The organism is Pseudomonas sp. KH_050 (assembly GCF_057838875.1).
In genome coordinates, this window is sequence record NZ_CM174478.1 from 2,050,001 (window position 1) to 2,164,663 (window position 114,663).

General features: G+C 60.5%; 99 protein-coding genes, 2 rRNA genes and 2 pseudogenes (2 of these 103 only partly in view). 48 read left to right on the plus strand and 55 right to left on the minus strand.

Going from position 1 to position 114,663, the window contains the following annotated elements:
• The 4 genes and pseudogenes from AC3IUA_RS09465 to AC3IUA_RS09480 form a co-directional block, all read left to right on the plus strand.
• A 23S ribosomal RNA gene (locus AC3IUA_RS09465) occupies positions 1 to 1,816 on the plus strand (it extends 1,076 nt beyond the left edge of the window).
• A gap of 178 nt (positions 1,817 to 1,994) precedes the next feature.
• Positions 1,995 to 2,110 (plus strand): 5S ribosomal RNA (gene rrf / locus AC3IUA_RS09470).
• A 165-nt stretch (positions 2,111 to 2,275) separates the two neighbouring features.
• Positions 2,276 to 2,527, plus strand: a pseudogene (locus tag AC3IUA_RS09475) (Lrp/AsnC ligand binding domain-containing protein); the annotation flags it as partial.
• 490 nt (positions 2,528 to 3,017) lie between these two features.
• Positions 3,018 to 3,227 (plus strand): hypothetical protein, encoded by a 210-nt coding sequence (locus tag AC3IUA_RS09480; protein WP_489360288.1) that lies wholly within the window; start codon positions 3,018 to 3,020, stop codon positions 3,225 to 3,227.
• Positions 3,228 to 3,894: 667 nt separating this feature from the next.
• Here the strand turns inward: AC3IUA_RS09480 and AC3IUA_RS09485 are convergent.
• Together AC3IUA_RS09485 and AC3IUA_RS09490 are read right to left on the minus strand one after the other, a co-directional pair.
• Positions 3,895 to 4,410, minus strand: coding sequence for an HvfX family Cu-binding RiPP maturation protein (locus tag AC3IUA_RS09485; protein WP_489360290.1), 516 nt, complete (start codon positions 4,408 to 4,410; stop codon positions 3,895 to 3,897).
• A 418-nt stretch (positions 4,411 to 4,828) separates the two neighbouring features.
• Entirely contained in the window at positions 4,829 to 5,242 is a 414-nt protein-coding gene (locus tag AC3IUA_RS09490; RefSeq protein WP_489360292.1) for a DoxX family protein, read from the minus strand.
• A gap of 188 nt (positions 5,243 to 5,430) precedes the next feature.
• Here AC3IUA_RS09490 and AC3IUA_RS09495 point away from each other — a divergent pair, with 188 nt between their 5' ends.
• Complete coding sequence (locus AC3IUA_RS09495) at positions 5,431 to 6,252, plus strand: aldo/keto reductase (protein ID WP_489360294.1); 822 nt, start codon at positions 5,431 to 5,433, stop codon at positions 6,250 to 6,252.
• Positions 6,253 to 6,282: 30 nt separating this feature from the next.
• Entirely contained in the window at positions 6,283 to 6,717 is a 435-nt protein-coding gene (locus AC3IUA_RS09500; protein ID WP_489360296.1) for a DUF1810 domain-containing protein, read from the plus strand.
• Between the two features lie 89 nt (positions 6,718 to 6,806).
• Here the strand turns inward: AC3IUA_RS09500 and phaC are convergent, their stop codons facing one another.
• The 3 genes from phaC to phbB all read right to left on the minus strand — a co-directional run bounded on the left by phaC (position 6,807) and on the right by phbB (position 10,670).
• Complete coding sequence (phaC, locus tag AC3IUA_RS09505) at positions 6,807 to 8,516, minus strand: class I poly(R)-hydroxyalkanoic acid synthase (protein ID WP_489360298.1); 1,710 nt, start codon at positions 8,514 to 8,516, stop codon at positions 6,807 to 6,809.
• Positions 8,517 to 8,679: 163 nt separating this feature from the next.
• Positions 8,680 to 9,858 carry an acetyl-CoA C-acetyltransferase gene (locus AC3IUA_RS09510; protein WP_489360300.1) on the minus strand — a complete coding sequence of 393 codons (1,179 nt, stop codon included), beginning with the start codon at positions 9,856 to 9,858 and terminating at the stop codon, positions 8,680 to 8,682.
• A gap of 65 nt (positions 9,859 to 9,923) precedes the next feature.
• Positions 9,924 to 10,670 (minus strand): acetoacetyl-CoA reductase, encoded by a 747-nt coding sequence (gene phbB, locus AC3IUA_RS09515; RefSeq protein ID WP_489360302.1) that lies wholly within the window; start codon positions 10,668 to 10,670, stop codon positions 9,924 to 9,926.
• 282 nt (positions 10,671 to 10,952) lie between these two features.
• Between phbB and AC3IUA_RS09520 the strand changes: the two genes are divergently transcribed.
• Positions 10,953 to 11,993, plus strand: coding sequence for an AraC family transcriptional regulator (locus AC3IUA_RS09520; RefSeq protein ID WP_489360304.1), 1,041 nt, complete (start codon positions 10,953 to 10,955; stop codon positions 11,991 to 11,993).
• A gap of 21 nt (positions 11,994 to 12,014) precedes the next feature.
• Here the strand turns inward: AC3IUA_RS09520 and AC3IUA_RS09525 are convergent, their stop codons facing one another.
• On the minus strand, positions 12,015 to 14,921 hold the full coding sequence (locus AC3IUA_RS09525) for a DUF3141 domain-containing protein (RefSeq protein WP_489360306.1): 2,907 nt from the start codon (positions 14,919 to 14,921) through the stop codon (positions 12,015 to 12,017).
• Positions 14,922 to 15,172: 251 nt separating this feature from the next.
• Here AC3IUA_RS09525 and phaP point away from each other — a divergent pair, with 251 nt between their 5' ends.
• Entirely contained in the window at positions 15,173 to 15,760 is a 588-nt protein-coding gene (gene phaP, locus AC3IUA_RS09530; RefSeq protein WP_489360308.1) for a TIGR01841 family phasin, read from the plus strand.
• Positions 15,761 to 15,850: 90 nt separating this feature from the next.
• On the opposite strand, the gene AC3IUA_RS09535 is transcribed toward phaP, so the two are convergent.
• From AC3IUA_RS09535 to AC3IUA_RS09585, 11 genes are all read right to left on the minus strand, one after another.
• A complete protein-coding gene (locus AC3IUA_RS09535; RefSeq protein ID WP_489360310.1) occupies positions 15,851 to 17,872 on the minus strand; it encodes a nitric oxide reductase activation protein NorD in 2,022 nt (673 codons plus the stop codon).
• Entirely contained in the window at positions 17,873 to 18,703 is an 831-nt protein-coding gene (locus AC3IUA_RS09540) for a CbbQ/NirQ/NorQ/GpvN family protein (RefSeq protein WP_489360312.1), read from the minus strand.
• Positions 18,703 to 20,073: a cbb3-type cytochrome c oxidase subunit I gene (locus tag AC3IUA_RS09545; RefSeq protein ID WP_489360314.1), complete on the minus strand. Its 1,371-nt coding sequence runs from the start codon at positions 20,071 to 20,073 to the stop codon at positions 18,703 to 18,705. The genes AC3IUA_RS09540 and AC3IUA_RS09545 overlap by 1 nt, the downstream gene beginning before the upstream one ends.
• 15 nt (positions 20,074 to 20,088) lie before the next feature.
• Complete coding sequence (locus AC3IUA_RS09550) at positions 20,089 to 20,958, minus strand: c-type cytochrome (RefSeq protein ID WP_489360316.1); 870 nt, start codon at positions 20,956 to 20,958, stop codon at positions 20,089 to 20,091.
• Positions 20,959 to 21,142: 184 nt separating this feature from the next.
• Complete coding sequence (locus tag AC3IUA_RS09555) at positions 21,143 to 21,472, minus strand: cupin domain-containing protein (RefSeq protein ID WP_489360318.1); 330 nt, start codon at positions 21,470 to 21,472, stop codon at positions 21,143 to 21,145.
• 213 nt (positions 21,473 to 21,685) lie between these two features.
• Positions 21,686 to 22,207 (minus strand): polyhydroxyalkanoate synthesis repressor PhaR, encoded by a 522-nt coding sequence (phaR, locus tag AC3IUA_RS09560; protein WP_489360320.1) that lies wholly within the window; start codon positions 22,205 to 22,207, stop codon positions 21,686 to 21,688.
• A 181-nt stretch (positions 22,208 to 22,388) separates the two neighbouring features.
• The gene (locus tag AC3IUA_RS09565; RefSeq protein WP_489360322.1) at positions 22,389 to 23,657 is read right to left on the minus strand and encodes an OprD family porin; all 1,269 of its coding nucleotides are present in this window, start codon (positions 23,655 to 23,657) and stop codon (positions 22,389 to 22,391) included.
• A 124-nt stretch (positions 23,658 to 23,781) separates the two neighbouring features.
• Positions 23,782 to 25,554, minus strand: coding sequence for an acyl-CoA dehydrogenase C-terminal domain-containing protein (locus AC3IUA_RS09570; protein ID WP_489360324.1), 1,773 nt, complete (start codon positions 25,552 to 25,554; stop codon positions 23,782 to 23,784).
• 68 nt (positions 25,555 to 25,622) lie between these two features.
• A complete protein-coding gene (locus AC3IUA_RS09575) occupies positions 25,623 to 27,293 on the minus strand; it encodes a cation acetate symporter (protein ID WP_489360326.1) in 1,671 nt (556 codons plus the stop codon).
• Positions 27,293 to 27,619 carry a DUF485 domain-containing protein gene (locus AC3IUA_RS09580; protein ID WP_489360328.1) on the minus strand — a complete coding sequence of 109 codons (327 nt, stop codon included), beginning with the start codon at positions 27,617 to 27,619 and terminating at the stop codon, positions 27,293 to 27,295. Before AC3IUA_RS09580 ends, AC3IUA_RS09575 begins: the two co-directional genes overlap by 1 nt.
• 283 nt (positions 27,620 to 27,902) lie before the next feature.
• Positions 27,903 to 29,525, minus strand: a complete 1,623-nt coding sequence (locus tag AC3IUA_RS09585; protein ID WP_489360330.1) for an acyl-CoA synthetase — start codon at positions 29,523 to 29,525, stop codon at positions 27,903 to 27,905.
• Between the two features lie 217 nt (positions 29,526 to 29,742).
• On the opposite strand from AC3IUA_RS09585, the gene AC3IUA_RS09590 reads away from it, so the two are divergent.
• Together AC3IUA_RS09590 and AC3IUA_RS09595 are read left to right on the plus strand one after the other, a co-directional pair.
• Complete coding sequence (locus AC3IUA_RS09590) at positions 29,743 to 32,019, plus strand: PAS domain-containing sensor histidine kinase (RefSeq protein ID WP_489360331.1); 2,277 nt, start codon at positions 29,743 to 29,745, stop codon at positions 32,017 to 32,019.
• A 4-nt stretch (positions 32,020 to 32,023) separates the two neighbouring features.
• Positions 32,024 to 32,659: a response regulator transcription factor gene (locus AC3IUA_RS09595; protein ID WP_150804561.1), complete on the plus strand. Its 636-nt coding sequence runs from the start codon at positions 32,024 to 32,026 to the stop codon at positions 32,657 to 32,659.
• Positions 32,660 to 35,492: 2,833 nt separating this feature from the next.
• Here the strand turns inward: AC3IUA_RS09595 and AC3IUA_RS09600 are convergent.
• Positions 35,493 to 36,188 (minus strand): N-acetyltransferase, encoded by a 696-nt coding sequence (locus AC3IUA_RS09600; protein WP_489360333.1) that lies wholly within the window; start codon positions 36,186 to 36,188, stop codon positions 35,493 to 35,495.
• Positions 36,189 to 36,745: 557 nt separating this feature from the next.
• Here AC3IUA_RS09600 and AC3IUA_RS09605 point away from each other — a divergent pair.
• The 10 genes from AC3IUA_RS09605 to AC3IUA_RS09650 all read left to right on the plus strand — a co-directional run bounded on the left by AC3IUA_RS09605 (position 36,746) and on the right by AC3IUA_RS09650 (position 48,843).
• Positions 36,746 to 37,189: a CopD family copper resistance protein gene (locus AC3IUA_RS09605; protein WP_489360335.1), complete on the plus strand. Its 444-nt coding sequence runs from the start codon at positions 36,746 to 36,748 to the stop codon at positions 37,187 to 37,189.
• 101 nt (positions 37,190 to 37,290) lie between these two features.
• The gene (locus AC3IUA_RS09610; protein WP_489360337.1) at positions 37,291 to 38,664 is read left to right on the plus strand and encodes an oxygen-independent coproporphyrinogen III oxidase; all 1,374 of its coding nucleotides are present in this window, start codon (positions 37,291 to 37,293) and stop codon (positions 38,662 to 38,664) included.
• On the plus strand, positions 38,661 to 40,049 hold the full coding sequence (gene hemN / locus AC3IUA_RS09615; protein WP_489360339.1) for an oxygen-independent coproporphyrinogen III oxidase: 1,389 nt from the start codon (positions 38,661 to 38,663) through the stop codon (positions 40,047 to 40,049). The genes AC3IUA_RS09610 and hemN (AC3IUA_RS09615) overlap by 4 nt, the downstream gene beginning before the upstream one ends.
• A 116-nt stretch (positions 40,050 to 40,165) precedes the next feature.
• Positions 40,166 to 42,349, plus strand: coding sequence for a transcriptional regulator NosR (nosR, locus tag AC3IUA_RS09620; protein WP_489360341.1), 2,184 nt, complete (start codon positions 40,166 to 40,168; stop codon positions 42,347 to 42,349).
• Between the two features lie 54 nt (positions 42,350 to 42,403).
• Positions 42,404 to 44,323 carry a TAT-dependent nitrous-oxide reductase gene (gene nosZ / locus AC3IUA_RS09625; protein ID WP_489360343.1) on the plus strand — a complete coding sequence of 640 codons (1,920 nt, stop codon included), beginning with the start codon at positions 42,404 to 42,406 and terminating at the stop codon, positions 44,321 to 44,323.
• Positions 44,324 to 44,351: 28 nt separating this feature from the next.
• Positions 44,352 to 45,662 (plus strand): nitrous oxide reductase family maturation protein NosD, encoded by a 1,311-nt coding sequence (locus AC3IUA_RS09630; RefSeq protein WP_489360345.1) that lies wholly within the window; start codon positions 44,352 to 44,354, stop codon positions 45,660 to 45,662.
• Positions 45,659 to 46,582 carry an ABC transporter ATP-binding protein gene (locus AC3IUA_RS09635; RefSeq protein WP_489360347.1) on the plus strand — a complete coding sequence of 308 codons (924 nt, stop codon included), beginning with the start codon at positions 45,659 to 45,661 and terminating at the stop codon, positions 46,580 to 46,582. Before AC3IUA_RS09630 ends, AC3IUA_RS09635 begins: the two co-directional genes overlap by 4 nt.
• The gene (locus tag AC3IUA_RS09640; RefSeq protein ID WP_489360349.1) at positions 46,579 to 47,409 is read left to right on the plus strand and encodes an ABC transporter permease; all 831 of its coding nucleotides are present in this window, start codon (positions 46,579 to 46,581) and stop codon (positions 47,407 to 47,409) included. Before AC3IUA_RS09635 ends, AC3IUA_RS09640 begins: the two co-directional genes overlap by 4 nt.
• A 34-nt stretch (positions 47,410 to 47,443) precedes the next feature.
• Positions 47,444 to 47,971 (plus strand): nitrous oxide reductase accessory protein NosL, encoded by a 528-nt coding sequence (locus AC3IUA_RS09645; protein WP_489360351.1) that lies wholly within the window; start codon positions 47,444 to 47,446, stop codon positions 47,969 to 47,971.
• Between the two features lie 128 nt (positions 47,972 to 48,099).
• Positions 48,100 to 48,843, plus strand: coding sequence for an SDR family NAD(P)-dependent oxidoreductase (locus AC3IUA_RS09650; RefSeq protein WP_489362288.1), 744 nt, complete (start codon positions 48,100 to 48,102; stop codon positions 48,841 to 48,843).
• A gap of 391 nt (positions 48,844 to 49,234) precedes the next feature.
• On the opposite strand, the gene AC3IUA_RS09655 is transcribed toward AC3IUA_RS09650, so the two are convergent.
• The 12 genes from AC3IUA_RS09655 to AC3IUA_RS09710 form a co-directional block, all read right to left on the minus strand.
• Complete coding sequence (locus AC3IUA_RS09655; RefSeq protein ID WP_489360353.1) at positions 49,235 to 49,600, minus strand: DUF6124 family protein; 366 nt, start codon at positions 49,598 to 49,600, stop codon at positions 49,235 to 49,237.
• 476 nt (positions 49,601 to 50,076) lie between these two features.
• Complete coding sequence (locus tag AC3IUA_RS09660; RefSeq protein ID WP_489360355.1) at positions 50,077 to 51,582, minus strand: cytochrome D1 domain-containing protein; 1,506 nt, start codon at positions 51,580 to 51,582, stop codon at positions 50,077 to 50,079.
• Positions 51,579 to 52,418, minus strand: coding sequence for a uroporphyrinogen-III C-methyltransferase (gene cobA / locus AC3IUA_RS09665; RefSeq protein WP_489360356.1), 840 nt, complete (start codon positions 52,416 to 52,418; stop codon positions 51,579 to 51,581). Before cobA ends, AC3IUA_RS09660 begins: the two co-directional genes overlap by 4 nt.
• Positions 52,419 to 52,488: 70 nt before the next feature.
• A complete protein-coding gene (gene nirJ / locus AC3IUA_RS09670; RefSeq protein ID WP_489360358.1) occupies positions 52,489 to 53,667 on the minus strand; it encodes a heme d1 biosynthesis radical SAM protein NirJ in 1,179 nt (392 codons plus the stop codon).
• A gap of 26 nt (positions 53,668 to 53,693) precedes the next feature.
• A complete protein-coding gene (gene ahbB, locus AC3IUA_RS09675) occupies positions 53,694 to 54,197 on the minus strand; it encodes a siroheme decarboxylase subunit beta (protein WP_489360360.1) in 504 nt (167 codons plus the stop codon).
• Between the two features lie 50 nt (positions 54,198 to 54,247).
• A complete protein-coding gene (locus tag AC3IUA_RS09680; RefSeq protein ID WP_489360362.1) occupies positions 54,248 to 54,691 on the minus strand; it encodes an Lrp/AsnC family transcriptional regulator in 444 nt (147 codons plus the stop codon).
• Positions 54,684 to 55,211: a siroheme decarboxylase subunit beta gene (gene ahbB / locus AC3IUA_RS09685; protein WP_489360364.1), complete on the minus strand. Its 528-nt coding sequence runs from the start codon at positions 55,209 to 55,211 to the stop codon at positions 54,684 to 54,686. Before ahbB (AC3IUA_RS09685) ends, AC3IUA_RS09680 begins: the two co-directional genes overlap by 8 nt.
• Complete coding sequence (locus AC3IUA_RS09690; RefSeq protein WP_489360366.1) at positions 55,208 to 55,666, minus strand: Lrp/AsnC family transcriptional regulator; 459 nt, start codon at positions 55,664 to 55,666, stop codon at positions 55,208 to 55,210. Before AC3IUA_RS09690 ends, ahbB (AC3IUA_RS09685) begins: the two co-directional genes overlap by 4 nt.
• Before the next feature lies 1 nt (position 55,667).
• Positions 55,668 to 56,843, minus strand: a complete 1,176-nt coding sequence (locus AC3IUA_RS09695; protein ID WP_489360368.1) for a cytochrome D1 domain-containing protein — start codon at positions 56,841 to 56,843, stop codon at positions 55,668 to 55,670.
• Positions 56,840 to 57,178: a c-type cytochrome gene (locus tag AC3IUA_RS09700; protein WP_489360370.1), complete on the minus strand. Its 339-nt coding sequence runs from the start codon at positions 57,176 to 57,178 to the stop codon at positions 56,840 to 56,842. Before AC3IUA_RS09700 ends, AC3IUA_RS09695 begins: the two co-directional genes overlap by 4 nt.
• A 16-nt stretch (positions 57,179 to 57,194) precedes the next feature.
• Positions 57,195 to 57,509: a c-type cytochrome gene (locus AC3IUA_RS09705; RefSeq protein ID WP_489360372.1), complete on the minus strand. Its 315-nt coding sequence runs from the start codon at positions 57,507 to 57,509 to the stop codon at positions 57,195 to 57,197.
• A 24-nt stretch (positions 57,510 to 57,533) separates the two neighbouring features.
• Positions 57,534 to 59,225, minus strand: a complete 1,692-nt coding sequence (locus tag AC3IUA_RS09710; RefSeq protein WP_489360373.1) for a cytochrome D1 domain-containing protein — start codon at positions 59,223 to 59,225, stop codon at positions 57,534 to 57,536.
• 199 nt (positions 59,226 to 59,424) lie between these two features.
• Here AC3IUA_RS09710 and AC3IUA_RS09715 point away from each other — a divergent pair, with 199 nt between their 5' ends.
• The 6 genes from AC3IUA_RS09715 to AC3IUA_RS09740 all read left to right on the plus strand — a co-directional run bounded on the left by AC3IUA_RS09715 (position 59,425) and on the right by AC3IUA_RS09740 (position 65,686).
• Complete coding sequence (locus tag AC3IUA_RS09715) at positions 59,425 to 60,216, plus strand: CbbQ/NirQ/NorQ/GpvN family protein (RefSeq protein ID WP_489360375.1); 792 nt, start codon at positions 59,425 to 59,427, stop codon at positions 60,214 to 60,216.
• Positions 60,200 to 60,787, plus strand: a complete 588-nt coding sequence (locus AC3IUA_RS09720; RefSeq protein WP_489360377.1) for a cytochrome c oxidase subunit 3 family protein — start codon at positions 60,200 to 60,202, stop codon at positions 60,785 to 60,787. Before AC3IUA_RS09715 ends, AC3IUA_RS09720 begins: the two co-directional genes overlap by 17 nt.
• Before the next feature lie 10 nt (positions 60,788 to 60,797).
• Entirely contained in the window at positions 60,798 to 61,055 is a 258-nt protein-coding gene (locus tag AC3IUA_RS09725) for a cytochrome C oxidase subunit IV family protein (protein ID WP_489360378.1), read from the plus strand.
• Positions 61,056 to 61,888: 833 nt separating this feature from the next.
• On the plus strand, positions 61,889 to 62,329 hold the full coding sequence (locus AC3IUA_RS09730; protein WP_489360380.1) for a c-type cytochrome: 441 nt from the start codon (positions 61,889 to 61,891) through the stop codon (positions 62,327 to 62,329).
• Between the two features lie 3 nt (positions 62,330 to 62,332).
• The gene (locus tag AC3IUA_RS09735) at positions 62,333 to 63,760 is read left to right on the plus strand and encodes a cbb3-type cytochrome c oxidase subunit I (RefSeq protein ID WP_489360382.1); all 1,428 of its coding nucleotides are present in this window, start codon (positions 62,333 to 62,335) and stop codon (positions 63,758 to 63,760) included.
• 78 nt (positions 63,761 to 63,838) lie between these two features.
• Complete coding sequence (locus AC3IUA_RS09740) at positions 63,839 to 65,686, plus strand: nitric oxide reductase activation protein NorD (protein WP_489360383.1); 1,848 nt, start codon at positions 63,839 to 63,841, stop codon at positions 65,684 to 65,686.
• Positions 65,687 to 65,905: 219 nt separating this feature from the next.
• Here the strand turns inward: AC3IUA_RS09740 and AC3IUA_RS09745 are convergent, their stop codons facing one another.
• Positions 65,906 to 66,097: a protein DnrP gene (locus tag AC3IUA_RS09745; protein WP_489362290.1), complete on the minus strand. Its 192-nt coding sequence runs from the start codon at positions 66,095 to 66,097 to the stop codon at positions 65,906 to 65,908.
• 5 nt (positions 66,098 to 66,102) lie between these two features.
• A complete protein-coding gene (locus AC3IUA_RS09750) occupies positions 66,103 to 66,786 on the minus strand; it encodes a Crp/Fnr family transcriptional regulator (protein WP_489360385.1) in 684 nt (227 codons plus the stop codon).
• A gap of 690 nt (positions 66,787 to 67,476) precedes the next feature.
• On the opposite strand from AC3IUA_RS09750, the gene AC3IUA_RS09755 reads away from it, so the two are divergent.
• Entirely contained in the window at positions 67,477 to 68,667 is a 1,191-nt protein-coding gene (locus AC3IUA_RS09755) for an NnrS family protein (RefSeq protein WP_489360386.1), read from the plus strand.
• Positions 68,668 to 68,695: 28 nt separating this feature from the next.
• Positions 68,696 to 69,133 (plus strand): hypothetical protein, encoded by a 438-nt coding sequence (locus AC3IUA_RS09760; protein WP_489362292.1) that lies wholly within the window; start codon positions 68,696 to 68,698, stop codon positions 69,131 to 69,133.
• Positions 69,134 to 69,209: 76 nt separating this feature from the next.
• Here AC3IUA_RS09760 and ytfE read toward each other — a convergent pair whose 3' ends face one another.
• Positions 69,210 to 69,884, minus strand: a complete 675-nt coding sequence (gene ytfE / locus AC3IUA_RS09765) for an iron-sulfur cluster repair protein YtfE (protein WP_489360388.1) — start codon at positions 69,882 to 69,884, stop codon at positions 69,210 to 69,212.
• A 153-nt stretch (positions 69,885 to 70,037) separates the two neighbouring features.
• Here ytfE and norR point away from each other — a divergent pair, with 153 nt between their 5' ends.
• From norR to ubiT, 7 genes are all read left to right on the plus strand, one after another.
• Entirely contained in the window at positions 70,038 to 71,567 is a 1,530-nt protein-coding gene (gene norR, locus AC3IUA_RS09770) for a nitric oxide reductase transcriptional regulator NorR (protein ID WP_489360390.1), read from the plus strand.
• Positions 71,568 to 71,664: 97 nt separating this feature from the next.
• Positions 71,665 to 72,312 carry a pyridoxamine 5'-phosphate oxidase gene (gene pdxH / locus AC3IUA_RS09775; RefSeq protein WP_489360392.1) on the plus strand — a complete coding sequence of 216 codons (648 nt, stop codon included), beginning with the start codon at positions 71,665 to 71,667 and terminating at the stop codon, positions 72,310 to 72,312.
• Positions 72,313 to 72,557: 245 nt separating this feature from the next.
• Positions 72,558 to 73,112: a molybdenum cofactor biosynthesis protein B gene (gene moaB, locus AC3IUA_RS09780; protein ID WP_489360394.1), complete on the plus strand. Its 555-nt coding sequence runs from the start codon at positions 72,558 to 72,560 to the stop codon at positions 73,110 to 73,112.
• Complete coding sequence (locus AC3IUA_RS09785) at positions 73,109 to 74,344, plus strand: molybdopterin molybdotransferase MoeA (protein WP_489360396.1); 1,236 nt, start codon at positions 73,109 to 73,111, stop codon at positions 74,342 to 74,344. The genes moaB and AC3IUA_RS09785 overlap by 4 nt, the downstream gene beginning before the upstream one ends.
• Positions 74,345 to 74,475: 131 nt before the next feature.
• Positions 74,476 to 75,471 carry a ubiquinone anaerobic biosynthesis protein UbiU gene (gene ubiU, locus AC3IUA_RS09790; RefSeq protein WP_489360397.1) on the plus strand — a complete coding sequence of 332 codons (996 nt, stop codon included), beginning with the start codon at positions 74,476 to 74,478 and terminating at the stop codon, positions 75,469 to 75,471.
• Positions 75,472 to 75,481: 10 nt separating this feature from the next.
• Positions 75,482 to 76,372, plus strand: coding sequence for a U32 family peptidase (locus AC3IUA_RS09795; protein WP_489360399.1), 891 nt, complete (start codon positions 75,482 to 75,484; stop codon positions 76,370 to 76,372).
• The gene (gene ubiT, locus AC3IUA_RS09800; protein ID WP_489360401.1) at positions 76,366 to 76,836 is read left to right on the plus strand and encodes a ubiquinone anaerobic biosynthesis accessory factor UbiT; all 471 of its coding nucleotides are present in this window, start codon (positions 76,366 to 76,368) and stop codon (positions 76,834 to 76,836) included. The genes AC3IUA_RS09795 and ubiT overlap by 7 nt, the downstream gene beginning before the upstream one ends.
• A gap of 485 nt (positions 76,837 to 77,321) precedes the next feature.
• Here ubiT and AC3IUA_RS09805 read toward each other — a convergent pair whose 3' ends face one another.
• From AC3IUA_RS09805 to AC3IUA_RS09840, 8 genes and pseudogenes are all read right to left on the minus strand, one after another.
• Positions 77,322 to 78,512, minus strand: coding sequence for a spermidine synthase (locus AC3IUA_RS09805; RefSeq protein WP_489360403.1), 1,191 nt, complete (start codon positions 78,510 to 78,512; stop codon positions 77,322 to 77,324).
• 48 nt (positions 78,513 to 78,560) lie between these two features.
• Entirely contained in the window at positions 78,561 to 79,865 is a 1,305-nt protein-coding gene (locus AC3IUA_RS09810) for an MFS transporter (RefSeq protein ID WP_489360405.1), read from the minus strand.
• A gap of 46 nt (positions 79,866 to 79,911) precedes the next feature.
• Positions 79,912 to 80,625, minus strand: a complete 714-nt coding sequence (locus AC3IUA_RS09815; protein WP_489362294.1) for a ThiF family adenylyltransferase — start codon at positions 80,623 to 80,625, stop codon at positions 79,912 to 79,914.
• Between the two features lie 992 nt (positions 80,626 to 81,617).
• Positions 81,618 to 81,779, minus strand: a pseudogene (locus tag AC3IUA_RS09820) (transposase); the annotation flags it as partial.
• Between the two features lie 115 nt (positions 81,780 to 81,894).
• Entirely contained in the window at positions 81,895 to 82,305 is a 411-nt protein-coding gene (locus tag AC3IUA_RS09825; protein WP_489360407.1) for a putative zinc-binding protein, read from the minus strand.
• An 85-nt stretch (positions 82,306 to 82,390) separates the two neighbouring features.
• Complete coding sequence (locus AC3IUA_RS09830; RefSeq protein ID WP_489360409.1) at positions 82,391 to 83,068, minus strand: Crp/Fnr family transcriptional regulator; 678 nt, start codon at positions 83,066 to 83,068, stop codon at positions 82,391 to 82,393.
• Between the two features lie 86 nt (positions 83,069 to 83,154).
• On the minus strand, positions 83,155 to 83,802 hold the full coding sequence (narL, locus tag AC3IUA_RS09835) for a two-component system response regulator NarL (RefSeq protein ID WP_489360411.1): 648 nt from the start codon (positions 83,800 to 83,802) through the stop codon (positions 83,155 to 83,157).
• Entirely contained in the window at positions 83,799 to 85,601 is a 1,803-nt protein-coding gene (locus AC3IUA_RS09840; RefSeq protein ID WP_489360413.1) for a HAMP domain-containing protein, read from the minus strand. Before AC3IUA_RS09840 ends, narL begins: the two co-directional genes overlap by 4 nt.
• A gap of 327 nt (positions 85,602 to 85,928) precedes the next feature.
• Here AC3IUA_RS09840 and AC3IUA_RS09845 point away from each other — a divergent pair, with 327 nt between their 5' ends.
• The 12 genes from AC3IUA_RS09845 to recR all read left to right on the plus strand — a co-directional run bounded on the left by AC3IUA_RS09845 (position 85,929) and on the right by recR (position 101,434).
• Entirely contained in the window at positions 85,929 to 87,233 is a 1,305-nt protein-coding gene (locus AC3IUA_RS09845) for an MFS transporter (RefSeq protein WP_489360414.1), read from the plus strand.
• A complete protein-coding gene (locus AC3IUA_RS09850; RefSeq protein ID WP_489360416.1) occupies positions 87,211 to 88,608 on the plus strand; it encodes a NarK family nitrate/nitrite MFS transporter in 1,398 nt (465 codons plus the stop codon). The genes AC3IUA_RS09845 and AC3IUA_RS09850 overlap by 23 nt, the downstream gene beginning before the upstream one ends.
• Before the next feature lie 69 nt (positions 88,609 to 88,677).
• A complete protein-coding gene (locus AC3IUA_RS09855; protein WP_489360418.1) occupies positions 88,678 to 92,445 on the plus strand; it encodes a nitrate reductase subunit alpha in 3,768 nt (1,255 codons plus the stop codon).
• A gap of 11 nt (positions 92,446 to 92,456) precedes the next feature.
• Entirely contained in the window at positions 92,457 to 93,995 is a 1,539-nt protein-coding gene (gene narH, locus AC3IUA_RS09860) for a nitrate reductase subunit beta (protein WP_489360420.1), read from the plus strand.
• Between the two features lie 2 nt (positions 93,996 to 93,997).
• Entirely contained in the window at positions 93,998 to 94,753 is a 756-nt protein-coding gene (narJ, locus tag AC3IUA_RS09865) for a nitrate reductase molybdenum cofactor assembly chaperone (RefSeq protein WP_489360421.1), read from the plus strand.
• Positions 94,746 to 95,426 (plus strand): respiratory nitrate reductase subunit gamma, encoded by a 681-nt coding sequence (narI, locus tag AC3IUA_RS09870; RefSeq protein WP_489360423.1) that lies wholly within the window; start codon positions 94,746 to 94,748, stop codon positions 95,424 to 95,426. Before narJ ends, narI begins: the two co-directional genes overlap by 8 nt.
• A 10-nt stretch (positions 95,427 to 95,436) precedes the next feature.
• Positions 95,437 to 96,414 (plus strand): peptidylprolyl isomerase, encoded by a 978-nt coding sequence (locus AC3IUA_RS09875; protein ID WP_489360424.1) that lies wholly within the window; start codon positions 95,437 to 95,439, stop codon positions 96,412 to 96,414.
• Positions 96,415 to 96,439: 25 nt separating this feature from the next.
• On the plus strand, positions 96,440 to 97,432 hold the full coding sequence (moaA, locus tag AC3IUA_RS09880) for a GTP 3',8-cyclase MoaA (protein WP_489360426.1): 993 nt from the start codon (positions 96,440 to 96,442) through the stop codon (positions 97,430 to 97,432).
• Between the two features lie 351 nt (positions 97,433 to 97,783).
• Complete coding sequence (locus AC3IUA_RS09885) at positions 97,784 to 99,799, plus strand: ribonucleoside triphosphate reductase (RefSeq protein WP_489360428.1); 2,016 nt, start codon at positions 97,784 to 97,786, stop codon at positions 99,797 to 99,799.
• A gap of 31 nt (positions 99,800 to 99,830) precedes the next feature.
• Entirely contained in the window at positions 99,831 to 99,998 is a 168-nt protein-coding gene (gene nrdD, locus AC3IUA_RS09890; protein ID WP_489360430.1) for an anaerobic ribonucleoside-triphosphate reductase, read from the plus strand.
• Positions 99,995 to 100,690, plus strand: a complete 696-nt coding sequence (locus tag AC3IUA_RS09895; protein WP_489360432.1) for an anaerobic ribonucleoside-triphosphate reductase activating protein — start codon at positions 99,995 to 99,997, stop codon at positions 100,688 to 100,690. The genes nrdD and AC3IUA_RS09895 overlap by 4 nt, the downstream gene beginning before the upstream one ends.
• 141 nt (positions 100,691 to 100,831) lie before the next feature.
• On the plus strand, positions 100,832 to 101,434 hold the full coding sequence (gene recR / locus AC3IUA_RS09900) for a recombination mediator RecR (protein WP_489360434.1): 603 nt from the start codon (positions 100,832 to 100,834) through the stop codon (positions 101,432 to 101,434).
• Between the two features lie 515 nt (positions 101,435 to 101,949).
• Here the strand turns inward: recR and AC3IUA_RS09905 are convergent.
• The gene (locus AC3IUA_RS09905) at positions 101,950 to 102,498 is read right to left on the minus strand and encodes an adenine phosphoribosyltransferase (RefSeq protein WP_489360436.1); all 549 of its coding nucleotides are present in this window, start codon (positions 102,496 to 102,498) and stop codon (positions 101,950 to 101,952) included.
• 79 nt (positions 102,499 to 102,577) lie between these two features.
• A complete protein-coding gene (gene fnr, locus AC3IUA_RS09910) occupies positions 102,578 to 103,312 on the minus strand; it encodes a fumarate/nitrate reduction transcriptional regulator Fnr (protein WP_489360438.1) in 735 nt (244 codons plus the stop codon).
• A 153-nt stretch (positions 103,313 to 103,465) separates the two neighbouring features.
• Between fnr and AC3IUA_RS09915 the strand changes: the two genes are divergently transcribed.
• Entirely contained in the window at positions 103,466 to 103,945 is a 480-nt protein-coding gene (locus AC3IUA_RS09915) for a hypothetical protein (RefSeq protein ID WP_489360439.1), read from the plus strand.
• 128 nt (positions 103,946 to 104,073) lie between these two features.
• Here AC3IUA_RS09915 and hemN (AC3IUA_RS09920) read toward each other — a convergent pair whose 3' ends face one another.
• The 12 genes from hemN (AC3IUA_RS09920) to ccoN all read right to left on the minus strand — a co-directional run.
• The gene (gene hemN, locus AC3IUA_RS09920; protein WP_489360441.1) at positions 104,074 to 105,456 is read right to left on the minus strand and encodes an oxygen-independent coproporphyrinogen III oxidase; all 1,383 of its coding nucleotides are present in this window, start codon (positions 105,454 to 105,456) and stop codon (positions 104,074 to 104,076) included.
• A gap of 150 nt (positions 105,457 to 105,606) precedes the next feature.
• A complete protein-coding gene (locus AC3IUA_RS09925; RefSeq protein WP_489360443.1) occupies positions 105,607 to 106,290 on the minus strand; it encodes a sulfite exporter TauE/SafE family protein in 684 nt (227 codons plus the stop codon).
• Positions 106,283 to 106,516: a cbb3-type cytochrome oxidase assembly protein CcoS gene (ccoS, locus tag AC3IUA_RS09930; protein WP_489360445.1), complete on the minus strand. Its 234-nt coding sequence runs from the start codon at positions 106,514 to 106,516 to the stop codon at positions 106,283 to 106,285. The genes AC3IUA_RS09925 and ccoS overlap by 8 nt, the downstream gene beginning before the upstream one ends.
• Positions 106,517 to 106,538: 22 nt before the next feature.
• The gene (locus AC3IUA_RS09935) at positions 106,539 to 108,989 is read right to left on the minus strand and encodes a heavy metal translocating P-type ATPase (RefSeq protein ID WP_489360447.1); all 2,451 of its coding nucleotides are present in this window, start codon (positions 108,987 to 108,989) and stop codon (positions 106,539 to 106,541) included.
• A gap of 361 nt (positions 108,990 to 109,350) precedes the next feature.
• The gene (locus AC3IUA_RS09940; RefSeq protein WP_489360449.1) at positions 109,351 to 109,884 is read right to left on the minus strand and encodes a FixH family protein; all 534 of its coding nucleotides are present in this window, start codon (positions 109,882 to 109,884) and stop codon (positions 109,351 to 109,353) included.
• A gap of 11 nt (positions 109,885 to 109,895) precedes the next feature.
• Entirely contained in the window at positions 109,896 to 111,311 is a 1,416-nt protein-coding gene (ccoG, locus tag AC3IUA_RS09945) for a cytochrome c oxidase accessory protein CcoG (protein ID WP_489360451.1), read from the minus strand.
• 218 nt (positions 111,312 to 111,529) lie between these two features.
• The gene (locus AC3IUA_RS09950) at positions 111,530 to 111,940 is read right to left on the minus strand and encodes a type II toxin-antitoxin system VapC family toxin (protein WP_489360453.1); all 411 of its coding nucleotides are present in this window, start codon (positions 111,938 to 111,940) and stop codon (positions 111,530 to 111,532) included.
• Positions 111,940 to 112,194, minus strand: a complete 255-nt coding sequence (locus AC3IUA_RS09955; RefSeq protein ID WP_489360455.1) for a type II toxin-antitoxin system Phd/YefM family antitoxin — start codon at positions 112,192 to 112,194, stop codon at positions 111,940 to 111,942. Before AC3IUA_RS09955 ends, AC3IUA_RS09950 begins: the two co-directional genes overlap by 1 nt.
• Before the next feature lie 174 nt (positions 112,195 to 112,368).
• Entirely contained in the window at positions 112,369 to 113,346 is a 978-nt protein-coding gene (gene ccoP, locus AC3IUA_RS09960; RefSeq protein WP_489360457.1) for a cytochrome-c oxidase, cbb3-type subunit III, read from the minus strand.
• Entirely contained in the window at positions 113,343 to 113,528 is a 186-nt protein-coding gene (locus AC3IUA_RS09965; RefSeq protein WP_003175465.1) for a CcoQ/FixQ family Cbb3-type cytochrome c oxidase assembly chaperone, read from the minus strand. Before AC3IUA_RS09965 ends, ccoP begins: the two co-directional genes overlap by 4 nt.
• A gap of 5 nt (positions 113,529 to 113,533) precedes the next feature.
• Positions 113,534 to 114,142 carry a cytochrome-c oxidase, cbb3-type subunit II gene (ccoO, locus tag AC3IUA_RS09970; protein WP_489360459.1) on the minus strand — a complete coding sequence of 203 codons (609 nt, stop codon included), beginning with the start codon at positions 114,140 to 114,142 and terminating at the stop codon, positions 113,534 to 113,536.
• Positions 114,142 to 114,663, minus strand: the 3' portion of a protein-coding gene (gene ccoN, locus AC3IUA_RS09975; RefSeq protein ID WP_489360461.1) for a cytochrome-c oxidase, cbb3-type subunit I. 921 nt of this gene lie beyond the right edge of the window; 522 of the gene's 1,443 nt are visible here — the last part of the coding sequence; its start codon lies off the right edge, out of view — the gene reads right to left on this strand; its stop codon occupies positions 114,142 to 114,144. The genes ccoO and ccoN overlap by 1 nt, the downstream gene beginning before the upstream one ends.

Here is a 114,663-nt window from a genome sequence, read left to right on the forward strand (position 1 = left end):
AGAAAGCGTAATAGCTCACTAGTCGAGTCGGCCTGCGCGGAAGATGTAACGGGGCTCAAACCATACACCGAAGCTACGGGTATCACTTAGGTGATGCGGTAGAGGAGCGTTCTGTAAGCCTGTGAAGGTGAGTTGAGAAGCTTGCTGGAGGTATCAGAAGTGCGAATGCTGACATGAGTAACGATAATGGGTGTGAAAAACACCCACGCCGAAAGACCAAGGTTTCCTGCGCAACGTTAATCGACGCAGGGTTAGTCGGTCCCTAAGGCGAGGCTGAAAAGCGTAGTCGATGGAAAACAGGTTAATATTCCTGTACTTCTGGTTATTGCGATGGAGGGACGGAGAAGGCTAGGCCAGCTTGGCGTTGGTTGTCCAAGTTTAAGGTGGTAGGCTGAGATCTTAGGTAAATCCGGGATCTTAAGGCCGAGAGCTGATGACGAGCTAACTTTTAGTTAGCGAAGTGGTTGATGCCATGCTTCCAAGAAAAGCTTCTAAGCTTCAGGTAACCAGGAACCGTACCCCAAACCGACACAGGTGGTTGGGTAGAGAATACCAAGGCGCTTGAGAGAACTCGGGTGAAGGAACTAGGCAAAATGGCACCGTAACTTCGGGAGAAGGTGCGCCGGTGAGGGTGAAGGACTTGCTCCGTAAGCTCATGCCGGTCGAAGATACCAGGCCGCTGCGACTGTTTATTAAAAACACAGCACTCTGCAAACACGAAAGTGGACGTATAGGGTGTGACGCCTGCCCGGTGCCGGAAGGTTAATTGATGGGGTTAGCTAACGCGAAGCTCTTGATCGAAGCCCCGGTAAACGGCGGCCGTAACTATAACGGTCCTAAGGTAGCGAAATTCCTTGTCGGGTAAGTTCCGACCTGCACGAATGGCGTAACGATGGCGGCGCTGTCTCCACCCGAGACTCAGTGAAATTGAAATCGCTGTGAAGATGCAGTGTATCCGCGGCTAGACGGAAAGACCCCGTGAACCTTTACTATAGCTTTGCACTGGACTTTGAATTTGCTTGTGTAGGATAGGTGGGAGGCTTTGAAGCGTGGACGCCAGTCTGCGTGGAGCCAACCTTGAAATACCACCCTGGCAACTTTGAGGTTCTAACTCAGGTCCGTTATCCGGATCGAGGACAGTGTATGGTGGGTAGTTTGACTGGGGCGGTCTCCTCCTAAAGAGTAACGGAGGAGTACGAAGGTGCGCTCAGACCGGTCGGAAATCGGTCGTAGAGTATAAAGGCAAAAGCGCGCTTGACTGCGAGACAGACACGTCGAGCAGGTACGAAAGTAGGTCTTAGTGATCCGGTGGTTCTGTATGGAAGGGCCATCGCTCAACGGATAAAAGGTACTCCGGGGATAACAGGCTGATACCGCCCAAGAGTTCATATCGACGGCGGTGTTTGGCACCTCGATGTCGGCTCATCACATCCTGGGGCTGAAGCCGGTCCCAAGGGTATGGCTGTTCGCCATTTAAAGTGGTACGCGAGCTGGGTTTAGAACGTCGTGAGACAGTTCGGTCCCTATCTGCCGTGGACGTTTGAGATTTGAGAGGGGCTGCTCCTAGTACGAGAGGACCGGAGTGGACGAACCTCTGGTGTTCCGGTTGTCACGCCAGTGGCATTGCCGGGTAGCTATGTTCGGAATAGATAACCGCTGAAAGCATCTAAGCGGGAAACTAGCCTCAAGATGAGATCTCACTGGGACCTTGAGTCCCCTGAAGGGCCGTCGAAGACTACGACGTTGATAGGTTGGGTGTGTAAGCGCTGTGAGGCGTTGAGCTAACCAATACTAATTGCCCGTGAGGCTTGACCATATAACACCCAAGCAATTTGTTGATCCCTGAATTGGAAACAAAAAGGGGCGCCAGATTGCGGTGTGTGAAGACGCAACAGTCGAAAGTTTGCACCACTCACAAAAGCAGCACAAATCTATTACATACCCATTCGCTGGAGCGTGATCTCGCAAGAGAAGACGACCCGGCTACCGAATTTCTTGACGACCATAGAGCATTGGAACCACCTGATCCCATCCCGAACTCAGCAGTGAAACGATGCATCGCCGATGGTAGTGTGGGGTTTCCCCATGTGAGAGTAGGTCATCGTCAAGATTAAATTCCAAAACCCCTATCTGCATCTGCAGGTAGGGGTTTTGTTTTTGCGCGCGATTTGTAGGCGTCCAGCTGGTTCGCGATGGCGTCCTCGAGATCGCCATCGCAGCAATCGAGCGTCGACCGGCTGCTCCTACAGTTCGCTATTTCAAATTCATTGCTTGCCTGAGCTCGCATTCGAAAGACAGTGCGCGAAACTTTGAAAAACGGCTGTTGGAAATTCCCGAGATTGTTACCTGTCATAACGTTTCCGGGCGATATGATTTTTTGCTTGAAGTGGTGGCCAAGGACCTGGAGTCATTTGGCGAGTTTGCAAGAGAGGTTCTGCAAACATTGCCCGGAGTGAAGGAGATGTATTCGAGCTTCTCGTTCAAGTCGGTAAAGCAATCCAGATTTATTCCTATACCTGACCACTGACAGTGGGTCAGCGTTTCCCCCCCTTCAGCCTTTGAAAATGGCCCCGTCGTTTGTATCGGATGGCCATTGCTTAACGGCGATAGCTACCAGCCATAGAGCATGACGCAGCGAAACGGCGATGGATCTTTACGGATCTGCCGCCGTTTTGCTGATTCAACATCCGCTGCGCCGGGAAACCCGATCAGTGGATTTGCGTACAAACAGCGGCGCAAAGCAGGTTTTTTCCGGCGGAATGTATCTGCGTGTATCCAGGCGCCAGCTGGATACCTGGTGATCTAACCGGCGGTAATTTTCGACACATTCGGGATACCTCAAGGGCATTCAATAGGCTCCATCGAGGCAATGCGACACGCCTCGGCTCCATTGAGAGATCAACCTATTGAAGACCCGAGGAGTGACCATGAACTTGAAAGCCTTCTACGCCGAAGTGGGCTGAATCTCCTGTCGTCCATTTCCCTTCCAGCCTTGCTTTGAAACCAGGATGAATCCCATGAAAAACCTTAAAAGCTATTTGACCTCGATCGTATTTTCCCTGGCCGGCGCTGCGGTCCATGCCAATGCCGCCAGTGAAAACCATCGCTGTGACAGCGGCATCTGTTTCCAGCTGACGCCATTGGCGGGCAGGGGGGCATTACCGGTGCTGGCAGAGAACGGCTTCAGCAGGTATGCCGCTGAAGAGCCAGGGCCAGGTTTGAAATGACTGAATGCCACGCAGTTGAATGCTGATGGCTGCTCCTGAAACAGATAACCCGGCGAAAGCCGGGTTTTTAATGTGTCTGCCAGAGCTACGTCTTCGCGGCATCTCGGGATGTGTGGCGCTCGCCGAAAAGATCGCAGGCTGCGCCAGCTCCTACGCCGACCGCGTGCACCTGCAAGGGTAGGGGTGTCTGCAATCCTCCGTAGGAGCTGCCGCAGGCTGCGATCTTTTGATCTTGCGATGGTGGTGTCCGCAGAAAAGATCGCAGGCTGCGCCAGCTCCTACGCCGACCGCGTGCACCTGCAAGGGTAGGGGTGTCTGCAAACCTCCGTAGGAGCTGCCGCAGGCTGCGATCTTTTGATCTTGCGATGGTGGTGTTCGCAGAAAAGATCGCAGGCTGCGCCAGCTCTTACGCCGACCGCGTGCACCTGCAAGGGTAGGGGTGTCTGCAAACCTCCGTAGGCGCTGCCGCAGGCTGCGATCTTTTGATTTTGCGATGGTGGTGTTCGCAGAAAAGATCGCAGGCTGCGCCAGCTCCTACGCCGACCGCGTGCACCTGCAAGGGTAGGGGTGTCTGCAATCCCCTGTAGGAGCTGCCGCAGGCTGCGATCCTTTGATCTTGGCGGTGTCAGCAGAAAAGATTGCCGTTTGCTAGCGAAATGCAGCCGCTTCAGCGTGTTTGCCGACGCCAGCTGCAGTGTTCCAGCAGCGCATCCAGGCTCAGTTTGCCGGCGCCCGTGAGCAGCAGCGGCAGGAGTGCTGCGAGATAGATCAAGGGCAGTTTGAAGTTGCCGTGGCCTTTGTTGCTGATGGAATAACCCTGGGCCAGCTCGCTTAAGGTCGACCAATCGGCTGGCCAGTGAACGGCGGCGGTCGCCACCGCCGTGACCACCATCAAGACGAGGGCCGAGAAACGTGTTCCCAGACCCACCAGCAGGGCGATGGCGCAGATCAACTCTGCCCACAGCGACAGTTCCCAGTTCAACGCGGCCGGAACATGGTTAAAGGGAAAGGGAAAAGCGTTCTGAATGTCCGCGAACCAGTTTTCACCGTTCCACTTTTCCAGTCCCGACTCGAAAAATTCCCAGGCCAGAAAGACTCGCAGGCTGAGCGGCGCGATCCAGCTGCCAACTCGATCAAGGTTAAAGTGTAGTCCCTTCAAGGTTGATGAGAGGTTGGTGTGCATGGGCTTGAACTCCGTTGAACCAGTGAGGTGCTGGACGCAGGCACTGCGCCCCGAATCGACAGGCGTAGTTGACCGTGCCGGTGTATCCGGCGTGTGTCTGTCGAGGGAGCTAAAGTGGAGCTGATGTGTCGCGATGGCAGCTGTACACAGTGTGATACATACTCAGGGTCCGCCTTCGCGCAGGATTGCGCTTCCCATGAGCGGGCGAGGTAGACTCGGCGTCTCTAAGGAAAGAGGAACACCCCCATGGTGACGCCGAACTCGCAAGGCAATCTGCGGGGCGACGCTCGTCTCATCAATCGGCACGGGCTTTACGTCGAGGATCAGGACGTCTTCAGCATAAAACCTAGATCCAGCATCGACGGTAATTCACGGTACCGCCGATGCAGGAGGCTGTTGCGAATGACCAACACGGCCGCTATCGGCCATCGATCGAATACTTGCCCGCACCGGTAACAACCAACAACAGCATGCCGCCCATGATGCTGAGGTTCTTGAAGTACTGGATCGTGTTGGCCGCCCGTTGCGGTTCGACCATCGTCCAGAAGCGATGCGCGATCAGTATGGTACCGAGTACGAACAAGGCAAAGAGAAAGGCCAGCGGGCGGGTATAGAAGCCCAGCACGAGCAGGATCGCGACAAAGAACTCCATGATCACTGCAATGGCTGCGGCAACCATGGGCAAGGGCGCGCCGAGTGAGGTCATGTAGCCAACCGTGCCGTCGAAGTTGGTCATCTTGTTCCAGCCAGACATGATGAACAGAATCATCAACATAATGCGTGCAAGCAGGATGATCTCGTTTCTCTGATTCTCGAACAGGGTATATCGCATGGTGTTCCACCTGTGGACGTTAGAGAGGAGGCGCAAGCACGACGGGTCAGGAAGCCTTGCGCGGTAGGCTTAACACTAGCAGCTGATGGTTAATCTGCTCTTCAATGGTGCGTGTCACACCCGGAATTGAACCTCTTCGCTTATTCACTGCCACATGAGTATTCGCCGAATGTCTGCAGGAGGTAGCCATGCGCATGCTCGATCTGGCCGGAGTATCGGTCCCTGTCATTGGCCAGGGGACCTGGCGCATGGGCGAAGATCCGCAGCAGCGCGCCCATGAGGTGGCCGCGTTGCAATCGGGCATCGAATTGGGCATGAACCTGATCGATACGGCGGAAATGTACGCCGAGGGCGGTGCGGAGGAGGTGGTTGGCGAAGCGATCCGTGGCCAGCGGGACCGGGTGTTTCTGGTCAGTAAGGTCTACCCGCACAATGCGAGTCGCAAAGGCGTCCCCCGCGCGTGCGAGGCGAGTCTGAAACGCCTGGGTACCGACCATCTCGACCTGTACCTGTTGCATTGGCGCGGCCAGTATCCCCTTGAGGAAACGGTCGAGGCCTTCGAGCGCTTGCGCGAAGCGGGCAAGATCAGGCGTTGGGGTGTCTCCAATTTTGACGTGGCGGATCTGCAGGAACTGGCCTCACCGGCCTGCGCGACCAATCAGGTGCTCTACAACGTCGAACAGCGTGGCATTGAATTCGACCTGCTGCCCTGGTGGCAGCAGCACAACCTGCCGCTGATGGCGTACTGCCCGATTGCCCAGGGGGGAGAACTGCTGAGCAGCCCGACGCTCAAGCACATCGCCAATCGCCATGAGGTGACCACGGCCCAGGTGGCGTTGGCCTGGGTGCTGCGCCAGCAAGGGGTGATTGCCATTCCCAAGGCTATCAAGCTCGAGCATGTCCGGTTGAATGCCGCCGCGGCCGGATTGACGCTCGACGCAGAAGACTTGCAGGCGATCGACCGGGTGTTCTGCGCGCCTAAACGCAAGCATCCATTGGCGATGGTCTGAACCAACCCCCGAGCCTTGAGGTGTGCCGAGATGAGAAGCACCGACAGCATCGATCCGTTTTCTCTGCAGCGCTTCGTGCAAGCGCAGAACCCGGTTTTTGATCGAGTACAAGCCGAACTGCGCAACGGCCACAAGCGCAGCCACTGGATGTGGTTTGTCTTCCCGCAATACGCCGGCCTGGGGCACAGCGACATGTCCAAATATTTCGCCATTACTTCGCTGGAAGAGGCCACTGCGTATCTTCAGCATTCGCTGCTGGGTCCACGCCTGGAAAGCTGTACCCGCTTGGTGACGCAACTGCAGGGGTCTTCGATCCAGTCGATATTCGGAACGCCGGATCACATGAAGTTCCATTCCTGCATGACCCTGTTCGACCTCGTCGCGGCCGATGGCAGTATTTTTCGTAGCGCGCTGGACCAGTATTTCGCCGGCCATGCCGATCAGCGAACGCTGTCGCTGGTCTAGCGGATCAATTGTCCGGTGTCAGCCTTGCCGACGAAGTCGGCAAGGCTGTGCGTTACCCGAAGCGATTATCGGGCACGGTTCACCAAAGCCTAGGCTTGGTTCATTACATAACGGCCTGGAGCGGGTTCCAGAGGCGGGTAATTGTCAGTGCCGACCTGCTTCACCACAGCCTGACGCTCACCGGCGTGACCCGCCAGCCAGGCGAACCAGTCATTCCACCAGCTACCGGGATGCTGTTCGGCATTCTTGAACCAGGTGTCGGGGTTTTTCGTGACCCGATTGTTGGTCCAGTAATGGCGTTTCTCCTTGGCGGGAGGATTGATCACCCCGGCGATATGCCCGGAAGCGCCCAGTACAAAACGCTTGCTCCCGGAGAGCAGGTTGGTCCCGGCAAAAGCGCTTCTCCACGGCACGATGTGATCGTCATGGGTGGCGAGGAAGTAGGCGGGCGCGTCAATCGCACTCAGATCAACCTTGACTCCAGCGCACTCCAGTTCGCCCGATTTCAGATCGTTCTGCAGATAAGTGTGGCGCAGGTACCAGCAGTACATCGGGCCGGGAAGGTTGGTGCTGTCGTTGTTCCAGAACAGCAGGTCGAGCGGGATCGGCTTTTGTCCCTTGAGGTATTTGTCGACGTTGTAGTTCCACCACAGCTCGTTGGGGCGCAGCAGCGAGAAGGTATTGCCCATGTCCTCGCCCTTGAACACGCCGACGGGGCCATTCAGGCCGCCGATGGTGCGCTCTCGGTAGGCGACCATTTTCTCGTCGACGAAGATGTCGATGGGGCCGGTGTCGACGTAGTCAAGGAAGGTGGTCAACAGGCTCACGCTGCCGATCTCTTTGTCGCCGCGTGCCGCGAGTACCGCCAGCGCAGTGCTCAACAGCGTGCCACCGATGCAGAAACCCACGCAATTGGGGCGCGGTTGGCCACTGATTTCCCGAGTCACTTGCAGGGCCTTGATCACCCCGTTCTGAATCAGTTCTTCCCAGGTAGTGCCGGCGGTCTCTTCGTCAAAGTTGCGCCAGGACATCATGAACACCGGATGTCCCTGGTCCAGCAGATGGCGGACCATCGAGTTGTCCGGGCGCAGGTCAAGGATGTAGTACTTGTTGATCGACGGCGGTACGACGAATACCGGGCGCTGGTACTGGGTTTCACTTTGCGGGTAGTACTGAATGAGCTGGAACAGTTCATTCTCGAAGACCACCTCGCCGGGGGTGTTGGCCAGGTCGACGCCAACCTTGAAGGCGCTGCTGTCGCACTGACGCATCTTGCCTTCTTTCATGTCGCTGGCCATGTGCAACAGACCGCTTAACAGGCTGGCACCCTGGGTCTGGACGATACGCTCGAGCGCATCAGGGTTGCTGGTCAGGAAATTGCTCGGCGCACTGGCGGCGATGGCTTGCTCGACCAGGTAGCGCAGGCGCTGGCGCGGCTTCTGATCCTTGATCAGCAATTTATCGAGCAGTTTCAGCATAAAACTGGAGTTGAGCAGGTAAAAGGCGGCGAGGGAGCCGAAAAAGGGCTCGCTCCAGTTGCCGCTGGCAAAACGTCGGTCATCGAAGCTGAAGGGCTTGCCGGTCAGCAGCTGTTGGCCGAGTTGGCCCCACTGGACCTGGTAGTCGGCCTGGAGAGTGTCCAGGGTTTCACCCGGCAGGTCGAACCAGGCGTTGTGATCATGCCCGGAAAACCACGGATTGGTGCTGACCCACAATCGCAATTGTTGCACCGCAAAGGAAGCGATGAAGGGCACCTGGCCTGACCAATAGGTGTTGAAGGTTTGCGCATTGCTGTCCATAGAGCTCCTTGCCCACGCAGATAAGCAGGGCAGAAAAAAAGCCGCGCCGCGCCGGAGTGCGGCGCAGCGACAGTAGGTAAGGAGGGCAGTACTGTTGACTCCAGCCAGATGCGCGGAGCGAGGATTCCAGACCCCGCGCAATTGGTCGTTGATCAGGCGTTGACTAGCGCTCGATAGCCAGGCCGACGCCTTGTCCGCCACCGATGCACAAGGTCGCCAGACCCTTCTTGCCATCACGACGGACCAGTTCGTGCACCAGCGACACGAGGATCCGTGCACCTGACGCGCCGATTGGATGGCCGAGGGCGATCGCGCCGCCGTTGACGTTGACCTTGTCGGTGTCCCAACCCATCTCTTTGCCCACCGCCAGCGCCTGGGCGGCGAAGGCTTCGTTGGCTTCGATCAGGTCCAGGTCGTCGACGCTCCAGCCGGCCTTTTGCAGGGTCAGGCGGGTAGCCGGGACTGGGCCGATGCCCATGATCGATGGGTCGACACCGGCGCTGGCGTAGGCTTTGATTCGTGCCAGTACTGGAAGACCCAGCGCTTCTGCTTTAGCGGCACTGGCCAGCAACAGCACGGCCGCGCCATCGTTGAGCGTCGAAGAGTTGCCAGCGGTCACGCTGCCGTCTTTCTTGAATGCCGGCTTGAGTTGCGCCAAGGCTTGGGCGGTGCTATCGACACGCGGCTGTTCGTCGGTGTCGAAGACCAGCGGTTCGCCCTTGCGCTGAGGAATCAGGATCGGCGTGATCTCGCTCTGGAAACGCCCGCCTTCGATGGCCGCGGCAGCCTTCTGTTGCGAAGCGGCAGCGAAAGCATCCTGTGCTTCACGGGAGATCTCGTACTTCTGCGCCAGATTCTCAGCGGTGATGCCCATGTGGTAATCGTTGAAGGCATCCCACAGACCGTCCTGGATCATGCTGTCCTGCAGTTGCGCATGGCCCATGCGCAGGCCGGTGCGGGCCTTGGGCAGAACATAGGGAGCCAGGCTCATGTTTTCCTGGCCGCCAGCGATGATCAACTCGGCGTCGCCGCAACGGATCGCCTGGACTGCGAGCTGGACCGCCTTGAGACCGGAGCCGCAGACCTTGTTCAGGGTCAGGGCAGGGGTGGTATGTGGCAAACCGGCCTTGACCGCAGTCTGGCGTGCCGGATTTTGCCCTGCGCCGGCAGTCAGTACCTGGCCGAGGATCACTTCATCAATTTGCGCAGCGTCGATACCCGTCTGCTCCAGCAGACGACGAATCACTGCAGCACCCAGTTCGGTCGCGGGAATCGCGGCCAAAGCGCCTTGAAAACTGCCGATGGCGGTACGAGTAGCGGCAAGGATTACGACTTCGTTCATGCGTGACCTCATTGAATTAGACAAGATTCATCGAACAGGACCAGGGCATCCATGCCCTGATGGGGTTACTGCATGTTCATGCCGCCGTTTACCGAGAAGTCGGCACCGGTGCTGTAGGCAGATTCATCGCTGGCCAGCCAGGCCACGATCGAAGCGATTTCTTCAGGCTGACCAAGACGGCCGACCGGAATGCCGGCAATCATGCCGTCCAGAATGTCTTTGCGGATTGCCCCGGTCATGTCGGTCTGGATGTAGCCCGGGGAGACGGTGTTGACAGTCACGCCCTTGCCGGAAACTTCCCGAGCCAGTGCCATGGTGAAACCATGGATGCCGGCCTTGGCTGCCGAGTAGTTGGTCTGACCGAACTGGCCACGCTGGCCGTTGATCGACGAGATGTTGATGATCCGCCCCCAGCCCTTGGACAGCATGCCTTCAATGACTTGCTTGGAGGTGTTGAACAAACTGTTCAGGTTGGTCCCGATCACCGCGTTCCAGTCTTCCGGGGTCAGCTTGCGGAAAGATGCGTCACGAGTGATGCCGGCATTGTTGACCAGTACGTCGATTGGGCCGAAGTGTTCCCGTACCATTTCAAAGGCTTTGCGGGTCGATTCCCAGTCGGTAATGTCGGTTTCGACGCATTCGAATTGATAGCCAGCTGCCAGTTGAGTTGCCATCCAGGCGTCTTTTCGGCTTGAATTTGCACTGCAGCCGACAATGACTTTGAACCCTTCCTTGAACAGGCGTTGGCTGATTGCTGTGCCAATGCCACCCATACCACCTGTTACCAATGCAATACGACCAACCGACTTCATACGCGCCTTCCCTTTGTTTTGCGTTGCAAGATGTGAAGGATTGTTCGGGATTGGCGGGAACAGAGGAAGTGTTTGAAGGTGACTGATTGATGTCCTCCGGTGCCATGGTGGCATTGTGCTCTTGCACTAAAAAAAAACTGAAACGTTCAGCGGCTATACTGCCGCTCAGGACTTAAAACTAAACGAAGGGTTCACATAGGTTCAACATGGTTTATATTCATTCGCACAGGTCAATAATGGCTCTAGACAGGATGTTTGGTTCCACAAGTCATTGAGGACGCTATGTATAGAATGAGTTCAGGCTATGCCAGCGTGCTGGCAAATACGCTTTCGGCCCAAGGACTGGATGTCGCCAGTCTGAGTCAAGAGGTCGGACTTGATTTAACACTCGCGGATACACCAGGATCATTCTGCGAGCGAAGCGCTATCTACCGTCTATGGGATCTGGCGGCTCAGGCCTCCGGCGATTCGAACATTGGATTGAAGGCCTACGAAAACTTCCATCCGGGTATTTTTCAGATCGTTGGCTACACCATGATGTCCAGCTTGAACCTGAAAAAGGCCCTCGAACGCCTGGTTCGTTTCAGCCCGTTGATCGGCACTGGCTTCAGCATGTTCTTTGTCCAGGAGCAGCAACATTTCCGCCTTGCCGCGCTTGATCATCAGCAGCGGGGTTCGATCAAGCCCCGGCAGTACACCGATGCCAGCCTTGGTTCGCTGCTGGGTTTCTGCCGCTGGCTGACCGGCGGTAAGTCGCCGCAACCGCTGAGTATCGAATTCACCTACCCCGAACCTGAAGACCTTTCGGAGCATCATCGGCTGTTTGGCTGTCAGCTGCGTTTTGGGGCGGCCTATGACAGCATTCTGTTCGATGGCCAGGAGCTTCTGCGCCCGTTGAGCATGGCCAACGAGAAATTGGCCATGCTCCATGACAGCTTTGCCGAAGCCCAGCTGGAACTGTTGTACGGCTTCACCATCGTGTGCAGGATTCGTGCATTGATCACCGAGCGCCTGAGTCAGGGGCAAGGCCAGTGTGATATGGAGTCGATTGCGGCCGCACTGAATCTCAGCAAGCGAACGCTGCAACGGGCGCTCGAGAAGGATGGCACGCAGTTCAAGGATGTCCTCAACGATGTGCGTCGGCAGTTGGCCGACTTCTACCTGCGCCATTCCCATTTCAATATGAAGCATGTGACTTACCTGCTCGGCTTCCACGATCACAGCAGTTTCCACAAGGCCTGCATCCGCTGGTTCGGCATGACCCCCGGTCAGTATCGAGTCGATGAGTCGTCGTTTCGGATCGGGCAAGCAGTGCCGGTCTGACCCGGCACCGGCACGGGGGGATCATTGCGGCTTGGTCCTTTTGACGGCTTTTTTGCCCTTGCCCTTGCCCTTGGGTGCTGGCGCTGTATCCGTGGTGGCGGGGGCAGGCACCAGCACCGGTGGTTCAGTTGCAGCGATCGGTAATGTCACGGCCGGAGGGTTCCTGGCAGGGGCAGGGGCAGCCACTGGCACCGGTGGCGGTGTTGCAGCGTCTGGCAATGTCACAGCTGAAGGATTTTTGGCAGGGGCAGGCACTGACACCGATGGCGGTGTTTCAGCGTCTGGCAATGCCACGGCTGAAGGATTTTTGGCAGGGGCAGGCACTGACACCGATGGCGGTGTTTCAGCGTCTGGCAATGCCACGGCTGGAGGATTTTTGGCAGGGGTGGCCACTGGCACCTGTGGTGGTGTTTCAGCGTCTGGCAATGTCACGGCTGTAGGGTTCTTGGCCTGGGATTTCACTGGTGCAGTGGTGCTGGCCTTGGCGCGCTGAATCTTCGGTTTACTGGTTTTGGCTTTGACAGGCACCACGCTCGGCGCGACAGGCGCGGCTTGTTCGACCTCTGGCGCAGCGACTTCTGCTGGCGGCGCCGCCACGATCGGCGATGGCTTCAGCGCTGTCGGCGTCTGTTGGGCATCGGCTTCACTGGACGGTTGGCTCAGGCTGAAACCTGGCAAGGGAACTTCGAGCAGCGCGTGCAGCTCGCGCCAGAGGTCGCCTTCAACGCCAGTGGTCAGCAGTTCAGGCATTAACACCCCGACGGCGCAGAGCACCTGCTGGCGTGTCGCTGCGTCTGGAAGCAGCAGGGGCAGGGTGCGCAAACTTTCTTGCGGGTGGGCAAACACCAGCAGGTTCTGCAAGCGTATGGCTTCGCGAAGAGCAGCGGGCTCGGCGCTGTAGTCCTGGACCAGGACATGCACCTGCTGGATCAGTTGCTCGATACTGTCCTTGCCTGCCTGGTCGCTGTCGCGGGCCAGCAAAAAGAGAATCCGCACCAGGGCTTGCAACGGGCCGCCTTCGGGCAGCGCCGTCTGCAGGCGTTCGATCAGGGCCTGATCCTGCAGCTCGGCATGTTCCTGGAGATTGCGCCCGGACGGGTTGCCGCCAAGGCTGCTCAATGCGCCATAAACGCTGTAGAAAAACAGCTCCTGAGTGGCGTCACGCACATCGCGAAAAGCGTCCAGTGCGTCCTGTATCTGATTGGAGAACAGTGCCTGCCAGGCCAGCAACGGGTTGTCCTGGGCTGCGGGGCGACGTTCGCTGCGCACTTGGCGGGCACTGCCTGGCAGCCACCAGAGTGCCGGGTTCAGGCTGCTCCACCACACCCGTTGTTGATGGAAGGGATGGGCCCTGCGTATCAGTTCGGCAGCCGGCTCGTTGATCAGCTGACGCAGCCATGGACGGACGAAGCTGTCGTAAAGCCTGCTGTTGATTTCCGAGGCGCGCTCTACCAGGGCGAATTCGCGATCGTCATCGCGCGGTGGCTCGCTATCAGCATGGATATCGGCGATTTTCCTCGCTTCGAAACGCACGCGGTATTTCGCGTCTGCCGCGCTGCCTGGCGGGGCAGGCAGATCGTCGATCAGCAGTTCATACAGCCCGGCTGGCAAGGCATTGATGGCCTCGACCGCGCCGAGCAACTCACGATGTTCGCGTCGGGCGACCTTGCCGGAAACGAAGATCCCCAGGTGACCGATGCTGGCGTGCCGCAGGTAGACGATGGTGCGCCCGGCGTCATGCAACGCAAGATCGCTGGGATAGACATCGGTGATCCAGTTCAGCGCCTGTTGCGGTGGGGTGATGTTGTCCCCATAGGAGCAGAACACCACCACCGGTACTTCGATCCGTTTCAGGTCAAGCCCGCTGCTCTTGCGCCCGAGACCGCCAGACAGCTGGTTGCCGATGAACAGGTCGTCGACGATCATCTCGATTTCTTCGCCATTGAGCAGCGTCGGGCTACTCCACCAGCGTTCGAAGTCAAGGAAGCGCGCAGCCTCGCTGTCGATCTGGGTGAACAGCTGGTAGTACTTGCCCCAATAGGTGTTGGCCGGGTCGAGGTTCTCGAAATTGCTGACCAGCCAGGTACCGTCGAAGCGGTCGTTGCCCAGGTCGCTGCCCAGGCGAGTCATCCAGCCGCCACCCAGCAGGCCACCGGTATAACGCATCGGGTTGCGTCCATTGACCCCGGCCCAGTACGACAAAGGCGCGCCGTTGACGATGATCAAGCCCGGCAATTCCGGACGGGTTGCCGCCAATCCCATCAGCGCCCAGCCGGCCTGGCAATTGCCGATCACCACCGGTTTGCCGCTGTCGGGATGCAGGGCACTGACCCGTTCGATGAACCGGGCCTGGGCTTCGGAGATATCCGCCAGGGTTTGACCGGGGGCAGGTGCGTGACTGAAAGAAATGAAATAGGTCGGGTGGCCGGCTCTGAGGCTTTCGCCGAGCACCGAATCCTGTTTGAAGCCGCCAATGCCCGAGCCGTGGCCGCCGCGTGGATCAATGATGATCACTGGCTGGCTGTTGCTGTCGACTTTCTGCCCTGGCCGGGGAAGGATTCGCAACAATGAGTAATTGACCGGGTGCGGCAGGTGGGTGCCGGCGATCAGCGTTTCATGCTCGAACTTGAGCAGCAACGGATACCCGGCGCTTTCATGGGCCAGGGTATTGTCGCCGCGCTGGCGCAGGGTGTCCCAGAACAGCACGCTGCGTTGGCTGAGGTCGGTGAAGTATTCCTGCCAGTCCTCGGGTGTGGGGTGTCTGAGTTGACCCTGGCTTAAAGGCGCGAAGGTCTTTGCCTGGCGCTGCTGCACGGCGTCAAGGACGTTCTGGGTATTGAGGCGCTGCAGATGATTCAGGTGCTGAAGCAGTCCGCGCGGTGAGGAATGCCCTTCATCTTGCGATGCAACAATATCTTGCTGGCCCATAGTGCTCTCCTGACTCCATACATGGGAAGCGGTCTGCCCGGGCTCTTTATCAAGGAGGCTTGGCTGGCCGTTCGATGTGATGGAGTTTATAGCGAATAGAGGGGGGAGGAGCAAAGTTTATTTTGCGGTGCAAAATAAAAAGGTTGCCAAACACTTTTGTGCACTGCAATATCAAGGCTAACGCGATGACCGGCAGGATCGCTATCGCGCCTTCAGGCCCACGTCGGCCTTCCAGAATCAGGAGTTTCAACATGACTTTTTTTAATTCGGAAAAACTGCAAAGCGCTCAGAAAGCCAACCTCGACCTGCTGCAGCAAATCAGCGGCAAAGTCTTCGCCAGCGTTGAACAGCTCAGCCAGCTGCAGTTCCAGGCATTGCGCACCGCCACCGAAGAAAACTTCGACGGTGTTCGCAAGCTGCTGGCGGTACGTGATGCACAAGGTTTTGCCGAGCTGCAGGCTTCCTTTATCAAGCCTAATGTACAGGCCGAACGCTTGGCCGAGTTCAACCGCCAGGTGCAAGCGCTGATCGTCGGCACCCAGTCGGAGATCGCCAAACTGGCCGAAACTCAGGTTGCGGCGGGCACTCAGCAGGTTCAAGAGTTCGTTGAAGCGTTCAGCAAAAATGCTCCTGCTGGTTCCGAGCCAGTTGTAGCAGCATTCAAAACGTCGCTGGCCAATGCCGGTACCGTCTTTGAAAGCGCCCAGAAAGCTGTGAAACAGGCTACTGACGTTGCCCAGAGCAATTTCGAAGCTGCCAGCAAAGCCGCTACCGACGCGACCGCAGCGGCTGGCAAAGCCGCTCCGGAAGCAACCAAAGCATCAAGCGGCAACAAGTAACACCGTCTAGCAAGACCCGGCCGCAGGCGATGGATTCCCTTCCATCGCCTGCGGTTTTTTTTGCCTGGCGGATGACGGTTTACCCAGGCATCAGGCCGCTACCAGCCGCTTGATCCACTCCAGCAACACGCCGGGCAACAGCTCAGGTCTGGGCAGCAAGGCATATTGTCGCGCGCCGAATACCGCAGGCAGGTAGTTCGCCGCCTGGCAGTCAATGGTCAAACAGAAGGGATAGATGCCTTGCAGTTTGGCTTCGGTCACGGCCTGGCGCATGTCTTCCACGCCATAGCGGCCCTCGTACTGGTCAACATCGTTAGGCTTGCCGTCGGAGATCAGCAATAGCAGGCGGTGGCTGGCGGCTTCACGCATCAGCAAGGTGCTGGCGTGACGGATGGCGGCACCCGCCCGGGTGTAGCGTTCCGGTTCGAGTGCGGCAATGCGCCGACCGACCTCGGTGCTGTAGCGCTCATCGAATGCCTTGAGCATCCGTACCGTGACCCTCTGCGGCCCTTCGCCGGAGAATGCCAGCACGCTATAAGGTTCGCCCATGCTCTCCAGCGCCAGGCAGACCAGCAGCAAAGCCTCGCGTTCGACGTCAATGATTCGCCTATGGTGGGAGATCCAGCCGTCGGTGGAACCGCTGACGTCGATCAGCAACATGATCGCCATGTCGCGCCGGGTCCGGCGCTGGCTCTGATACAGCGCCTGGGGCATGTCCAGGCCGGCACGGGCCTCGGCACAGCCGTCGATACAGGCTTGCAGATCGATATCGTCGCCATCCAATTGTTTGTGCAGCCTGACGCGGCGGGCGCGCAACCTTTCAAATTGCTGGCGGATGGCATCGAGCATTGAACGGTGAGTTTTCAGGGTTTGCTCGACCCATTGCTGCGGGCCTGGCTGGGCAACACACAGCTGCAGGGTTGCGCCTGGATCGCGGTAGGCCTGGCTGCGGTAATCCCATTCGGGGTAAGTGATCGGCCCGTTTGCCGGGTTCTGCGCGCCACGTCGAACGTGAGTTTGCGGCGGGTCGTCGCAGAGCAGCACTTCCTTTGGCTGACCTGGCGTGACCACCAGCCGGGCTTCGTTCAACTCTGACAGTGAATCGGCGAAATCAGCCGCGGGAATTTCCGCGTCCCGGTCTGCAGGACGCTGCATGCCCATGGGGTCTTCAGCATGTTCCAGCGGCTGGGCCGGTTGCACCATCCACAGGCCCGGTTGCTGATCCTCGTCTTCGTCTGCACGGGCTTCGCGCACATTCGGTCGGCGCGGGAGGCGGGCGCTGCGGGGCAGGGTATCGGCGTTGTCGATTTCGCCCGGCAAGCCCGGCAACTCCTCACGCGTTGTCGGTGAGCGCAGATCGCCGGTCCAGGCATCGAGCAACAATCGATGAGCGCCAGGCCGTTGCGGTTCGTCGAGCGGTATCAGACGTTCCGCAAGGGCTGCTGACTGGCGCAGTGAGTCGGCCGTTGTGGCAGGTATCGACAGGCCCTCCAGCGACTGAGCGCATTCACTGCGCAGCAGCAAACGAAGGAAACTTTCCAGGGGCCGGCGCTGGCTGGGGAAAACGTCGAGGGGCGGGCGGGCGGCCAAGGCATGTTTGCGCAAGCCGTGGATCGACGCCGCCAGCCCCGGCAACTGGCGGACCAGATCAGTGTCGGCAGCCCAGGCTTCGAGGAGCTGATAGAGGCTGCGCTGCAGCGGGTTGTCGATGGCGGACAACGCCGCGGCACTGCCACGCCGGGCGCGCATCGCCTGCTGCAAGGCGAGGGTCCGGTAACGTTCCAGGGCGAATGGCGCATCGTCGTCGTCCAGTTGCCCCGGCAACCAGATATGCACGCCATCGGTAGCCGGGACGGCGCTGTGCTGGCCGGGTTTTTCCTCGGGCACAAAAAGCTTTTTCAGCAGCGTGGGCGGTGACGGCGGTTGCGCGACTCGCAGCGAATAATGGCTGCCGAACACCGCGTTGATCAGCAGGTCGAGGCGTGGCGCGACATCCTTCAGGCTGACTGTTTTCGCATGGTCCGAGGGGCCCTGGTGACGGCGCCACAACGCCTGGGCATACACCGTGGCATGCCGCGCGACATCGGTGATCAGGTCCTCGGCTTCGGCCATCTAGATGAACGTCAGGTCGACGAGGTCGCGCATGGCGGCAACCAGCACCGCGTCATCGGACAGCGGCGAGATCAGCGCCGCCCGACAGGCGGCGGGGGCGGCAATGCCGCTGGTGATCAGGCGTGCGGTGGCGATCAACAGGCGAGTGCTCGGAACCTCCGCCAGCCCGCGGTCCTGCAGGGCACGCAAACGATGAGCGAGCGTCACCAGGGCGTGGGCGGTGGCGTAGTCGGTTGCGCCTTCATGGATGACAATGGCGATCTCGCGATCGGCCGGCGGGAAGTCAAAATCCAGTGCCACGAAGCGCTGTCGGGTGCTCGGTTTCAGATCCTTGAGGATGCGTTGGTAGCCGGGGTTGTAGGACACCACCAGCTGGAAGTGGGGAGAGGCGTCGAGGATCTGGCCGATCTTGTCCAGGGGCAGAATACGTCGGTGGTCGGTCAGCGGGTGGAGGACGACTATGGTGTCCTGCCGTGCTTCGACCACCTCGTCCAGATAACAGATCGCGCCTTCGCGCACCGCGCGAGTCAACGGCCCCTCCGCCCAATGGGTGCCTTCATGCCCGATCAGGAAACGCCCGACGAGGTCGCTGGCACTCAGGTCGTCGTGACAGGAAATGGTGATCAGCGGGCGCTTGAGGCGCCAGGCCATGTGTTCGACGAAGCGGGTCTTGCCACAGCCGGTCGGCCCTTTGAGCATGATCGCCAATTGCCGGGCATGGCATTGTTCGAAGATCGCCACCTCGTCGCCCGAGGACTGGTAATACGGTTCGGCTTCCCGCAGTGCGGGTTCGCCGCCGGCCAGGCACTGCGTCGTCAGCGAGGGATCCATCACAAGCTTGCGCTTGACGCTTGAGGTGTGACCGCGGCCGGATCGACTTCATCGATACTGAAATCCGGCGCATGCCGGAAGAAATCGTAGATGAACAACCCGACACCCAGAGAGAACATCGACGCGGTCGCCACCAGCATCAGGAAATGCACCTGGATCTTCAACTGCACGTCCAGATAGCCCATGCCGAGGATGCGCTCGAGGTAGACCTGGGCAATGCCCGAGGTGGCGAATGACAGGGTCATGCCGAACATCCCGCCCAGCTGCAGCCAGAACGCCCAGTAACCGATGGCGCTTTCCTCCACCGGGCGTCGAGTCATGCCTGGCAGGGCATACGTGATCATCGCCAGGATGATCATGGCATAAGCCCCATAGAAGGCTGCGTGGCCGTGCATGGCAGTGATCAGGGTGCCGTGGGTCCACTTGTTGACGTCGGGGAAGGTGTGGGCCAGCCCCAGCAGGCCGGCGCCGAACATGGTGAACACCGCGCTGCCCAGGGTCCAGTGCAACGCCAGTTTGTTGGGATGAGAGAGACCGGAGCGGCGCATCGCGTTGTAGGCATAGACGGCCATGCCGATCAGCGCCAGCGGTTCCAGCGCGCTGAAGAAGCCGCCAAGCGGCAGCCAGTAATGGGGTACGCCGATCCAGTAATAATGGTGTGCCGTGCCAAGGATGCCGGCGATGAACACCAGGCCGACAATCACGTACAACCACTTTTCCATCACCTCGCGGTCAGCGCCGGACAACCTGATCAGCAGATAGGCGAGAAAGCCGCCCTGGATCATCTCCCAGACACCTTCGACCCACAGGTGGATCGTCCACCAGCGGTAGTAGATCGACACGATGTAGTTCTCGTAATGCAGCAGCGCCGGCAGATAGAGCAGGGCGGCGCTGGCCAGACCCAGCAGCAGCACCCCTTCGGTGGCGGTAAAGCGCCCGGCCTTCTTGATCGTCATGCCGATGTTGTAGAGGAACATCAGCATGCAGATCACAATCACGATCTTGTGGGGCAGCGGCTGTTCGAGCAACTTGTTCCCGGTGCCATAACCGAACAGGTAGCCAAGGACGGCGGTGACGCCCATGGCCGTCCACAACCCGAGCTGGATATAGGCCAACCGGGTGCTGTACAACTCGCCGCGGGATTCGTCCGGCACCATCCAATAGGTCGCGCCCATGAAGCCGGTCAGCACCCAGACGATCAACAGGTTGGTGTGGATGGCCTTGGTGACATCGAAGGGCAGGAAGTTCAGCAGTGGGTCCGGCCCCAGGTACTTCGCCGCCGAGAGCAGGCCGAAGACCAGTTGCAGGCCGAACAGCACCATGGCGACGGCGAAATACCAGTAGGCGACGGATTGAGATCTGTAGCGCATGGTCATCCCCTGCAGTTACTGGAAGGAAGCCAGATAGGCGACCAGTTGATCGATCTGTTCGGGTGTCAGCGATTTGCCGAAGGTGTCCGGCATGAAGGACATGCCGTTCGCGGAAAACATCGCGCCCGGATGCAGGTAGGCGCTCGGCGTGACAATGGATTCGCGAATGAAGCCTTCGGCGTCCTTGGCGTTGCCCTTGTAGTCGGGGGAGGCGATGACTTGTTTCGCCCGGCTGGCCAGTCCGGCGAGGGTTGGCCCGGCCAGGTTGACCCCGGGGGCAATAGAGTGGCAGGCGCTGCAGACCGGCGAGGCGGTGCGAAACAGCGCCTCGCCCATGGCGATCGGATCTTCCTTGCCGGAAACCGGGCGAGCAGCGGGTGGCAGCAGGCCACCGGACTCTTTGGCTTCGGAAACGTTCTGCTGCGCCACGGTGAGGTCCGTGCCGGGAATCGACGCACCGGTGACCAGAATCGGTCGCGGTGGCCAGCCCTGATTGTCGACCTTGCTCACCCAGTCGAGGAACGCGATCAGGTCGGCAATTTCGCCATCGGCCATATTCAGGTTCGGCATCAGTCGGCGATGGCGCTGCTCGTCGTAGAACTTCGAAGGGTCCTTGAGGAAGGCGGTGAGGTAGGGGGTGCCGCGCTGCTGGGAGATCTTCGTCAGGTCCGGGGCGTAATAGGCGCCCTCACCGAACAGCGTGTGACAGTTGATGCAATTGTAGTCGTGCCAGACATCCTTGCCGCGGGTGACTTGCGGGGTGATCTGCTCGGCATTGGTCAGGGTGGGAAACTGCCGGTGACTGTCGACCGTCAGGCCAAGAAATACCACCGCGGCGATGGCCGTCGATATCAGCGCGAACGAGCGTGTTTGACGTTTGTTCATTGCGAACTCTCTATACGCCGATGCCGGTCCAATAGGTGATGCCGATAACTCCGGCATAGACGACCGCGCCGACCATCAGCGCGAGAACTGCGAAGCTGGCTATCTTCAAGACCTTTTGCACGGCTGCCTCCCGGGGGTGAAAGTGCAGTTGTAAAGTTCCTGGAAAACTGCTCTGTAGGCGCGGTTAACGCGGTCGAAAGAGCGTGAGCAATACAATCGAATCCGCCACGGCGCGTAGTTCATGCAACACGCCTGCCGCCACGTAGATCAAGTCGTCTGGCCCCAGTGGCTGCCAGTCGCCATCAGTCTTTACTTCGACGGCGCCCTTGAGGCAGTGCAGAGTGAACGGGCCGTCCAGCGCGTGTTGCGGGACGGCTTTTGCGGCGTTCAGGACGAGGCGGATGACCTCGATTTCTGGTGCACTGACAATGGCCAAGGATCTGGTTTCGGGTATTTGCGAATAGGCGCTGTATATATTAACGATCTCACCCGACTTCGCATGTTTTAGTGCCATGGTTACAGTTCGTCAAGTTGAGTAGGCTTGAGAGTAGTAGGCTTTGCATAACTGTCAAGAAAATGGAAGAAGTTGAACCTGTTGTATTATTTATGTAACAGATGAAATTGAAATGATCGTGGGGCAGGGGGTTAGTGGGGTGAATAAATAAAATAGAATAATAAAAGAAGCCGGCTGCACGTGCAGCCGGCTTCGTTTGTTAGTCAGGATGACTCACTTATCGTCTTTTTTCGGTCCGCCGCCGGGCCCTGGCTGGCTGGGCGGGCCACCGAACAGACCGAAGAGGTTCTGAGTGTTCAGGTAGAGGGCCTTGGACTGGTCGACATACTGACGCATCAAATCCTGCATGACCGGCGCCTGCTTGTGCATGAACTCGCTCCAGGCCTCGGAGGACTGCGCGCCGGTTTGCGACTGGACGTCGATGACCGTCTGGATGCTTTTATCCAGGTAGCTGCCGAGGACGCCCTGGTAGGGGCCGTAGAACTGGATGATCCCCATCAGCATCTCAATGGAGAATATCGGCTCACCGCCACTTTCGGCTTCCAGAATCACCTGCAGCAGGATGCTTCGGGTCAGGTCTTCGCCAGTCTTGGCGTCGACTACCTCGAAGGGGATTTTATCGACGACCAGCTGCCGTATATCCGCCAGGGTCAGATGACTGCTGGTATGCGTGTCATACAGCCGGCGATTCGGGTATTTCTTGATCAGACGGGTGGTCCGACTGTTATCTGTCATGCGGGGCTACTCACAGCGAGCCTGATTTACAGGCATCTTAACCTACTATGAGCACGGCGGCGGTTTGGTGTTGCGGGAGGGGGCCGTCAGCTTTCGGCAGCGTTGTGAAAGACGCTGTGGGTGCAACCCGCGAGGCCGGAAGTCAGCGACGCGGGTTCCCCTTTGGAGACGCGAAGTGCGCTTACCAGATCGGCAGGCTATAGCTGACGATCAGGCGGTTTTCATCCAGGTCGCTGCCGAAGTTGCTCGAGCGCACCGTGGCGTTGCGCCATTTCACCCCGAGGTTTTTCAGCGTGCCGCTCTGGAACACATAACCGATGTCGGTATCGCGTTCCCACTCCTTGCCCTCGGGGCGATTATTGCCCAGGTCGATATCGGAGCCGTTGATGTAACGGGTCATGAAGGTCAGACCGGGAATGCCGATCGCGGCGAAGTTGTAGTCGTAGCGGGCCTGCCAGGACTGTTCGTCCTTGCTGGCGAAGTCGCCGATCTGCACAAAGTTCACCAGGAATGCATCGCTGCCGTTGACGTAGGCGAAGCCGGTGTCACCGCTCATTTGCTGATAGCCGAGGCCGAGGGCGTGACCACCAAGGTTGTAGGTGAACATCGCGCCCAGCGCCCGGTTGTCGACGTTGCTGCCGCCATCGTCGGTGGAGCGGGCAAAGCGCAGATCGCTCTTGAACGACTGCCCCTGGGCGACCGGCAAGACATAAGTCAGGTTGACCATATGCTGGCTATAGATAGTGTCCAGATGGCCGTAGCTGTAGCCGGTATTGAGGTTGCTGTTCCACTTGTAGTTCAGGCCGGCGAAATCGAAGCTGTCACTGCTGACGTGGCGGGTGCGGATGTTCTTCACGCCCGTGGTGGTGATGGCCATGTCCTGATAATCCGAGGAATCGCGCTGGTTGACCTGGGTCAACCGGCCGGCGTCCAGGGTCAAACCTTCGAGCTCCAGCGAAGTCAGCTGGCCGCCCTTGAAGGTCTGTGGCAACAACCGCGAGTCGTTGGCCAGAATGGTCGGCACCTTGGGCTGCAAGGTGCCGAGTTTCAGCACGCTTTTGGAGGCACGCAACTTGGCGGTCAGACCCAGTTCGCCGTACTCGTCCTGGGCGCCCCTGGAAGCATCGCGGTGGCGTTTGAGCAAACCGGAACCGGCACGATCGGGGCTGGAGTCAAGTTTTACCCCGACCAGGCCGATGGCGTCGAAACCCACGCCCAGGGTGCCTTCGGTGAAGCCCGACTCGTAGCGCAGCAGGAAACCCTGCGCCCATTCCTCTTGCCTGGATTGGGCGGCGTTGTCCTGGCGATAGTCGCGGTTGAAATAGAAGTTGCGCAGCTCCAGGCCGGCCTTGCTGTCCTTGATGAATTCGGCGCTAGCCGGTGCCGAGAGGCCGATGACGCCGCCGGCCAGCAGCAGCCGGGTAACGCGTGTGCGGGTGTTACGGTCCATGGTGGAGCCCCTTTGTTTTTATTATGGAGTAGCGGTTCCCGCATCGAGCTTCAGGGCTCGATATTCGGGGTAATACTTCGAAATTGTGGCGAGGGAGCTTGCTCCCTCGCCACAGGTCTTGTCGTCAGAACTGTTCGGCGCTCAGGCCATACAACGACGCACTGCCAGCCCGGATGCTTTGTTCCAGAGTGAGTACCCGTGGGAGCAGACGACTGAAGTAGAAGTCGGCGGTGGCGATTTTCGCGCCATAAAAGGCTTCGTCTTCACTGCGTTTTTTCTCGGCGACCTGAGCCATGCGCGCCCAGAGCCAGGCGTAGGCGACGTAGCCGAACAGGTGCAGATACTCCACCGAAGCGGCGCCGATTTCGTTGCGGTTGGTCGCGGCCTGGTCCTGCAGCCAGTCGCTGAGGCTTTCCAGACGGTGCACGGCGTCGAGCAGTGGTTTGGCGTAGGTCACATCAGGCTGACTGGCGAACGCACGGATCTCGCCGGTGAACTGACGCAGGGCGGCGCCGTTATCGGCGAGCACTTTGCGCCCGAGCAGGTCCAGCGCCTGAATGCCGTTGGTGCCTTCGTAGATCTGCGCAATACGCACGTCGCGGACCAACTGTTCCTGGCCCCATTCGCGGATGTAGCCATGGCCGCCGAATACCTGCTGGCCGTTGATGCAGCTTTCCAGCCCAGTGTCGGTAAAGAACGCCTTGGCAACGGGAGTGAGCAGCGCGACCAGGGTCTGGGCGCTGTCGCGTTCTTGCGCATCGTCGGAAAACTTCGCCAGGTCCAGCTGTTGCCCGACGTAGCTGGCAAACGCGCGGCCACCTTCGGTCATGGCTTTCATACCGAGCAGCATGCGGCGCACATCCGGGTGGACGATGATCGGGTCGGCGATCTTGTCCTTGGCGATCGCACCGGTCGGCGCGCGGCTCTGAATGCGCTCGCGAGCGTAAACGACGGCGCTCTGGTAGGAGGCTTCGGCGCAGCCGATCCCCTGAATGCCGATGGACAGACGTTCGTAGTTCATCATGGTGAACATCGCCGCCAGGCCTTTGTTGGCTTCACCGACCAGCCAGCCGCTGGCGCCGTCGAAGTTCATTACGCAGGTGGCCGAGGCCTTGATGCCCATCTTGTGTTCGATCGAGCCGCAGCTGACGGCGTTGGCATTGCCGAGGGAGCCGTCGGCGTTGATCAATACCTTGGGCACCACAAACAGCGAAATGCCTTTGGGACCAGCTGGCGCATCGGGCAGTTTGGCCAGCACCAGGTGGATGATGTTTTCGGTCAGGTCCTGATCGCCACCGGTGATGAAAATCTTGCTGCCGGTGATGTTGAAACTGCCGTCGGCCCGGGGTTCGGCGCGGGTGCGGATGATCCCCAGATCGGTGCCGGCATGGGCTTCGGTCAGGCACATGGAACCCGCCCAGCGACCTTCGTACATCGGCGGCAGGTAGAGATTTTTCAGCTCTTCGCTGGCGTGGGCATCGATCGCCAGGCAGGCACCGGAACTCAATGCCGAGTACAGGGCGAAGCTGGAGTTGGCGCCATAAAGCATTTCTTCGAACTGCACGGCGAGCATCTTCGGCATGCCCATGCCGCCGAACTCCGGGTTACCGGAAAGCCCCACCCAGCCGCCCTCGATGTAGGTGGCATAGGCCTCCTTGAAACCGACAGGGGTGCTGACCTGACCCTCGTTCCACTGGGCGCCTTCCTCGTCGCCGCTGCGGTTCAATGGGGCGATCAGGTGGGAGGTGACTTTTGCCGCTTCTTCGATAATCGCCTCCGCGGTGGCCGCATCGACACTGTCGGCCAGGGCTGGCAGGCGCGCCCACAAGGCCGGGGCGTCGAACACTTCATGCAGGACAAAGCGCATGTCGCGCAGTGGGGCATTGAACTGGGGCATAACGTGAACCTCGTTGTGACGGTTGTGCGATGGGCACGATGCCGCTGGAGCGGACCGTGCCCTGTCGATCAATGGTTGGAGGCGCTGGCTATGCCGAGGCCGGTCTGTGCTCGTACGAACTGGTCGGCGTAGGCGTCACGCTCCTTGTCCGCCCGCACGCTGCGGTCGAGTTTCGACACCACGACTATCACCAGGAAGGCCAGCGGCATGGAGAACAGTGCCGGATGGTCGTAGGGGAAGATCGCCTTGGCATGACCGAGTACGGTGACCCAGACCGCCGGCGAGAGGATCACCAGCACCAGTGCGCAGACCAGTCCGGCGAACCCGCCGATGATCGCGCCCTTGGTGGTCAGGCCTTTCCAGTACATGGCCATGATCAGCACCGGGAAGTTGGTCGAAGCGGCGATGCCGAAGGTCAGGCCGACCAGGAACGCGACGTTCATCTTCTCGAACAGGATGCCCAGCAAAATGGCGATGACGCCCAGAGCGACGGTGGCCATGCGGGTCACGCGCATCTCTTGCTTCTCGGTGGCTTTGCCTTTCTTGAAGACGGTGGCGTAGAGGTCGTGGGAAATCGCCGAGGCACCCGCCAGGGCCAGGCCGGAAACCACCGCAAGGATAGTGGCGAAGGCCACCGCCGAGAGGAAGCCGAAGAACAGGTTGCCGCCCACGGCCCTGGCCAGGTGCATGGCGACCATGTTGCCGCCGCCAATCAAGGTGCCACCCACTTCGCCGTTGACGTAGTACTGCGGGTCGGTGCCGATGATGACCATCGCCGCGAAGCCCAGGGTGCAGACCACCAGGAAGAAGAAACCGATGAAACCGGTGGCGTAGAACACCGATTTACGCGCTTCCTTGGCATTGGGCACGGTGAAGAAGCGCATCAGGATGTGCGGCAGGCCGGCGATGCCGAATACCAGGCCCAGGGACATCGAAGCGGTGTTGATCGGGTCGGCGAGCATCGCGCCGGGGCCCATGATGTTCCAGCCGCTGGCATGGGCTTCAATGGCTTTGGTCGCCAGCACTTCATAGCTGAAGCCGAACCGGGACATGGCCATGGCCGCCAGGGTCGTACCGCCGGCAAGCAGCAGCACGGCCTTGATGATCTGTACCCAGGTGGTGGCGATCATGCCGCCGAAGATCACATACACCAGCATCAGCGCGCCGACGATCACCACCGCTACCGGGTAGTCGAGACCGAACAGCAATTTGATCAACTGGCCGGCACCGACCATCTGCACGATCAGGTAGCAGCACACCACCGTCAACGAGCCGAACGCGGCGAAGATCCGCACCTTGTTCTGGTCCAGGCGATAGGAAACGATGTCGGCGAAGGTGTAGCGCCCCAGGTTGCGCAGACGCTCGGCCATCAGGAAGGTGATGATCGGCCAGCCGACAAAGAAGCCGATGGTATAGATGAAACCGTCGTAGCCCTTGGCGAACACCAGGCTGGAAAGCCCTAGCAGGGTCGCGGCGGACATGTAGTCACCGGCAATCGCCAGACCGTTCTGGAAACCGCTGATGCCACCGCCAGCGGTATAGAAATCCGCGGTGGATCTGGTTTGGCGCGCCGCCCACATGGTAATCAGCAGGGTGCCCAGGACGAACACGAAAAACATACCAATGGCATGCAGGTTCAGCGGTTGTTTTTCCACCGCGCCCAGCGTCGGCGCGGCTAGTACCACGGAGGCGGGCAGCAGGCCCGCGCCTGCGAGGATCAGCTTACGGAGCGTGCTCATTACTTGCTCTCCTCGAGAACTGCCGCGCCCAGTGCATCGAAACGGCTGTTGGCGCTGTGGACGTACCAGCCGGTGAGTAGCCAGGAGAACACGATGATCGCCGCGCCTACCGGCATGCCGACGGTCATCAGGCTTTGGCTGGCGAGCGGTGCATGCAGCCACTGCGGAGCAAAAGCCACCACCGCCATGAACACGTAGTAGGTGCCCAGCACGGCGGCACTCAGCGACCAGGCCAGGCGTGAACGGCTCTTCACCAGCTGGAGGAATTTCGGGTTGCTCCGGATGCGCTCACAGCGCTGGGTATCGGTTGAATGAATGTCGCTCATTGTGGGCTCCACCTTTGTTTTTGTTGTCAATGTGTGGGGGCGGGGCGGGTGCCTGGCCGATTTCGGCGTGCACAACCCCAAAGCGGCAGGTAAAACGCTGCCGCGGCTCTAGTGGCCTGTGTGGCCAGTTCTGTTAGTCAACTTCGTTGCCGAGCCCATATCCTGCGTTGCTGTTCCTCGCCATAGCGGGCTATGACTCGTCACAGCGCCTTGGCTATGGACTTCTGGCATCCGAATTTGATCTAACGAACTAGCCGTACAGGCCACCAATCAATGTCGGGGGTTAGAGGTTTTTGGCCATTTCCCGCAGCACGTACTTCTGGATCTTGCCGGTCGAGGTCTTCGGCAGCTGGGTGAAGACCACGGTGCGCGGCAGCTTGAATCCGGCCAGGTGTTCGCGGCAGAAACTGATGATGTCGGCTTGGCGGGTATCCTGGTGATCGGTCTTGAGCGTGATGAAGGCGCAGGGCGTTTCGCCCCACTTCTCATCGGGACGGGCGACCACTGCGGCTTCCATTACGGCCGGATGGCGGTACAGCACACCTTCAAGCTCGATGGTGGAGATGTTCTCGCCGCCGGAGATGATGATGTCCTTGAGCCGGTCCTTGATCTCGACATACCCGTCGGGATGACAGACCGCCAGGTCGCCGGTGTGGAACCAGCCGCCTTCGAAGGCTTCGGCGGTGGCGGTAGGGTTCTTCAGGTAGCCCTTCATCACGGTATTGCCGCGCATGAAGATTTCGCCGATGGTCAGACCGTCGCGCGGAGTCGGCTCCAGTGTGGTCGAGTCGGCCACCATCACGCCTTCCAGTGTCGGGTAGCGCACGCCTTGACGGGACTTGATCTGCGCCCGTTCCTCCAATGGCAACTCATCCCACTCGGCATGCCAGGCGCAGAGGGTCACCGGACCATAGACTTCGGTCAGACCGTAGACGTGGGTGACCTTGATGCCCATTTCTTCCACGGCACCAATCACTTTGGCCGGCGGCGCGGCACCTGCAACCATGGCGTTGACCGGATGATCGATGGCCGCTTTCGCCGCCTCCGGCATGTTGACCAGTGCATTGAGGACGATCGGAGCACCGCACAGGTGAGTCACCTGATGCTCGCGAATCATCATCAGAATCTTCTGTGGATCGACGCGGCGCAGGAATACATGCACGCCCGCCAGGGCGGTGACGGTCCATGGGTAGCACCAGCCATTGCAATGGAACATCGGCAGCGTCCAGAGGTACACCGGATGGTTACCCATGGCCCAGATCATCTGGTTACCCAAAGAGTTCAGGTAAGCACCGCGATGGTGGTAGACCACGCCCTTAGGGTTGCCGGTGGTGCCTGAGGTGTAGTTCAGCGAGATGGCTTGCCATTCGTCACTTGGCCATTGCCAGTCGAATTGTGGATCACCTTCGGCCAGCAGCGCTTCATAATCGAGATCGCTGACGGCCTGGCCTTCACCGTATTCCGGGTCGTTGACGTCAATCACCAGCGGCGGGTGATCGAGCATGCCGATCGCGGCATGGATCACATCATGGAACTCGCGGTCGGTGATCAGCACCCTGGCTTCGCCATGCTGCAGCATGAAGGCAATGGCTTCGGCATCCAGGCGTACGTTGAGCGGGTTGAGCACGGCGCCAATCATTGGCACGCCGAAGTGCACTTCGAGCATCTCGGGGATGTTGGGCAGCATCACCGCCACCGTATCGTCCTTGCCGACACCGCGACCGGCCAGTGCCGAGGCCAGGCGCCGGCAACGGGTGTAGGTCTGTGCCCAGGTACGGCGAATCGAACCATGGATAACGGCGGGATAGTGCGGATAAACGCTGGCGGTGCGTTCGAGAAAGCTCAGTGGAGACAACGCAATATGGTTGACAGCCGAAGGGGCTAGCCCTTGTTCGAAGATCGACATGTACGGGTACTCGGTGGCTGATTGTTAGCTCTGTAGCTGGCCTCGCTGAGGTCAACTCATGTCCGGTGTGCTTTATATAACAATTAGCATTGGGTATGGAAGTACAACCTGAGTCGTATAGTATTAATACTATATTTGATTCTTTGTGTGCTAAATGAATTCAGTCATCCCTCCGGGGTCGGTATATGCTTGGTTTTCCTGACAAAGTGGACCCGCGATGAGCCTCACTCCCGTTCGATTGCACAGTTGGTTGCGCCTGCAGCGCGAGGGTGTTTCGCTGGCCGCCCGGGCCGATGCCTTGTGCCGGGCCCTGCTCGATTGCCCCGAAGTGCGTCGGGCGGTGTATTTGAGTTGGCAGCCGCAGGCGCACATTTATAGCCATGAGGGGGCTGCCCAGCATTTGCCGCCGGGCCTGGGAGACCCGTTGCTGGCCAGCGATCAGTTGCTCTTCGAACGACTGGTCGAAGAGGGGCGACTGGATCTGGCCCAGGTGCGTCGGCTCGACTGCTGGTTGTCCGGTCGTCTGCGCCGGGCGGCCATCAGCCATGGCCAGGTGTTTGATCTGGCGCTGCAGCCGGGTCAGGCGGGGCTGCTGCTGGTGGAAGTGCACGAGGGCGTCAGCCTGGATTGGCTGGGTTGGGTGCAGGACTTGTTGACCACTCTGCTGAGCAGCGTCAACGGCATGCTGCGCGGCTCGCCGCTGCTGGGCCACGATCCGCAACCGAGTCTGCTGCTCGATGCGCAGGGCCGGCCGCTGGAATTCAATGCTGCGCTATTGGCCCTGCTGGCCGAGAAACCGCTGACCGATGTGCTGGGTTTTTTACCGGTCAATCACCGGGTGCTGGTGCGTGCCTGTCTGGACCAGCAGCGGGCTATCGACGGGGTCGAGGCGCAGTTCGAGGCGCAGATATTGATCTGGACCTTTATTCCCGATCCGCAGGACCACCGCGTGCTCGCCCGCTGTCGGGAAGCCACCGCCCAGGTGCTGGCCGAGCGCGAGGCGGCCAAGGCGCGCCGGCTGTACCGCTTGATCATCGAGAACACCACCGACCTGATTTCCCGGCATACCCCGGACGGGCGGTTTCTCGATGCCTCGCCGGCATCCTGGACGCTGCTCGGCTACTGGCCGGAAGAGCTGCGCGGGCAAATGGCCCAAGGCCTGTTCCATGCCCAGGACCTGGCCAGCCTGGTCCAGCGCGCGCGCGATGCCCTGGAGCAGGACGGTTATCACACCATGACCTACCGCATCCGTCATCGTGCCGGGCATTACCTCTGGTTCGAGACGGCGAGCCGGGCGATCCGTGAAACCTACACCGGCGCGGTGGTCGAGGTGGTCAGCGTCTCGCGCGACATCACTGCCCGGGTCCAGGCCGAGGAGAACAAACGACGGCTGGCCGAAGTGGTGGAAGCCAACACCGACCCGGTGTTGTTCATCGATCCCGCGGGCCAGGTCACCTACCTCAACCCGGCTGCACGGCGCACCCTGCGGCTCGACGAGCAGCAGCCGATGCCGGTGCTGGCCGAACTCTTTGCCAACGATGATCTGACGCGCCTGCAGCGCGAAGGCTGGAGCAGCGCGGAACGCAACGGCGTCTGGAGCAGCGATGCGCGACTGCAACCGCCCGGTGGCGGCGCCTCGGTTCCGGTGTCACTGGTGCTGCTGGCCCATCGCGCGGCCGGTGGCGAGCGCTACTACTCGCTGGTGGCGCGGGACATGACCGAACGTGAACTGCGCGAAGTGCAACAGCGTCACCATCAGGACGAACTGGCGCACACCGCGCGGCTGGTGACCCTGGGTGAACTGGCCTCGGGCATTGCCCACGAAATCAACCAGCCTTTGGCGGCGGTGGTCAATTATGCCAATGCCAGCCAGCGCTATTTGCAGGCGCTGGGGACCAATCCGCAGGCCGCCGAACGGGTGGCACAGGGTCTGGAACGCATCACCTTGCACGCCACGCATGCCTCGGAGGTGATCCGCCGGCTGCGGGCCTTCCTGCGCAAGGGCCAGCGGCGCATGCAGGCACTCAACGTCGCCGAAGTCGCCCGTGAGGCGGTGCGCCTGTGTGCCTGGGAGGCGAGCAATTGCCAAGTGGTAATCGAGGAGCGCCTGCCGGATAATCTGCCGCCGATTTATGCCGACCGGGTGCTGCTCGAGCAAGTACTGCTCAACCTGTTGCGCAATGCCATCGACGCCAACCGCGAGCAGCATCCGGGGCAGCCTTCGCTGATTGTGCTCTCGGCGCACAAGGGCAGTGGCGCAGGCGTGGAAATCAGCGTGGTCGACCAGGGGCCGGGCGTCAGCGAGCCTCAGCTGGAACACATATTCACCCCGTTCTACACCAGCAAGGCCGATGGCCTGGGACTTGGCTTGTCGATGAGCCGCAGCATCATCGAAGGCTTCGGCGGTGAGCTGCAAGCCCGGCGCCAGCCCGTCGGGCTGCTGATGAGTTGTCGCTTGCCGCTTGCCGGACCTACAAAACAACAACAGGAGTAATGCAATGGCAGCTGTGGCAGAGCAGGTGGTCTATGTGGTCGACGATGACCAGGGGATGCTCGATTCGACTGTCTGGTTACTCGAGTCGGTCGGGCTCAAGGCCTTGCCCTTCACCAGTGGCCGGGCCTTCCTCGATGCCTGTGATGTCCGGCTCAACGCCTGCGTGTTGCTGGATGTGCGCATGCCCGGCATGGGCGGGTTGAATGTGCAGGAAGAGATGCGTGCCCGTGAGCTGAAGCTGCCGATCATCTTCGTCAGCGGGCATGCCGACGTACCTATCGTGGTCCGGGCTTTCAAGGCCGGAGCCCATGACTTCATCGAAAAGCCCTATAACGAACAACTGTTGCTCGACAGCGTGCAACAGGCGCTCAGCAGCTTCGACGCAAACCGCTCGGGCAGCGAGGGCCATGCGCAGTTGCAGGCTCGCTTGCTGAGCCTGACACCCCGCGAGCGCGACGTCATGCTGCCGTTGGTGCAGGGTTACACCACCCGGGAAATCGCCGAGCAACTGGGGATCAGCGCAAAAACCGTCGACCTGTATCGCTCGCGGGTGATGAAGCGCATGCAGGCGGACAACCTGCCAGACCTGGTAGGCATGGCCATCGTCGCCGAAATGGTCGATCCGCTGAAGTTGCGCTGAACCCTGTCGTGAATTTGTCAGCTGATAGACCGCTATCGCGAGCAGGGGATCTGCTGTGTGGCGCAGAGAGTGGATACACCGACGATCTAATGTGTGCGAACTCGCTCACGATGGCGGCCTGACAGCCGGCCTAGGTCTTGAGGGTGTACCTATCCATTCCTGCGGTAACGGCCACTTAGGGTTCCGCCCTTACGGCGTGTCACTTTGGCAACCACCGCGTAGGAGCTGCCGCAGGCTGCGATCTTTTGATCCTGGCGTTTGGTCGGTGTACCTATCCATTCCTGCGGTAACGGCCACTTAGGGTTCCGCCCTTACGGCGTGTCACTTTGGCAAACACCGCGTAGGAGCTGCCGCAGGCTGCGATCTTTTGATCCTGGCATTTGGTCGGTGTACCTATCCATTCCTGCGGTAACGGCCACTTAGGGTTCCGCCCCTTACGGCGTGTCACTTTGGCAAACACCGCGTAGGAGCTGCCGCAGGCTGCGATCTTTTGATCCTGGCATTTGGTCGGTGTACCTATCCATTCCTGCGGTAACGGCCACTTAGGGTTCCGCCCTTACGGCGTGTCACTTTGGCAAACACCGCGTAGGAGCTGCCGCAGGCTGCGATCTTTTGATCCTGGCGTTTGGTCGGTGTACCTATCCATTCCTGCGGTAACGGCCACTTAGGGTTCCGCCCTTACGGCGTGTCACTTTGGCAAACACCGCGTAGGAGCTGCCGCAGGCTGCGATCTTTTGATCCTGGCATTTGGTCGGTGTACCTATCCATTCCTGCGGTAACGGCCACTTAGGGTTCCGCCCTTACGACGTGTCACTTTGGCAAACACCGCGTAGGAGCTGCCGCAGGCTGCGATCTTTTGATCCTGGCATTTGGTCGGTGTACCTATCCATTCCTGCGGTAACGGCCACTTAGGGTTCCGCCCTTACGGCGTGTCACTTTGGCAAACACCGCGTAGGAGCTGCCGCAGGCTGCGATCTTTTGATCCTGGCGTCTGGTCGGTGTACCTATCCATTCCTGCGGTAACGGCCACTTAGGGTTCCGCCCTTACGGCGTGTCACTTTTTCAGACGCCAAAAAGTAACCAAAAGGCTTCGCCCCGGCGTACGGCACCTCGCTTAGGCTCGGTGTTCCCTCACTCCGGTGTCCATCAGGGGGCGCCGCAATGCGGCGGGGTCAGCTGCGCTGACGGCGCTACGCGCCACCCCCCTGATGAACACCTCCACTCGGCCTGCCGAAGGGGCGGGTAGATCAAAGGCAAAAGCGAGGCGGCCGACCGGCCGGCCTGTTTGTTTGGTCGTGTGTACGCCGATCTAATGTGGGAGCGGCGGTGTGGCGATCCGACTTGCTCGCGAATGCGGCCTGACAGCCGACCGGTTCCTTGTGAATGCACGCGATGTAGATTGCCTCTGCAGGATACTCTGGCTCTGGCTCTGGCTCTGGCTCTGGCTCTGGCTCTGGCTCTGGCTCTGGCTCTGGCTCTGGCTCTGGCTCTGGCTCTGGCTTTTGATCTTGATCTTGATCTTGATCTACTCGCCCCTTCGGCAGGCCGAGTGGAGGTGTCCATCAGGGGGGTGGCGCGTAGCGCCGTCAGCGCAGCTGACTACGCCGCATTGCGGCGCCCCCTGATGGATACCGGAGCGAGGGAACACCGAGCCTTGGCGAGGTGCCGAACGCCGGGGCGAAGCCTTTTGCTTACTTTTCGGCGTCTGGAAAAGTGAGTCGCTGTAAGAGCGAAACCCTAAATGGCCGTTATCGCAGAAATGGATAGGTACACCGACCAAACGCCAGGATCAAAAGATCGCAGCCTGCGGCAGCTCCTACGCGGCGTCTGGAAAAGTGAGTCGCTGTAAGAGCGAAACCCTAAGTGGCCGTTATTGCAGAAATGGATAGGTACACTGACCAAACGCCAAGATCAAAAGATCGCAGCCTGCGGCAGCTCCTACGCGGTGTTTGCCAAAGTGAGTCGCTGTAAGAGCGAAACCCTAAGTGGCCGTTATTGCAGAAATGGATAGGTACACCGACCAAACGCCAGGATCAAAAGATCGCAGCCTGCGGCAGCTCCTACACGGCGTCTGGAAAAGTGAGTCGCTGTAAGAGCGAAACCCTAAGTGGCCGTTATCGCAGAAATGGATAGGTACACCGACCAAGCGCCAGGATCAAAAGATCGCAGCCTGCGGCAGCTCCTACGCGGTGTTTGCCAAAGTGAGTCGCTGTAAGAGCGAAACCCTAAGTGGCCGTTACCGCAGAAATGGATAGGTACACCGACCAAACGCCAGGATCAAAAGATCGCAGCCTGCGGCAGCTCCTACACGGCGTCTGGAAAAGTGAGTCGCTGTAAGAGCGAAACCCTAAGTGGCCGTTATCGCAGAAATGGATAGGTACACCGACCAAACGCCAGGATCAAAAGATCGCAGCCTTCGGCAGCTCCTACGCGGTGTTTGCCAAAGTGAGTCGCTGTAAGAGCGAAACCCTAAGTGGCCGTTATCGCAGAAATGGATAGGTACACCGACCAAACGCCAGGATCAAAAGATCGCAGCCTTCGGCAGCTCCTACGCGGCGTCTGGAAAAGTGAGTCGCTGTAAGAGCGAAACCCTAAGTGGCCGTTATCGCAGAAATGGATAGGTACACCGACCAAACGCCAGGATCAAAAGATCGCAGCCTGCGGCAGCTCCTACGCGGCGTCTGGAAAAGTGAGTCGCTGTAAGAGCGATTAGTGGCCGTTACCGCAGAAATGGATATGTATACCCTCAAGAGACAGGCCGCCTTCATCGCGAGCAAGTCGGATCGCCCGCGATGAAGCCGGCCCTGCCGGCATCAATCCTTGGCCGGTCTGGTCATGTGGTTGGAACCGAAGCAGTGATGGTAGGGCGTCCCGGTTTGCGCAGGGGGTCAAGTCGCGAGCCGGTGTAGCGGGTTTCGCGGAAGAAGCGCCAGCGCCCGAACAAGCCATAGACATGCATGACCCGACCCTGCTCGTGATACCCCATGCGGATGTGCAGTTTGAGCGCCGGGATGTTGTGCGTCTCGCAGACGTCCACCACCTTGTTGCAACCTTGCGCTTGCATGGCCTGCCATATGGCGAGCTGGGCATCGACTGAAAGAGCGGTGCCGAAATAAGGTCGCGTCATCTCGCCACCGAACTCGAAAAACTCGCCTTCCTTGACCGGGAACCAGCAGCCGTAATAGTGACGATCATGGTAATTGCGCTTGCTGCCCCAGATGAAGGCGATGGCGTCCCCTTGCTCATCCAGGTACATGTGCCCGGTATGACCTTCGGCGGCCAGTTCGCGCATGGTTTCCACGCGGTCGCCAAAATGCTTGGCGAACGCATCGGCATTCTGCGTATCGATGTTCACCTGGCGCAATCCCGAATAGGGCCTGAGCTTGTACGGCGGCACCGGGGTAACCAGGTCGCGTTCCATCCACAGCAGCTCCCAGTGGAAGAACACATAACGCTCCCACAACGTATTGAAGGTACGGCGCAGGCCTTTTTGTTTGATCCTTCCACATAGCTTCTGCAATGCGCTCATGGAGCCTCCCAGATAATGCGTGATAGATGAAATGGCAGTCAGGCGCAACCGCGCGAGGCGCAAACGCTTGCCTGACGGGTTGGAGCACAGAGTTAAAAAAGGCCTGAACAAGGCTTTATCAGAGCAATCCCCACGCCAGCTCCACCGAGTGTGTGACGATGCCCACCTGACTGACTGCAAACAGTTGCAGGTCCGGGAGGCGGCATCAGGCATTGACCTCGAGAATCCGCTCATGTCCCTGTCGACGTGCCTCGCTACGAGCGGTGAATCAGGTTGTTGGAGTCTCTTGAAGTGGTATAGATCAACGTGGCTTTTTAATAGCAATGGCCGATCTGAGTATTTGTTTCAAAATATGTAACGATTTGAGACTGGCTCGGGACAGGGCTCGCCATACCCGCCAAGAGCCACGTATTAGGCGCTTGTCATCCTGGCGATGTTGATCCGTGTCAAGGTCGAAACGATTGGCAAAGCGTAACAATACCGTGCATAGCGTCTCCCGTTGCACGCGCGCCGGGCCCGTTATTGCGCCACCCTCGGTGTTGAAGGCGGGTAAAACCATGATCTATCCACTGTTATTGACCGTTCATCTGTTCGCCGCGCTGATCTTTATCGGAACGGTGTTCTTCGAAATATTGTTTCTGGAAAACATTCGCAAACAGGTTCCTGCCAACGTGATGCACCTGGTCGAGCAGGGAATCGGCCGCCGCGCCCGAAGTCTGATGCCATGGGTCTTGCTGGTATTGTTTGGCGCGGGGCTGGGCATGGCCTGGCTACGTTATCTACCGGCGCTCGGCGCGCCACTGGCGTCGTCCTTCGGCACCTTGCTGACCTTGAAAATCATTCTTGCCGCCAGCGTCTTGCTGCATTTCCTGGGCGCCATGTACCTGTTCAAAAGCGGGCGCATGAATGCCCGCTACCTGCACTTCATTCATGGCAGCCTGTTCTGCCATATGGTCGCTATTGTGCTGCTGGCCAAGGGCATGTTCTTCCTGACGTGGTAAGCGAGCCAGCGGTCCTGTCCTGCAAGTGCTTGATGCAAGTCAAGGAGCACAAAGCGCTAAACCCGGAAACTGGTCATCCGCAGCCTGCCTCGGAGACCGCTATGTTCGACCTATTCCACCCCTCCAGCGAGCTGAGCATTCGGCGCGATCAAGGCGTGCTCGATCCTGGCTGCCATGCCGACACCCAGAAGTTTCATGGTGGCATCGGTTCCCTGGACCTGCTTCGGGCAGTGCGTGGCAGTCGCCAGAAGCAACGCCCGCTGTCCCTGACAGTGCAGTTGCCGTCCAACTTGCGGTCTTCCTCCTGCTCCCTGCTCGACGTCTCCTGCAAGTGCAGCGATGTCGACAACTACCTGCAGCACCTGGAGCGCGAGATCGACCTGGTCGGTTGTCACCTGGGAGCGGAGCAGCGGGTCGAGCAATTTCACCTGGCGGGTGGTACTCCGGCGATTGCCCATCTGCAGCGGCTGATGAGGCATCTGCGCAGCCGGTTCAACTTTCTCGACCATGAAAGCGGCGACTACAGCATCGAGGTGGATCTCCACCACACCGACTGGTCGACCATGGGCCTGCTTCGCGACCAGGGCTTCAATCACGTCAGCATCGGCGTCCCGGATATCGGCGTAGACAGTGAACTGTCAATCTCCTGCTATCAGAACCCGGCGCCGATTCATTCGCTGATCGATGCCGCTCGCACCTTCGGCTATCGATCGATCAACGTTGACCTGGGGTATGGCCATGCATGGCAGACACCAGAAAGTTTCGAGTTGAAGCTGGCGACCATCATCGAACTGGAGCCGGACCGGTTTCAGGTCTTCGACTACAGCGATGCGCCGCAGCGTTATCGACTGCTGAGCGGGGATAAAGTCAGGGAACTGTCCAGCCAGGACGATAAAGCCGCCATGCGCCAGGCCTGCTTTGCACAGTTGAGTGTGGCGGGTTATCACTACATCGGCCTGGGGCAGTTTGTCCGGCCCGATGATGACCTGGCGATGGCCCAGGAACGCGGTCGCTTGCGTCGCAACTGTCAGGGCTTTACCAGCCATGGCTATTGCGACCACGTCGGCTTCGGCTTGTCGGCCATCAGTCAGATCGACGATTTGTATGCACAAAACACCGAGAATCTGGAGCACTATCAAGTACAGCTGGACGCCGGCCAGTTACCCACCTGTCGCGGCTGGCGCTGTGAGGCGGGGGATCAGATCAGGCAAATGGTCATGGAACGCCTGACCTGTGACCTGGAGCTGGATATCCAGGCCATCGGAACCCGCTACGGACTGATTTTCCGCCAGTACTTTTCATCGGTCTGGCCGCTGCTCGAGCAATTGAATCGCGACGGGCTGATCGAGCTGTCGGAGCGATTTATTTGCATACTGCCCGCCGGGCGCATGGAAGTGGATGCCATCTGCAATCTGTTTGCAAAGGACGTGGGCGATCACGGCACTAACCCCCACCAGGAGTCGATCCCATCATGAATACTTCCCTTGAGTTCGATCGAGCCCTGGTCGAAAAATATGACCGTCCAGGGCCGCGCTACACTTCTTATCCCACGGCTCCGCAGTTCCATCAGGCGTTCGCCGTCGACGACTATCAGCGGGCCGCACAGGACAGCAACCAGGCAGATGTGCCCAAGCCACTGTCGGTGTATATCCACATCCCGTTCTGCAAAAGCCTTTGCTATTACTGCGCCTGCAACAAGATCATCACCCAGAAGACCCATCGCGCCGTCGAGTACCTGACGTACCTCAAGCGTGAAATCCTCATGCAGGCGGCGTTGTTCGACAGCAGTCGCAAACTCACGCAACTGCACCTGGGCGGCGGCACGCCAACCTACTTGACCGGCGAGCAACTGGCTGACCTGATGGAGTGCCTGCATCAAGCGTTCGACATGGATGACAGCGATGACCATGAATTTTCCATCGAGGTCGACCCGCGCACCATCAGCACCGAACAGATTCAATCGCTGCGCCAGCTGGGCTTCAATCGCTTGAGCTTCGGCGTCCAGGACTTCGATCCCGACGTGCAGGCGGCCGTCAATCGTTTACAAAGCGAAGAACAGATCTATGCGCTGGTCGCCGCCGCTCGCGAGGCTCGATTCAAGTCGGTCAGCGTCGATCTGATCTACGGCCTGCCGTTGCAGACCGTAACCAGTTTCGATGTCACCCTGGGCAAGATCATCGCCCTGCGCCCGGACCGGATCGCCGCCTACAGCTACGCCCATTTGCCGCAGATGGTGCGCGCACAACGCTTGATTCGCCTTGAAGACATGCCGCCACCGGAGCGCAAGCTGGAGTTGCTCGAGCTGACCATCCGCCGACTGACCGCGGCCGGGTATGTCTATATCGGCATGGATCATTTCGCCTTGCCGGACGACGAACTGGCCCTGGCCCGCGCCAACGGCACCCTGCAACGCAACTTCCAGGGGTACTCGACCCATGCCGACTGCGATCTGATCGGCCTTGGGGTGTCTTCGATCGGCAAGGTCGGCGACAGCTACAGCCAGAGCGTCAAGGAGCTTTCGCAGTACTACGCGCGCCTGAATCAGGGCTTGCTGCCGGTGCATCGAGGTTACCGGTTGAACGCCGACGACCTGCTGCGTCGCGAGGTGATCAGCGACCTGATGTGCCACGGGCGGATCGATTTCGGCAAGTTCGAGGCGCGGCATGGCATCTGCTTCACCGAGTACTTTGCCGATGCGCTGGCGCAGCTTGAAGAGCATGTTCGCGATGGGCTGCTGGAGATTCACCACGACTATCTGCAGCTGTTGCCCCAGGGCCATTTGATGATGCGCAGCGCCGCAATGGCGTTTGACGCTTATCTGGGTGACGAGCAGAAAGGCCGGTTTTCCCGCACCGTTTGACCTGACGCTGCGGTTGCGCAGGGGTAAAAGGGATTCAGTTGATTTCAATCAAGGCAAGGGAGCGCAACGCTCCCTAACATGACGGCAATACCCCCGCCTTTGAAGTCAGAGTGTCCATGAACAGCCATCAGTCCTCGATACCCGGCAACCTGCGCTCCTGGAGCGTCGGGCTGCTGGTGATGCTCGCACTGATGTTCGTGACCTTCGAGGCCGTCCAGGCCAAATCCTACGGCGACATCGAACAGCAGCGCATCGAGAAAATCTTCCCGCAGACCGATTCGGTGTCCGCACCCGAAGGCAAGTTCAATGTACGCACGCTGTCGGCGGCCGGCAAGGTCATAGGTTATGTGTTCCAGAGCCTGGACGTGGTCGATATCCCGGCCTACTCGGGCAAGCCGATCAATACCCAGGTGATTCTCGACAGCGCAGGCGTCATTCAGGATGCCTACGTGCTGGAGCACCATGAGCCGATTCTGCTGATCGGCATTCCCGAAGCAAAACTCCATGACTTCAGCGCCAAATACAAGGGCATCAAGGTCAGCCAGCGGGTGGTCGTCGGCCACTCCAGCGACCCGAACGCAGTCACCGTGGATGCGATCGCGGGCGCGACCGTCACGGCGATGGTGGTCAATGAGGTGATCATGCGTGCTGCCCATGAGGTGGCCGTATCGCTCAAGCTGATTGAGGACAAGGCCGGCCTGGCGCAGAAACCCGCCAGCGTGCGCAAGGACCTTTTCGAGCCCGCCACCTGGGAGCAACTGACCGGCAACGGCGCCATCCGCCGCTTGAACCTGACCCGTGGCCAGGTCGACGCGGCGTTCAAGGGCACCGAAGCTGAAGGTATCGACAACGCCAGTGCCGAGCAAGTCGATGAGACCTTTATCGAACTCTACGTCGCCGACCTGAATCCGCCGACCATCGGCCGCAATCTGCTGGGCGACAATCAGTACCGCTTCCTCATGCAGGATCTCAAACCCGGCGAGCAGGCCATCGCCGTACTGGGGCGCGGGCTGTTTTCCTATAAAGGTTCGGGTTATGTGCGCGGCGGGATCTTCGATCGGGTGCAACTGCGCCAGTTCGGTAACGTCATCAGCTTTCGCGACATGGACCACCAACGGCTCGACGACGTGTTCGCCAAAGGCATGCCCGAGTTCAATGAAATGTCGATTTTCATTGTGCGTGAGCCCGCCAGGTTCGATCCGGGAGCAGCCTGGTCCCTGGAGCTGCTGGTGCGACGTCAGACCGGCCCGGTCAGTGGCACCTTCAGCAGCTTCGAAGTGCCTTACCAAATGCCCGAGCAATACCTCCTGCGGCCATTGCCCAGCGCCGAAGAACTGGCGGCCATCGAGGAAGCCAACCGGCCGATGTGGGTGACCATCTGGTATCAGAAACAGTTCCAGATCCTGGTCCTCGGCGCGGCACTGTTGCTGCTCACAGTGATCCTGTTCCTGCAGGACACCTTCACCCGCCGGCCCCGGTTTCTGCACTGGCTGCGCCGTGGCTACCTGATGTTTACCGTAGTGTTCATCGGCTGGTACGCCCTCGGGCAGCTGTCGGTGGTCAACGTGCTGACGTTCGTCCATGCGCTGTTCGAGAGCTTCCGCTGGGAACTGTTTCTCACCGATCCGCTGATCTTCATGCTCTGGGTGTTCACCGCCGCGAGCATCCTGCTCTGGGGCCGCGGGGTGTTCTGCGGCTGGCTGTGCCCGTTCGGCGCCTTGCAGGAACTGATCAACGAAGCCGCGCGCAAATTGAAGATTCCCCAGTACGAATTGCCGTTCGCGGTCCATGAGCGGCTGTGGGCGATCAAGTACATCATCCTGCTGGCGATGTTCGGCGTCTCCCTGGAGTCGATGTCCACTGCCGAGCTGTTCGCCGAAGTGGAGCCGTTCAAGACCGCCATCACCCTCAGGTTCGACCGCCAGTGGTGGTTCGTGCTCTACGCGGTGGCGCTGCTGGTCATCAATATCTTCACCCGCAAGGTCTACTGCCGCTACATCTGCCCACTGGGCGCGGCGCTGGCGATTCCGACCAAACTGCGGCTGTTCGACTGGCTCAAGCGGCGCAAGGACTGCGGAGACCCCTGCCAACTCTGTGCCAAGGAATGCGAGATCCAGGCGATTCATCCCGATGGCCGGATCAATGCCAACGAGTGCCATTACTGCCTCGATTGCCAGATGACCTGGAACAACGATCACAAATGCCCGCCGCTGATCAACAAGCGCAAGAAAAAACGCGGCAAGGCCGCACCGGTGGGCGCGCAACTGATACCTGTGGTGGAAGTGACGGCTCTTGAATGAAGCCCGCGAGCACGCGTCCGCAGTGACTGTTTTTATTCCCTCAAGGAGCACCTCATGAGCGACACAGAATCCAAAAAACCAGCTGAAGCAGCGGAACCTGCTGGCCTGAGCCGACGCGGCTTTCTCGGCACCAGCGCGGTGACCGGTGCGGTGCTGGCCGGTGCCACGGCCATCGGCGGCGCGGTATTCACCCGTGAATCCTGGGCGGCGGCGGCCAAGGAGTCGAAATCGAAGATCCACGTGGGGCCGGGTGAGCTGGACCAGTACTACGGTTTCTGGAGCGGTGGTCACCAGGGCGAAGTACGGGTCTTGGGCATCCCGTCGATGCGCGAGCTGTTGCGCATTCCGGTGTTCAACGTCGACTCCGCCACCGGCTGGGGCATGACCAACGAAAGCAAGCGGATCATGGGCGATAGCGCGCGGTTCCAGAACGGCGACTGCCACCACCCGCACTTGTCCTTGACCGATGGCAAGTACGATGGCAAATACCTGTTCATCAACGACAAGGCCAACAGCCGGGTCGCGCGCATCCGCCTGGATGTCATGAAATGCGACAAGATGCTCACCGTACCGAATGTGCAGGCCGTGCACGGTCTGCGCCTGCAGAAAGTGCCGTACACTAAGTACGTGTTCGCCAATGCCGAGTTCGTCATTCCGCACCCCAATGACGGCAGCACCTTCGACCTGCAGGACAAGAACAGCTACACCATGTTCAACGCCATCGATGGCGAGAAAATGGAGATGGCGTTCCAGGTCATAGTCGACGGCAACCTGGACAACACCGATGCCGACTACACCGGCAAGTATGCGGCTTCGACCTGTTACAACTCGGAGAAGGCCTACGACCTGGGCGGCATGATGCGCAACGAGCGCGACTGGGTGGTGGTGTTCAACATTCCGCGCATCGAAGCGGCGATCAAGGCCGGCAAGTTCATCACCGTGGGCGATTCGAAAGTGCCGGTGGTCGACGGTCGTAAAACTGAGGGCAAAGACAGCGAGTTCACCCGTTATATTCCGGTACCGAAGAACCCCCACGGCCTCAATACCTCGCCCGACGGCAAGTATTTCATTGCCAACGGCAAGCTTTCGCCCACCTGCACCATCATTGCCATCGCCAAGCTCGATGACCTGTTCAACGACAAGTTCAAGGACCCACGCGAGGTGGTGGTCGGCGAGCCTGAACTGGGTCTGGGTCCGCTGCACACCACTTACGACGGTCGCGGTAATGCCTACACCACGCTGTTTATCGACAGCCAGGTGGTGAAGTGGAACGTCGAAGAAGCCGTTCGCGCCTACACCGGCGAGAAGGTCAACTACATCAAGCAGAAACTCGACGTGCAGTACCAGCCCGGCCACAACCATGCCTCGCTGACCGAAACCAAGGAGGCCGACGGCCAATGGCTGATGGTCCTGAGCAAATTCTCCAAGGACCGCTTCCTGCCGACCGGCCCGCTGCACCCGGAAAACGATCAATTGATCGACATTTCCGGCGAGGAGATGAAACTGGTGCATGACGGCCCGGCGTTTGCCGAACCCCACGATTGCATCATGGCCCGTCGCGACCAGATCAGGACCAAGAAAATCTGGGACCGCAACGACCCGTTTTTCGCCGAAACCGTGGCCATCGCCGCCAAGGACGGGGTCAAGCTGGAAACCGACAACAAAGTCATCCGCGACGGCAAGAAAGTCCGGGTCTACATGACCTCGATGGCCCCGGCCTACGGCATGCCCGAGTTCACCGTCAAACAGGGCGATGAGGTCACCGTGACCATCACCAACATCGACCAGATTGAAGACGTGACCCACGGCTTTGTCATGACCAACCATGGCGTGAGCATGGAAATCAGCCCACAGCAGACGTCCTCGATCACCTTCATCGCCGACCAGCCCGGCCTGCACTGGTACTACTGCAGCTGGTTCTGCCATGCGCTGCACATGGAAATGGTCGGCCGCATGAAAGTCGAACGGGCCTGACGGTCGTCACTCCAGGGGTACAGGTTCAATGGCCGACATCAAGGAAACCCCGGTTCACGGATCCCGGATAAAGCTCATTGCGCTTGTACTGCTGGCGCTCTCGGGCAGCGTCGGGGCGGCGGTGCAACCCATCACCGCACTGCCGTTGCAAGCCGATGGCGAGCAACGCTGGCGCCTGCCGGCCGGGGAGTATCAGGGTTCGTTCAGCGTCGATCAGCCGATGAAGATTCTCTGCGAGCCGGGAGCGGTGTTTCAGGGGCAGGGGCAGGGCAACGGTTTGATCATCAGCGCGCCCGACGTCACGATCGAAGGCTGCACCTTTGTCGATTGGGGGCACGACATGACGGCCATGAACGCTGCGCTGTTCATCCAGCCCAAGGCCCGTGGTGTGCAGATCCTGGGCAACCGGATGCAAGGCCAGGGGTTCGGTATCTGGGTCGATAGAACCCCGGATGTAAGCCTGATCGACAACCACATCCAGGGCGATCCGGCGATGCGCTCCCAGGACCGTGGCAACGGCATTCATCTGTATGCGGTGCACGGCGCCCAGGTCATCGGCAACCATGTCCGCGACACCCGCGACGGCATCTACATCGACACCTCGAGCGGCAACCTGCTGCAGGGCAATACCCTGGAAGACCTGCGCTACGGCGTGCACTACATGTTTGCCAACGACAACCAGCTGCTCGACAACACCACCCGCCGCACCCGCACCGGCTATGCCTTGATGCAAAGCCGCAAGCTGATGGTGATCGGCAATCGCTCCGAACAGGATCAGAACTACGGCATCCTGATGAACTACATCACCTATTCGACCTTGCGCGACAACATCGTCACTGACGTGCGCGACGGCGGTTCTACCGGCGACAGCATGATCAGCGGCGCCGAGGGCAAGGCGCTGTTCATTTACAACTCGCTGTTCAACAGCATCGAACACAACCGCTTCGAGCGCAGCGCGGTGGGCATTCATCTCACCGCCGGCTCAGAAGATAACCGCATCGCCGACAACTCGTTTGTCGGCAACCAGCGCCAGGTCAAGTACGTCGCCACCCGCTTGCAGGAATGGTCGGTGGATGGCCGCGGCAATTACTGGAGCGACTACCTGGGCTGGGATCGCAACGACGATGGCCTGGGCGATGTCGCCTATGAACCCAACGACAATGTCGACCGCCTGCTGTGGCTGTACCCGCAGGTGCGGCTGTTGATGAACAGCCCCGGGATCGAATTGCTGCGCTGGGTGCAACGGGCCTTTCCGGTGATGAAGTCGCCGGGAGTGATGGACAGCCATCCACTGATGAACGCACCCACTCAATCCCTGACCCAGGAGCCTGTGTCATGAATGTCGTCGAAATCGAAGGCGTCAGCCAGCGCTACGGGCACACCACGGTGTTGCATGAACTGAACTTGAGCCTGGCGCAAGGTGAAGTGCTGGGCTTGTTCGGGCACAACGGCGCGGGCAAGACCACCAGCATGAAACTGGTGCTCGGGCTGCTCCAGGCCACTGAAGGGCAGGTCCAGGTGTTCGGCCGGCTGCCCAGCGATCCGCAGGTGCGGCGGCTGCTCGGCTACTTGCCGGAGAACGTGACCTTTTACCCACAGCTGAGCGGTCTGGAGACCTTGCGCCATTTCGCCCGGCTCAAGGGGGCGCCGGTCGCCCAGGTCGACAGCTTGCTCGAAGAAGTCGGCCTGGCGGGCGCGGCGCAGCGTCGGGTCAAGACCTATTCCAAGGGCATGCGTCAACGCCTGGGGCTGGCTCAAGCCTTGCTCGGCGAGCCGCGCCTGTTGCTGCTCGACGAGCCGACCGTCGGCCTCGATCCGATCGCGACCCAGGACCTTTATCGATTGCTCGACCGCCTGCGCGGCCAGGGCACCAGCATCATTCTCTGCTCCCACGTACTGCCGGGGGTCGAGGCGCATATCAATCGCGCGGCGATTCTTACCCAGGGCCGACTGCTGGCCCTCGGCAGCCTCGCCAGCCTGCGCGAGGAGGCCGGCCTGCCGACGCTGATCCGCAGCAGCGGGCTCAAGCGCGCCGGGCAATTGCAGCAGCGCTGGAGCAATGCCGGGCATGCCACTCAACGCTGGGGGATAGAAGGCCTGCAAGTGGCCGCGCGCAATGGTCACAAGCTCGGGTTGTTGCGTCAGCTACTGGCAGAAGACAGCCCGGCGGACGTGGAAATCCATCCACCGTCCCTGGAAGATATTTACCGCTATTACATGGGCCGCGCCGCGGTGGCAGCGACTGAGGGGGCGTTATGAAGCCGATCTGGAACATGGCCCGCAAGGAGTTCAGTGATGGCTTGCGTAACCGCTGGTTACTGGCGATCAGCCTGTTATTCGCCGTGTTGGCCATTGGCATTGCCTGGCTGGGCGCCGCGGCCTCCGGGCAGTTGGGCTTCACCTCGATACCGGCGACCATCGCCAGCCTGGCCAGCCTGGCGACCTTCCTGATGCCGCTGATTGCCTTGCTGCTGGCCTATGACGCGATAGTCGGCGAGGACGAGAGCGGCACATTGTTGCTGTTGTTGACCTATCCTCTTGGACGCGGGCAAATCCTGCTCGGCAAGTTCGTTGGCCATGGCTTGATCCTGGCCCTGGCGACGCTGATCGGTTTCGGCTGCGCGATGCTGGCGATCGCCGTGCTGGTCGATGACGTCGAACTGAGCCTGCTGCTCTGGGCCTTTGGTCGCTTCATGCTGTCTTCGACCTTGCTCGGCTGGGGCTTTCTCGGCTTGGCCTATGTGCTGAGCAGTGTCTCGGCGGAGAAATCCACCGCGGCCGGTCTGGCACTGGGGGTGTGGTTCTTCTTCGTGCTGGTATTCGATCTGGCCTTGCTGGCGCTGCTGGTGCTCAGCGAAGGCCAGTTCAGCCCGAAACTGCTGCCCTGGCTGCTGTTGCTCAATCCCGCCGATGTGTATCGGCTGATCAATCTCTCGGGTTTCGAGGCCAGCGCCAATGGCGTTGGCGTGCTGGCACTGGGCAGCGACTTGCCGATGCCGGGCTCGATGCTCTGGCTGTGCCTGGCGCTGTGGGTCGCGGTGCCCCTGGGGCTGGCCTACCTGCTGTTTCGTCGGCGGTCGACATGATTTTCAACTTTAGGCTTTTCTGGAGTACTTGACGATGAACACGCGTTATCCGAATACCGCGCGGGCACTGGCCGGCCTGCTGGTCTGCCTGTTGCTGGCGGCCTGCGACAAACCGGCCCAGACTACCTACAGCGATGCTGCGTCGGCCTTCCACCCCAATGATGAATGCCATGTCTGCGGAATGATCATCGACGAATTTCCCGGCCCCAAGGGCGAAGTGGTCGAGCCGGGCGGGATCAAGAAATTCTGCTCCACCGCGGAAATGCTCGGGTGGTGGTTGCAGCCGGAAAATCATCATGGCAATGCCAAACTCTATGTTCATGATATGGGCCGCAGCGATTGGGACTCACCGGATGACTCCCATCTGATCGATGCCAAAGGCGCGTTTTATGTCATCGGCACCCAGCTCAAGGGCGCCATGGGCGTGGTGCTGGCGTCCTACTCCGACCAGCGCGCCGCGGAACAACTGGCCGCTGACAAGGGGGGGCGCGTACTGCGCTTCAGCGAAATCGATCAGGCGTTGCTCCAGCAGCAATCCGCCATGTCGCACATGACTCATTGAGCGGCTGATCCTCCAATGTCCCTTTAAGAAAATCTGATCGCCGTCAAGTCGGTATTTCTTCATCTGCTCAAAGATAAGGGTCTGTTATGTCCCCAGTGCTTGGCATCAGCGATGCCCAGGAGCAAATCATGAAGACCGAGTTTCAGGATCGTTTGGCGGTGATCACGGGTGCCAGTTACGGGATTGGCCTGGCGTTGTGCGCAGCGCTATTGCCCCGAGGGGTGAAGGTGCTGGCGATGTCACGTTCCCTTGGCGAGCTGTCGGCCTTGCAGCAGATCTATGGCGACCGACTGCACTGGCATGCCGGGGATGTTACTTGCCAGGAGGACTTGCAGGGTCTCGCCCGACGCGCCGCGGCACTGGGCCCGGTGGATTATCTGGTGCCCAATGCCGGTATTGCGGAAATGGCCGACAGTCTGGATATGCATGCCTTCCAGCGCCAATGGGCGGTCAACGGTGCCGGGGCATTGAATACCCTGGCGGCGTTGCGCGGTGAATTGGCCAGCCCGGCTTCGGTGGTGTTTGTCGCAAGCTTCCTGAGCGGTTCGAGCTTTCCCGGACTGGCCGCCTGGATCGCCAGCAAGGCCGCACTGGCAGCTCAGGCACGGACCCTGGCGGTGGAGTTCGCGCGCTTTGATGTGCGCATCAATCTGGTCTCGCCGGGGCCGACCGCCACCTCCATGTGGGACAACCTGGGCCTGAGCGAGCAGCAACTGGATGAACTCGCCGACAGCCTGACCAAACGCTTGTTGCCCGGACATTTCCTCGACGCGGCGGCGGTGGCCAACGTGATTGTCTTTCAACTGTCCCAAGGCGCCCGGGGTGTCTATGGGCAGGACTGGAAGGTCGATAACGGGTACACCCTGGGTTGAAATTGCCGGAACAGCTGGCCAATCTCTCACGGCTGTACCCAATCCCCGGCGTACGGCACCTCGGCAAGGCTCGGTGTTCCCTCGCTCCGGTATCCATCATGGGGCGCCGCAATGCGGCGGGGTCAGCTGCGCTGACGGCGCTACGCGCCACCCCCCTGATGAACACCTCCACTCGGCCTGCCGAAGGGGCGGGCAGATCAAAAGCCAGATCAAAAGCCAAGGCAAAAGCGGGCGGCCGACCGGCCGGCCTGTCTCTCGCGGATGTACACCGATCCACTGTGGGAGCTGGCTTGCCTGCGAAGCGAACACCGCGGTTTTTCAGGCATTGCGTGTCATCGTTCTTCGCGGGCAAGCCACGCTCCCACAGGTTTTGCGCGCTCGGATGACGCGGTCAACCTGCCGGAGCTACCTGCTCCAATGCCTCATTCACCAACAACTGGCCGAGCTCGATCAACTGCTGAATCGCCGGTGCCACATTGCGGCAAGAGCCCTCGACATCGAACGCCAGTTCGCTGGCCAGGACATTGGCGCTGGCCAGTGTCTCGGAGGCGTTGGCCAGCAGCGTTTCGGGATTGAGACCAGGGACAATGGCGAAGATGTTCACTGGACGGGCGTCAGCGCGCTTCGACTTGTCGAGTGGGGATGGCAGGTAGTGATCCAGAGCACGCTGGGCGGCCTGGTGGAGTTTGCTGGAATCGAGGGATTCGTAGGGTGAAACGCTTTCGGTTTCAGGCGGATCAGGGGTGATCTTGCGCATGGATGAACTCCTATGATTGAGTCCCGCCGAACTCGCTACCACGCGAGTTAAGGAGGCGACTGTACACGGGGTGGTAGACCGGTCATAGGAACCCGGCAGGCCGAAGCCTCCCATGCACAGCCGCCACAAAGCAGCCAGCACAAAAAAACGCCCTGCGGCGTTCTGGGTCTATGAAGTATCCGGGCTACCACACCCGATCACTGAATTTGCAGCGACTCGCAAAGATTAGCTGCCGTCCTGCGCCAAAGCAACCCCGGAAACCTGTCAGAAAAATCCCGCTCCCACACATGATCCGCATCAGCTCACGATAATGTGATCATCGCCGAACAAGCATTGCCCCAATGCCGGTCAGTTAACGTAAATCTTTAGTCTGGCGGGCATTTGTGGCGAGGGGGCAAGCCTCCTCGCCACAGGTTTTGTGTTCGGCGAGTCCTTTTCTTAACGGATTGGCATTGGGGCAAGCGGCTCCCACAGCCCTAATGCGAAGTCCCTTCAGCAAACTCAATCTTGTTGCCCACATTGTACTTGCCCGACGGCTTGTTCATCGGGATGCGCTTTATCTCCTTGAGGCGGTCGCTGTCATAGACGATCAGCGCCCCCTCGGTGTCCCAGATGCTCAGCAGCAGGTAACGGCCGTCGCGGGTGAACTCGACGTGGGCGGCGGTCTTGCCGGGCATCGGTCGCAGGGTGTGGGCGATTTCCAGGGTCTGTTTGTCGATCAGGTGGATTGCATCGTTGTCCGGGCCGAAGAACACATCGGTCCAGGCATACCGTGAATTGACGTGACTGCGCATGAAGAAACCCGGCCCCAGCGTGGGGATTTCCTTGATCAGCTTCCAGGTCTTGAAGTCGATTACCGAGATCAGTCCCTTGCTGATATTCGGTGTGGCGAACACCCACTGGCCGTCGCGTTTCCAGTAGGTGCCCGAGCCCAGGTGCGGCATGCCCGGCAGCGGGATATCGCTGACCACCTTGCCACTGTCGAGGTCGATCACCTGGCCGCCCCGGGCCTTGCGTGAAGTGGCCAGCAATTGTCGGTAGTCCGGCGAGAAGGAGAAGTCGTCCAGGTAATCCTCTGCGCTGATGCGTCGCGGTTGGAAGTCTGCTTTGTCGGAGTAGGACAGCTCCCAGACTTCCTTCACGTCCTTGAGGGCGACGATGAAGCTGTCGCGCGGCGGCGCGGTGTAGACCGCGCTGACTCGCGAGGTCTTGCCGTCCAGGCCGACGGCCGGGATGGTCTTGACCAGCGACAGGTCGCGGGCATCGAGCACCACCAGGCTGCCGGGCAGGTAGTTGCCCACCAGCACCCAGCGGCCATCCTTGCTCACTGCCAGGTTGCGGGTGTTGATCCCGGCGCGCACTTCGGCGATCAATTTCAGGTTGTGCAGGTCATACAGGCTGATCCAGCCGTCGCGGGAGGCGAAGTAGACGAAGCGGCCGTCCGGCGAGAACTTCGGCCCGCCATGCACGGCAAAGTGCGAAGCGAAACGCGCCAGCACTTCAAAGCGATCGCCGTCGAGGATGTTGATGTGATGATTGCCGGCTTCCACCACCACGAACAGGTTAAGCGGGTCGGCGCCATGCTGGGGCGTGACGGGCAACTTCGAAACATTGGCGAACAGGCTGTGACTGCCGCGAATCTGCTCATCGTTCCAGGTCGGCGGGGTGGCGGGCGGTTGCTGCAGGTAGTCCACCAGCCCCTCGACCTGTGCCGGATCAAGCACGCTGGCGTACGCGGCCATCTGGCTGGCCGGGCGGCCGTTCTGGATTACCCGGCGAATTTCGTCGGGCTTGATCCGGCTCAGGCTCTGCGGTAGCAACGCCGGCCCCGCGCCGCCGAGGCGGTCGAGCCCATGGCAGCTCTGGCAGTGCTGCTGATAATCCTGCGCCGCCCGCTCAAGCGCGACTCCAGGGACAGGCACCGCTGCGGCACCATGGGCCGTACCGAGCCATAGCAAGGGGGCAAGGAGCATGCGCCTCATATCGCCACCTTGCGGGCGTGCTGCCGTAGCGGCGCGCAGCACACCCGCGCCGGGTACTCCAGCGGCTGCGCGGCAAACAGATCGACCACTTTGCCGATCACCGTCAGCGTTGGAATGCCTTGTGGGCAATTCAGCGCCAGGCTCGGCAGTTGCTGCAGGGTGCCGCGAACGACCTGCTGGTCGGGGCGGGCACCGTTGCTGATCAGCGCCGCCGGTGTGTCGGTGGCCATACCGGCCTCGATCAAGCGCCGGGAGATGAGTGCAAGGTTGGACAACCCCATGTAAAACACCAGGGTCTGGCTATCGTCTGCCAGGCTGTTCCAGGGCAGCGTCAACTCGCCATCGGCCTGTAAATGGCCGGTGATGAAACGGCAGGAATTGACCAGATCCCGGTGGGTCAGCGGAATGCCGGCGTAGGCGCTGCAGCCGGCGGCGGCGGTAATGCCCGGGACCACCTGGCAGTCAATGCCGCGTGCCAGCAGATACTCCAGCTCCTCGGCGCCACGGCCGAAAATGAACGGATCGCCGCCCTTGAGCCGCACCACCCGCTGGTCCTGGTCGGCGAGCTCGGCGAGCAACTGGTTGATGTGTTCCTGGGGCAGGCTGTGACAGCCGCTGGCCTTGCCGACGTAATGCCGGGCGCAGGCGAGGGGGATCAGCGTCAGCAATTCGGGGCTGATCAGCCGGTCATAAACCACGGCGTCGGCCTGCATCAACAGGCTCCAGGCGCGCAAGGTCAGCAGGCGTGGATCGCCGGGACCGGCGCCGACCAGAGCGACTTCGCCGGGTCTGAACGGGGACTCGAGAGCGGCAGGTAAAACAGTCGATGGGTGCATGGGACTTCCTTGGTTCTTCATCAGGTTTAGCGGCCCCATCCTGTGTCAGATGGTTAGCCAGCCAGGCTATTCAGCGCAGGGTGCAAGGAATGCTCAGTGACGGCTGCAGGCCGATTTCCTCATCACTGAGGTGGCAACCCGGGTCCTGTCCCCAGAGATCGCCTTCGGCCCAGGCGCGGGTGCGGGTATTGCCGTTGCAAATGCTCAGCCAGCGGCATTGCCCGCAGCGCCCGCCGACCGCCCGTGGATGCTGGCGCAGCTGCTGCAGCAAGGCATCGGGCTGGTCCAGCCAGAGGGTGCGGAACGGCGTATGCCGGACATTGCCCACCGAGTGCTGCCACCAGTAGGTGTCCGGATGCACTTCGCCGGTGTTGTCGATGTTGGCGATGCCGCTGCCCGAGGCGTTGCCGCCCCAGGCACGGAGCATCTGTTCCAGCCGTGGGTAATGCTCGGGCAAGTGCTGGCCGACCCATTGCAGTAGCACAATGGCGTCGGCGTCGTTGTTGCCACTGACAAAATCGCTGTCGCGGCCCTGTTCGATGTCTGCCCAGGCGCGTTCGAAAATCAGCGTCATCGCCTCGCGGCTCATTTGCTGCCGGGCGTCGAGCTTGCGGCTGCGTTTGCCGCGACCGCTGTAGTTGAGGTGCGACAAATAGAACTTCTGCACGTCGTACTCGCGCATCAGCGCCAGCAATTGCGCAAGCTGCCCATGGTTCTCCTGGGTGAGGGTGGTGCGCAGCCCGACGCGGATGCCTTGTTCCCGGCAGAGCCGGATTGCTTGCATGGAGCTGGCGAAACTGCCCTTGAGCTGGCGGAACGCGTCATGGGTTTGCTCAAGGCCATCGATGCTGATCCCGACATAATCGAAGTTCGCCGCGCTGATCTGCGCGATGTTCTGCCGGTTGATCAGCGTGCCATTGCTCGACAGGGCGACAAAGAAACCCTTGCGCCTGGCGTAGTCGCTGAGCTGGAACAGGTCTTCGCGCAACAACGGTTCGCCACCGGAGAGGATCAACACCCGCACCCCGGCCTCGTGCAGGTCGTCGATCACGGTCAGTGCGGCAGCGGTGTCCAGTTCGTCGCGAAAGACACTGTCGGCCGAAGTGGCGTAACAGTGTTTACAGGTCAGGTTGCAACGCCTGAGCAGATTCCAGATCACCACCGGTGCGCGGCTGCTGCCCGGCGGGCTGGTTCGAGGGGCGGGACTCTGGCCCGCGAGGGCACGCAGGTAATGGCTGATCCTCAACATGCAACTCTCCTTGAGTGCGCGCTTGTTCAGCGTAAAGGGGGCGGCAGACGCAGACCGGTTTTCTTCAGGATGCGGCTGCTCACCAGCATTTCATCGGCAGCACAGGCGTCGCCCAGCAATAAGCGCAGGTGCTCGCGGTAGCTGTCGATTTCGTCGCTGCTGCGGCCATGAACCATGGCGAACAGGTTGTAGCGCCAGCCGTTGCGGCGCGGGCGGCGATAGCAGTGGCTGACGAAGGGTTGCGCGCCGATCAGCGCGCCGAGGCGCGGCATGTCGGCATCGCGCACATCCCAGACCGTCATGCCGTTGTGGCGATAGCCGAGGCGGTAGTGGTTGGGTACGGCGGCGATACGCCGGATAGCGCCCTCGGCCTGGAGCCGCTTGAGCAGGTCCAGGGTCGATCCGACGCTCAGCCCCAGCTGTTCGGCGAGCCAGGCCCAAGGATCGTCGAGCAACGGCAGGCCGGCCTGGGTCAGCTCGATCAGGCGCAAGGCCAGGGGATCTTCAGACCGGGAAGTACAGGCCGACATGGTACGTCTCCTCTTTCGGCAGCTCGATCAGGCGCAAGGCCAGGAGATTTTTAGACCGGGAAGTACAGGCCGACATGGTATGTCTCCTCTTTCGGCAGGTTGAGCGGCACCAGGCCGGTCAGGCGCTCGATGCGTTGCAGGGTCTCGTCGATGCCTTGTGCGCTCGGGCAGCCGAGGACGAACCACATGTTCCAGGGATGCTCGCGACGGTAGTTGTGGGCCACTTCAGGCATGCCATGCAGCTGTTCGGCGACTTCCTCGAAACGCTCTTGCGGGACCGCCAGCGCGGCCAGGGTGAATGCTCCGCCCAGGCGCTCGATATCGAACATCGGGCCGAAGCGTGTGAGGACGCCGTCCTCGAGCAATTCATGCAGGCGGTCGAGCAGTTCGCTACTGCTGCTGTCGAGTTCCGCGGCCAGTACTTGCCAGGGATGGCGGACCAGCGGCAGGCCCAGTTGCAAGCGGTTGATCAGTCGTCGGTCGAGATCATCCACGGCGCGGCACTGCTGTCGATGCTTGTGTCGACGATGCGGCGAAACGCCCGCCGCACTGCTTGAACACCTGGGTGCTGAACAGCAGTTGGTGGGGCAGGTCGCTCAACAGGTGTTTTTCGAGCAACGCCTGGATCTGTGCCTCGACCCGATCCCGATGCCGACCGTGAACCATGCAGAACAAGTTGTATCGCCAATCCGGCAAACGCCGTGGCCGTTGGTAGCAGAGGGTAATGCCGGGCGCGCGTCCCAGGCGCTGGCCGACTTCATCGATCAGCGCATCCGGGATATCCAGCACCAGCATCGCGTTGGCGGCAAAGCCCAGCGCGCGATGGTTGAGCACCAGGCCCATACGGCGGAACATTCCTTGCTCGTTCCACTGGCGCATTTGTTCGAGCACCTGGTGTTCTTCAGCCTTTATCCGTTCGGCGAGGTCCAGATAGGGGCGCGATACCAGCGGCAACCCGACTTCCAGATGCCGGCGCAGCGCAAGCACTTGTTTCGGATTCAATTCAGGTTTCAAAGGCGTTCTCCCAGGGCAAAACCCAGGTCGATGCGGTAAGCGGTGAGCATCGGCAGATCCAACGGCGTGAGACCGGTGTCCTGCTCCAGTTCGTCGAGAATTCGATCGAGGTGCGGGCGATCGGGACCGGTCAGCACGAACCACAGGTTGTAGTGATGTTCGCGGGCATAGTTGTGATTGACCTCGGGATACTGACTGACCCGGTCGGCCACCTGTTGCAGGCGCTCGGCGGGCACGGCCAGGGCGACCAGGGTGCTGGCGCCGGCGCGGCTGTGTTCGAACACCGGGCCGATCCGTGACAGGGTGCCGGCCAGTTCCAGGTGTTGCAGGCAGGCGATCACTTCGGCTTCGGTGCAATCAAGGGTGTGCGCCATTTCCTTGTAGGGTTCCGGGCACAGCGGCATGCCATGCTGGAAGCGGTCGATCAGACGGCGACTAAGCGGGTCCAGATTCATTTCAATACCCCATCTTCTGCGCGCGGCTGCTGAAAAAGATTCCGCTCGGTTTGCTGGCGGGCAGCGTGGTCAGCAGTTTCAGGCGGTACGGGTCCCAGACCTGAAGCTGCTCGCCGTCGCGTAACGACAGCCACAGCTGGTCGCCGCGGGAGGTGAATTCCATATGCAGCACCGCCGGTCCCGGTTTCAGGTCCGCGACTATTGCGTGGGTCTCGGTGTCGATGACCTGCACCCGATCGTTGTCCGGAAAGGCGAAGTTGACCCACAGCTGCCGACCGTCCGGCCGCGCCGTGACGAAGATCGGCTGGCCGGCCACCGCGATGGCGGCGGTCTGCTTCCAGTTGCGCGAATCCATCACCAGCACCTGGTGGCTCCCGACGGCGGGTACGAAGGCCTGGTTGTCGGCGACCGCCCAGCCTTCCAGGTGCGGCATCTTGTACACCGGCAGTTTTGCCTGGCCGCGACCGTAGTCACCGAGCACTCGCTGCACCCCGCGTTCCGGATGCCAGAGATCGAGTTGCGCCATGCCGTCTTCGCCGAACAGCCCGGCCATGTAGTAGCGGCCGTCCGGGGTGATCAGGGCGTCGTAGGGTTGCTCGCCGATGCCGGTGAAACGGCTGATCTGCGGGGTGCTGCCCTGGCTGAAATCGGCGCTCCAGATCTCGCCGGTGTCGAACAGGCTGAAGACGAAACGCTGCCCGGGCGCATCCACCAGCCCGACCACCCGCGAACGCTTGCCATCGGCCAGGGCCGTGGCGGGAATATCGGCCACCTGTTGCAGGGTGAGGGCATCGAACACCTTGACCCCGCCGGGCACATAGTTGGACACGGCAATCAGCTTGCCGTCCTGACTGATGGCGCCACCGATGCTGTTGCCACCCTGGATCACCCGCTGGTCGATACGCCGGGTCAGCAGGTCGACTTTGCTCAACCCGCCGTCGCGGCCGAACACGTAGGCGTAGCGTTGGTCGCGGGAGAACACCACCGAAGCATGGGACAGGTCGCCGAAACCCTCGATCCGCGCCAGGGCGGTGCGGGTGTCGCTTTCGATGATCTGCAGGCTGCCGGTGGTGCGTTCCACCACCACGCCCAGATCGCCAGTGCCACGCAAGGGGGGCTGGGCGCAGGCCGACAACAACAGGCCGGTCGCCGCCGACAGCAGGATTGAACGGATCATGGTGCTGGATATCCTTGCAGAAGAAGTTCGACCAGCCAGCGAATGTCGCCGGGGCTGAGCAGCGGGCCCCAACCGGGCATGGCGGTTCCAGGTCGACCCTGGGTGACGGTGGCAATCAGGCTGTCGATGGATTTGCCGGCCAGCGCTTCACGGGTCAGGGCTGGGCCAAGACCGCCGGTCATGCGCAGGCCATGGCAGGCGCCACAGTCCTGGGCCAGCAGGTGTTCGAGTTGTGCCTGACGTTTGCTGTCAGGCGCGGCAACCGCGGCAACCGCGGTTGCGCAAAAAATAAGGAGGAGGGACGCCACAATCACAACCTGTCGATAAAGTTTCATGACGTCCTCCTTGGGGTTATTTGAGAGTCAGGACCCACGCGGCGAGAATTTTCGCTTCGTCATCAGTGACCGGATTCGCCGGCATCGGCATCGGGCCCCAGTTGCCTGACGTGCCTTCCTTGATGTGTTTGGCCAGGGTTTCCGGGGCTCCGGCGACACCAGCGTTTTTGGCTGCAACGTCTTTAAGCGCCGGGCCGACTACTTTGGTGTCGATGGAGTGGCAGGCGGCACAGGGTTTGCTTTTGAACAGAGTCGGGCCGTCTTCGGCCAGGGCCGGTTGCAGCATCAGCGTGCCGGTCAGGGCGAGCAGGGGGATCAGCATAATTTTCATCAGGGTTTCTCGTGTTGATGGAGCTCAATAGATGTCGTGTTGCGTGTTGTAAACGTTGAACTTCCCTGTCGGGGTAATCAGCCGTTTGTCCTTGATGACTGATTTGAGTTTGAGGGTCTTGTCGTCGATCACCACCAGTGCCGACTCTTCTTCCTGGCCGCTCCAGACGGAGAACCAGACTTCATCGCCAGCCTTGTTGTATTCCGGTTGCACGACGCGCATGGCGCCTTGCTTGATCCCGGCGTACTCGGCGATCGGCAGTACGGTGTAACCGGCATCGAGCTTGTCGATGTTGAACACCGCCACTGACTGGCTGAGCTTGGCGTCCGGGTTGAGGGTGGTGTCGACATACAGGTGACGGGATTTGGGATGGGTTTTGATAAACAGCGAGCCACCGCCCTGGCCCTTGAGCGAGTCGACCTGTTTCCAGGCGTATTGCGCGTGTTTCAGCGGGTCGGTGCCGATCAGCGAAATGCCGGCGTCGCCCAGGTGGCTGGTGGCCCAGACCGGACCGTATTTGGGGTGAGTGAAGTTGGCGCCGCGACCCGGGTGAGGGGTTTTGCCAACGTCGACCAACGCGGTCAATTTGCGCTCCTTGGAGTCGATCACGGCGACTTTGTTGGAGTTGTTGGCGGCGGTCATGAAGTAGCGGTGGGTGCTGTCCCAACCTCCGTCATGCAGGAACGGCGAGGCATCGATATAGGTGACGGTGAGGTTTTTGATGTCCTGGTAATTGACCAGCATGACCTTGCCGGTTTCCTTGACGTTGACGATGAACTCCGGCCATTCGTGGGAGGCGATGATCGCCGCGACCCGGGGTTCGGGATGGTATTCCTGCTTGTCGACGGTCATGCCGCGAGTCGAGACGATCTGCTTGGGCTCGAGGGTTTCGCCATCCATGATGGTGAACTGCGGCGGCCAGTAGGACCCGGCGACGGTGTACTTGTCTTCGTAGCCCTTGAACTTGGAGGTTTCCACCGAGCGGGCTTCGATGCCCACCTTGATTTCCGCGACCTTGGTCGGCTCCAGCGGCCACAGGTCGATCATGTCGATCTTGGCGTCTCGACCGATGACCAGCAGGTAGCGGCCGGAAGCAGAAATCCGGGAGATGTGCACCGCATAACCGGTGTCGATGAGTTTGACGATCTTCTTGCTGTCGCCGTCGATCAGGGCAATCTTGCCGTCATCGCGCAGGGTCACTGAGAACAGGTTTTGCAGATTGAGTTTGCTCAGTTGTTTCTTCGGCCGGTCCTCGGGTTTGATCAGCACTTTCCAGGTTTTCAGCGTCTCGTCCATGCCCCATTCCGGCGGCGTTGGCGGCGTGTGCTGAACGAACTTGGCCATCGCGGTGATCTGATCCTTGGTCAGAATATTCGAGGTGCCCCAGTTCGGCATGCCGGCCGCTGAGCCATAAGTGATCAAGGCTTCCAGATAAGACTGGCCGCGGCCTTGCGTGATATCCGGGGTCAGCGGCTTGCCGGTGGCGCCCTTGCGCAATACCCCATGACAGCCGGCGCAGCGCTGGAAATATATTTCCTTGGAGGAGTCGAACTCGGCCTGGCCCATATCGGGCGCTCCCGCGGTTTTAACCATGGCCGGGTTGGCAGCAGCAGCGGCAGGATCCTCGGCTCTGGCGGCGTGACTCACCGCCAGGGCCAGTGCCGAACACAGGGTGGCGAGGGTCAGAGCAAACGTTTTTCTATTGCTGATCAGCATTCCATTTCTCCTCAGGCAAGACCTTTGCGTTGTGCTGAAACGGCAGTACAGAGCGCAGGTTCTTAGTGCAGTGCAAGGCTATGCCCGAGCCGGCCAATACCGCTTGACGGCGATCAAGTTTGCCGGCCATCGCGCTTGCCAGGTTGTCGCAGGCACCCGTAGCGTGAGCTGCAAGCCCGCTGTTGAACCAGGTATCCCCATGGACCGTAATCATCCCCGCGAACCCTTCTACCAACCGCTGCACAATGAAGAGGCGCTGTTCGAACAAGCCTGGCGTCACGGCATGCCGGTACTGATCAAAGGCCCTACCGGCTGTGGCAAGACCCGTTTTGTCCAGCACATGGCCCATCGGTTAAACCTGCCGTTGTATACCGTGGCCTGCCACGACGACTTGAGCGCCGCCGACCTGATCGGCCGGCATCTGATCGGTGCCCAGGGCACCTGGTGGCAGGACGGGCCGTTGACCCGCGCGGTGCGCGAAGGTGGTATCTGTTACCTCGACGAAGTGGTCGAGGCGCGCCAGGACACTGCGGTGGTCCTGCATCCGCTGGCCGATGACCGTCGCGAGCTGTACCTGGAGCGCACCGGTGAAGTGCTGCAGGCACCGCCGTCGTTCATGTTGGTGGTGTCCTATAACCCCGGTTACCAGAACCTGCTCAAGGGCCTGAAACCCAGCACTCGCCAGCGTTTCGTGGCGATGCGTTTCGGCTATCCGCCGGTGGCCGATGAAGAGCGCATTGTCGCCAGGGAGGCCCAGGTGGACCTCGCGCTGGCCGCTCAGGTCGTCAGGCTCGGGCAGGCCCTGCGCCGGCTCGATCAACATGATCTGGAAGAGGTGGCATCGACTCGTTTGCTGATTTTTACCGCACGGATGATCCGCTCCGGGATGAACCCGCGTGAGGCGTGCATGGCCTGTCTGGCCGAACCGTTGAGCGATGATCCGCTGACCGTTGCAGCGCTGATGGATGTGGTTGATGTCCACTTCAGCTGAAACCACCGCCGCCTCACCCGGACATTTACCGGGCGATCTGGCGATGTGGTTTTTTATCCTCGCCGAGCTCTCGGTGTTCGCGATCCTGATCCTCGCCTTCGCGGTGACCCAGGTTCTTAAACCGCAGATGTTCAGCGACAGCCGCCAACTGCTCGACAGCTCCACCGGGCTGGCGATGACCCTGAGTCTGCTGACGGCCGGGCTATTTGCCGCGCTGGCGCAGGAGCAGGTCAGGCAGTCACGGGCCCGCCACGGCGCCGGGTTGCTGCTGGCGGCCTTGCTGGCCGCCAGTGTCTATGTGGTGTTGAAACTCACTGAGTACGCGCATCTGGTGGCCTCCGGACTGGGCATGGAGCACAACACCTTTTTCACCCTGTACTGGATCCTCACCGGTTTTCACTTCCTCCACGTCCTGCTCGGGATGTTCATTCTCGGTTGGCTGGCGCAGCGCTGCCGGCGTCGTCTGTACGACGCGAGCAACTGCAGCGGGTTGGAATCCGGCGTGCTCTATTGGCACATGGTCGATCTGATCTGGGTGGTGCTGTTTCCGCTGGTCTACGTTCTGAATTGACGAGGTACTCATGTCCGTTTCCAGGATTCTGCTCGCCTGCTGGGCGGCGCTGACTGCGCTAAGCGTCTGCACCGTGTTGCTGGGGGATGCCGGAAGCACCGCGCTGCTGTCGATTGCCATTCTGCTGGCGGCCGTCGGCAAGGCCTGGCTGATCGCCGACGGCTTCATGGAAATGCGCCACGCCCCGCGTTTGTGGCGCCGGTTGATGTTGAGCTGGGCGGTGGCCTTGGCGGCGGTGGTGGGGGGGACGTTGGTGGCCGTCAATTAAGCATTGAGCGCTCCCAAAAGATCGCAGCCTGCGGCAGCTCCTACGAGGATTGCGGACTCCTGATTATTTGCGGGTGTACCCAGCGATCCTCGCGGTTTCACCGGCGCCGAAGGTGGTGCGTGAACGAAGATCAAAAGATCGCAGCCTGCGGCAGCTCCTACGAAAATTGCGGACTCCTGATTATTTGCGGGTGTACCCAGCGATCCTCGCGGTTTCACCGGCGCCGAAGGTGGTGCGTGAACGAAGATCAAAAGATCGCAGCCTGCGGCAGCTCCTACGAAAATTGCGTACTCCTGGTTATTTACGGGTGTACCCAGCGATCCTGGCGGTTTCACCGGCGCCGAAGGTGGTGCGTGAACGAAGATCAAAAGATCGCAGCCTGCGGCAGCTCCTACGAGGATTGCGGACTCCTGGTTATTTACGGGTGTACCCAGCGATCCTCGCGGTTTCACCGGCGCCGAAGGTGGTGCGTGAACGAAGATCAAAAGATCGCAGCCTGCGGCAGCTCCTACGAGGATTGCGGACTCCTGGTTATTTGCGGGTGTACCCAGCGATCCTCGCGGTTTCACCGGCGCCGAAGGTGGTGCGTGAACGAAGATCAAAAGATCGCAGCCTGCGGCAGCTCCTACGAGGATTGCGTATCCCTGGTTATTTGCGGGTGTACCCGGTTGGCGTAGGAGCTGCCGCAGGCTGCGATCTTGTCGATACCACATTTGATCTGCGCCCCCGAAATTTATACCCGACCAAAACCATCGGAGTTTCTTGATCGCCATCAAGCAGGTTTCGACCCTTCGCTTCCTAGAATGGACAGGCCAAGCAATGAGGAAGCGACCATGTCAGAGACCTTCACTAAAGGCATGGCCAGGAATATCTACTTCGGAGGAAGCGTGTTCTTCTTCCTGATATTCCTGGCCTTGACCTATCACACCGAGCAGACCTTTCCGGAGCGCAGCAATGAAACGCTATTGAGCGAATCAGTGATACGCGGCAAGACGGTATGGGAGCACAACAACTGTATCGGCTGCCACACGCTACTGGGCGAGGGTGCTTACTTTGCGCCTGAACTGGGCAACGTGTTCAAACGGCGCGGCGGGGAGGAGGGTTTCAAACCTTTCCTGCATGCCTGGATGAAAATGCAGCCACTGGGCATACCAGGCCGGCGTGCGATGCCGCAATTCAATCTGAGCGAACAGGAGGTGAATGACATCGCCGAGTTCCTCAAATGGACTTCGAACATCAATACCAATGGCTGGCCGCCAAACAAGGAGGGCTGAGTGATGAGTATTGCTAATCCGCATCTGAAATTCGCCTCGCAAGCCGTGGCCAAACCCTACTTCGTGTTTGCCCTGATGCTGTTTCTCGGTCAGATACTGTTCGGTTTGATCATGGGCCTGCAATACGTGGTGGGGGACTTTCTGTTCCCGATCATCCCCTTCAACGTGGCGCGGGTGGTGCACACCAACCTGCTGATCGTCTGGATATTGTTCGGCTTCATGGGTGCTGCCTACTACCTGATTCCGGAAGAGGCCGACCGCGAGCTGCACAGTCCGAAGCTTGCGATCATTCTGTTCTGGGTGTTCGCCGCCGCGGGTGTGCTGACGATTCTCGGTTATCTGCTGGTGCCTTATGCGGGCCTGGCGAAGTTGACCCACAATGAGCTGCTGCCGACCATGGGTCGGGAGTTCCTGGAGCAGCCGACCATTTCCAAGATGGGCATTGTGGTGGTCTGCCTGGGTTTCCTCTACAACATCGGCATGACCTTGCTCAAAGGGCGCAAGACCACGGTCAGCATGGTCATGATGACCGGGCTGATCGGGCTCGCGGTGTTCTTCCTGTTCTCCTTCTACAACCCCGGCAACCTCGCCCGCGACAAGTTCTACTGGTGGTGGGTGGTGCATCTTTGGGTAGAAGGCGTGTGGGAACTGATCATGGGTTCGATGCTGGCCTTCGTCCTGATCAAGATCACCGGCGTGGACCGGGAAGTCGTGGAGAAATGGCTGTACGTGATCATCGCCATGGCGCTGATAACGGGGATCATCGGTACCGGTCACCACTTCTTCTGGATCGGTGCGCCTGAGGTCTGGTTGTGGGTCGGCTCGATCTTCTCGGCACTTGAGCCGCTACCCTTCCTGGCCATGGTGATATTCGCCTTCAGCATGGTGAAAAACCGTCGCCGGGACCACCCGAACCGCGCGGCTACACTGTGGGCCAAGGGCACTACTGTCACCGCTTTCTTCGGCGCTGGCGTCTGGGGCTTCCTGCATACCCTGGCACCGGTCAACTACTACACCCATGGTTCGCAATTGACGGCGGCTCACGGTCACCTGGCCTTCTACGGTGCTTACGCGATGATCGTGATGACCTTGATCAGCTACGCCATGCCGAAACTGCGCGGGCTCGGCGAGGCAGCGGACGAGCGTTCGCAGCAACTCGAGATCTGGGGCTTCTGGTTGATGACCCTGTCGATGGTGATGATCACGCTGTTGCTCACCGCTGCCGGTGTCGTGCAGATCTACCTGCAACGCTGGCCGGTCGATGGGGTCGCGTTGCCGTTCATGGCCACTGTCGATCATCTGCAAGTGCTGTTCTGGGCCCGTCTGGGCGCAGGTCTCGGTTTCTTCACAGGGCTGATCTGCTACCTGTTCAGCTTCAAGCGGCGTGTGCCTTTGACGATCGCTGCGAACGCCTCCGCCGTTCGCTCGTGAGTCAAGGAGCACTCTAGAGGAGGGCGGCCCGGCTGGTACAGCGGGCCGTTTTACATTGGTTTTAAGAGGAAAAAAACCATGGCCTTTACCGTCGAACTGGAAGAGTGGGTCGGCAGTGTCTGGCATCGCTTTATCACCCGCCGCGCCAGCCCGGACTTTCCCGAAGCCCGGGTCGAACTGGTCAACCAGCAGCGACCGCTGGCGTTGTTGTTTCGCGCCATGGGCGGCGCCAGTGGCGTCGGCGTGGAGGCCGCCAGCGACCGCGACCTGTTGCTGCGCCGCAATGTGCTGCAGCAGATCGCCGGTACCTGCAAACAAGTGCCGTTGGCCTGGTGCGACGAGAATAATCTTCGCCTGCCATCGAGCCTCGCGGTCTACCCGGATGCCACGCTGAATCAAGAATTGTATCGCTGGCTGGCGTTGCTGGCGGCCCAGGCCGGGCAGATGCGCCACTGGGGTCGGGACAATCAGCGCTGGACGCAAATGCTCTTGCAACGTTATCCGGCGTTGCGTTCGCGCTACCAGCGGCTGGTCGATGCCCACCTGCAATCACGCCCGGACCCCGCCTCGTTGAGCGGCGGTGAAGCGGCGCTGGAGCGAGCGTTGCGCCAGGCACTGCGCGAGCCCGGCAGTGTCGAACATTTTCCCCGCAGCGAACGGGCGGCCTGGCCGCTGCCGCTGTGGCTGTACCCGCCGCTGCACCTGGCCAGCCCCCAGGCCGGGGATCTCGAAGAGTCGCAAGACTCGGAAGATCATCTGGCCACACCCCCCGGCGAGCAGAAAGGCGGGCGCAAGCGCGCCAAGCGAATCGATGAAAGCACCAGCAAAGGTGGACTGCTGATAGTGCGGCTGGAGAACCTCTTCAGCTGGACCGAACACGTCGATCTGGATCGCTGGACCGATGACAGCGAAGACCCGGACGCCGCGCGAGTCGCCGACGACCTGGACGAATTGACCCTGTCGCGCACTCGCCTGCGCAAGGGCGGCGGCCTGAAGCTGCACCTGGATTTGCCGCCGGCCGATGTCGACGATATTCCCTTGGGCGAGGGCATCAAGTTGCCGGAGTGGGACTATCGCAAGCAGCAAATGCAGGAAGCCTTCGTCAATCTGCAAATGATGGTGCCGCGCGACACCGAGCCGAAGCCACTGCCACCCAGGCTGAAAGCGTCGGCCCATCGCTTGCGGCGTCAGTTCGAGCACTTGCGCAATGATCGCCAGTGGTTGCGCCAGCAGCCCCAGGGGTCGGAGCTGGACATGCAGGCCTGGCTGGATTTCCATGTTGAACGCCAGCACGGCCAGTGCGCCGAGCGCGGTCTGTTCATGGAGCAGCGCCAGACCCATCGCGACCTGGCGTGCCTGTTGCTGGCGGACCTGTCGATGTCTACCGACGCCCATATCGACGATGAGCATCGAGTGATCGATGTGATCAGCGATAGCCTGTTGCTGTTCGGCGAAACACTGTCGTTGCTGGGGGATGATTTCGCCCTGTACGGCTTCTCCTCGCTGCGCCGCCAGCAAGTGCGCATGCAAGAGCTGAAGTCCTTCAGTCAGCGCTATGACGACACCACCCGAGGGCGCATTCAGGGGCTCAAACCAGGGTATTACACGCGCATGGGCGCGGCCATTCGCCAGGCCACGCAGTTGCTCGGCGGCTGCAAACGGCGGCGCAAGTTGTTGCTGCTGCTGACTGACGGCAAGCCCAACGATCTGGATTTGTATGAGGGACGCTACGGTGTGGAGGACACCCGCGAAGCGGTACTGGAGGCACGTCGCCAGGGGCTGACGCCGTTCTGTATCACCATCGATCGCGAGGCCGGGGATTACCTGCCCTATATGTTCGGTGCCAATGGCTACACCCTGATCCGCCAGCCGGATCAACTACCCCTGCGCTTGCCACAGTTGTACCGCCAGCTGACCCAGCCTTGAAGGAGGACGCTGGCGTGGCAGCGTTCTCGTAGCAGCTGGCGAAGCCTGCGTTCGGCTGCGAAGCGGCCGTAAATCCTGAGTCCTCGGTTTTACTGAGACACTGCGGTTGTTGATTTTACGACTGCTTCGCAGCCCAACGCAGCCTCGCAAAGCTCGCCAGCTGCTACGGGGGATCAGCCGTGCCAGTCATATGTTGGGGTTTGAGAAGGGTGGCGCCGCTCAGGAGATGCTGCGCGGCAGCCAGAAGAACATCGCAATGCAGAAGATCGTCAGGCCGGCGCAGAACCACTGGAATCGGCGCAGTCGACGCTTTTCGGCGTGTTCGGCCAAGGCCGGGAGAGGCATGCCGCACTGGCGGCACTCGGCTTCTTGTGAAGGGTTGGCGTGTTGGCAATACAGACAGATGGGCATGGCACTCACTCGAACTGTTCCAGGCGCAGACGATCAAGAATGACAATCTGGCGGCCTTCCTGAGTGATGATTTTTTCATCGATCAGGCGGCGAATGATCCGCGAGAACGTCTCCGGCTGGATCGACAGATGCCCGGCAATCAGTTGCTTGGCCATCGGCAGTTCGAACTGGCTGTCAACGGTTTGCTGGCGCACCAGCTGCGTCAGCAGATAACGCACGACCCGGTGGGTAGCGTTTTTCAGCGACAGGGTTTCGATCTCGTTGACCCGCTGGTGCAGGCGCACACAGAGCTTGCCGAGCAGAGCAAAAGTCAGGCGACTATTGCTCTGCAGCAGACGCATGTAGGTGTTGTTGGATATCCGGTAGAGCTGAGTCGGACAGATCGCTTCGGCGGAGGCTACATAGTTGGGGGTGTCCATCAGCATCATCGCCTCGGCGAAGGTTTGCCGATCGCCGATGACCTCAAAGACCTTTTCCTGGCCGTCGGGCGTCAGTCGGTAGATCTTCACTGCGCCCGCTATCACGAAATAAAACGAGTCGGCCGGCTCGCCCTGGCGAAACAGCGGTTCGCCCTTGTCGATGCTCAGCAAGTGGCTGGTACTCATCAACTCATCGAGTTGCTCTTCATTCAATGGCTCGAACAAATGATGACTGCGCAGAATCTGGTGATGGACTCGATGAAGCACCATAAAAATTCATCCTGATGGCTGGGGAAGGGGATAGCTATAAGGTCAGATTAGTCCTAGAGAGACTCCGCTGGCGAGGGCTACTATCGAACTCAGCACTACAAACCATGCCAGAGGCTGGATGACTTTTTTCATGACGACTCCAGGTAATCGAGGGATCGAAGTGGGTAAGAAAGGTACTCATGATTGAGCAAGACTCGGGCCATGCCTGGAGGGCTGTATTTGCAGGAGGTTTGCGGAATATCGTGGTAAAAAAGACCCTGGTCAGCAGGGTATAAATAACCATCAAATGGTTATTTATACCCTTCTGAATCACGCCTTGTGGTGAGGAGGGGACGCGAACCGTAGCAGCTGCCGAAGGCTGCGCTCGGCTGCGCAGCAGTCGTAAAATCAAGCGCCGCGGTACTCCAGACACACCGTGGAAGCAGGATTTGCGACTGCTACGCAGCCGAACGCAGGCTTCGCCAGCTGCTACGAGGAATGTGCGGGGCAAGAAATTCCTTAACTGACTGGCAACGGTTGACCCTGAATCGACATCAGGGCACGCCCCTTGCACACCCTAGTTCAACTACAGACGGGCCGATTCCCCAATGGCCGTCTGCAAGCTTGATCTGTGACAACTGCAACTCATCGGTAATACCCGATGATCTGACCGGGATTTACCCTCCGGCAGCAAGGTAAAGGAGTGGTGTTATGCAAGTACTTGACCGCCGTACAGCGATGGCAATTATGCCGCTGTTACGTCTGGCCTTTCGGCCGTTTTTCCTGGCGGGCTGCCTCTTGGCTTTGCTGGCTGTACCCCTCTGGCTGGCGGCGTTCACTGGCGCGATCAGCGGCTGGCAACCGGCAGGTGGCTGGCTCGCCTGGCATCGGCATGAGCTGTTGTTCGGCTTTGCCCTGGCGATTATCGCCGGCTTCTTGCTGACCGCCGTCCAGACCTGGACCGGACGTCCCGGCATCAGTGGCAAGCCGCTGGCGGTGCTGGCGTTGCTTTGGCTGGGCGCGCGCCTGGCCTGGCTGGCGAATGCGCCGTGGCCGTTGCTGGCAGTTCTGGAGTTGGCGTTCCCGCTGGCGGTGGCGGTGCTCATGGGCTTCACGCTGTGGAAGGTGCGGCAGAAACGCAACTACCCGATTGTCGCGGTGCTGCTGCTGATGGCTGTAGCCGACGGCTTGTCGGTGTATGGCCTGCTGCCAGGCCATGAAGCCTGGCAGCGCCAAAGCGTATTGACCGGGATCTGGCTGGCGGCGGCGATGATGGGCTTGATCGGCGGGCGGGTCATACCGTTCTTCACCCAGCGCGGCCTCGGCCGGGTCGAGGGTGTAACGCCTTGGCCCTGGCTGGATCTTCTGCTGTTGGTGGGTTCGGCGCTGGTAGCCCTGTTGTACGCCGCAGGGCCCGCGCTTTCCCCCAATGTGTCAGTCGGTCTGTTGTTCGCGGTGTTGGCGGCGGGGCATCTGGTGCGCCTGGTTCGTTGGCACGATCGGGCGCTCTGGCGAGTGCCGTTGCTCTGGTCGTTGCACCTGGCCTATGGCTGGTTGGCGGTGGCCTGCCTGGGCATGGCGCTGTGGCATTTCGGTGTGCCGCTGAACCCCAGTCTGGCGGTGCATTGCCTGACGATAGGGGCCATGGGCGGCCTGATTCTGGCGATGATCGCCCGGGTCAGCCTGGGGCATACCGGCCGTGCGCTGGAGCCGCCGTCGGGGATGACCCTGGCGTTCATTCTGTTGAACCTGGCGTGTCTGAGCCGGGTGCTGCTGGTCATGTTCTTGCCGACCCCGGGCTTGTGGCTGGCCGCTCTGTGCTGGGCCTTGGCGTTCGCGCTGTACGCCTGGCGCTACGGACCGATGTTGTTGCGTGGCCGGGTTGACGGCCATCCAGGATGAGCAGGCAATTTGACGGAGGCTAACGGTGATTTACCCCATTTTGCTGGTCATCCACTTGCTGGCCGCGATCGCCTTCATCGGCACGCTGTTTTTCGAAGTGTTCATCTGGCACTCCGCCCGCCAGCAGTTGGCGCAAGCTGCGCAACTGCCGGCGGATCAGGCGATAGCGGTGCGCTCGCGCAAGGTGCTGCATGGCGTGGTGTTGCTGTTGTACGGCGCCGGCATCGGTCTGGCGTGGCAGCACCGCGCAGTCTTGAGCCAGCCGCTGGCAAGCAGTTTCGGCACGCTGTTGAGCCTGAAGATCGGGCTGGCCTTGAGCATTATCGGCCATTACCTGTTGCTGGCATACCTGCTCACACACGCACGGCTGACCCCGACCCGCGCCACCTGGATTCGCCGCAGCATCCTTGGGCACATGGTGGTGATCGTGATCCTGGCCAAGGCCATGTTCTATTGGCACGGCTGACAACCGATTCCCCCAGCCCAAGAAAAACCCGCGACAACCGGTTGGCTGGCGCGGGTCTGGAGTGGCTGCCAAACGATCAATCGCGAGGGTTGATGGCCTTGACGAACAGCACGTTGTTTTCCAGATGGATGTGCTGCATCAAATCATCGCGAAATTCCAGCAACCCCCGGTAAAGCGCACGCCAGGTGTTGCAGGCATTGGCAGGCGGGGTGATGTTGTTGGTCAAGGCGAGCACTTTCTCAAGGGCCTCACCGTGTTGATCATGTTCAAAACGCAGCACCCGGATCGGGGGCGCGGCCTGCGGGCCCATCCCCTGTTGCAGCATCGGGAAGAGCACCTGCTCTTCCTTGAGCATGTGCCCTTCGAGTTCCTGCTGCATGTCCTGCAGGTGGTCGGCCAGGCCATTGGGGCAGCCGTCGCGCGCACCATGCACCAGCTCGACGCGGCGGGCCAGGCGGATCAGTTCCGGCAGCTGCTCGCGGTGCCGGGCGTGGTAGCGCGCCAGGAGGTGGGCAATCAACAGCTCCTCGGGTTCGTTGCGCCAGTCGTGCCGGGTTTCACCGGAGTCTTGCAAGGCGAGCAGGGCATCGGCAATCAGCAGCGGATCGAGGCCCTTGCCAAGGGCGGCTTCGCGCAGGCTTTTCTGCCCGCCGCAACAGAAGTCCAGATTGAAGGCGTGAAAAGTCCGGGTGGCGCCGGGGATGTCGCAGGCCAGTTGGCCGAGACTTTTTTCCAGAAGGGTCAGGCTCATCGGGATTCCTCTATAGGTTTCACAGGTTCCCCGGTCCTGTTGCATTCCGCGTGCCATAGATAACTTACTGAAAAATATCGATTAATTTTTTGTTGTGGTGATCCGTACCCTGACGGATTAGGGTAAATCAAACCATAGAGGGTAATTACTACCATGCTGCGTGAAAGCCTGGCCGCCGACTTGATTGTCGAGCTGCCCAATGCGGTACGATTGCAACGTCTGGTCCAGACCCTGCGCGAATACTTCAACAGTGGCGCGGTGGGACTGCTGCGCCTGGAAGACGACAGCCTGCGGCCGGTGGCAACGGTGGGGCTGGTTCACGAAGCGCTGGGACGGCGCTTTGTGATCGCCCAGCACCCGCGACTGGCGGCGATCATGGCCTCGCGCGAGCCCACCTGGTTCGAACCCGACAGCCGCCTGCCGGATCCCTATGACGGCCTGCTCGACGGCCATGTCGGCGAAGCGCTGCCGGTGCATGACTGCATGGGCGTGAGCCTGTATGTGGAAGGGCGGATCTGGGGCGCGATCACCCTTGATGCGCTGCATGCCGGGACTTTCGACAGCCATGCGCGCGAAGAGCTCAAGCGTTGTACCTTGCAGATCGAGGCCGCCGTGCGGGTGACCCGGCTCGAACAGGAGAACCGTAGCCTGCGCTTGTCCCGCAGCGATATTCAGGACGATCGGATGCCGGCGGAAGAAGGCGAGATTCTTGGGCAGAGCGAGGTACTGCGCCAGTTACTCAATGAACTGGAGGTGTTGGCCGACTCCGAGCTGCCGGTATTGCTGCTGGGTGAGACCGGGGTCGGCAAGGAGCTGTTCGCCCGGCGCTTGCACCGTCATTCACGGCGGCGCCACAAACCCCTGGTGCACGTCAATTGCGCCGCCCTGCCAGAGTCGCTGGCGGAGAGCGAGTTGTTCGGGCATGTCAAAGGGGCGTTTTCCGGAGCCACCAGCGATCGCGCCGGGCGTTTCGATGCGGCCAATGGCGGCACGCTGTTTCTCGACGAGGTCGGCGAATTGCCGCTGGCGGTGCAGGCCAAATTGCTGCGCACCTTGCAGAACGGCGAGATCCAGCGCCTGGGTGCCGACAAGCCGCTGCATGTCGATGTGCGGATCATCGCCGCGACCAACCGCCATCTGCCGGACAGCATCCGCGACGGCCTGTTTCGCGCCGACCTGTATCACCGGCTCTCGGTGTATCCGGTGCCGATTCCGCCCCTGCGCGAGCGCGGCAATGATGTGTTGATGCTGGCCGGGTACTTTCTCGAACTCAATCGGGCGCGTCTCGGCCTGCGCGGTTTACGCCTGTCGCCGGCGGCCGAACGGGCGTTGCTGGGGTATGCCTGGCCAGGCAATGTGCGGGAGCTGGAGCATGTGATCAGCCGGGCAGCGTTGAAGCAGCTGAGCCGCGGCACCAGTCGCAGCCAGATCATGACCCTGGAGGCCGAGCTGCTGGATCTCGACAGCACGAACGGCGCGCCGCCTCTGGTGACCGAACAGCCCATGGACGATGCCTCTGACCTGCCATTCCAGCCCTTGGGCGAAGCCATCGACGATTACCAACGGAAGAAAATCCTCCACGCCTTGAGCCTGTCCGGGGAGAACTGGGCCAGCGCCGCGCGGCTACTGGAAATCGATCCGAGCAACCTGCACAAACTGGCCCGACGCTTGCGGCTCAAGTGACGCAGAGCAGGTCCGTCGTTGCCTGGTGTTGATATTGGTCAAGGTCGCGTCGCGCAGTGGCTCGCACACTGAGTTGAACTTTCCGGAGATCACCGCCATGCCCCTTTCCCTGGCTGAAATGCGCCGCAATTACACACTGGATGGACTGCAGGACGATTTGATGCCGGACGATCCACTGGCCTTGTTCCGCCAGTGGCTGCAGCAGGCCCGCGACACCGAGAGCGCACCGGTCGAAGCCAACAGCATGGCGCTGGCGACGGTCGACAGTCAGGGGCACCCGCATTGCCGGATCCTCCTGCTCAAGGGCCTGAGCGATGAAGGCTTCACTTTTTTCGGCAATTACCAGAGTGACAAAGGACAGGACCTGGCGGGCAATCCCCATGCGGCCATGACCTTTTTCTGGCCTGCCCTGGAGCGTCAGGTGCGTATCGAGGGCCAGGTGTCCAGGCTCGACCCGCAGCTCTCGGATGCGTACTTCGACTCCCGTCCCCTGGCCAGTCGGCTGGGCGCCTGGGCATCGCCGCAAAGCCGTCCGGTGGCCAGTCGGGCAGCGCTGGAATCCTTGTTGGAGGCAGCCGGACAGCGCTTCGTTGGCCAGACCCTGCTGCGACCCGAGTACTGGGGTGGTTACTGCCTGCATCCTGAGCGGCTGGAGTTCTGGCAAGGGCGTGCGGATCGCTTGCATGATCGTTTTGATTACCGGTTGAGCAAGGGGGTATGGCAGCGTAATCGGTTGGCGCCTTGAGCCTCCCCCGTAGCAGCTGCCGAAGGCTGCGTTCGGCTGCGTAGCAGTCGTAAAATCAGGCACTGCGGTATTCCAGGCAAACCGTGCAAGCAGGATTTACGACTGCTTCGCAGCCGAACGCAGCCTTCGGCAGCTGCTACGGTGATCACCCCATCCCCCCAGTCGAGGTACCTCCTCGGAGGAATAGGCTCCATCCACATTCCGGTTCACGCTGGGCCATACCCTATCTACAGGAAGGCTTGGATATGGCCCATCTGGCGCAACGCACTTTTCAACCCCTGAACATCGCCGTGCTGACCATCAGCGATACGCGCACCTTCGATACCGACACCTCGGGACAGACCCTGACAGACCTGCTGCAAACCGCAGGGCATGTGCTGATCGACCGTGATCTGGTCAAGGACGATATTTATCAGATCCGCGCAATACTCTCCCACTGGATTGCCGACCCTCAGGTGCAGGTCGTGCTGATGACCGGCGGCACCGGGTTCACCGCTCGCGACAACACCCCGCAAGCGGTCCTGCCGTTACTGGACAAGCATGTGGAAGGTTTTGGCGAACTGTTTCGCCAGGTCTCCCTGGCGGAAATCGGCATGTCCAGCCTGCAGTCCCGGGCACTGGCCGGGATGAGCAATGGCGTGCTGGTGTGCTGCGTACCAGGCTCGCCGGGTGCATGCCGAACCGCCTGGAACAAAATCCTCCTGGAGCAACTGGACAGCCGCACCGGCCCCTGCAATTTCGCCCCGCATTTGAAGCCACAGCCGCAGCAGGTCATCGCCGCCTGTGAGGCACGCTCATGAGCGGCCCGGTATGCGACAGCGGCAAACTGATGCCGGTGGACGAGGCCATTGCCCGCCTGCTGGACCAGGCACCACCACCGCCTCCAATGCAAAAGATCGCCCTGGAGCACTGCCTGGGACGGGTGCTGGCAGCGGATATTCACTCCCCGGTAAACCTGCCGGCATGGGACAACAGTGCCATGGATGGCTACGCATTCAAGGCGGCCGATCTGCCCCAGGCGGGAGGTTATCTGCAGGTGGTCGGGCGTATTGCCGCGGGCGATGGCGAGGCTGCAACCTTGCTGGCCGGTCAGGCGGTGCGAATCTTTACCGGTGCGCCGCTGCCACCGGGGGCCGATACCGTGGTTCCGCAAGAGCGTTGCCAGGTCGAAGGAGAGCGCGTCTGGTGCCCGCCGGCAAGCGTTGGCGAACATGTGCGCAAGGAGGGCGAAGAAGTGCGCCGCGGGGATCTGCTGCTCAAGGCCGGCAAGCGTTTGCGCGCCCAGGAACTGGGGCTGCTGGCTGGCGCTGGAATAGCGCAGGTCGAGGTCTATCGAGCGCTGCGGGTGTGCTTGTTGAGCAGTGGCGATGAATTGCGCGAGCCAGGCGATCCATTGGCGCCGGGGCAGATTTACAACAGCAATCGTTACTGTCTCGCCGCGTTGTTGCGTGGCTGGGGCGTCGAGGTGCATGACTACGGGGTCATGGCCGATGAATTGGCGGCCAGCCGGGATGCCTTGAGCCTGGCCTCGTCTGAATGCGATCTGTTGTTGACCTCGGGTGGCGTATCGGTGGGCGAGGAGGACCATCTCAAGCAGGCGATCGAGGAACTCGGCAGCGTGGATTTCTGGCGCCTGGCGATCCAGCCAGGCAAACCCCTGGCCTTTGGCGAGGTGGCTGGCAAACCCTGGATCGGCATGCCGGGCAATCCGTCGGCGGCGCTGGTGACTGCCCTGGTGGTCGTGCGCCCGTTCCTGCTCCGGGCCCAGGGTGTGGAGGAGGTGCTGGCGCTGCCATTGGTCATTCCGGCAGGGTTCGACTGGCTGCAGCGCAACAAGCGCCGGCAGTACCTGCGAGCGAAGTTGAGCCCGGGTGTCGACGGGCAATTGAGCGTGGAGCTGCACCCTCAACAAAGCTCGGCGATGTTGAGCGCCGCCTGCTGGGCCGACGGGCTTGCCGTGGTCGAGTGCGAGCAGCAAGTGCTCAAGCACGACAACGTTCGGTTCCTGTCCTTTGCCGAATTGATGCATTGAGCGCACTTGATTGCCGTCAAGGCCGTGGCGGTCTGTCTCGCTAGACTGGCAGCGGATTTTCGACCGCTCCGAGCCTGTAGGTGACAGCTGTCAGCCGATGGTCGATACGAGCTCTTTGATGAGGATTACCCATGCAACTGGTCTGCCCGGCAGGGAACCTGCCTGCGCTCAAGGCGGCAGTACGCCAAGGCGCCGATGCCGTCTACGTCGGTTTTCGTGATGACACCAATGCCCGGCATTTCGCCGGGTTGAATATGGACGACAAACAGTTCGACGCCGCGGTCGCGTTCATTCGCCAACATCAACGCAAGCTCTATGTCGCGGTCAACACCTATCCTCAGCCCAAGGGCTGGGAGCGCTGGCAGCGGGCAGTGGATCGCGCCGCCGATTTCGGCGTGGATGCACTGATCGCCGCGGATCCCGGGGTGCTCAACTACGCCTGCCAACGTTTCCCGAAACTGGCGTTGCACTTGTCTGTCCAGGGCTCGGCGACCCATGCCGCGGCGTTGGGTTTCTATGCGCAGCGCTACGGTATTCGCCGCGCCGTGCTGCCGCGAGTGCTGTCGTTGGCCCAGGTACGCCACGTCGCCGCCAGCAGCCCGGTACCGATTGAAGTCTTCGGCTTCGGCAGCTTGTGCATCATGGCCGAAGGGCGCTGCCATCTTTCTTCCTATATCACTGGCGAATCGCCGAACCTGTGCGGCGTCTGTTCGCCGGCCAAGGCGGTGCGCTGGAGCGAGGACGCCCAAGGTTTGAGCGCGCGCCTCAGTGAGGTGCTGATCGACCGCTACACCCCGGACGAACCTGCCGGGTATCCGACCCTGTGCAAGGGCCGTTTCCTGGTCGACGGCAAGCGCTTCCATGCGCTGGAGGAACCCACCAGCCTCGACACCCTGGATCTGCTGCCGGAACTGACAGCGATCGGCGTCGAAGCGGTGAAAATCGAAGGCCGCCAGCGCAGCCCGGCCTATGTGGAACAAGTCACCCGCGTCTGGCGCGCCGCCCTGGATGCCCATCGCGGCTCGCCCGGCAGCTTTCGGGTCAAGGATGAATGGCGTCAGGTATTGGCCGGTTTGTCCGAAGGCAGCCAGACCACCCTGGGTGCTTATCATCGATCATGGCAATGAGGGACGGGACATGAAGCTCAGCCTGGGACCGGTCCTGTTTTACTGGGACAAACAGCAACTCAGCAATTTTTACGCCGAGATGTCGGCCTTGCCCCTGGATGTGATTTACCTGGGGGAAACCGTGTGCTCGAAACGCCGGGCGTTTTCCCTGGACCAGTGGCTTGGCCTGGGGCGCGAGCTGCAAGAATGCAGCCAGGCGCAGCTGGTGCTTTCCAGCCTGACCCTGATCGAAGCGGCTTCCGAACTCTCCAGCCTGCGCCGTCTGTGTGACAACGGCCAGTTGCTGGTGGAGGCCAACGACATGGGCGCGGTGCAACTGATGGCCGAGCGCAAATTGCCCTTTGTCGGTGGTCCGGCGTTGAATGTGTATAACGGACATTCCCTGAGCCAGTTGATGGACAGTGGAATGACTCGCTGGGTGCCGCCGGTGGAGTGCTCTGCGGCGCTGATTGCCGATGTGATCGAGCAGGTGGGCGAACTGGGTCGTGCGGTGCCGGAAGTCGAAATCTTTGCCTATGGGCATTTGCCCCTGGCCTATTCCGCGCGCTGCTTCACCGCCCGGGCGGAAAACAGGCCGAAAGACGACTGTCAGTTTTGCTGCATCAACTACCCCGACGGCATGGCCCTGACCAGTCAGGAAGGTCAGCCGTTGTTCACCCTCAATGGCATCCAGACGATGTCCGCCGAGGTGACCAATCTGCTGGCGGATTATTCCGGGCTGGTGGCCTGCGGTGCCGATCTGTTGCGCCTGAGCCCGCGTGCCCAGGGCATGGCCGAGGTGGTCGGGGCTTTTCAACGGGTACGCCTGGGCGAGACGCCGCCGCTGTTTGTCGAAGGCTGCAATGGTTACTGGCATGGCCAGGCCGGGATGTTGCGCGTCGAGGAGGTCGGCCTGTGTTGAACCGAAAAAAATGGCTGTTGAAAGGGGCCGACCGGTTGTTGCCGCTGGTACGCCGGGTGCCTTTTGCCGTGCAGCGGCTGGCGTTGCAGCAGGCGCTCAATCGTTGCCTTGCCGAGCCGTTGCGTGATGGCGGCTTCGAGCTGTTGCGCGGGCGCTGGCTGTGCCTGCGGATCCCTGACCTGGGCTTGTCCTGGTACTTGACCCTGGGGCGTAACGGCTTGCAGATCGCCGAGCGCGCTGAGGCGCAGGTGACTATCAGTGGCAACTGGCGGGAGTTTTTGCTCCTGGCCAGCCGTCAGGAAGATCCGGACACGCTGTTTTTTCGTCGACGGCTGGTGATCGAGGGGGATACCGAACTGGGGCTGGGGCTGAAGAATCTGATCGACAGTCTTGATCCGGATGTCTTGCCTGTTTGGTTGTGGCGCAATCTGGAGCGGGCGGGGAAGGGGGTGGCGGCGGGGTAACCATCAAGATCAAAAGATCGCAGCCTGCGGCAGCTCCTACGCCGACCGCATACACCTGCAATGGGCCGGGTGTACGCAATCCCCTGCGGCAGCTCCTACGCGCCGACCGGGTACACCCGCAATGTTGTGGGTGCACACAATCCCCTGTAGGAGCTGCCGCAGGCTGCGATCTTTGGGCGGCTGTCACAGCATTCATGCCAGGCTCAGGCCTGTGACGAAGCGGCATAAACAGCTTGCTGCTCTTCCTCAAGATCCCCCACCACCGCTGGCACCCTTTATATGGGAATCGTGTCAACTGGACAATCTCGTTACGCGAACAACCTGTACGGGTAGGACGGGGTAGGTTCATGGGTGTCCTCGCGCGAAACCGCAGGCACCTTCTCAAACAGCTCTAATGGGTGCAGCAGGAAATAGGTTTTCCATTCAAAGTGGATTTTTTGAGGCCGGGGTTTGGGGAACAATGGAACCAAAATCCAACGTAAGCCCTACCACCTCCGCTCGTAAGCGCTTGTGGGTTCATTATCGCTGGGCGTGAGGGAAACACTCGGTGACAATCGGGCTAGCGCCCGTCGAAAACCTTCCACTTTGGACATATCTCCCCGGGTTCTGTGGATAATGACGCCATAGGCGTAAGGGAATAAACCCTCCAGCCAGTCTCGTGGGTGGATCTCGACGCTGTTCTCCAGTGTCGCGACGACCCAGTCGGGGAGCCATGACATATCGCGGTCCGAGAAGTTGACTTCGCCTGCGATCAGCAACGCCAGCGTGGTACGCAGTGACGATTTGTCCTTCAATAATCGCTCTTGCAGCGCTTGGCAAGCGTCCGGGTCATCCAGTAACACGCGAAGATCGTTGGGCCTGCTCAGCTTCAGCGAGGCAGGAAGCAGCGCAGACAAGGCCGGTAACGAGTCCGTCCAGCGTTTTTGCACCTCCAGATCAATCCCGACGAAGTCCAGCGCCGGGGGCGCAAGCGGCGCGTAACGGATAACCGTGGGTGTCAGATAGCGCAGGCGAAGGCTCATGATGTCCATAAAGAGCCGGTCACTGGCGCATAAAGACTCCAGGGCAGGTGCGGTGCGCGGTTTGGTTGATGGCGGTGGGCCGATAATGAACGTCGCATTGCGTCGGTGGGGCAGGTAATGAATGTCGCCCCAGCTGTCGTTCAGGCGGTGGGCGAGCCAAGCTTGGGGTGCAGGGCCGTTGAACGGGTCCAGGTTCATGGGGACGCCAAAACCGTTGAACACCACATGACCGAGGGGATTGAGGCGGCTCTTCAATAGTTGGTGGAACCCGTGATCAAACACGATCGGGGCATAACCGCTCTGGGTGTAGAGGTCGACAATAATGACGTCGTACCGGTCGGGGGTGACGACTAGAAAGTGCGCGGCATCGGCGACCACACTGTCAAAGTCGATATGCGCTGCAAGTCGGTTCCGGTTGTCGAGGCTGTGCACGAGTGCGGTCTCGTCCAGATCAACGGCCAACAGACTGGCCACTCTGGTGCTGGCTGCGATCGGCGCCAGCGCCACTCCGTCCGAAAGCCCCAGCATCAGAACCGAGATTCGATCCTTGGACGGATCCCCCAGGAAACCGGTACAGCCCATGTCGTCATAATATTGGCCGCAGAAGATCTGTTCATGTCGAGCAGATTCAGATCGATCCTTGAAGTCCGGCATGGTGAAAGGCAACTCCGTTTGTAAGAGGCGGGTGTACGGCGAGGCACGTCAGTGCGCAAACGCTTCAGGGTATTTGTCCAGGTAGGCATCATTGAGCTGCGTATCCGGGGAACGCATGAAAGTTTTGAAATCGGGTACTAGAAAGACCAGTAGAGACAACAGCAGCACCATGACGCCCAGCAGCGTGATTGTCAGTGCGACCCCCAGATAGGCGATCAGGGTGTTCATCGCAAAACTGCCCAAGGGGCTGGCCGCCGCAGACAGAAATGAAACCGTGGCAAAAATCCGGTTGCGATGGAGCTTGGGCGTCGCCAGCAACCTCACAGCGGAGGTGGGGATGTTGATCAACATCAGGCCGACGCCGCCGCAGAAAAAGGCCGCGGGCACTATGAACGACGATGAAACGGTGCCGACTACCACCAGGTTGCACCCCAGTAATGCAAAACCTGCGGACACACACATGTCACGGGGGACCCGGTCGGATAACCAACCGATGATCTTGTAACTGCCCGCCAGAATGCCCAGCCCGAAGCACGAATCCAGAAGACCGATGTAAGTGACCGGGTACTGGATGACGTCCTTTACGTATAGTGGGATCAGGATGGTGAAGAACGGAAACAGGGCAAAGTTGATCAGCATTGCGATGATGGCCAGGTAAAATTCGACTTTCACTCCGTACACCACTTTGAAGCCTGAATAGATCATGCTGAAGCCGCTGGCACCCGGGGCTTTTTCGCCTTGGCCAGTGGCACCGATGTGGCTCGGGATGGTCGCGATCAACGCCCCGGCGATGAGAATCGCAAAAAAATCGGCGGCAAAGGCGAACGTGATACCGAACCCGTAAATCAACCCGCTGGCCAGTACCGGCCCCAGCAGAATGGAAAAGGACGACATCACGCTTTTGGTCCGAAAGGCCAGGGAGACTTTATCGTCGTCTGCAAACAAAGGAATGATCGACGCCTGGAGAGGGTCGCGCACGCCGACGATCGCACTGCTGATCATCATTAGTGCGCCCAACGTCCAGGGGTTGAACGACCCCGTAACGGACAGCACCACCATCAACAGCGCTGTCAGCAGGCTGATCCATGAGGCCAGCTTGATGATCAGGATTTTGTTGTACTTGTCCCCCAGCCATCCCAGCAGGGGTTTGGCTAACACCTCCGCCGCGATGGAACAGGCAATCATATTGGCAAAATAGAGCGCAGAGCCTGTTTCCTGCAAGGCCCACCAGGCCACTGCCAGTTGATTGCACCGCCCCCCCAGAACCATCAGCAAAAAGCTGAATTGCACTTTCAGCAGACGCCGGTCGATGCCGGGAAAGCCCCACGTAATGCCTGAAAAATTTGCACTCATTGACGTACCTTTGATCCGGATAGGGTGACTGCGCAATCAGGGGCGTTCAAAAAACGACGGGGTAACATTCATCAGGGAAAATCGCCAGATATCGCTCGATGCCACCCTCAAGGCTATAGAGTTCCGCTTCCTGGCTGACGGTGCGAACTGCCAGCAGGGCCGCCTTGCTCCTGACGCCGGATTTGCAATAGAAAACGATTCGGCGGGCGGTATCGAGTTCTTCCTGGCGCTTGATGATGTCTTTGAGCGGAATCAGTCTGCCGCCCAGCGAACCTTGCTGATGCTCGCTGACATCGCGCACATCGACCAATTGAAATGGCGCTTGTGTCGCTATCCAGTCATGCAGTGTGTCGGGTGACAGCCAGTCGCTGTCGCGCCACGCAGGCGTGGTCGTAGCGCCAAGCGTTCTCGCAGGGGGCCGGTCCCGTGTTTTTTTGTTGATGTTCAACAGGTGGAAGGTGTTGTCCAGGCAGTCGATAGACAACAATTGCCCGCTCAAGGGCTCCCCGGCACGGAGGATGAGCTTGAGTACTTCATTGGCCTGAAAGCAACCGAGCAAGCCAGGTATGACGCCAAGAACGCCCGCTTCCGAACAGTTTTGTGTCAAGTGCGGTGGCGGCGGTGTTTCGAACAGATCCCGGAAGCACGGCCCCCGTTGTTGGGTGTGCCGGTTGTAATAATTAAATACCGACACCTGCCCCTCGAACTGACTGATTGAGGCATAGACCATTGGCTTCTGCTGATCTGAGACCTTTGCCAGCGTTTACGCACAGAGAACCCTTCAATGCATCGGGTCGTATACTGGCAAACACCGGAATACCGATGCGGTCCAGCCAGGTTGTGTCGGTCACTCGGGTAATGCCCAAGCGCGGGGCTATATCGTTGACGATGATCTTTAATGTTTCTTCGGCACTGCGGCGACGAAGGCTCGAACTAAGCCTTTGCACAAAGGGTCACCTCTGAGTGATGAACGGTATAAGCAAGCATCATGTTCGGCACAATAGTAGACGGGAGGGAATAATTTCCCTCCCGTTTTTTCAGGCTGCGATTTTAACGTCTTCAGCCAGAGCCAGCGTCAACACGTTGTGGTTCGACTGATGTGCCACAAAACCGGCGTGCTTCAGGCTTTCATCGTTCAGAATGACGGAGAACTTCTCCGCGGTTTCTGCGTCCAGTTCAAGCTCGAAGGTTACATCATTAACTAGGGAGTCTATTTTATTTATCCTGTCCGTAGCATTGCGTTTGAGAAAGGTTGTTGCGCAACACCTATAAGGTTTTGCAAGTAGTGGAGCTCACGTCAAACCAATATTGGTTTCAAGATGTTGCGATTTTATATCTCTGCGAAGTGCTGACGAGTTGCTTGAAGCATTAGTCGCAAAGCGCTTGTGCACCCCTCGCATAAATAGCGATGGGTTATGCGATTGCGGGATGGGTACATCGGTTTGAATGAGGCTTGGTGTTTTTTGAGTTTTGAATTTTGGGTTTGGGGAGCAATGGATACTTTCTGAGCCTGTCTCGTTGAGCGGGTCCCTGAAAGAAGGCAGATTGTCTCCTCCTACATTCCCATCGATTTGTGCTGAGATTTGCGTAGGATGTTTCTGATTCTTTGTACGACAATGCCCCGCAGTAATTTCTTTATTGAGGTAATGGGTCTAATCCCGCGCCATCCACGTCCTAGTGGCCTGAGCGGTTAATCCATTGATTTATTCTTTATCACGCTCAACTACCGAGCTGATGATGGCTTCAGCCGTTTTGTTCCACCCAGCCTTCCACAGCGTTTAACCAAGACGCGCTGGTCGGTGTGAAGTGCAATTTGAAAGGAGGATGCTTTTCCAGCCACTGCTTGATGGCAGCGGTCTTGTGGGTCGAGCTGTTATCCAGAATCACATGCAAATCCAGTCCGGCGGGTGTGCTGTGGCCTGGTAATCGGACGGATTACCCCGCGCGCATTATCGCCGCATCTCCCCCGGTTTCGCGGTCCAGCAGGGCAAGTCCCCTCGCCACAGGTTCGGTGTTTGGCACTGCCTTCTCAAACCACCGTCTCGGTGGCATCGACCATCAGGTTCTCTTCCTCAAGATCCCCCCCACCAATCAACCGTTTCACCTCTTCAAACAACTCATCGCTCTGCTCCTCGCTGCAGTCCTCGCCATAGCGCTTGCGCAAACCATGCTGGCTCAGAATCAGGTGCACATCGGCGTGCAGGCCGTGCTGGTTCAGGCAGCCTTCGACACATTGCAGCGGGCAGCCGTCCAGCGCGAGGATCGGTCGTCCCGAGCGCGCCTTGTTGACCAGCTGCGCCACGTGCCCGCCGACTCCGACGATACACGACATCTCCGCCAGGCCGGCGCGGTCCAGGCGCAGGGCCAGGGTGTTGGCCAGCTGTGCAACGTTCGAGCAACCGGAACAGGAGTAGACCAAAGGCAGGGTTGAATCGGACATGAGGGTTCTCCACAGATGGACTCTGTCAGTGTGCAAGGCTGGCGGTATTGCGCCTTGACCATGGTCAAGGCTGCGCGGTGCACGGCTACTGCTGGTAAGCGGCCAGGTCTTCTTCGGCGAGGATGCGGATGTTGCGCCGCTCCATCGCAATCAGGCCGCCCTCGACCAGGCGATGCAAAATCCGCGAGAAGGTTTCCGGCTGGATCCCCAGTTTCGAGGCCACCAGGCGTTTGGACACCTGCAGGACAATATGCCCGCTGACGGGGTCGCGTTCCTGGAACAGGAAGTTGATGACCCGGCGGCTGGCGTTGGCGAGGGTCAGGGTGTCGATGTCCTTGAGTCGCTGGTGCAGGTGGATGCTCATGCTCGCGAGGATCGCCAGGCAGATTTTTGGCTGGTCCTCCAGGGCTGTGCGGTAGTGAGCGCCTTCGATACTGACCAGCACGCTGTCTTTCAGCGCCGTGGCGCTCACCGGGTAGAGCCGGGCCTGGCTGAACAGCAAGGCTTCGGCAAAGGTTTGCCCGGCGTGGATGATCTCCACCAGATTTTCCTGGCCCTCGCCAGTGACCCGATGCAGCTTGATCTGACCGCTGACCAGCAGGAAAAAGCGCTTGGCCGGATCGCCCTGATGCATGAGGGTGCCATGACAGCTCAGGCGTTTCAGATTGGCCAGGGCGCAGACGTCCTGGAAGACCTTTTCCGGCAATTGGCTGAACAGATGGTGACGGCGCAAGATTAAAACGATTGAAGGGTGGGTCAGCATGGCGTACCTCCGCTGATGGTCATGGTAGAGCGAGCGGACCCTTCGGCCTATGCCTCCGCAGGTCTACCTCGAAAGAGAGATGCCCGTCAGCTCGCGCTGCGCAGATGCTCCATGGCCCACACCGCAGCTTCTACCCGCGAGCGCAAGCCGAGTTTGTGCAGCAGGTTTTTCACGTGGACCTTGACCGTGCCTTCGGTGATGCCGAGCTTGTGGCCGATGACTTTGTTGCTGAACCCGCTGGCAATGGTTTTCAGCACCTGGCGCTCACGCTCGGTCAGTTCGACCACCGCCAGCCGTGGCGGTGAACGCAGCGCCTGGGCCATGACCCGGGTCAGGCCGGGGCTGATCACCAGTGCGCCGTTCAGGGCATCGTGGATGTACTGAATCAACAGCTCGGGTTCCATGTCCTTGAGCAGATAGCCGTCGGCATCCAGCCGCAACGCGTCGCGTATATCGTCTTCGGCGTCGGACACGGTGAACAGCAGCACCTTTCCGTGGTAGTTCATGGCCCGCAAGTGACGCAGGGTTTCCAGGCCATTCATCTGCGGCATGTTGTTATCGAGCAGCACCAGGTCCGGCTGCAGAGGTTCGATGAGGGTCAATGCTTCTTCACCGTTGCCGGCTTCACCGACGATCAGGAAATTTTCTTCCAGTTCGAGCATCTGGCGGATGCCGTGACGCATCATCGGATGATCGTCTACCAGCAGGATTCGGTGTTGCAGGGGAGTGGTCATGACACGCTACCTTGTGTTTGCTGTCCGAGAAATTCCGGTTGGAATTCCAGTTGGACGAGGGTGCCCTGAGGCGTGCGGGAAACTATCTGCAGTTCGCCACGCAGGCTGCGAGCACGTTCATTCATGATGTTCAGGCCGTGGTGTTCGCGCTGGTCGACATCGCCGCAAAAACCCCGGCCGTCGTCTTCGATCGAGAGCCTGACGGTCTCGCCTTCCTGCCGCAGTTGCAGCCAGGCGTTTTGCGCATGGGCGTGGCGCAGGCAATTGGAGAGCGCCTCGCGGGTGATTTGCAGGAGGTGGATTTGCTCGCTGGCCGACAGCTCGAAGGCCAGCGAATCGACGTGCAGGTGCACCTGGAAATCGCCCCGGCCGGAGAACTCCTGGGCGGTGTCCTCGAGTTCCTGCACCAGCCCCGCGTCGTGAATCTGCAAGCGAAAGGTGGTCAGCAGTTCGCGTAACTGGCGGTAGGCATTGTTCAGTCCTTCGCGCAGTTCGGCGGTGACGGTTTCCAGGGTTTCCACCGGTTCGCCACGACGCATCAGGGTCTGCATGCGGCTGACTTGCAGCTTCATGTAGGACAGCGCCTGGGCCAGTGAGTCGTGCAGTTCGCGGGCGATGATCGTGCGTTCTTCGAGCAGTAGCAGGCGATGGTCCTGTTCACGCTGGCGCTTGAGCGAGAGCGAAGTACCGATCAGGTTGGCCAGCGCCTGGATCAGTTCGGTTTCCCAGGTTTGCGCCGGGTGACCGTCGACAAAATGCGCCTTGAGTTCGCCCAGTTCATTGCCCTGGTTGCTGATGCTGAAGGTTTGCGGGCTGGCGGTGTGGTGCTTCTCGCAGGTGGCGCAATCGCTGCTGGCGCAGACCTCGCGGCTGTTCTCGCCATGCAGGGCGAGCAATTGCGAGGCCGGAGCCTGCAGTTGTCCTTGCAGGCACAGCAACAGGCGCAGACCGGGCAGGCGCTGCTGGAAGCGCCGGATCAACTCGTCCAGCCCTTCGGCGTTGGCCAGGCGGGTGGCCAGGCTGCGGCTGCTTTGATACAGCAGCTCGAGGGCCGCATTGGCTTGTTGCAGGTTCAGGGTCTTTTGCTGGACCTGGCTCTCAAGGGTGCGGTGCGAGTCTTCGATCGTTTCGGCCATGGCGTTGAAACTCATGGCCAACTGGCCCAGTTCATCCTGCGACTGATGATTGACCCGCACCTTGAAATCGCCACCACGAAAGCGCTGGGTGGCGTCCACCAACTCTTGCAGGGGCGAGACCACGCCGTTCTGCAACTCGTACAAACCGATCAGCAGAATGATCATGGTGGTGAACAGGGCCATGCCCTGGATCGCCTGCTGCCAGCCTTGTTTGTGTTCGCTTTGTTGCTGCAACAGGCTGACGAACTGGTTCATCTGTTCGACGAAGGGCAGGGCACTGGCCTGAAACAGCGCCGAATCGCCGCGCTCCAGTGCCGGACGCAAATTGTCGTTCCAGTGCTGCTGGATGTGTTGGTAGCTGGCCTGCAGCGAGGTGTTCGGGCCGTCTTCGAGTACCGCCTTGAGCGACTGGCTGTCGAGTCGCCGCTGCAGGCTGTGGGTGATGCTGGCGATTTCTTCGGCGGTTGCGCCCGAGGCCAGTTTCCAGCTCAGGTGATAGGTCTCCATGCGCACCGAGCCTGCGGTGTTGATCGCCGCCGCGTCGCCCTGGCTGAACCAGGCGATCAAGCCGGCGCTCAGGGAGCTGGCGAGGGCCAGTACGGCGATCAGGATCACCGCGAGCCCGGCGCGAGCGGGCAGGGAGCTGCGCAGCCAGTTCAACATCAGTGTCGATCCGGGGCAATGGGCAGGTTGTGGCTGAGCGAATAGTGCATGTGCAGCTCCAGGTTGAAGGCGGGCAATGGTTTTGCAGCCGATCCCGGGCGCACTACCTCCAAAGAGTTGTCGGCCGCTGCGTGTCGGCAAAAGCCTCGGCAAACAAGGTTAATCAATTGATAAATAAAGGGTTTTGTTCGTTTTGGGGACTACCACCTTAGAGGTAGACAGGGCCAGCATAGGCTTATACCGCCTTGGGCTTCGTTGACGTGGATCAAGTTTTCCCGGGGTTCGTCTCTCTAGTCTGCGGCCATGGCTAACTGACTGGAGAACATTGTGGCCGAACCGCGCGTACAACAAGGTCTGGTGCTGGGTATGAGTACCCTGGCCTTCACCGTGTGCTTTATGGTCTGGATGATGTTTGCCGTGCTCGGCGTGCCGATCAAGGAGCTACTCCAGCTCAACGAAACCCAGTTCGGCCTGCTGGCCGCGACCCCGGTGCTGACTGGCTCGCTGGTGCGGTTGCCGTTGGGCCTGCTGACCGACCGCTTCGGCGGGCGCAGCGTGTTCTTCCTGCTGATGCTGACCTGCGTGGCGCCGCTGTACCTGATCAGCCACGCCACCGCCTACTGGCAGTTCCTGGTGCTGGGCTTGTTCGTCGGCCTGGCCGGTGGCTCGTTTTCAGTCGGGATTGCCTACGTCGCCAAATGGTTCGACAAGCAGAACCAGGGCTTCGCCATGGGCATCTTCGGTGCCGGCAACGCCGGGGCGGCGGTGACCAAATTTCTCGCGCCGGCACTGATTGCTGCCGGCAGCTGGCAGCTGGTGCCGAAAGTCTTCAGCGCGATCCTGTTTACCACCGCGCTGCTGTTCTGGTTCCTGACCACAGAAAACAAGGGGCACCGCAGTGCCACCGGCGCCAGCTTGCGTGAGCAACTGGGCGCGTTGAAGGATCCGGCGGTGTGGCGCTACTGCCAGTACTACTCGATCGTCTTCGGCGGCTACGTCGGCCTGGCCTTGTGGATGACCAAGTACTACGTGCAGGAATACGGCTTCAGCCTGCAAAGCGCGGCGCTGCTGGCAGCCTGTTTTTCCCTGCCCGGCGGCGTGCTGCGCGCCGTCGGCGGCTGGATGTCGGATCGCTGGGGCGCCCAGAGCGTGACCTGGTGGGTGCTGTGGGTGAGCTGGGTCTGCCTGTTCCTGCTGTCCTATCCGCAGACCCAACTGCAAGTGCAGACCATCAATGGCCCGCTGGATTTTCATATCGGCCTGAACGCCACGCTGTTCACCGTGCTGCTGTTCGTCATGGGCATCGCCTTCGCCTTCGGCAAGGCCTCGGTTTTCAAATACATCGCCAACGACTACCCGAAAAACATGGGTGCGGTGTCCGGCATCGTCGGCCTCGCCGGTGGCCTGGGCGGGTTCATCCTGCCGATTCTGTTCGGCGCCCTGGTGGACCTGACCGGCGTGCGCTCCTCCTGCTTCATGTTGATGTACGGCGTGGTCTGGGTCTCCCTCACCTGGATGTACTTCAGCGAAATACGCAAAAGCCCGCTGCTTGGTAAAGCGCCGCTGCTGACCCCGTCCCCGATTTCCAGCATTGCCATAGGAGAAGAACATGTCCGTTCTGCAAAAGCCTGATTCAGGCCCGGTCATTCATGACTGGCGCCCGGAAGACCCAGCGTTCTGGGGGCGTAGCGGCAAACAGACCGCCACGCGCAACCTGTGGATTTCCATTCCCGCGCTGTTGCTGGCCTTTGCCGTGTGGATGGTCTGGAGCACGGTGATCGTGCGCTTGAACGCCATCGGCTTCAGCTTCACCACCGACCAGTTGTTCTGGCTGGCGGCATTGCCGGGGCTGTCCGGGGCCACCTTGCGGATCTTCTATTCGTTCATGGTGCCGATCTTCGGTGGCCGTCGCTGGACCGCCCTGAGCACCGCGTCGCTGTTGCTGCCCTCGCTCTGGATGGGCTTCGCGGTACAGGACCCGGGCACCCCTTACAGCGTGTTCGTGCTGATTGCCTTGCTCTGCGGTTTTGGCGGCGGCAACTTCGCCTCGAGCATGTCCAACATCAGCTTCTTCTATCCCAAGTCCCAGCAGGGTACGGCCCTTGGCCTGAATGCCGGGCTGGGTAACCTGGGCGTCTCGGTGATGCAGTTCTGTGTGCCGCTGGTGATTACCTTTGGCGTGTTCGGCTTCATGGGCGGATCGCCGCAAGTGCTGCCGGACGGTGGCCAGTTGTGGCTACAAAACGCCGGGTTCATCTGGGTGCCATTCATTGTCGCGGTGACGTTGATTGCCTGGTTCGGCATGAACGACCTGTCCAGCGCCCGGGCTTCGTTCAGCGAACAGGCGGTGATCTTCAAGCGCAAGCACAACTGGCTGATGTGCTGGTTGTACCTGGCGACCTTCGGTTCGTTCATCGGCTTTTCCGCGGCCTTTCCGCTGCTGATCAAGACCTCATTCCCTGATGTCATCGCCCTGAAATTCGCCTTCCTCGGCCCGCTGGTCGGAGCCCTGGTGCGTCCATTGGGCGGCTGGCTGGCGGACAAACTCGGCGGCGCGAAAGTGACCTTGTGGAACTTCGTGGCGATGATCGTGATGGTCTTCGGGGTCATGCACTTCCTGCCGCAGAACGGTGAGCCTGGCAACTTCTACGGCTATCTCGGGATGTTCATGCTGCTGTTCGTGACCACTGGCATCGGCAACGGCTCCACCTTCCGGATGATCCCGGTGATCTTCCGCGCCCAGCATGAAAAAGAGTCTGCCGGGCAACCGCCGGCCATTCGTGAACAAGCCCTGAAGAACGCCGGCAAGGAGTCCGCCGCAGTGCTCGGCTTCAGCTCGGCGATGGGTGCCTTCGGCGCGTTCTTCATTCCCAAATCCTTCGGCACTTCGATGGCCCAGACCGGTGGCCCGGAGATGGCCTTCTACATGTTCGTCGGCTTTTACCTGAGCTGCATTGTGGTGACCTGGTGGTGGTACGCGCGCAAAGGCGCCGCGACACCCTGCTAAGCCGACCCGAATTCAACCGTTGCGTGGGCGGGGCACAGACTCCGCGACAAAGCCTGAGAGGTATACACCGTGAGTCATTTACTGGATCAGTTGCGGTTTTTCAATCGCAAGCAAGGCGAGTTCTCCGAAGGTCATGGAGAAACCCGCAAAGAGTCCCGCGATTGGGAGAACGTTTACCGTTCCCGCTGGCAGTACGACAAGATCGTGCGCTCCACCCATGGGGTGAACTGCACCGGATCCTGCTCCTGGAAAATCTACGTCAAGAACGGTCTGATCACCTGGGAAACCCAGCAGACCGACTACCCGCGTACCCGTAACGATCTGCCGAACCATGAGCCCCGTGGCTGTCCCCGTGGCGCCAGTTACAGCTGGTACATCTACAGCGCCAACCGGCTCAAGTACCCGAAAATCCGCAAGCCGTTGCTCAAGCTCTGGCGCGACGCACGGCAGACCATGGCACCGGTGGAAGCCTGGGCCAGCATCGTCGAGGACAAGGTCAAGGCCGACTCCTATAAAAGCAAGCGTGGCATGGGTGGCTTCATTCGTTCCAGCTGGGAGGAAGTCAACGAGATCATCGCCGCTTCCAATGTCTACACCATCAAGCAATACGGCCCTGACCGGATTGTCGGCTTCTCGCCGATTCCGGCCATGTCGATGGTCAGCTACGCCGCGGGTTCGCGTTACCTGTCGCTGATCGGCGGCGCCTGCCTGAGCTTCTATGACTGGTACTGCGACTTGCCACCGGCATCGCCCATGGTCTGGGGCGAGCAGACCGACGTGCCGGAATCGGCCGACTGGTACAACGCCAACTACATCATTGCCTGGGGCTCCAACGTTCCGCAGACCCGTACCCCGGACGCGCACTTTTTCACCGAAGTCCGCTACAAGGGCACCAAGACGGTTGCTATCACTCCGGACTACTCGGAAGTGGCCAAGCTCACCGACCTGTGGCTGAACCCCAAGCAGGGCACCGATGCGGCGCTGGCCCAGGCGTTCAACCATGTGATCTTCAAAGAATTCCACCTGGACAAGCCGAGCGCCTATTTCACCGACTACGCCAAGCGCTTCACCGACTTGCCGGTGCTGGTGCTGCTCAAGCAAATGGTCGACGTGGCACCGGGCGCCGGTTACCAGCCGGACCGGTTCCTGCGTGCCAGTGACCTGACCGACAACCTCGGCCAGGAAAACAACCCGGAATGGAAAACCATCGCCCTGGATGTCAGCGGTGAGCTGGTTTCACCTCAGGGTTCCATCGGTTATCGCTGGGGCGAGAAGGGCAAGTGGAACATCCTCCCCCGTGAAGGCGGCGAAGGCCGTGAGATCGATCTGAAACTGAGCCTGATCGGTGACGACGTCGCCGAAGTGGCCTTCCCGTATTTTGCCGGCGAGTCCCACGAGCACTTCCAGCACGTCGCTGGCGATGCCGTGCAATACCGCCGCGTGCCGGTGCATAACGTGGTCCTGGCCGACGGCAGCGTGGCGAAAGTCGCCACCGTGTTCGACCTGTCGGCGGCCAACCTGGCGATCGATCGTGGCCTGGGTGGCGCTAACGTCGCCAAGGATTACAACGACGCCAGCGTCCCCGGGACCCCGGCCTGGCAGGAGCAGATCACCGGCGTCAGCCGTGAGAAAGCCATCCAGATCGCCCGTGAGTTCGCCGATAACGCCGACAAGACCAAGGGTCGCTCGATGATCATCGTCGGCGCGGCGATGAACCACTGGTACCACATGGACATGAACTACCGCGGGCTGATCAACATGCTCATGCTCTGCGGTTGCGTTGGCCAGACCGGTGGCGGCTGGGCGCACTATGTCGGTCAGGAAAAACTCCGTCCGCAATGCGGCTGGCTGCCATTGGCGTTCGGCCTGGACTGGAACCGTCCGCCGCGGCAAATGAACGGCACCAGCTTCTTCTATGCCCACAGCTCGCAATGGCGCCACGAGAAAATGAGCATGCACGACGTGCTCTCGCCACTGGCCGACAAAAGCCAGTTCCCCGAGCATGCCCTGGACTACAACATCCGCGCCGAACGCGCCGGCTGGTTGCCCAGCGCGCCGCAACTCAACACCAACCCGCTGCATATCTGCCGCGATGCCGCAGCCGCCGGCATGGACCCCAAGGACTACGTGGTCAAGTCGCTGCAAGACGGCTCCCTGCGCTTCTCCTGCGAACAGCCGGACAGCCCGGTGAACTTCCCGCGCAACATGTTTATCTGGCGTTCGAACCTGCTGGGCTCCTCGGGCAAAGGCCATGAGTACATGCTCAAGTACCTGCTCGGCACCAAGAACGGGGTGATGAACGAAGACATCGGCCAGGTCGGCGACTGCAAGCCGCAAGAAGCCGAATGGGTCGCCGAGGGCGCCATCGGCAAGCTCGATCTGGTCACCACCCTGGACTTCCGCATGTCTTCGACCTGCGTCTATTCCGACATCGTGTTGCCGACCGCAACCTGGTACGAAAAAGACGACATGAACACCTCGGACATGCACCCGTTCATTCACCCACTGTCGGCAGCCATCGACCCGGCCTGGGAATCGCGCTCCGACTGGGAAATCTACAAAGGCATCGCCAAGGCGTTTTCCAGCATGGCGGTCGGACACCTGGGGGTTGAAAAAGATCTGGTGACCATCCCGTTGATGCACGACAGCGTCGGCGAACTGGCCCAGCCATTTGGCGGCACTGACTGGAAAAGTGCCGGAGTGGCGCCTGAGCCGGGCAAGAACGCGCCGAACCTGCATGTGGTGGAGCGTGACTACCCGAACATCTACAAGCAGTTCTCCTCCCTTGGGCCAATGCTGGAAAAACACGGCAACGGCGGCAAGGGCATCAACTGGAACGCCGACGCCGAAGTGAAATTCCTCGGCGAACTCAATCACAAGGAACGCGCCGCCGGTATCAGCCAGGGTCGGCCGAAAATCGACACGGCAATCGACGCTGCTGAAGTGATTCTGTCGCTGGCGCCGGAAACCAACGGCCATGTTGCCGTCAAGGCCTGGGCCGCGCTGTCGGAATTCACCGGCATCGACCACAGCCACCTGGCGCTGTCCAAGGCCCACGAAGCGATTCGTTTCCGCGACATCCAGGCACAGCCGCGCAAGATCATTTCCAGCCCGACCTGGTCCGGTCTCGAAGACGATCACGTCAGCTACAACGCCGGCTACACCAACGTTCACGAAGCCATCCCATGGCGCACCATCACCGGTCGCCAGCAGTTCTACCAGGATCACCCGTGGATGCAGGCGTTCGGCGAGCAGCTGATGAGTTACCGGCCACCGGTCAACACCCGGACCATCGAAGGGGTGAAAGGCAAGCGCAGCAACGGCGAGACCGAAATCGTCCTGAACTGGATCACCCCGCACCAGAAATGGGGCATCCACAGTACCTACAGCGACAACCTGCTGATGCTCACCCTCAGCCGTGGCGGACCGATTGTCTGGCTCTCGGAGAACGACGCGAAACGCGCCGGCATCGAGGACAACGACTGGATCGAGTGCTTCAACGTCAACGGCGCGCTGACCGCCCGAGCGGTGGTCAGCCAGCGAGTCAAGGACGGCATGGTGATGATGTACCACGCCCAGGAACGGATCGTGAACGTGCCCGGCTCGGAAACCACCAAGACCCGCGGCGGCCATCACAACTCGGTCACCCGGGTGGTGCTCAAGCCGACCCACATGATCGGTGGCTATGCCCAGCAGGCCTACGGTTTCAACTATTACGGCACGGTCGGTTGCAACCGCGATGAATTCGTCGTGGTGCGCAAGATGGCCAAAGTCGACTGGCTCGATGGTTCGACAGGCGATGACCTGCCGCAGCCTTTGCCGACTGAGATGGATTGAGGAGAACAGTCATGAAAATTCGCTCACAGATCGGCATGGTTCTGAACCTGGACAAGTGCATCGGTTGCCACACCTGCTCGATCACCTGCAAAAACGTCTGGACCAGCCGCGAAGGCATGGAATACGCCTGGTTCAACAACGTCGAATCGAAACCCGGGATCGGCTACCCGAAAGAATGGGAAAACCAGGACAAGTGGAAAGGCGGCTGGATCCGCAATGCCAACGGCACGATCAACCCACGGATCGGCGGCAAATTCCGCGTGTTGGCGAATATTTTCGCCAACCCGGACCTGCCGAGCCTCGACGATTACTACGAACCGTTCGACTTCGACTATCAGCACCTGCACACCGCGCCGCTGGGCGAGCACCAGCCCACCGCGCGGCCGCGCTCGCTGGTCTCCGGCAAGCGCATGGAAAAAATCGAGTGGGGCCCGAACTGGGAAGAAATCCTCGGCACCGAATTCGCCAAGCGCCGCAAGGACAAGAACTTCGACAAGATCCAGGCCGACATTTACGGCGAGTATGAAAATACGTTCATGATGTATTTGCCGCGCCTGTGCGAGCACTGCCTCAACCCTGCGTGTGCAGCAGCCTGCCCGAGCGGGGCGATCTACAAGCGCGAAGAAGACGGGATTGTCCTGATCGACCAGGAGAAATGCCGCGGCTGGCGGATGTGCATCAGCGGCTGCCCGTACAAGAAGATTTACTTCAACTGGAAAAGCGGTAAATCCGAGAAGTGCATCTTCTGCTACCCGCGAATCGAAGCCGGGATGCCGACCGTTTGCGCGGAAACCTGTGTCGGGCGCATTCGTTACCTCGGTGTGCTGCTGTATGACGCCGACCGCATCAGCGAAGTGGCGAGCACCGCCAATGAGCAGGATCTGTACGAGAAACAACTGGAGATTTTCCTCGACCCGAACGACCCGGCAGTGATTCGCCAGGCCCTGGCCGACGGTGTCCCGCAGTCGGTGATCGATTCCGCGCAGCGTTCGCCGGTCTACAAGATGGCCGTGGACTGGAAGCTGGCACTGCCGCTGCACCCGGAATACCGCACCTTGCCGATGGTTTGGTATGTGCCGCCACTGTCACCGATCCAGAATGCCGCCACCGCCGGCACCGTGGGCATGAACGGGGTGATCCCGGATGTCGACAGCCTGCGCATTCCCTTGCGCTACCTGGCCAACCTGCTGACTGCGGGCGATGAGAAACCGGTCAAGCGGGCGCTCAAACGCTTGCTGGCCATGCGCGCCTACAAACGTTCCGAGCAAGTCGACGGCGTCCAGGACCTGCAAGTGCTGAAGGATGTCGGCTTGAGCGTGGCTCAGGTCGAGGAGATGTATCGCTACCTGGCGATCGCCAACTACGAAGACCGTTTCGTGGTGCCCAGCGCCCACCGTGAAGACGCCATGAGTGACGCCTTTGCCGAACGCTCGGGTTGTGGTTTCAGTTTCGGCAGCGGCTGTAGTGGCAGCTCCGACACCAACATGTTCGGCGCCAAGAAGGCCAACCGCCGCGACATTCTGAAAACCGTCCAGTTGTGGGAGGAATGAGCATGCGCATTCTCAAAGTGATTTCGCTGCTGCTCGATTATCCGACCGAGACCCTGATTGCCGGTCGCGACGAACTGGAGCAGGCGATTATCCAGTCCCGGGAAATCAGCCCCACGCAACGCGGCGCATTGTTCGAACTGCTCGAACTGATCTGCGCCAATGACCTGATGGACGGGCAGGAGCACTACGGTGCGCTGTTCGGCCGGGGGCGTTCGCTGTCGCTGCTGCTGTTCGAGCATGTCCACGGCGAATCCCGCGACCGTGGCCAGGCCATGGTCGACATGATGGCGCAATACGAAAAGGCCGGGTTTGCCATCGGCGTCAAGGAGCTGCCGGACTATATCCCGCTTTACCTGGAGTACCTCTCCACCCGCGAAAACCTCGAGGCCCGCGAGGGCCTGGCCGATGTTTCGCACCTGCTGGCCTTGCTCGCGGCACGCCTGGAGGAGCGCGAAAGCGCTTATGCCAGCTGCTTCCGGGCGCTGTTGCAGATCGCCGGGGCCGAGCCCCGGCAAGCGGTGGCCGAGCTGCGGGCACAGGTCGCCGCGGAACCTCGCGACGACTCCCTCGAAGCCCTCGACAAGATCTGGGAAGAGGAGGCCGTGGACTTTCTCCAGGCCGAACAGCAGGACCGTTGCAGTGCGCTGCCAAGCGCACCCGGCAAGGCCCGCGAGGAAAGCCCGGTGCCGCTGCACTGGGTGGATTTTCAGCATGAAGGGCTGGCCGCCGTGCCAGCCAAGGAGGTAGGCAATGTCTAAATGGAATCTGTTGTTGTTCGGGATCTATCCCTACGTCGCCTTGGCCATTTGCGTGATTGGCAGCTGGGCGCGCTTCGATCTGTCGCAGTACACCTGGAAGGCTGGCTCCAGCCAGATGCTCAACCAGCGCGGGATGCGCGTGGCGAGCAACTTCTTCCACATCGGTGTGTTGTTCGTGCTGGCCGGGCACTTCGTCGGCCTGCTGACCCCGGCGTCGATCTATCACCATGTGATCAGCACCGAGAACAAGCAGTTGCTGGCGATGGTCTCCGGCGGCTTCTTTGGCCTGCTGTGCCTGGTGGGCTTGCTGATGCTGGTCAACCGGCGGTTGAGCGACCCTCGAGTGCGCTCCACCTCCAGCACTTCGGACATTCTGGTGCTGCTGGTGCTGCTGGCGCAGTTGCTGCTCGGTCTGCTGACCATCGTCGCATCCACCGCCCATATGGACGGCTCGGTGATGGTGATGCTCGCCGATTGGGCGCAGAACACTGTGCTGTTGCGTCCGGTGGAAGCGGCGGCGGCCATCGGGCCGGTCGGCATGATCTACAAGCTGCACGTGTTACTCGGTTTGACCCTGTTCGTGCTGTTTCCTTTCACCCGTCTTGTACATGTGGTCAGTGCACCGATCTGGTACCTGGGACGGCGTTATCAAATCGTTCGGCAGAAAATCTGAGGAGATCATCATGTCAGGTGGATGTGGATGTGGCGGCGGTAAAGGGGGCAGCGGTGGCTGCGGTTCTTCAAAGAAAGACGAGCCTGTAGTGCCAGAAGTGCTCGACATCGCGCCGCAAGGGGCCGTGCAGTTTGAAGCGCTGCCGGGTGAACCGGCGGCGGCTGCTGGCGACGGCGCTGCGGCGCAACTGATCGCCAGCAGCGAGCAGGAGTGGCCGATCATCAGCGTCAACGAGGTCTCGATCACCTCTGAAGCCATGGCCCAGGAGCTGCAATATCACCCGGCCGAAAGCCGCGAGGAGGCAGTCTATCTGGCCGCCCGGGCGCTGGTGATCCGCGAGTTGCTGCAGCAGCGAGTCGCCGAACTCGACCTGACGTTGCAGATTGGCGCCGGCGAGAACGAAGAGGAAGCGGCCACCCGGTTGTTGCTCGAACAGGAGGTTCAGGTGCCGCAGTGCGACGAGGAGACCTGCCTTCGTTATTACGAAAACAATCGCGGGCGCTTTCACAGCGCGCCGTTGCTGGCGATACGGCACATCCTGCTCGAATGTGCCCCGGACGATGCCGAAGCCCGCGGCCTGGCGCACGATCAGGCCGAAGTCCTGCTGCAGCGCCTGACTGATTTCCCCGGCAGTTTTTCCCAGCTGGCGCTGAACTACTCGGCCTGTCCATCGAAGGCCCAGGGCGGTTCCTTGGGGCAGATCAGCAAGGGCCAGACCGTGCCCGAGCTGGAGCGTCAGCTGTTTACCCTGGCGCCGGGACTGGCCAGTAAACCGCTGGAGAGTCGATACGGCTGGCACGTGGTCAGTGTCGATCAACGGATCGAAGGCATGCCGTTGCCCTATGAGGTGGTCTCGACCGCCATCCGCACGCAGTTGCAGCAGGGCGTCTGGCAGAAAGCCCTGGTGCAATACCTGCAAACCCTGATCGGTGCCGCGGATATTCGCGGTATCCACTTGCAGGGCGCCGACTCACCGCTGGTGCAGTGACCACCAGGCCAACCGGGAAAATCTGATGAGCAGTGTCATGCAGGATGGTTTTGGACGGCAGATCGATTATCTGCGGATGTCGGTGACCGATCGTTGTGATTTTCGCTGTGTGTATTGCATGGCGAAAAACATGACCTTCCTGCCGCGTCAGCAGGTCCTTACGCTCGAAGAACTGCAGCGCCTGGCGACCCTGTTCGTCGGCCTGGGAGTGCGCAAGATCCGCCTGACCGGCGGCGAGCCGCTGATCCGTCCGGGTATCGTCGGGCTGTGCCGCAACATCGCCGCCTTGCCCGGGTTGCGCGAACTGGTGATGACCAGCAACGGCTCGCAGCTCGGCCGCCTGGCCGGGCCGTTGGTCGAAGCCGGGGTCAAGCGGATGAACATCAGCCTTGATAGCCTGGATGGGCAGAAGTTTCGTGCGATCACCCGCAACGGCGATCTCGATCAGGTGCTCGGCGGCATCGAGGCGGCGCGCGGTGCCGGCTTTGAGCGGATCAAACTCAACTGCGTGGTGATGAAAGGCCGCAACTTCGATGAAGTCCCGGCGCTGGTGCAGTACGCCATCGAGCAAAAAATCGATATCAGCTTTATCGAAGAAATGCCCTTGGGCGAAGTCGGGCGTTCCCGGGGTGAGTCGTTCTGCTCCAGTGACGAGGTGCGGGCACTGATCGCCAGCCATCATGGCTTGCTCGACAGCACCGAATCCAGTGGCGGACCTGCGCGTTATGTGCGCCTGGAACGCCATCCGGAGACCCGGATCGGTTTCATTTCACCCAATAGCCACAACTTCTGCGGCAGCTGCAACCGGGTGCGGATGACCGTCGAAGGGCGGTTGCTGCTGTGCCTGGGGCAGGAGGACTCGCTGGATTTGCGCGGCTTGCTGCGGCGTTATCCGCTGGATGACCAGCCGCTGATCAATGCGGTGCAGAAGGCCTTGCGCGGCAAGCCGTTGCGTCATGATTTCAACCCGGAGGGCGAGGTGCAGATCTTGCGGTTCATGAATGTGAGTGGTGGTTGAATCGGTCCGTTAAGAAAAGATTCTGCCGAACACAAAACCTGTGGCGAGGGAGCTTGCTCCCGCTGGGTTGCGAAGCGACCCTAAATAAGGCACCGCGAGTATTCAGACAAAACGCGTTTGCCGGATTACGACCGCTACGCCCGAGCGCGGACCGGGCCGCGGGAGCAAGCTCCCTCGCCACAGTGTTCTCACCGGCTTTTCAATAGTTTCTCTTCGCCGCCTTCAGGCGGCTTTTTTTTGTCCGCCCATTCTTGACGTCGATCAATTGCAGAACTGCCCTTTGTCCGTAGTCTTCACCGCATGTTGTGTTTATAAAGCTCAAAACATCTATATGTAGTGTCCGGAGACCAAATGCAGAGCACGCTGATCTCAGTAGGGTGTAACCGCTTGCACAAGCGCGATGGCAGTCTGGTCGCCTTCGATGCGGACAAGATCCGCCAGGCGTTGATCGCCGCCGGCAAGGCCACCGGCGAGTTTGCCGAGCCCGAGGCCGAGGGGTTGCTCGACGCGGTACTGGCCCGTCTGGAAGGGCAGGCGCGACTGAATGTCGAGCAGATCCAGGATCGGGTTGAACGGGTCCTGATGGACGCCGGTTTTTTCCTCGCCATGCGCGCTTACATCGTTTACCGCGAACAGCACGGACGCTTGCGCCGTGACCGCCGGACCATGGTCGAGGTGGCAACGTCGATGAACGAATACCTGGACCGTGAAGACTGGCGGGTCCAGGCCAACGCCAACCAGGGTTATTCCCTGGGCGGGCTGGTGCTGAACGTGTCGGGCAAGGTCACCGCCAACTATTGGCTGGACGAGGTCTATAGCGAGGCGATCGGCCAGGCTCACCGCGAGGCGGATTTGCATGTGCACGACCTGGACATGCTCGCCGGTTACTGCGCCGGCTGGTCGCTGCGCACCTTGCTGCACGAGGGCTTGAACGGCGTGCCCGGGCGCGTCGAAGCCGGCCCGCCGAAGCACCTGAGCAGCGCCCTGGGGCAGATGGTGAATTTTCTCGGCACCCTGCAAAACGAATGGGCCGGCGCCCAGGCATTCAGCTCGTTCGATACCTACCTGGCGCCCTACGTGCGTCAGGACAAACTGAGCTATCAGGAAGTGCGCCAGGCGATCCAGGAGTTCATCTACAACCTCAACGTGCCTTCGCGCTGGGGCACCCAGACACCCTTTACCAACCTGACCTTCGACTGGGTCTGCCCGCAGGATCTGCGTGAACAGATTCCGAGCATCGGCGGTGAGGAAATGCCGTTTGCCTATGGCGACCTGCAAGTCGAAATGGACCTGCTCAACCGCGCCTATATCGAAGTGATGCAGGCCGGCGATGCGAAAGGACGGGTGTTCACCTTTCCGATACCCACCTACAACATTACCCATGACTTCCCCTGGGACAGTGAAAACGCCGACCGCCTGTTCGAGATGACCGCGCGTTACGGCTTGCCGTACTTCCAGAACTTCCTCAATTCCGATCTGCAACCCAATCAGGTGCGCTCCATGTGCTGCCGCCTGCAGCTGGACGTGCGCGAGTTGCTCAAGCGCGGTGGCGGTCTGTTCGGCTCGGCGGAACAGACCGGTTCGCTGGGGGTGGTCACTATCAACTGTGCGCGCCTGGGCTATCTGTTCAAGGGCGATACCAGCGGCTTGCTGCAGCGTCTGGACACGCTGATGGAACTGGCGATGGAGAGCCTGGAGGTCAAGCGCAAGGTGATCCAGCACCATATGGATGCCGGTTTGTACCCCTACACCAAGCGTTACCTGGGCACCTTGCGTAACCACTTTTCCACCATCGGACTCAACGGCCTGCACGAGATGCTGCGCAATTACACCGGCGACGAGCAGGGCATGCACACCGAGAAAGGCCGGCAATTTGCCCTGGATCTGCTGGACCATGTGCGCGGGACATTGCTGCGATTCCAGGAGGAAACCGGTCACCTGTACAACCTCGAAGCGACCCCGGCCGAAGGCACCACCTATCGCTTCGCCAAGGAAGATCGCAAGCGTTACCCCGACATTCTCCAGGCCGGCAGCGTCGAGGCGCCGTACTACACCAACTCCTCGCAACTGCCGGTGGGCTTTACCGACGATCCTTTCGAGGCGCTGGAGCTTCAGGACGAACTGCAATGCAAGTACACCGGCGGCACCGTACTGCATCTGTACATGGCCGAGCGGATTTCCTCGACCCAGGCCTGCAAGCAACTGGTGCGCAAGGCCCTCGGACGTTTCCGCCTGCCTTACCTGACCGTGACCCCGACCTTCTCCATCTGCCCGGTGCATGGCTACCTCGATGGCGAACATGAATTCTGCCCCAAATGCGACGAAGTATTGCTGCTGCGCGAGCAGAACCTCGGCACCGCTCATTGATTCGATTCACTCAACTGCAAGGAACCTCATCATGAATGCATCGCAAACCCTGCCCCTGGCTCAACGTCAACGCTGCGAAGTCTGGACCCGGGTGATGGGCTATCACCGTCCGGTAGCGGCGTTCAATCCGGGCAAGCAGTCCGAACACCGCGAGCGGGTCCACTTCACTGAAGGCGCGGCACTGGCCGGGCGCCAATGAGTCGAACGCTTCGGGTCGGGGGCATGGTGCCCCTGACCACCCTCGACTATCCGGGGCAACTGGCCTGTGTGCTGTTTTGCCAGGGGTGCGCCTGGCGCTGCCGCTATTGCCATAACCCGCAACTGATCCCGCCTCGCGGCAGCGAAGAAGTGGAGTGGTGTCGGGTGCTGGCGTTTCTGCAACGGCGCCAGGGCTTGCTCGACGCGGTGGTCTTCAGCGGTGGTGAACCGACGCTGCAGGACGGCCTGGCCGGCGCCATGGATGAAGTGCGGGCGATGGGTTTTCGCATCGGCTTGCACAGCGCCGGGATCAAACCGGCGGCCTTTGCCAAGGTGGTGACGGAGGCTGATTGGGTCGGATTCGATATCAAGGCCTTGCCCGAGGATTGCCGGACCATCACCCGCATAGCCGGCAGCGGCACCGCCAACTGGCGCAGCCTGGAGTATCTGCTGGCCAGCGGTGTCGACTATGAGTGCCGCACCACGGTGCATTGGCACTTGTTCGACCCGGAGCGTTTGTTGATCCTGGCCCGGCGGCTGAGCGCACTAGGCGTCAAGCGCTTTGCCGTGCAACTGGTCAGGACTGCGCGCATGCTCGATCCGCATTTGTCGAGTATTTCCGCACAGGCCGAGCAGGCCGAACTATGGGCGGTCATGCGCGAGTTGTTCCCGCAGTTTGTATTACGAGGCTAGGCGTTGCCATGGATGATGATCAAGGTATCAATCGGGGGAGCATTTGACAGGGCCGGCTGGCGGGCAGGCACCCTGGTATTTGACGGTTAACCTGGGCGCGGGTATAAACCGCCTCTCGTTGTTTTGTCGGACCTTTGTGCCATGAGCTTCAGCCCCCTGATTCGCCAATTGATCGATGCCCTGCGCATTTTGCCGGGTGTGGGTCAGAAAACCGCCCAGCGCATGGCGCTGCAATTGCTCGAGCGCGATCGCAGCGGCGGTTCGCGCCTGGCCCTGGCTTTGAAACAGGCCATGGAAGGGGTCGGGCATTGTCGTTTGTGCCGCACGCTGACTGAAGAAGACCTCTGCCCGCAATGCGCCGACCCGCGCCGCGACGATACGATCCTGTGCGTGGTCGAAGGTCCGATGGACGTGTACGCCGTTGAGCAGACCGGCTTTCGCGGCCGCTACTTTGTGCTCAAGGGGCACCTGTCGCCACTCGACGGCCTCGGCCCCGAAGCCATCGGCATCCCGCAATTGCTGGCGCGAATCGAAGAACAGGGCACCTTCAGCGAGATCATCCTCGCCACCAACCCGACGGTGGAAGGCGAAGCCACGGCGCATTACATCGCCCAGTTACTGAGCGACAAAGGCCTGATCACCTCGCGCATCGCCCACGGCGTACCACTGGGTGGCGAGCTGGAACTGGTGGACGGCGGGACCCTGGCCCATTCGTTTGCCGGGCGCAAGCCGATCTCGCTTTAATCCTCCCTGCGGGGGAGTGTGGACGCCGAAAAGATCGCAGCCTGCGGCAGCTCCTACGCCGACCCTGTACACCTGCAGTATCGTGGGTGACTGCAATCCCCCAACGCCGACCGTGTACACCTGCAATATCGTGGGTGTCTGCAATCCCCCAACGCCGACCGTGTACACCTGCAATATCGTGGGTGCCAGCAATCCCCCCAACGCCGACCGCATGTACCTGCAATATCGTGGATGTCCGCAATTCCCCGTAGGAGCTGCCGCAGGCTGCGATCTTTTGATCTTGACTCTGTGTGGGCCGCCGAAAAGATCGCAGGCTCCGCCAGCTCCTACGCCGGCCCTGTACACCTGCAGTATCGTGGGTGCCGGCAATCCCCCAACGCCGACGCAATAGGGTGGGTGTACACAATCCCCTGTAGGAGCTGCCGCAGGCTGCGATCTTTTGATCTTGATTTTGTGGGGACGAGCCTGCTCGCGATAAGACGGCAGATCAGTCACTAGAGATCTGTGCTCATGCCTTACTTATCCGTCAACGCAAACTGCGTCAGGCAGAACGTCGGGATGCCCATGTCTTCCAGGCGCTGGGAGCCGCCCAGTTCCGGCAGGTCGATAATCGCCGCGGCTTCGAAAATCCGTGCGCCCATGCGCCGTACCAGCTGGGCGGCGGCAATCAGCGTGCCGCCGGTGGCGATCAGGTCATCGAACATCAGCACCGAATCGCCTTCGCACAGGCTGTCGGCGTGGACTTCAAGGAAGGCTTCGCCGTATTCGGTCTGATAACCCTCGGACAGTACATCGGCCGGCAACTTGCCTTGTTTGCGGAACAGAATCAGCGGTTTGTTCAGCTGATAGGCGAGGATCGAGCCGATCAGGAAACCCCGGGCATCCATGGCGCCGATGTGCGTGAAGTCGGCTTCGACATAACGATGGGCAAAACTGTCCGCCACCAGACGCAAGGCCTTCGGCGACTGGAACAGGGGTGTGATGTCGCGAAAGATCACCCCTGGCTTGGGGAAGTCGATCACCGGGCGGATCAGGGATTTGATATCGAAGGAGTCGAAGACCATCGTCGTGGTGTCCTGGCAGGCTGCAAACACGGCAGTATAAACCCGGCTGAGCCTGTTCGCTCAGCCACGACGGGCCAGGTCAGCCTTCCAGCGAGCCGCCGGCCAGGGCACAGAGCTGGATCGGATCGAGAATGTGCACTTCCTTGCCTTCAGCGGCGAGCAACTCGTTCTGCTGGAAGCGGGTGAACACCCGGGACACGGTTTCCACTGCCAGCCCCAGGTAGTTACCGATCTCGTTGCGCGACATGCTCAGGCGAAACTGGTTGGCCGAGAAGCCTCGGGCGCGGAAACGCGCCGACAGGTTGACCAGGAAGGTCGCAATGCGTTCGTCAGCGGTTTTTTTCGAGAGCAGCAGCATCATTTGCTGGTCATCGCGAATTTCGCGGCTCATCACGCGCATCAACTGACGGCGCAATTGCGGCAGCAACAGCGCCAGCTCATCGAGGCGATCGAAGGGGATTTCACAGACCGAGGTGGTTTCCAGCGCTATCGCCGACACCGGGTGCTTCTCGGTGTCCATGCCCGATAACCCGACCAGTTCGCTGGGCAGGTGGAAGCCAGTGATCTGCTCCTCGCCGCCGTCGCTCAGGCTGAAGGTCTTCAAGGCACCGGAGCGAACTGCAAAGACCGCATCGAACGCATCACCCTGGCGGAATAGAAACTCGCCTTTTTTCAGCGGGCGACCACGTTTGACGATCTCGTCCAGCGCTTCCATGTCTTCCAGATTCAGAGAAAGTGGCAGGCAGAGGGGGGCCAGGCTGCAATCCTTGCAATGGGCCTGGTTATGAGCGCGCAGCTTTACTGGCTCGGACATTTCTTGAATCCTTGTGGGAAAACACACATAAGGCGTAAGGGTACCTTACCGGAGGAGGTTCAGGCCAGCGCGCGCCACAATGGCGCACTGCCGTAAAGTTTCAGGATGAGTGGCCGATGAACTGTAATTGGATCCATTTAAAGGAGCAGGATCATGCAGGTCATTGGCGGTATTACCAACAGCAGCAATAACTTGCAGCCACTGATCGAACCCGCCAGGGACAGTGCCAAACCGCAAACGAGCGCTTCGCCGGCCCTCGAGCAGGTCAAAACCGTAGAAGGCGTCAGCGTAACTATTTCCGGGGCTGCCCTGCAAAAGGCTGCCGAGGCCAGTAAAACGGCAAACAGCGACATTGAAGAAAGCGGTCTGCCGGACAATATCCAGCAGATCTTGAAAATGATCCGCCAGCTGAAACAACAGATTGCCGAGAAACTGGCGGAGATGCAGGCGGTCATGGCGGACAAAAGCCTTACCCCGGAGCAGGCCCAGGCCAGGGTGGGTAACGCGCAAACTGCCCTCGGCGGTCTGAATGCGGGTCTGGTGACGGCCAATGCATCCTTGGCCACGGCCATGAAGGATTCGGGATTGAGTGCCGAAGCCGTGATGCAGGCGGGGTCGTTGGCGATGAGTTAGTCCAGGCTCGCGACCAATGCCGGTTGTAGGAGCTGCCGCAGGCTGCGATCTTTTGATCTTGCTCCTGGGCAATCTCCAGAACTGCCAAAAGATCGCAGGCTTCGCCAGCTCCTACGCCGAGCCGGCGCTCAAATCACTCGCGAAAAGCGCTGGCGATTCTGCCGTTGCAGGTACGCATCGAAGACCATGCACACCGAACGAACCAGCAGCCGTCCGGCCGGCAACACCTCGAGCCGTTCATTGTCGAGCTCGATCAGGCCGTCCTTGGCCATGGCTTCCAGTTGCGGCCAGAGTTCGGCGAAGTAACCGCGAAAATCGATATTGAACGCCAGGTCGATCTCGGCGAATTCCAGGCTGAAACTGCAAATCAGTCGCGCAATCACTTCCCGCCGGATACGGTCGTCCTGATTGCACAGCAGGCCGCGACTGGTGGCGAGGTGCGTGTCACCCAGAGCGCTCTGGTAGTGGTTCAGATCGCTGCTGTTCTGACAGTACAGGTCACCGATCTGGCTGATGGCCGAGACCCCGAGACCGATCAGATCGCAATGACCATGGGTGGTGTAGCCCTGGAAGTTGCGCTGCAGGGTCGAGTCTTCCTGGGCGATGGCCAGCTCGTCGTCGGGCAGGGCGAAGTGATCCATGCCGATGTAGCGATAACCCGCCGCGGTCAGTTGTTCGATGGTGCGCTGGAGCATTTCCAGCTTTTCGGCAGGCGTCGGCAAGTCGTTGGCGTTGATCCTTTGTTGCGGCGTGAAGCGCTCAGGCAGATGCGCGTAGTTGAACACCGAGAGCCGGTCCGGTTGCAGGCTGATGACTTCATCGATGGTGCGGGCGAAGCTCGAAGGCGTCTGCTTGGGCAGGCCGTAGATCAGGTCGATATTGATCGAGCGAAACTGCAGGGTGCGTGCGGCGTCGATCACGGCGCGGGTTTGTTCCAGGCTCTGCAGCCGATTGACCGCCCGCTGGACCGCCGGGTCGAGGTCCTGCAAGCCAATGCTGACGCGGTTGAAACCCAGTTCACGGAGCAGGCCCATGGTCGACCAGTCGGCCTCCCGTGGATCGATCTCGATGCTGTAATCACCGGAGTCATTGTCCAGCAGATTAAAATGCTTGCGCAATTGAGCCATCAGCTGGCGCAGTTCGTCATGACTGAGATACGTCGGCGTGCCGCCACCGAAGTGCAGTTGCTCGACCTGCCGGGTGGGGGCGAGGTGGCAGGCGATCAACCGGATCTCCTGCTCGAGGCGCTGCAAATAAGGCAAGGCGCGCCCACGGTCCTTGGTGATGACTTTGTTGCAGGCGCAGTAATAGCAAACGTTCGCGCAGAACGGCACGTGCACATACAGCGACAACGGCCGTTGGGCCCTGCGGCTGTCACGCAGCGCGTGGAGCAGGTCGAAGGTGCCGACCCGGCTGTCGAATTGCACGGCGGTCGGGTACGAGGTATAGCGCGGCCCCGCCAGGTCGTAACGGCGGATCAGATCTGAGTCCCAACGAATGGCGTCGAGCATGCGGGCATTCCCCCGGATAGGCTGGCAGTGTCTGCGAGTCTAGGGGGTGGGGGCCAGGGGCATGTTGATTTGCATCAACGGTGGTTGGGCCAAATCGGGGCGTCGGTGGTATCGCCAGGATCAAAAGATCGCAGCCTTCGGCAGCTCCTACTAATGCCCCATCATCCAATGCTGATGCGGCCCCGGCAGGGTCCAGATGCCGAACAGCATCACCAGCAGCCCGCCGGTCATGCGCACGCTGCGTTTGCGCAACAGGGCGGTGACCCGTTCGGCGGCCAGGCCGGTGGCCAGCAGCACCGGCCAGGTGCCGAGGCCGAAGGCGAGCATCAGCAGTGCGCTGTCAATGGCATTGCCCTGGCTGGCGGACCAGAGCAGCGTGCTGTAGACCAGGCCGCACGGCAGCCAGCCCCAGAGCGCGCCCAGCAACAACGCGCGGGGCAGGCTCGACACCGGCAACAGGCGATTGGCGAATGGCTGGATATGCCGCCACAGGCCGCGCCCGAGGCTTTCGATGCGGGTCAGGCCGCTCCACCAGCCAGCCAGGTACAGCCCCATGACAACCAGCAGCACCCCGGCGAGCACCCGCATGAACATCGCCGCCGGGCTGTTGGCCACCGCCCAGCCGGCCAGGCCGATCAGCAGGCCGGCCGTGGCATAACTGAGGATCCGCCCCAGGTTGTACGCCAGCAACAGACGAAAGCGTCGGCTGCGCTGCTCCTTGGGAATCGCCAGCGTCAACGCGCCCATCAGCCCGCCGCACATGCCCAGGCAATGACCGCCACCGAGCAAACCCAGGATCACCGCGGAAACCAGCAGCGGAGCCAGCTCAAGCATGGGGAGGCGCCTGGTCTTTCGGTTGCCCCGGCTCGGCGCTCGGCGGCTGACCACTGGCCTCGTCGACGGCAGCCTGGTGATTCGGGTCCTGGTCGTCGAACAGAATGCTGTGGGCCGGGCCGTCGAGGTCATCGTACTGACCGCTGTCGACCGCCCAGAAGAAAATGAAAATAGCGATGGCCACGATCAGCAGCGCGGCCGGGATCATCACGTAGAGAGCTGGCATCTTGACTCCATGCCCGCGCGGCTCAGGCCGGCAGCGGGCGGTTTTCGGTCGTGGCGCCGGCGTGCGGCGGGCTCGGCATGCGAGTCAGGCGCAAAGCGTTGAGCACCACGGTCAACGAACTGATGGACATGCCGACCGCCGCCCAGATCGGCGTGATCCAGCCGAGGGCGGCGAACGGCAACATGAGGCCATTGTACAACCCGGCCCACAACAGGTTCTCGATGATTACCCGGCGAGTCCGTCGAGCCAGGCTGAACGCTTGCACCAGCGCCTCGAGACGGTTGGACAGCAGCACCGCATCGGCACTGGTTTTCGCCAGGTCGGTGGCCGAGCCCATGGCCACGCTGATGTCGGCGGCGGCCAGCACCGGCACGTCGTTGACCCCGTCACCGAGCATCAGCACCTTGCGCCCTTCGAGGTGCAACTGTTGCAGCACTTGCAGCTTGTCATCGGGGCGCAGACCGCCGCGGGCTTCGTCGATGCCCAGCTCGGCGGCGACACTGGCGACCATCGGCGAGGTGTCGCCGGACAGCAGCAGTGTGCGCCAGCCACGAGCCTTGCAGGCGGCCAGCAGAGCGGGGGCATCGGCTCGCAGGCGGTCGTCGAGCACGAACCAGGCCAATGCACCCTGGCTGTCGCCGAGCAACAGCCACTGACCGGGCTCATCGGGCATGGCCGGTACCGGGCAGCCGCTGAGCTCACAGACAAACACCGGCTGGCCGATCCGCAGGCGCTGTTCACCGACCCGTCCTTCAAGCCCCAGCCCCGGTGTGCCGAGAACTTCTTCGGCGGCCAGTGGCGCGCGACCAAATGCCCGGGCGATCGGATGTTCGGAGCGGTTTTCCAGCGCGGCGGCGAGACCCAGGCACTGGTCACTGTCCAGCGCACCCAGCGCTCGAATCGAGCGCAGCGCCAGACGCCCTTCGGTGAGGGTTCCGGTCTTGTCGAAAATCACCGTGTCGATCTGATTCAGGCCTTCGAGCACATGGCCGCGAGTCAGCAGCAGGCCGAGTTTGTGCAAGGTGCCGGTGGCGGCGGTCAGCGCAGTCGGCGTGGCCAGGGACAGCGCGCACGGGCAAGTAGCCACCAGCATCGCCAGGACGATCCAGAATGCCCGGGATGAATCCAGCTCCCACCACAACAAACCGATGGCTGCCGCGGCGATCAGCGACAGCAACAGAAACCATTGCGCGGCGCGGTCGGCGATTTCCGCCAGCCGGGGTTTTTCCGCCTGGGCGCGATCCAGCAGGCGGACGATGGCTGACAGCCGGGTGTCCTGCCCCAAGGCCAGTACTTCGACGGTCAATGCTCCTTCGACGTTCAGGGTGCCGGCGGTGACCGCGTCGCCGAGGGTTCGCGGTTGTGGCAGGTATTCGCCGGTCAGCAGCGATTCATCGATGCTCGACTGGCCGTCGAGAATCTTGCCGTCGGCCGGCAGAATCGCCCCGGGATGCACCAGCACCCGGTCGCCCAGGCGCAATTCGCTGAGCAGGATGCGCTCGCTCTGGCCGTCAGCGCTCATGCGCAGGCAGGAGGCGGGCAATAAATTCACCAGCTGCGCGGTGGCCGCGGCGGTGCGTTCCCGGGCGCGGCGTTCCAGGTAACGGCCGGCCAGCAGGAACAGGGCAAACATGCCGACCGCATCGAAATACAGCTCGCCGACCCCGCTGATCGCAGTCCAGATACCGGCGATATAGGCGCCACCGATGGCCAGCGACACCGAAACGTCCATGGTCAAGTGGCGAGTACGCAGGTCGCGCATGGCGCCCTTGAAGAACGGCGCGCAGCTGTAGAACACGATCGGGGTGGTGAGGAACAGCGCGACCCAACGCAGGATGGTGTGCAACTCGGGGCTCAGGTCGATATTGAATTCCGGCCAGGTGGCCATGGTCGCCATCATCGCCTGGAACCACAGCAGGCCAGCGACCCCCAGTTGCCGCAGGGCCAGACGGTTTTCGCCGGCCAGTTGCTCGGCGGCGCGGTCGGCTTGATACGGATGCGCGGCATACCCGATGTGCCGCAGTTCGCTGAGCACCTTGCTCAGTGGCAACTGGCTGTCGACCCAGCGCACGTGCAAACGATGGTTGGACAGGTTCAAGCGCGCTTCGGCCACCGCCGGCAGACTGCGCAGGTGTTTCTCGATCAGCCAGCCGCAGGCGGCGCAGCTGATGCCTTCCATCAGCAGGGTGGTTTCGGCGAGATCGCCTTCATGGCGGACAAAAGGTTGCTGGACATCGGCGCGGTCGTACAGCGCCAGCTCGTCCACCAGCTGCACCGGCAGCGCTTCGGGGTTGGCCGAAGCTTCGCTGCGATGGCTGTAATAACTTTCCAGGCCACCGGCGACAATCGCCTCGGCCACAGCCTGGCATCCCGGGCAGCAAAGCTCACGGGTTTCGCCCAGAACGACGGCGGTAAACCGGCTGCCGGCAGGGACGGGCAGGGCGCAGTGGTAGCAGGGGGTTGGAGTGGTCATGGGGTGGAGTCTATATCGTCCGGGAGGGCCTCATCGCTGTAGGCGCGTAAGAGCGTAAGAGCGTAAGAGCGTAAGAGCGTAGGAGCGTAGGAGCTGACGAGTGAAACGAGGCTGCGATCTTTCCTGGATCACCGCAAAACCAAGATCAAAAGATCGCAGCCTGCGGCAGCTCCTACAAATTTTCCGCAGGCTGCGATTCTTTCCAAGATCAAAAGATCGCAGCCTGCGGCAGCTCCTACAAATTTTCCGCAGGCTGCGATTCTTTCCAAGATCAAAAGATCGCAGCCTGTGGCAGCTCCTACAAATTTTCCGCAGGCTGCGATTCTTTCCAGGATCAAAAGATCGCAGCCTGCGGCAGCTCCTACAAATCTTCCGCACCCTGCAGCGGCTCATCACCGAGCAGCAGGTCCTTGTCGTGGCTGACCTGTTCTTCCTCGAACATGCGCCAGGTGTGGCCGTCCTCGACACCGAGCAATTCGACGAAGCGCCGGCCTTCGATCTTGTCGGGCAGCTGGCCGATATAGCGGCCCTGGTCGCTATCACTTTGCGCCAGCGTGATCTTGCGATCCTTCTCCGGCTGAGTCGGCGAGATCAGGTTCAGCTCCAGGCTTTTCGGCTGGCTGTTGCCGTCCAGGCGCAACTCGACTTCGCCGGTCACGCCGTCCAGATGCATGCTCGCACGCAGTTGCAGGGTCTGGGCCAGCAGTTCACGGTCCAGCGAGCGGTTGATGCCTTTACCGGCCTCGTAATAGTTGTCGTTGACCAGGTTATCCGGGTTGTTCACCGCGATGGTCACCATCGACAAGGTCAGGGTGATCGAACAGGCCAGGATACCGATAATGATCCACGGCCAAAGATGCTTGTACCAAGGGCTTACGGCAGTTGCTGCGGGCATGGTGACTTCTCTCAACGAATTTGTGGGCCGATGAAACGGCTCTTGGCTTCAACACGAATGTCCGGGTCATCGAGACCCTTGAGGATGAATTTCACCTCGTTGGTGCTCGATGGCAGTCGTTCCGGCGCGCTCGACAACTCGACCGGCATACTGAAGATCTCGCCGGCACCGACCTTGATCTCGTGCTTGCCTTGCAGCTTGAGGTCCGGCAGGCCAGAGGCTTCCAGCAGGTAGGTGTGGTCGCGCTGGTCCTTGTTCATGATTTTCAGGCTGTAGACGTTCTCGATCCGGCCTTCGGCGTTCTCACGATAAAGCACACGGTCCTTGCTGACGTCGAACCCGACCAGCGGACGCATGAAAAAGGCGCCCATCAACAGGCCGATCATTGTCAGCAACACCAACGCATAGCCGATCAGGCGAGGGCGCAGTTTATTGGTTTTTTGCCCGGAAAGGTTGTGCTCGGTGGTGTAGCTGATCAGTCCGCGCGGGTAGTTCATCTTGTCCATGATGCTGTCGCAGGCGTCGATACAGGCCGCGCAGCCGATGCACTCGACCTGCAGGCCATCGCGAATGTCGATGCCGGTCGGGCAGACCTGAACGCACATGGTGCAGTCGATACAGTCGCCCAGGCCCATGGCCTTGTAGTCGGCGTCTTTCTTGCGCGGGCCGCGAACTTCACCGCGCCGTGGGTCGTAGGAGACGATCAGCGTGTCTTTATCGAACATCACGCTCTGGAAGCGCGCATAGGGGCACATGTAAATGCACACCTGCTCGCGCAACCAGCCGGCGTTGCCGTAAGTGGCGAGGGTGAAGAAACCGACCCAGAAATACGACCAGCCGTCGGCCTGGCCGGTGAAGAAGTCGAGGGTCAGTTCACGAATCGGCGAGAAATAACCGACAAAGGTCATGCCGGTGGCAAGGCCGATCAGCAGCCAGAGGCTGTGTTTAGTGAACTTGCGCAGGAATTTGTTGGCGCTCATCGGCGCCTTGTCGAGCTTGATGCGCTGGTTGCGGTCGCCTTCGGTGACCTTTTCGCACCACATGTAGATCCAGGTCCAGACGCTCTGCGGGCAGGTATAGCCGCACCAGACGCGCCCGGCATAGACGGTGATGAAGAACAGACCGAAGGCGGCAACGATCAGGATGCCGGAGAGCAGGATGAAATCCTGAGGCCAGAAGGTCGCGCCAAAGATGAAGAATTTGCGCTCCGGCAGGTTCCACCAGACGGCCTGATGGCCACCCCAGTTCAGCCAGACCGTACCGAAATACAGCAGAAACAGCCCGGCACCGCCGATCATCCGCAGGTTGCGGTACAGGCCGGTGAAGGCGCGGGTGTAGATTTTTTCCCGAGAGGCGTAGAGATCGACAGTGTTATTCGAATTTTTGGCAGGCGGGGTAACGTCGTGTACCGGAATCTGATTGCTCATCATTGCATCCCACGGCAGTGGAAAAATGCCCCGGTCAGTACATGCCGACCGCGGTCAAGAAAGTATTGCAGTGGCGCAATGATACGCCTGTAGCTCTAGATCAAGGGTGCGACCTTTGGTCGCGTTGGGAGAAAACCAGAGATGGTGTAGCAAGTGTAACAAGTCGTGATTTGAATCAATTGACTTACAAGTATGGACGGTTTTGTCGAGAGAGGCGCTCAATCGGCCCACGGGTTGAGCAGGCGAACGCCGCTTGACTGAAAGTCCGCCATATTCCGGGTGACTACCGTCAGCCCATGCACCAGCGCAGTCGCCGCGATCAGCGCATCGCATTCATTGCTGCGGTCCGGCACATGAAGGCGGGCACAACGTAATGCCACTGCACTGTCGACCGCCAGGATACGTCCGGCAAACGCCGTCATCACATGGTTGTCCAGCCACGAGCGCAACAGGCCGCCTTGGGCCGGATCGCGCCTTTCTACCCTCAGGATGCCGGTTTCCAACTCCAGCACAGTAATCGCCGACAGAAACAGGCTGGGTGCGGCAACGCTACGCGCCCAAGCCGTTACATTCTTGTCGGCCTGGGCTTTGCGCAATTCGGAAACCACATTGGTATCGAGTAAAAACATCAGGACAGGTCCACCGGCCGAGGGGTGATGACGGCGCGCTGTGTTTCGAAGTCGATTTCAGGCGCCTGAGGCATGACCAGCATCTCGACAATGCTGGTGCTGATGCCGGTCAGTTTTTGGTAGTCCTCCATGCTTAGCAGCACATGGGCCGGCTTGCCACGATCGGTGATGAAAACCGGCCCCTGACGGGCGGCTTTTTTGGCACCGCTTGTGTCCTGGTTGAACTCGCGGCTGGAAATGGTGGTGACGGTCATGGACGAGTACTCCTGAAGCACTTATGTAGATACGTTACTACCAAGGTCCGAGGCGAGCAATAAAAAATGTAGTAATGTTTCTATACGTCACACAAGGGTACATCGGCTCAAAACAAAACGGCCCCGCCAATCTTCATTGGCGGGGCCGTTTGTTGTTGCGATCAAGCGTTTGCCTTACTCGGCGTCCGCTGCCTTCTCACCGTGAGACAGGCTGTAGACGTAAGCGGCCAGCAGGTGAACCTTGTCGTTCCCTTGCATTTGCTCCTGGGCAGGCATCTGGCCCTGGCGACCGTGGCGGATGGTCTGCTGCAGTTGAGCGAAGCTCGAACCGTAGATGAACCCCGCCGGGTGGGTCAGGTCAGGTGCGCCCATCGCCGGGGTGCCTTTGCCTTGCGGGCCGTGGCACGCTACGCAGTTGGCGGCGAACAGCTTCTGGCCGGCAACCGGGTCGGCTTTGGCGCCTTCCGGCAGCTTGCGGCCATCGAGGTTGGTCAGGACGAACGCGGCAACGTCCGCAACGCCTTGCTCGCCGATCACTTCGGCCCAGGCCGGCATCACCGCGTGACGACCAGCCATGATGGTGGTCTTGATGGCTTGCGGCTCACCGCCCCAACGCCATTGGGCGTCGGTCAGGTTAGGGAAGCCATAGGCACCTTTGGCGTCGGAACCGTGGCAGACCGAGCAGTTGGAGGCGAACAGACGGCCACCCATCTTCAGGGCTTGCGGATCCTTGGCCACTTCTTCGATTGGCATGGAAGCGAATTTGGCGAAGATCGGACCGAACCTGGCGTCCGATTTGGCCATTTCCTTTTCCCACTCATGCACGCCGGTCCAGCCGGACTGGCCGTTGGCGAATGCAGTCTGCTTCTCGTTGTCGAGGTAGTTGTAGCCCGGCAACAGGCCTTTCCAGTTACCCAGGCCCGGGTAGAGCACCAGGTAACCGAGGGCGAAGATGATGGTGCCGACGAACAGCATGAACCACCATTTCGGCAGTGGGTTGTCGTACTCCTCGATCCCGTCGAAGGAGTGGCCAACCGTTTCATCTGTCTGTTCGGCGCGCTGCCCCCTACGGGTCGACAGCAGCAGCCAGGTCAGGGCGAAGATGGTACCCAGACTGAGGACTGTGACGTACAGACTCCAGAACGTAGTCATTCTTTGTTACTCCTAGAAGCTTGCTCGACGTGCTTGATGGCTTCGGGATCATCCGCGAAAGGCAGCAAGGTCGCGTCTTCAAACTCGGACTTGCGCTTGGGGCTGAATACCCACAGCGCCAGGCCGATAAAGGCAACCATTACGACAACGGTGCCCAGGCCACGAATCATCCCGATATCCATCTAAATCACCGTTTGCTTTTGATGATGGTGCCCAGGCCTTGCAGATAGGCCACCAGCGCGTCCATTTCGGTTTTGCCCTTCACAGCATCCTGCGCACCGGCAATGTCTTCGTCGGTGTAAGGGGTGCCGAGCGCGCGCAAGACTTCCATTTTCTTCGCGGTGTCTTTGCCGTCGAGCTTGTTTTCCACGAGGAACGGGTAAGCCGGCATTTTCGATTCAGGCACGACGTTGCGCGGGTTGTACAAGTGCGCACGCTGCCAGTCATCGGAGTAACGACCGCCGACCCGGGCCAGGTCCGGACCGGTACGCTTGGAACCCCACAGGAACGGGTGATCCCAGACGCTTTCACCGGCTACCGAGTAGTGGCCATAACGTTCGGTTTCGGCACGGAACGGACGGATCATCTGCGAGTGGCAGCCGACACAACCGTTGGCGATGTAAATGTCGCGGCCTTCCAGTTCCAGCGCGGTACGTGGCTTCATGCCTTCGACCGGCTTGTTGGTGACGTCCTGGAAAAACAGCGGAACGATCTGGGTCAGGCCGCCGATGCTGACGGCGATGACCATGAAGAAGGCCAGCAGGCCAATATTCTTCTCGACTGCTTCATGCTTCATCAGTGAGCTCCAACTACAGCAATCTTGGCGGCGGCGTCGGCTTCAGCCGGGTTCGAGGCACGTACGGTACGCCATACGTTGTAGGCCATGAACAGCATGCCGCTGGCAAAGAACGCACCGCCCAGGGCGCGAACGATGAAACCAGGGTGGCTGGCTTGCAGCGCTTCGACGAAGGAGTAGGTGAGGGTGCCGTCATCGTTGATTGCACGCCACATCAGACCCTGGGTAATGCCGTTGACCCACATCGAAGCGATGTAGAGCACGGTACCGATGGTCGCGAGCCAGAAGTGCGTGTTGATCAGGCCGGTGCTGTGCATCTGCGCACGACCGTACAGTTTCGGGATCATGTGGTAGATGGCGCCGATCGAGATCATCGCTACCCAGCCCAAGGCACCGGCGTGTACGTGGCCGATGGTCCAGTCGGTGTAGTGAGACAGCGAGTTGACGGTCTTGATCGCCATCATCGGACCTTCGAAGGTCGACATGCCGTAGAACGCCAGGGAGACCACCAGGAACCGCAG

Excerpts from the sequence above, each read along its gene's own strand:
- AC3IUA_RS09735 (WP_489360382.1), top strand. The coding sequence starts at position 62,333 with ATGAGTATTGCTAATCCGCATCTGAAATTCGCCTCGCAAGCCGTGGCC.
- AC3IUA_RS09915 (WP_489360439.1), top strand. The coding sequence starts at position 103,466 with ATGCAGGTCATTGGCGGTATTACCAACAGCAGCAATAACTTGCAGCCA.
- AC3IUA_RS09755 (WP_489360386.1), top strand. The coding sequence starts at position 67,477 with ATGCAAGTACTTGACCGCCGTACAGCGATGGCAATTATGCCGCTGTTA.
- AC3IUA_RS09500 (WP_489360296.1), top strand. The coding sequence starts at position 6,283 with ATGAGAAGCACCGACAGCATCGATCCGTTTTCTCTGCAGCGCTTCGTG.
- nirJ (WP_489360358.1), bottom strand. The coding sequence starts at position 53,667 with ATGTTGAGGATCAGCCATTACCTGCGTGCCCTCGCGGGCCAGAGTCCC.
- phaC (WP_489360298.1), bottom strand. The coding sequence starts at position 8,516 with ATGGACAGCAATGCGCAAACCTTCAACACCTATTGGTCAGGCCAGGTG.
- nosZ (WP_489360343.1), top strand. The coding sequence starts at position 42,404 with ATGAGCGACACAGAATCCAAAAAACCAGCTGAAGCAGCGGAACCTGCT.
- AC3IUA_RS09630 (WP_489360345.1), top strand. The coding sequence starts at position 44,352 with ATGGCCGACATCAAGGAAACCCCGGTTCACGGATCCCGGATAAAGCTC.
- AC3IUA_RS09725 (WP_489360378.1), top strand. The coding sequence starts at position 60,798 with ATGTCCGTTTCCAGGATTCTGCTCGCCTGCTGGGCGGCGCTGACTGCG.
- AC3IUA_RS09650 (WP_489362288.1), top strand. The coding sequence starts at position 48,100 with ATGAAGACCGAGTTTCAGGATCGTTTGGCGGTGATCACGGGTGCCAGT.
- AC3IUA_RS09950 (WP_489360453.1), bottom strand. The coding sequence starts at position 111,940 with ATGTTTTTACTCGATACCAATGTGGTTTCCGAATTGCGCAAAGCCCAG.
- AC3IUA_RS09705 (WP_489360372.1), bottom strand. The coding sequence starts at position 57,509 with ATGAAAATTATGCTGATCCCCCTGCTCGCCCTGACCGGCACGCTGATG.
- AC3IUA_RS09610 (WP_489360337.1), top strand. The coding sequence starts at position 37,291 with ATGTTCGACCTATTCCACCCCTCCAGCGAGCTGAGCATTCGGCGCGAT.
- AC3IUA_RS09700 (WP_489360370.1), bottom strand. The coding sequence starts at position 57,178 with ATGAAACTTTATCGACAGGTTGTGATTGTGGCGTCCCTCCTCCTTATT.
- AC3IUA_RS09740 (WP_489360383.1), top strand. The coding sequence starts at position 63,839 with ATGGCCTTTACCGTCGAACTGGAAGAGTGGGTCGGCAGTGTCTGGCAT.
- AC3IUA_RS09595 (WP_150804561.1), top strand. The coding sequence starts at position 32,024 with ATGGCAGCTGTGGCAGAGCAGGTGGTCTATGTGGTCGACGATGACCAG.
- AC3IUA_RS09510 (WP_489360300.1), bottom strand. The coding sequence starts at position 9,858 with ATGAACGAAGTCGTAATCCTTGCCGCTACTCGTACCGCCATCGGCAGT.
- AC3IUA_RS09565 (WP_489360322.1), bottom strand. The coding sequence starts at position 23,657 with ATGGACCGTAACACCCGCACACGCGTTACCCGGCTGCTGCTGGCCGGC.
- ccoS (WP_489360445.1), bottom strand. The coding sequence starts at position 106,516 with ATGCCAGCTCTCTACGTGATGATCCCGGCCGCGCTGCTGATCGTGGCC.
- hemN (WP_489360339.1), top strand. The coding sequence starts at position 38,661 with ATGAATACTTCCCTTGAGTTCGATCGAGCCCTGGTCGAAAAATATGAC.
- norR (WP_489360390.1), top strand. The coding sequence starts at position 70,038 with ATGCTGCGTGAAAGCCTGGCCGCCGACTTGATTGTCGAGCTGCCCAAT.
- AC3IUA_RS09485 (WP_489360290.1), bottom strand. The coding sequence starts at position 4,410 with ATGCACACCAACCTCTCATCAACCTTGAAGGGACTACACTTTAACCTT.
- AC3IUA_RS09575 (WP_489360326.1), bottom strand. The coding sequence starts at position 27,293 with ATGAGCACGCTCCGTAAGCTGATCCTCGCAGGCGCGGGCCTGCTGCCC.
- AC3IUA_RS09745 (WP_489362290.1), bottom strand. The coding sequence starts at position 66,097 with ATGCCCATCTGTCTGTATTGCCAACACGCCAACCCTTCACAAGAAGCC.
- AC3IUA_RS09585 (WP_489360330.1), bottom strand. The coding sequence starts at position 29,525 with ATGTCGATCTTCGAACAAGGGCTAGCCCCTTCGGCTGTCAACCATATT.
- narL (WP_489360411.1), bottom strand. The coding sequence starts at position 83,802 with ATGACCACTCCCCTGCAACACCGAATCCTGCTGGTAGACGATCATCCG.
- AC3IUA_RS09640 (WP_489360349.1), top strand. The coding sequence starts at position 46,579 with ATGAAGCCGATCTGGAACATGGCCCGCAAGGAGTTCAGTGATGGCTTG.
- AC3IUA_RS09830 (WP_489360409.1), bottom strand. The coding sequence starts at position 83,068 with ATGCTGACCCACCCTTCAATCGTTTTAATCTTGCGCCGTCACCATCTG.
- AC3IUA_RS09785 (WP_489360396.1), top strand. The coding sequence starts at position 73,109 with ATGAGCGGCCCGGTATGCGACAGCGGCAAACTGATGCCGGTGGACGAG.
- ahbB (WP_489360360.1), bottom strand. The coding sequence starts at position 54,197 with ATGTCGGCCTGTACTTCCCGGTCTGAAGATCCCCTGGCCTTGCGCCTG.
- AC3IUA_RS09645 (WP_489360351.1), top strand. The coding sequence starts at position 47,444 with ATGAACACGCGTTATCCGAATACCGCGCGGGCACTGGCCGGCCTGCTG.
- moaB (WP_489360394.1), top strand. The coding sequence starts at position 72,558 with ATGGCCCATCTGGCGCAACGCACTTTTCAACCCCTGAACATCGCCGTG.
- nrdD (WP_489360430.1), top strand. The coding sequence starts at position 99,831 with ATGAATGCATCGCAAACCCTGCCCCTGGCTCAACGTCAACGCTGCGAA.
- AC3IUA_RS09605 (WP_489360335.1), top strand. The coding sequence starts at position 36,746 with ATGATCTATCCACTGTTATTGACCGTTCATCTGTTCGCCGCGCTGATC.
- AC3IUA_RS09885 (WP_489360428.1), top strand. The coding sequence starts at position 97,784 with ATGCAGAGCACGCTGATCTCAGTAGGGTGTAACCGCTTGCACAAGCGC.
- AC3IUA_RS09580 (WP_489360328.1), bottom strand. The coding sequence starts at position 27,619 with ATGAGCGACATTCATTCAACCGATACCCAGCGCTGTGAGCGCATCCGG.
- AC3IUA_RS09795 (WP_489360399.1), top strand. The coding sequence starts at position 75,482 with ATGAAGCTCAGCCTGGGACCGGTCCTGTTTTACTGGGACAAACAGCAA.
- AC3IUA_RS09840 (WP_489360413.1), bottom strand. The coding sequence starts at position 85,601 with ATGTTGAACTGGCTGCGCAGCTCCCTGCCCGCTCGCGCCGGGCTCGCG.
- AC3IUA_RS09750 (WP_489360385.1), bottom strand. The coding sequence starts at position 66,786 with ATGGTGCTTCATCGAGTCCATCACCAGATTCTGCGCAGTCATCATTTG.
- AC3IUA_RS09495 (WP_489360294.1), top strand. The coding sequence starts at position 5,431 with ATGCGCATGCTCGATCTGGCCGGAGTATCGGTCCCTGTCATTGGCCAG.
- AC3IUA_RS09710 (WP_489360373.1), bottom strand. The coding sequence starts at position 59,225 with ATGCTGATCAGCAATAGAAAAACGTTTGCTCTGACCCTCGCCACCCTG.
- AC3IUA_RS09905 (WP_489360436.1), bottom strand. The coding sequence starts at position 102,498 with ATGGTCTTCGACTCCTTCGATATCAAATCCCTGATCCGCCCGGTGATC.
- AC3IUA_RS09550 (WP_489360316.1), bottom strand. The coding sequence starts at position 20,958 with ATGAACAAACGTCAAACACGCTCGTTCGCGCTGATATCGACGGCCATC.
- AC3IUA_RS09635 (WP_489360347.1), top strand. The coding sequence starts at position 45,659 with ATGAATGTCGTCGAAATCGAAGGCGTCAGCCAGCGCTACGGGCACACC.
- AC3IUA_RS09715 (WP_489360375.1), top strand. The coding sequence starts at position 59,425 with ATGGACCGTAATCATCCCCGCGAACCCTTCTACCAACCGCTGCACAAT.
- AC3IUA_RS09655 (WP_489360353.1), bottom strand. The coding sequence starts at position 49,600 with ATGCGCAAGATCACCCCTGATCCGCCTGAAACCGAAAGCGTTTCACCC.
- AC3IUA_RS09570 (WP_489360324.1), bottom strand. The coding sequence starts at position 25,554 with ATGCCCCAGTTCAATGCCCCACTGCGCGACATGCGCTTTGTCCTGCAT.
- AC3IUA_RS09825 (WP_489360407.1), bottom strand. The coding sequence starts at position 82,305 with ATGTCCGATTCAACCCTGCCTTTGGTCTACTCCTGTTCCGGTTGCTCG.
- ubiU (WP_489360397.1), top strand. The coding sequence starts at position 74,476 with ATGCAACTGGTCTGCCCGGCAGGGAACCTGCCTGCGCTCAAGGCGGCA.
- AC3IUA_RS09525 (WP_489360306.1), bottom strand. The coding sequence starts at position 14,921 with ATGGGCCAGCAAGATATTGTTGCATCGCAAGATGAAGGGCATTCCTCA.
- AC3IUA_RS09875 (WP_489360424.1), top strand. The coding sequence starts at position 95,437 with ATGTCAGGTGGATGTGGATGTGGCGGCGGTAAAGGGGGCAGCGGTGGC.
- pdxH (WP_489360392.1), top strand. The coding sequence starts at position 71,665 with ATGCCCCTTTCCCTGGCTGAAATGCGCCGCAATTACACACTGGATGGA.
- AC3IUA_RS09690 (WP_489360366.1), bottom strand. The coding sequence starts at position 55,666 with ATGAATCTGGACCCGCTTAGTCGCCGTCTGATCGACCGCTTCCAGCAT.
- AC3IUA_RS09895 (WP_489360432.1), top strand. The coding sequence starts at position 99,995 with ATGAGTCGAACGCTTCGGGTCGGGGGCATGGTGCCCCTGACCACCCTC.
- nosR (WP_489360341.1), top strand. The coding sequence starts at position 40,166 with ATGAACAGCCATCAGTCCTCGATACCCGGCAACCTGCGCTCCTGGAGC.
- recR (WP_489360434.1), top strand. The coding sequence starts at position 100,832 with ATGAGCTTCAGCCCCCTGATTCGCCAATTGATCGATGCCCTGCGCATT.
- phaP (WP_489360308.1), top strand. The coding sequence starts at position 15,173 with ATGACTTTTTTTAATTCGGAAAAACTGCAAAGCGCTCAGAAAGCCAAC.
- AC3IUA_RS09695 (WP_489360368.1), bottom strand. The coding sequence starts at position 56,843 with ATGATCCGTTCAATCCTGCTGTCGGCGGCGACCGGCCTGTTGTTGTCG.
- AC3IUA_RS09935 (WP_489360447.1), bottom strand. The coding sequence starts at position 108,989 with ATGACCACTCCAACCCCCTGCTACCACTGCGCCCTGCCCGTCCCTGCC.
- cobA (WP_489360356.1), bottom strand. The coding sequence starts at position 52,418 with ATGCACCCATCGACTGTTTTACCTGCCGCTCTCGAGTCCCCGTTCAGA.
- AC3IUA_RS09730 (WP_489360380.1), top strand. The coding sequence starts at position 61,889 with ATGTCAGAGACCTTCACTAAAGGCATGGCCAGGAATATCTACTTCGGA.
- fnr (WP_489360438.1), bottom strand. The coding sequence starts at position 103,312 with ATGTCCGAGCCAGTAAAGCTGCGCGCTCATAACCAGGCCCATTGCAAG.
- moaA (WP_489360426.1), top strand. The coding sequence starts at position 96,440 with ATGAGCAGTGTCATGCAGGATGGTTTTGGACGGCAGATCGATTATCTG.
- AC3IUA_RS09555 (WP_489360318.1), bottom strand. The coding sequence starts at position 21,472 with ATGGCACTAAAACATGCGAAGTCGGGTGAGATCGTTAATATATACAGC.
- ytfE (WP_489360388.1), bottom strand. The coding sequence starts at position 69,884 with ATGAGCCTGACCCTTCTGGAAAAAAGTCTCGGCCAACTGGCCTGCGAC.
- AC3IUA_RS09720 (WP_489360377.1), top strand. The coding sequence starts at position 60,200 with ATGTCCACTTCAGCTGAAACCACCGCCGCCTCACCCGGACATTTACCG.
- AC3IUA_RS09810 (WP_489360405.1), bottom strand. The coding sequence starts at position 79,865 with ATGAGTGCAAATTTTTCAGGCATTACGTGGGGCTTTCCCGGCATCGAC.
- AC3IUA_RS09805 (WP_489360403.1), bottom strand. The coding sequence starts at position 78,512 with ATGCCGGACTTCAAGGATCGATCTGAATCTGCTCGACATGAACAGATC.
- AC3IUA_RS09955 (WP_489360455.1), bottom strand. The coding sequence starts at position 112,194 with ATGACCGTCACCACCATTTCCAGCCGCGAGTTCAACCAGGACACAAGC.
- ccoG (WP_489360451.1), bottom strand. The coding sequence starts at position 111,311 with ATGAGCAATCAGATTCCGGTACACGACGTTACCCCGCCTGCCAAAAAT.
- AC3IUA_RS09480 (WP_489360288.1), top strand. The coding sequence starts at position 3,018 with ATGAAAAACCTTAAAAGCTATTTGACCTCGATCGTATTTTCCCTGGCC.
- AC3IUA_RS09545 (WP_489360314.1), bottom strand. The coding sequence starts at position 20,073 with ATGCGCTACAGATCTCAATCCGTCGCCTACTGGTATTTCGCCGTCGCC.
- AC3IUA_RS09520 (WP_489360304.1), top strand. The coding sequence starts at position 10,953 with ATGTATAGAATGAGTTCAGGCTATGCCAGCGTGCTGGCAAATACGCTT.
- ccoP (WP_489360457.1), bottom strand. The coding sequence starts at position 113,346 with ATGACTACGTTCTGGAGTCTGTACGTCACAGTCCTCAGTCTGGGTACC.
- narH (WP_489360420.1), top strand. The coding sequence starts at position 92,457 with ATGAAAATTCGCTCACAGATCGGCATGGTTCTGAACCTGGACAAGTGC.
- AC3IUA_RS09660 (WP_489360355.1), bottom strand. The coding sequence starts at position 51,582 with ATGAGGCGCATGCTCCTTGCCCCCTTGCTATGGCTCGGTACGGCCCAT.
- ccoO (WP_489360459.1), bottom strand. The coding sequence starts at position 114,142 with ATGAAGCATGAAGCAGTCGAGAAGAATATTGGCCTGCTGGCCTTCTTC.
- AC3IUA_RS09850 (WP_489360416.1), top strand. The coding sequence starts at position 87,211 with ATGTCCGTTCTGCAAAAGCCTGATTCAGGCCCGGTCATTCATGACTGG.
- AC3IUA_RS09600 (WP_489360333.1), bottom strand. The coding sequence starts at position 36,188 with ATGAGCGCATTGCAGAAGCTATGTGGAAGGATCAAACAAAAAGGCCTG.
- AC3IUA_RS09965 (WP_003175465.1), bottom strand. The coding sequence starts at position 113,528 with ATGGATATCGGGATGATTCGTGGCCTGGGCACCGTTGTCGTAATGGTT.
- hemN (WP_489360441.1), bottom strand. The coding sequence starts at position 105,456 with ATGCTCGACGCCATTCGTTGGGACTCAGATCTGATCCGCCGTTACGAC.
- AC3IUA_RS09535 (WP_489360310.1), bottom strand. The coding sequence starts at position 17,872 with ATGGCCGAAGCCGAGGACCTGATCACCGATGTCGCGCGGCATGCCACG.
- phbB (WP_489360302.1), bottom strand. The coding sequence starts at position 10,670 with ATGAAGTCGGTTGGTCGTATTGCATTGGTAACAGGTGGTATGGGTGGC.
- AC3IUA_RS09540 (WP_489360312.1), bottom strand. The coding sequence starts at position 18,703 with ATGGATCCCTCGCTGACGACGCAGTGCCTGGCCGGCGGCGAACCCGCA.
- phaR (WP_489360320.1), bottom strand. The coding sequence starts at position 22,207 with ATGACAGATAACAGTCGGACCACCCGTCTGATCAAGAAATACCCGAAT.
- AC3IUA_RS09490 (WP_489360292.1), bottom strand. The coding sequence starts at position 5,242 with ATGCGATATACCCTGTTCGAGAATCAGAGAAACGAGATCATCCTGCTT.
- narJ (WP_489360421.1), top strand. The coding sequence starts at position 93,998 with ATGCGCATTCTCAAAGTGATTTCGCTGCTGCTCGATTATCCGACCGAG.
- narI (WP_489360423.1), top strand. The coding sequence starts at position 94,746 with ATGTCTAAATGGAATCTGTTGTTGTTCGGGATCTATCCCTACGTCGCC.
- AC3IUA_RS09925 (WP_489360443.1), bottom strand. The coding sequence starts at position 106,290 with ATGCTTGAGCTGGCTCCGCTGCTGGTTTCCGCGGTGATCCTGGGTTTG.
- AC3IUA_RS09940 (WP_489360449.1), bottom strand. The coding sequence starts at position 109,884 with ATGCCCGCAGCAACTGCCGTAAGCCCTTGGTACAAGCATCTTTGGCCG.
- AC3IUA_RS09590 (WP_489360331.1), top strand. The coding sequence starts at position 29,743 with ATGAGCCTCACTCCCGTTCGATTGCACAGTTGGTTGCGCCTGCAGCGC.